This window comes from Flavobacterium sp. CLA17 (assembly GCF_013112255.2).
Taxonomy (GTDB): Bacteria; Bacteroidota; Bacteroidia; order Flavobacteriales; family Flavobacteriaceae; genus Flavobacterium; species Flavobacterium circumlabens.
In genome coordinates, this window is sequence record NZ_CP068294.1 from 2,191,513 (window position 1) to 2,275,026 (window position 83,514).

General features: G+C 40.0%; 55 protein-coding genes and 1 pseudogene (1 of these 56 only partly in view). 24 read left to right on the forward strand and 32 right to left on the reverse strand.

Annotation, left to right across the window (positions count from 1 at the left end):
* On the reverse strand, positions 1-136 hold the 5' portion of the coding sequence (locus tag HAV12_RS09430; protein WP_171569420.1) for a YhcH/YjgK/YiaL family protein. Its footprint begins 314 nt before the window's first position; 136 of the gene's 450 nt are visible here — the first part of the coding sequence; the start codon lies at positions 134-136; its stop codon lies beyond the left edge, outside the window.
* Between the two features lie 138 nt (positions 137-274).
* On the opposite strand from HAV12_RS09430, the gene HAV12_RS09435 reads away from it, so the two are divergent.
* The gene (locus HAV12_RS09435) at positions 275-1,366 is read left to right on the forward strand and encodes a LacI family DNA-binding transcriptional regulator (protein ID WP_240345256.1); all 1,092 of its coding nucleotides are present in this window, start codon (positions 275-277) and stop codon (positions 1,364-1,366) included.
* Between the two features lie 58 nt (positions 1,367-1,424).
* Here the strand turns inward: HAV12_RS09435 and HAV12_RS09440 are convergent, their stop codons facing one another.
* Positions 1,425-2,591, reverse strand: coding sequence for a DUF4861 family protein (locus tag HAV12_RS09440; protein WP_171569421.1), 1,167 nt, complete (start codon positions 2,589-2,591; stop codon positions 1,425-1,427).
* A gap of 205 nt (positions 2,592-2,796) precedes the next feature.
* On the opposite strand from HAV12_RS09440, the gene HAV12_RS09445 reads away from it, so the two are divergent.
* From HAV12_RS09445 to HAV12_RS09480, 8 genes are all read left to right on the forward strand, one after another.
* Complete coding sequence (locus tag HAV12_RS09445) at positions 2,797-3,270, forward strand: NUDIX domain-containing protein (protein ID WP_132037046.1); 474 nt, start codon at positions 2,797-2,799, stop codon at positions 3,268-3,270.
* A gap of 91 nt (positions 3,271-3,361) precedes the next feature.
* Complete coding sequence (locus HAV12_RS09450) at positions 3,362-4,000, forward strand: HAD family phosphatase (protein WP_171569422.1); 639 nt, start codon at positions 3,362-3,364, stop codon at positions 3,998-4,000.
* A 695-nt stretch (positions 4,001-4,695) separates the two neighbouring features.
* Positions 4,696-7,605, forward strand: coding sequence for a triple tyrosine motif-containing protein (locus HAV12_RS09455; RefSeq protein ID WP_171569423.1), 2,910 nt, complete (start codon positions 4,696-4,698; stop codon positions 7,603-7,605).
* Between the two features lie 217 nt (positions 7,606-7,822).
* A complete protein-coding gene (locus HAV12_RS09460; protein ID WP_171569424.1) occupies positions 7,823-11,791 on the forward strand; it encodes a family 16 glycosylhydrolase in 3,969 nt (1,322 codons plus the stop codon).
* A gap of 344 nt (positions 11,792-12,135) precedes the next feature.
* The gene (locus HAV12_RS09465) at positions 12,136-14,799 is read left to right on the forward strand and encodes a beta-1,3-glucanase family protein (RefSeq protein WP_171569425.1); all 2,664 of its coding nucleotides are present in this window, start codon (positions 12,136-12,138) and stop codon (positions 14,797-14,799) included.
* A gap of 191 nt (positions 14,800-14,990) precedes the next feature.
* A complete protein-coding gene (locus HAV12_RS09470) occupies positions 14,991-16,631 on the forward strand; it encodes a glycosyl hydrolase family 18 protein (protein ID WP_171569426.1) in 1,641 nt (546 codons plus the stop codon).
* A 6-nt stretch (positions 16,632-16,637) separates the two neighbouring features.
* The gene (locus HAV12_RS09475) at positions 16,638-18,506 is read left to right on the forward strand and encodes a carbohydrate-binding protein (protein WP_240345257.1); all 1,869 of its coding nucleotides are present in this window, start codon (positions 16,638-16,640) and stop codon (positions 18,504-18,506) included.
* A 371-nt stretch (positions 18,507-18,877) separates the two neighbouring features.
* Positions 18,878-21,748 (forward strand): RICIN domain-containing protein, encoded by a 2,871-nt coding sequence (locus HAV12_RS09480; protein ID WP_240345258.1) that lies wholly within the window; start codon positions 18,878-18,880, stop codon positions 21,746-21,748.
* Positions 21,749-21,815: 67 nt separating this feature from the next.
* Here the strand turns inward: HAV12_RS09480 and HAV12_RS09485 are convergent, their stop codons facing one another.
* The 12 genes from HAV12_RS09485 to HAV12_RS09540 form a co-directional block, all read right to left on the reverse strand.
* Positions 21,816-22,466: a VOC family protein gene (locus tag HAV12_RS09485; RefSeq protein ID WP_171569427.1), complete on the reverse strand. Its 651-nt coding sequence runs from the start codon at positions 22,464-22,466 to the stop codon at positions 21,816-21,818.
* Between the two features lie 188 nt (positions 22,467-22,654).
* Positions 22,655-23,806, reverse strand: coding sequence for a cytochrome-c peroxidase (locus tag HAV12_RS09490; protein ID WP_171569428.1), 1,152 nt, complete (start codon positions 23,804-23,806; stop codon positions 22,655-22,657).
* A 4-nt stretch (positions 23,807-23,810) separates the two neighbouring features.
* Positions 23,811-25,277: a hypothetical protein gene (locus HAV12_RS09495; RefSeq protein ID WP_171569429.1), complete on the reverse strand. Its 1,467-nt coding sequence runs from the start codon at positions 25,275-25,277 to the stop codon at positions 23,811-23,813.
* Complete coding sequence (locus HAV12_RS09500) at positions 25,264-26,724, reverse strand: RagB/SusD family nutrient uptake outer membrane protein (protein ID WP_240345259.1); 1,461 nt, start codon at positions 26,722-26,724, stop codon at positions 25,264-25,266. The genes HAV12_RS09495 and HAV12_RS09500 overlap by 14 nt, the downstream gene beginning before the upstream one ends.
* A 4-nt stretch (positions 26,725-26,728) precedes the next feature.
* Entirely contained in the window at positions 26,729-30,076 is a 3,348-nt protein-coding gene (locus HAV12_RS09505) for a SusC/RagA family TonB-linked outer membrane protein (RefSeq protein ID WP_171569431.1), read from the reverse strand.
* A gap of 3 nt (positions 30,077-30,079) precedes the next feature.
* Positions 30,080-31,180, reverse strand: a complete 1,101-nt coding sequence (locus HAV12_RS09510; RefSeq protein ID WP_171569432.1) for a FecR family protein — start codon at positions 31,178-31,180, stop codon at positions 30,080-30,082.
* 66 nt (positions 31,181-31,246) lie between these two features.
* The gene (locus tag HAV12_RS09515) at positions 31,247-31,846 is read right to left on the reverse strand and encodes an RNA polymerase sigma-70 factor (RefSeq protein WP_171569433.1); all 600 of its coding nucleotides are present in this window, start codon (positions 31,844-31,846) and stop codon (positions 31,247-31,249) included.
* Between the two features lie 191 nt (positions 31,847-32,037).
* On the reverse strand, positions 32,038-33,393 hold the full coding sequence (locus HAV12_RS09520) for a DUF3526 domain-containing protein (RefSeq protein WP_171569434.1): 1,356 nt from the start codon (positions 33,391-33,393) through the stop codon (positions 32,038-32,040).
* A gap of 1 nt (position 33,394) precedes the next feature.
* On the reverse strand, positions 33,395-34,846 hold the full coding sequence (locus HAV12_RS09525; RefSeq protein ID WP_171569435.1) for a DUF3526 domain-containing protein: 1,452 nt from the start codon (positions 34,844-34,846) through the stop codon (positions 33,395-33,397).
* Between the two features lie 5 nt (positions 34,847-34,851).
* Entirely contained in the window at positions 34,852-37,305 is a 2,454-nt protein-coding gene (locus HAV12_RS09530; RefSeq protein WP_171569436.1) for a TonB-dependent receptor, read from the reverse strand.
* A 31-nt stretch (positions 37,306-37,336) separates the two neighbouring features.
* The gene (locus HAV12_RS09535) at positions 37,337-38,032 is read right to left on the reverse strand and encodes an ABC transporter ATP-binding protein (protein WP_171569437.1); all 696 of its coding nucleotides are present in this window, start codon (positions 38,030-38,032) and stop codon (positions 37,337-37,339) included.
* A gap of 270 nt (positions 38,033-38,302) precedes the next feature.
* Positions 38,303-38,653 carry a hypothetical protein gene (locus HAV12_RS09540; RefSeq protein ID WP_205423360.1) on the reverse strand — a complete coding sequence of 117 codons (351 nt, stop codon included), beginning with the start codon at positions 38,651-38,653 and terminating at the stop codon, positions 38,303-38,305.
* Between the two features lie 378 nt (positions 38,654-39,031).
* Between HAV12_RS09540 and HAV12_RS09545 the strand changes: the two genes are divergently transcribed.
* A complete protein-coding gene (locus HAV12_RS09545; protein WP_171569438.1) occupies positions 39,032-41,458 on the forward strand; it encodes a TonB-dependent receptor in 2,427 nt (808 codons plus the stop codon).
* 745 nt (positions 41,459-42,203) lie between these two features.
* Here HAV12_RS09545 and HAV12_RS09550 read toward each other — a convergent pair.
* From HAV12_RS09550 to HAV12_RS09565, 4 genes are all read right to left on the reverse strand, one after another.
* Positions 42,204-45,125, reverse strand: a complete 2,922-nt coding sequence (locus HAV12_RS09550) for a PQQ-dependent sugar dehydrogenase (protein WP_171569439.1) — start codon at positions 45,123-45,125, stop codon at positions 42,204-42,206.
* 214 nt (positions 45,126-45,339) lie between these two features.
* Entirely contained in the window at positions 45,340-45,633 is a 294-nt protein-coding gene (locus HAV12_RS09555) for a DUF3861 domain-containing protein (protein WP_171569440.1), read from the reverse strand.
* A gap of 13 nt (positions 45,634-45,646) precedes the next feature.
* Positions 45,647-46,372 (reverse strand): LytTR family DNA-binding domain-containing protein, encoded by a 726-nt coding sequence (locus HAV12_RS09560; protein WP_171569441.1) that lies wholly within the window; start codon positions 46,370-46,372, stop codon positions 45,647-45,649.
* Positions 46,369-47,418, reverse strand: coding sequence for a sensor histidine kinase (locus tag HAV12_RS09565; protein ID WP_171569442.1), 1,050 nt, complete (start codon positions 47,416-47,418; stop codon positions 46,369-46,371). The genes HAV12_RS09560 and HAV12_RS09565 overlap by 4 nt, the downstream gene beginning before the upstream one ends.
* Positions 47,419-47,682: 264 nt before the next feature.
* Between HAV12_RS09565 and HAV12_RS09570 the strand changes: the two genes are divergently transcribed.
* From HAV12_RS09570 to HAV12_RS09585, 4 genes are all read left to right on the forward strand, one after another.
* A complete protein-coding gene (locus tag HAV12_RS09570) occupies positions 47,683-48,846 on the forward strand; it encodes an efflux RND transporter periplasmic adaptor subunit (RefSeq protein WP_171569443.1) in 1,164 nt (387 codons plus the stop codon).
* Between the two features lie 9 nt (positions 48,847-48,855).
* The gene (locus tag HAV12_RS09575; RefSeq protein ID WP_171569444.1) at positions 48,856-52,020 is read left to right on the forward strand and encodes an efflux RND transporter permease subunit; all 3,165 of its coding nucleotides are present in this window, start codon (positions 48,856-48,858) and stop codon (positions 52,018-52,020) included.
* A gap of 20 nt (positions 52,021-52,040) precedes the next feature.
* Positions 52,041-53,447: an efflux transporter outer membrane subunit gene (locus tag HAV12_RS09580; protein WP_171569445.1), complete on the forward strand. Its 1,407-nt coding sequence runs from the start codon at positions 52,041-52,043 to the stop codon at positions 53,445-53,447.
* A gap of 191 nt (positions 53,448-53,638) precedes the next feature.
* The gene (locus HAV12_RS09585; RefSeq protein WP_171569446.1) at positions 53,639-55,240 is read left to right on the forward strand and encodes a Na+/H+ antiporter; all 1,602 of its coding nucleotides are present in this window, start codon (positions 53,639-53,641) and stop codon (positions 55,238-55,240) included.
* A gap of 23 nt (positions 55,241-55,263) precedes the next feature.
* Here the strand turns inward: HAV12_RS09585 and HAV12_RS09590 are convergent, their stop codons facing one another.
* Complete coding sequence (locus tag HAV12_RS09590) at positions 55,264-56,280, reverse strand: LLM class flavin-dependent oxidoreductase (RefSeq protein ID WP_171571658.1); 1,017 nt, start codon at positions 56,278-56,280, stop codon at positions 55,264-55,266.
* Positions 56,281-56,636: 356 nt separating this feature from the next.
* Here HAV12_RS09590 and HAV12_RS09595 point away from each other — a divergent pair.
* From HAV12_RS09595 to HAV12_RS09625, 7 genes and pseudogenes are all read left to right on the forward strand, one after another.
* Positions 56,637-57,008: pseudogene (locus tag HAV12_RS09595) on the forward strand (epoxide hydrolase N-terminal domain-containing protein); the annotation flags it as partial.
* A 69-nt stretch (positions 57,009-57,077) separates the two neighbouring features.
* Positions 57,078-57,929: an alpha/beta hydrolase gene (locus HAV12_RS09600; protein WP_240345274.1), complete on the forward strand. Its 852-nt coding sequence runs from the start codon at positions 57,078-57,080 to the stop codon at positions 57,927-57,929.
* A 132-nt stretch (positions 57,930-58,061) separates the two neighbouring features.
* Positions 58,062-59,066: an alpha/beta fold hydrolase gene (locus tag HAV12_RS09605; protein ID WP_171569447.1), complete on the forward strand. Its 1,005-nt coding sequence runs from the start codon at positions 58,062-58,064 to the stop codon at positions 59,064-59,066.
* A gap of 181 nt (positions 59,067-59,247) precedes the next feature.
* Positions 59,248-59,679, forward strand: a complete 432-nt coding sequence (locus HAV12_RS09610; protein ID WP_197984782.1) for an organic hydroperoxide resistance protein — start codon at positions 59,248-59,250, stop codon at positions 59,677-59,679.
* Between the two features lie 63 nt (positions 59,680-59,742).
* A complete protein-coding gene (locus HAV12_RS09615; protein WP_171569448.1) occupies positions 59,743-60,501 on the forward strand; it encodes a thioredoxin family protein in 759 nt (252 codons plus the stop codon).
* Between the two features lie 76 nt (positions 60,502-60,577).
* A complete protein-coding gene (locus tag HAV12_RS09620; protein ID WP_171569449.1) occupies positions 60,578-61,597 on the forward strand; it encodes a sensor histidine kinase in 1,020 nt (339 codons plus the stop codon).
* A complete protein-coding gene (locus tag HAV12_RS09625; RefSeq protein ID WP_154339587.1) occupies positions 61,578-62,345 on the forward strand; it encodes a LytTR family DNA-binding domain-containing protein in 768 nt (255 codons plus the stop codon). Before HAV12_RS09620 ends, HAV12_RS09625 begins: the two co-directional genes overlap by 20 nt.
* Positions 62,346-62,960: 615 nt before the next feature.
* On the opposite strand, the gene HAV12_RS09630 is transcribed toward HAV12_RS09625, so the two are convergent.
* From HAV12_RS09630 to HAV12_RS09665, 8 genes are all read right to left on the reverse strand, one after another.
* Positions 62,961-64,028, reverse strand: coding sequence for a nitronate monooxygenase family protein (locus HAV12_RS09630; RefSeq protein WP_171569450.1), 1,068 nt, complete (start codon positions 64,026-64,028; stop codon positions 62,961-62,963).
* 6 nt (positions 64,029-64,034) lie between these two features.
* Entirely contained in the window at positions 64,035-64,409 is a 375-nt protein-coding gene (locus HAV12_RS09635; protein WP_171569451.1) for a nuclear transport factor 2 family protein, read from the reverse strand.
* 89 nt (positions 64,410-64,498) lie between these two features.
* On the reverse strand, positions 64,499-65,239 hold the full coding sequence (locus tag HAV12_RS09640; RefSeq protein ID WP_171569452.1) for an SDR family NAD(P)-dependent oxidoreductase: 741 nt from the start codon (positions 65,237-65,239) through the stop codon (positions 64,499-64,501).
* 27 nt (positions 65,240-65,266) lie between these two features.
* The gene (locus HAV12_RS09645) at positions 65,267-65,485 is read right to left on the reverse strand and encodes a 4-oxalocrotonate tautomerase family protein (protein ID WP_132037078.1); all 219 of its coding nucleotides are present in this window, start codon (positions 65,483-65,485) and stop codon (positions 65,267-65,269) included.
* 12 nt (positions 65,486-65,497) lie between these two features.
* On the reverse strand, positions 65,498-66,031 hold the full coding sequence (locus HAV12_RS09650; RefSeq protein ID WP_171569453.1) for a YceI family protein: 534 nt from the start codon (positions 66,029-66,031) through the stop codon (positions 65,498-65,500).
* 94 nt (positions 66,032-66,125) lie between these two features.
* On the reverse strand, positions 66,126-66,704 hold the full coding sequence (locus tag HAV12_RS09655) for a Crp/Fnr family transcriptional regulator (protein ID WP_171569454.1): 579 nt from the start codon (positions 66,702-66,704) through the stop codon (positions 66,126-66,128).
* Positions 66,705-67,225: 521 nt separating this feature from the next.
* Positions 67,226-67,873, reverse strand: a complete 648-nt coding sequence (locus HAV12_RS09660) for an NAD-dependent epimerase/dehydratase family protein (protein ID WP_171569455.1) — start codon at positions 67,871-67,873, stop codon at positions 67,226-67,228.
* A gap of 390 nt (positions 67,874-68,263) precedes the next feature.
* Positions 68,264-69,064 carry an SDR family oxidoreductase gene (locus tag HAV12_RS09665; protein ID WP_171569456.1) on the reverse strand — a complete coding sequence of 267 codons (801 nt, stop codon included), beginning with the start codon at positions 69,062-69,064 and terminating at the stop codon, positions 68,264-68,266.
* A 126-nt stretch (positions 69,065-69,190) separates the two neighbouring features.
* On the opposite strand from HAV12_RS09665, the gene HAV12_RS09670 reads away from it, so the two are divergent.
* On the forward strand, positions 69,191-69,775 hold the full coding sequence (locus tag HAV12_RS09670) for a TetR/AcrR family transcriptional regulator (protein WP_171569457.1): 585 nt from the start codon (positions 69,191-69,193) through the stop codon (positions 69,773-69,775).
* Positions 69,776-69,825: 50 nt separating this feature from the next.
* Here HAV12_RS09670 and HAV12_RS09675 read toward each other — a convergent pair whose 3' ends face one another.
* Positions 69,826-70,623, reverse strand: coding sequence for an alpha/beta hydrolase (locus HAV12_RS09675; protein WP_197984783.1), 798 nt, complete (start codon positions 70,621-70,623; stop codon positions 69,826-69,828).
* Between the two features lie 37 nt (positions 70,624-70,660).
* A complete protein-coding gene (locus HAV12_RS09680) occupies positions 70,661-71,080 on the reverse strand; it encodes an OsmC family protein (protein ID WP_171569458.1) in 420 nt (139 codons plus the stop codon).
* Between the two features lie 136 nt (positions 71,081-71,216).
* Between HAV12_RS09680 and HAV12_RS09685 the strand changes: the two genes are divergently transcribed.
* Positions 71,217-72,185: a hydrogen peroxide-inducible genes activator gene (locus HAV12_RS09685; RefSeq protein ID WP_171569459.1), complete on the forward strand. Its 969-nt coding sequence runs from the start codon at positions 71,217-71,219 to the stop codon at positions 72,183-72,185.
* 91 nt (positions 72,186-72,276) lie between these two features.
* On the opposite strand, the gene HAV12_RS09690 is transcribed toward HAV12_RS09685, so the two are convergent.
* Together HAV12_RS09690 and HAV12_RS09695 are read right to left on the reverse strand one after the other, a co-directional pair.
* On the reverse strand, positions 72,277-73,131 hold the full coding sequence (locus HAV12_RS09690; RefSeq protein ID WP_171569460.1) for an outer membrane beta-barrel protein: 855 nt from the start codon (positions 73,129-73,131) through the stop codon (positions 72,277-72,279).
* A 54-nt stretch (positions 73,132-73,185) separates the two neighbouring features.
* On the reverse strand, positions 73,186-81,612 hold the full coding sequence (locus HAV12_RS09695) for a T9SS type A sorting domain-containing protein (RefSeq protein WP_171569461.1): 8,427 nt from the start codon (positions 81,610-81,612) through the stop codon (positions 73,186-73,188).
* 98 nt (positions 81,613-81,710) lie between these two features.
* On the opposite strand from HAV12_RS09695, the gene HAV12_RS09700 reads away from it, so the two are divergent.
* Entirely contained in the window at positions 81,711-82,724 is a 1,014-nt protein-coding gene (locus HAV12_RS09700; protein WP_171569462.1) for a hypothetical protein, read from the forward strand.
* 3 nt (positions 82,725-82,727) lie between these two features.
* Here HAV12_RS09700 and HAV12_RS09705 read toward each other — a convergent pair whose 3' ends face one another.
* Entirely contained in the window at positions 82,728-83,282 is a 555-nt protein-coding gene (locus HAV12_RS09705) for a phage tail protein (protein ID WP_197984784.1), read from the reverse strand.
* Positions 83,283-83,514: the final 232 nt, after the last annotated feature.

The following is an 83,514-nucleotide window of genomic DNA, read 5'->3' on the forward strand; positions in this document are numbered from 1 at the left end:
TCAGGCCTTCCATAATTTGAAAAGCGCCTTCTTCCAATTTAGAGAGATCGTTTTGTTCTGCGTAATCAAAAGCTTTTTTAAAATTCGGATGCAGGCTGTAATATTTTTTGGCGTTATGTAGGGAATCTATTATCATTTTGTTTGTTTATAGTTTGTTGTTTATGTAGTGATTAAAACGGATTATCTGTTTTAAAGCCGGGGTTTTGTGTTTTTCTCGTGTACGCACACGGTTTTTTACAAATGTATGTAAAAACTAAACTCAAACCACTTATCTTTGATAAAAAAAATTAAATTTCCACGCTTACCAAACCTTTTTAACTTAAATACAAAGAATATCATAACGATTAAAAAAATAGCAGAATTGGCCAATGTTTCTCCGGGAACGGTTGACAGGATTATTCATAATCGGGGGCAGGTGACGCAGGACAATGTCGATAAAGTAAATGCGATCATTGAAAAATACGGCTACAAACGCAATATCCTGGCGAGTAATCTGGCATTGAATAAAAAATTTCATTTTGCCGTCTTTTTACCCAAGTACGAAAATCTCGAATATTGGAAAAGCCAGATTGTCGGAATCGAAAAAGCGGCAATTGAATTTCGGAAATTCGGCGTTGTACTGGATTATTTTTTCTACGATTTTGACATCGCTTCTTTTAAGGAATCTGTCCAGAAAGTATTAAATTTTGAATGCGACGGATTATTGTTTGCTCCTATATTTTACGAAGAATCTATTCGTTTTTTAAAGGAATTTGAAAAAAAGAATATTCCGGTGGTCATGATAGATTCTAATATTGACAGTAATCAGCAGCATGCTTATGTTGGGCAGGACGCTTTTCAAAGTGGTTATCTTGCCGGACGACTCATTAGTTTTGCAGTGAAAAACGAAAGACAGGTGCTGATTTTTAAGATTACCCGGGAAATTGAAAGCACTTCTGTTTATCTGCAGCGTATCGACGGATTTTATTCTTTTTTTAAGGATCACGGGGAACTGAATAATTTTAAGTTCTCAGAAGTGACGATTAAAGATTCCGGAATTGATCAATTGAATATGGAGCTATTTTCGGGTGTTAACAGTGTTTTTGTACCTAACTCAAGAGCTTATATTGTAGCCCGGTTTTTAGAAAAAAACAATATAAAGGGCATTCGTATTATTGGTTACGATTTACTCAAAGAAAATATTGAATATTTAAATAAAGGAATAATTGATTTTTTAATAAATCAAAGACCTGAAGAACAAGGATATATGGGAATCAATCATTTGTACAGAAAAAGGGTCTTGCAGGAAACAGTAGAAAGCACCCATTATATTCCGCTGGAAATCATTTTAAAAGAGAATTATTTTCCTGCGAAGAAAACAGTTTAGCACGGTTTTATCTTAATTTAATTAAACCCGACAGGTTTTAAAACCTGTCGGGTTTAAATTATTCCTTCACTTTAAAAACCAACGGATTATTTATTTTTTTAGCAAACGAACTTAAGTACGTTTCCCAATCTTGTTTCGTCTTGAAAGGACTTCCTTTTTTCCATCCAAAACCCGCGTAGTAAACCACTTTATGTTTTTTTACGTTTAAATTTCCATACAGATTACTCAAATCTGTTTCCTCCGTAAGATGATTGTCGAAAGCAGTCAGAGTACCTTGTGGAGCCACAAGACCAGTTCCGATTTCAGAATCGTCGATAGGTTCCCAGTGGCTTAGCCAGCCTTCTTCTATATTTGTTCCAATCGTGCCTTTTTTATCGTGAAGTGTTATTCCGGCAGCGATGTTTTTGGTTCCCTTAATAGAAATTTCAAAACGGGAAAGATAACTTCCGTAATCCAGGCTGATTAATTTAGATTCAGTTATTTTATGCCCATTTGCATCCCACTTGGCATAAGTCAATATAAAACTGGTTCTTATCGGGCCTGTTGTAATGGTTTTCCAGCTGATGAAATTTTTAGAGAAATAATATTTTCCTTTTGCATTTACAGCAATTCCGCCAATTCCGCGGCTGTCTCCCACATGAAAGTTATCTAAACCTTCACCAGTATCTTTGTGGTAGGTTCCGGTTCCCAAAGTTGCTTTTTCGTACCATTTATTGATGATCGGATAGTCGACTCTTTTTAGCCAGGCATCAATTCCACTGGTAAGTGTTCCACCCGGAATTTTGTCTTCCACCATTTTTTGCGCCACGGGACCGTAAGTCCTGAAAGCCACTTTGTTGTTTTCCCAGGCATAATCGTCGGTGCGTTCCGGAACAAATCTCGAATAGCAATTAATGTTTTTGGAGTCCGCAGCATCCGATGGCACAATTTCATACTCTTTTTCAGAAGAAGCATCTATTTTGGGCTGAAACAATAAAACATCAGCGATTCCGTCTCCGTCATTATCGACAGATTGACTTTCCAGAGATAAACCGGACTTTTTTTCTTTCACCGCATAATTTTCAAGTTTAGCAGAAGAAGGGAGTCCAAGTGATTTTTTGGTTAATTCAACAGTTTCAAATTCACGATCTGTCGGAAGGGAATTGGTAACCGTAATAATTTTATTTTGAGAATGAAGGACAAAACTACTTGCCAGAATCGCGGTGAATAAAAGGTGTTTTTTCAAAATAGTATTGTTTTAATTTATTTAAAAGGCAATTGTTTTATGAATTATAAATTTACAAATCAATTAGTAGAAAGAAATACAAAATTGGGGTAAAAATGTACAGAAAACCCGAAATGAAAGTATTAAGATTAAAAAGTTTGTAATTGTAATTTATGAAAGATAAAGTATTTATCTTTATGTAAGTGAAAATTGAACAATAATCTCCATGAAACAAAGCGCCGGTATATTACTCTACAAATTCATAGATAAAACTATTTACTTTTTATTGGTTCATCCGGGAGGTCCATTTTGGAAAAATAAGGATTTAGAAAGCTGGTCAATTCCGAAAGGTGAATTTTCAGCCGATGAAGATCCCTTGCTTGCTGCCAAGCGTGAATTTAAGGAAGAAACAGGTTTTGAACTGGAAGGTGAATCAGACGATTTTATTGTTCTGGAATCTGTAAAACTCAAATCAGGTAAAATGGTTTTTGCATGGGCTTTAGAATTTGACATTGATGTCACTTTGGTAAAAAGCAATGAATTCGAAATGGAATGGCCTCCCAAATCCGGAACTATAAATAACTTTCCGGAAATTGATAAAGCGGAATGGTTTCAAACCGACGAAGCATTACAGAAAGTAAACCCCGCACAGGCTGATTTTATAATACAGATAGTTTCAAAAATTTCTTCTTCACTCTAATATTTACCCGCCATAGAGAATATTTTTTGTAAATTACATTCTTGTTTTCTGATGAAAGGGAGCAGATTAATTAAAAAGGTAAATAAAAAATATGGAAGTTAAATGTATAATTTTCGATTGTGACGGCGTTCTGGTGGATACTGAAAAAATAGGTAATGGAATTTTACTTGAAATGGCAGCTGAACATGGTTTTGAAATGAAATTAGAAGATGCATATCGTGATTTTAACGGACGAAATTTAAAAGAATGTTTTTTACATATAGAAAGTGCCATTGCAAAAAAATTACCTGAAAGTTTTGAAAATGAATACCGTCAAAGAAGCTTTGAAGCCTTCAGAACACAGGTAAAACCTATGGAAGGTGTGCTTTCGTTTCTGAATAGTTTAAAAATTCCATATTGTGTGGCGTCCAGCGGTCCGGTAGATAAAATCAGACTGAACCTTGAAGTTGCAGGTTTATTGGATAAATTCGAAAATAAAATATTCAGTTCTTACGAGATTAAAAGCTGGAAACCCGATCCGGGAATATTTCTGCACGCCGCAAAAGAAATGGGTTTTGAAGTAAAAGATTGTAATGTAGTCGAAGACAGCAAAGCAGGAGTAACGGCAGGAAAAAAAGGAGGTTTTAAGGTCTACGGTTTTGCGAATGGCTATAACGATGAAGATTTACAAAAGGAAGGTGCGATACTTTTTAGTAGTTATGAGGAGTTAGGGACTATGATTGGGGTTTAGGTTTTCAAGTTTCAGGTTTCAAGTTTCAGGTTTCAGGTTTCAAGTTTCAGGTTTCAAGTTTGAAGTTTGAAGTTTGAAGTTTACAGTCTCAGTCTCGGTTTTCAGTGGGCTACGGTACATTTGTCACGTTGAGCGGAGTCGAAACGCTTATCTATTGTAAAGTTTAGGTTTTTAGTCGCGGTCTCAGTCTCAGTCTTAGTTTTCAGTTTGTGCGGTAGCTTTGTCATTTCGACCGAAGGGAGAAATCACATAAGAAATTCCCCAAAGAATGTCGACAATCTTTGCGGATCAACGAGTGTGATTTCTCCCTTCGGTCGAAATGACACAATTGACCATAAAACATTGTGATTTCTTTAAAATAATTTGGCTTTGGAAAGTTTAGGTCAGCTAGTCCATTTCAAACCTTAAATATCACATCCCACATTTTACACCCACACATTCCAAAAATTATCTCATCATCACATTTTCTAATTCTCTCATTACCCAATTGATATATGAATGTAATTTGTTACAATAAAATAAATTTTTATATATTTGAATTTAGATATTCGTTTTTTTTATGACTTAAAATACTATATTATTAATATTAGTGTTAATAAATAAACGATTTGTTTTGCGTAAAAGTGACTTCTCCCAAAGGATTGTTTTTGCGATTGGTTGTATAAACCATCAAATAACCTACAGACCAAAATAAAATGACGAAATATATACGTAGACTTTTAGTGGTATCGATATTCTTTTTGCCCTATATCAGTATTGCCCAGATTAAAAAAACAGGGGTTCCTTTCATCACCAATTACAATCCGAAAAGTTATAAAGCTGCTTCCGAGAATTGGGATGTTTTGCAGGATTCCAGGGGAATGATGTTTTTTGCCAATCATTTTGGAATCATGCAGTTTGATGGCGTACGATGGAATATTGTAACCCAGCCGGACAACAAAAGTATGGTTCGTTCCCTTGCTATCGATAAAAAAGATAAAATGTATGTTGGGGCCCAGGGCGATTTTGGCTATGTGGTTCAGTTATCCAACGGGCAATACAAATATACTTCCCTGGTGAATTTGCTTCCCGCTTCGTCCAGAAATTTCGGGGATGTACTGCATACCGTTATTCGTAAAGAAGAAGTGATTTTTTTCGCTATAGAAGGCATATTTATTTATAAGAATAAGAAAATCAAAGTATTAAAATCGAAAGTTAATTTTGATGAGTTTTTCGAAGTCAATAAAGACATCTATGTTTCAGACAATGCAAAAGGCTTGCTGAAACTGGAAAATGATGCTTTAGTTCCAATTCCGAATAGTAAACAATTTGTCGGAATGAAGATTCGAAAAATCTTTGAAACCAAAAAAGGATTGCTGCTGCTTACCCAAAAAAATGGACTATTCACTTATAAAGACAATCTGCTGAAACCTTTTGTAACGGAAGCAGATTATTTACTGAAGCAAAATCAGATTTCAACCGCTGTTTTGCTTTCTGACGGGTATCTGGGAATCGGAACACGTCAGACCGGATTGGTAGTCCTGGATAGTGAAGGACAATTGATTCAGCATATCAACAAGCAAATGGGATTGCAAAACGAATATGTGACGAATCTGAAAACCGATAAAGAAGGCAATTTGTGGGTCACACTCAAGGAAGGGATTTCCCTGATCCAGATTTCTTCGCCATTGTCGAGAATATTGGACACCTCCAATGCTGAAACCAAAATATACTGCAGCCAGATTTATCAGGACAAATTGTATATCGCAACCGATAATGGTTTATTCTGGCTCGACTGGCAAGCGTATAAAAACGGCAAAAGAGAAAATTCACATTTTCAGCATATCTCCGGAATGTCTGAAAATGTATGGAATATTGGCGTCTTCGGGAGCTCGCTTCTCGCTTTTGAGAAAAACGGAATCTTCGAAATCAATGGCGCTTCAGCAAAATTGCTGGCGAAAGTAGATGGCGCCTGGCAAGGTGTAATAATTCCGAATCATCCGGATTTATTGCTCGTGGGAGGTTACACCGGATTGTATCTCTTGAAGAAAATAAATAATGCCTGGGTGTATCAGCACAAGATAAAAGGATTTGAGGAAAGCAGCAGGATTATTGTCACCGATGCCGCTGGAAATATCTGGATTGCCCACGGTTATAAAGGAATATATAAACTAAAGTTTAATAAAACCTTTGAGGCCGTTTCAAACATTGTATTTTATAATCAGGCAGATGGTTTTCCGTCGAGTTTGTTTTTAAATACGTTCAAAATCAATAATCAGATTCTTTTCGGAACAACAAAAGGCGTTTATAAACAAGAGGCAACTTCAAAGAAAATGGTTCCCGATCCTGTTTTCAGGAAATATCTGGGAATGGAAAGCCATATTCGTTTGCTTAAAGCAGACCATCAAAATAACATCTGGTATGTTTCGGGCGAAAATACCGGAAAAATAAATCAGAAGAAGCAGGGAAATCTTCATTTAGAAGAATTGCCTTTTAGAAAATTAAGATACTTATACATTCCGGGTTTCGAAAACATTCAGACCACGGCAAGCGGTGATGTGTTTTTTGGAACGCAGGACGGTTTAATTCATTACAACAGTACCAAAAGAAAGACCTACCAAACCAAATACAAATCGATTATTTCCGAAGTAAAATGTATTTTTCCCAAAGATAGTCTCTTGTTTTCCAGCCGCTATGATGTGCTTCCCACCAATATGGATTCTCCTCATGAAAGACTCTCTCCGGTTTTGTCTTATTCTAATAACTCGCTGCACTTTTCTTTTGCGGCATTGTGTTATGATGAGGCAGATGCTACCAAATACGAATACTGGCTGGAAGGTTTTGAACCAAAATGGTCCGATTGGAGCCTGCAGACCGAAAAAGAATATACGAACCTTCCTGAAAACGAATATATTTTTCACGTAAGGGCTAAAAATATTTACGATGTGGTGAGTGAGGAAGCTGTTTTCAGATTTGAAGTTTCACCACCCTGGTACCGAACGAGCTGGGCTTATATTTTGTATCTGTCACTTTTCGGCATTTTGATTTACACTATTATTAAATATCAAAAAAATCAGGCAGAGCGCAAACGTTCCCAGCTGATTATCAATCAGGAAAAAGAACTGCTGTTTACCCGTGCAGAGTTTAATGAACAGAAATTGCTGCTGGAAAAGGAGAATCTGGAAGCGACCATTAATCTTAAAAATGCCAAAGTAGCTTCAAATACGGTGAATCTTATTCATTTAAATGAAATTCTGTTGTCTATAAAAGAGCTTATTACGGAGATCAAAAAAGAGAAGGATTCAGCAGCGAATTTAAATATACTGACCAAAATAAACCGGATTATCGATCACGAACTGCAAGGTGATCAGCATTGGAATGAGTTTGAAGAAATCTTCAATCAACTTCATGATAATTTCATGCAACGCCTAAAAACAAGTTTCCCGGAATTAACGCCACGCGACATGCGATTGTGTGCGTACCTGCGAATGAATTTCAATACAAAAGAAATTGCACCGCTTTTAGGAATTTCGGTAAGAGGTGTCGAAGATACCCGATACCGTATCCGGAAAAAATTACAACTTTCCTCGGAAGCGAATATTACAGAGTTTATTCTTAATTTTTAAATTTTTATTATTCAGTATAATCCTAGGGGTATTTACGCGGTTTGACGCCTATTTACTACATTTTTTTTGCCTGTACCGTAGTCAAACCGTATCCCTAAATTGACTTTCTACGTGTTTTATTTGTTAATATTGTTCCTTATTACGAAAAATAACAGTCCGTTCTTTACAAATTGACTTTTGATTTCGTAATAAGCTTTACTAACAAAAAACAAAAAAAATGAATCAAAAAGACTCTTTTTTCGGCCGACCACCGAAAAGCAATTACAATGATCTGAAAAGGTTTTTTATTATGACAATGATTGTATTGTCTCCTTTTCTAAAACTACAGGCGCAATGTAATACACTTGTTTGGGCAGACGAGTTCAACGGTACTACAGTTGATGCAACCAAATGGCAGAGTATTTCCGGAAACGGCTGTCCTTCTCTTTGCGGCTTCGGAAATGCAGAAGCGCAACGTTACGATCCGAATCAGGCTACTATTGTCAAAGAAGGAACAAACAGTTACCTGAACATTCAGGCAAAGTACGAGCCTAATGCAGCATTCCCGCAACAGCCGTATTCCTCAGCAAAACTGACTACGGAAGGGAAATACGCCCTGAAATACGGAAGGGTAGAAGCCCGTATGAAGTTATCTTCGGGAATGGGCGCGTGGCCGGCCTTCTGGATGCTGCCTGCCGGTGTAGCAAATTGGCCTTATACGGGCGAAATTGATATCATGGAAACCAAACACAGAAATCCGAAATCCATAGACGGGACCATTCATTACGATGGAGGAGGGTATCATTACACCGGAAGAAGTTATACTTCTCCAACCGATTTGTCTACAGAATTTCACGTATATGCTGTAGAATGGGGACCCAACAGTATCAAATGGTTTATTGACGGCAATTTGTTTCATACTGCAACTCCGGCTACAACTGTAAATGGCGGATGGCCTTTTAACGACCAGCAGTTTTACATCATTCTAAACCTGGCAGTAGGTAGTTTGGGAACGCCGTACACCAGTGTAAACGGAGCAGGAGTTGAACCAATTCCGGCTGATTTTCCGGCGAAATTGCAAGTGGATTATGTACGTGTATACGACGGGAGTTTTGCAAATGGCGTAATCGGGGATGCAAAAGTGTATCACAACGAAACCGGTAAAACCTATACGCTGAAAGCAATTGCAGGTGCAAGTTACAATTGGACAGTTCCGTCCGGGGCAACCATTACTTCAGGACAGGGAACCAATACCATTACCGTTAACTGGGGAACTACAGGAGGAGATGTTTCGGCTGTGGCCACTGTTTCCGGCTGTACGGCCACGACTTATAAACTGGCTGTAACAACAGAAGTTCCATTACCGGTGGAGAAAGTCCACGAAGATTTTCAAAGTAACAGGAATGTGCTGTATCCTTTAAAAACGGGTGTTTTGACAGAAGCTGTCGCGAATCCTTCGGCTACAGGTGTGAATACCTCTGCTTTGGTAGGAAGATATGTTCGTAACGCCTCTGAATTATACGATGTTTTAAACATTAAAAACGTAACCATTTCAAACGCGAACGATTACGTATACGGAAGAAAGAAACTCTCTTTCGATATTTATACTTCGGCTCCGGTGGGAACTAAAATATCCATGCAATTAGAAAATAGCCTGGTAACAACAGCGATCAATTATCCTTCCGGAAGACATAGCGGTTTCAAAGCGACTACGACGGTACAAAACAAATGGGAAACGATAGAGTTTGAATTCGAAAAAGTAATCGATCCGAATACCAGTGCCTTGTCAATCAATAATGTCGTATTCCTTTTTGAGTCTAACTCCAATTCCGGTGCTACGTATTATTTTGATAATTTGCTGACCAAAGCAGCTCCCGAAAAGCCCGTTATTGCTACAGATGTGCTGCAGAATTATGACGAAATCAACAAAATTATAAAAGGAACCACTACAGGAACTTATTCCGTAGTAGCGAATCCGGGTACAAACTCAGTGAATGCTTCCGCGAATGTGGCGAGGTACGTTAGAAACGTAACCGAACAATATGACGTCTTGTTTTTCAACACCCAAAGTTCGATTGAAGATGCCGGTTTACTAAAAAACCAGACCAATAAAATCATGATCGATGTGTATACTTCGGCTCCGGTTGGAACTGTGGTGAGTCTGAATTTAGAAAATAGTGCCACTTCTCTTCCGGCGAATTTTCCAACAGGAAGAAACAGTAATTATGTCGCGATAACTACCAAACAAAATCAATGGGAAACGCTGACGTTCTATTACAATTCAAGTCCTGACGCAGGAACTTCAAATTTGGCTGTTAACCAGATGGTATTGTTGTTTAACTCCGGTTCTTATACCAGCGACACGTATTATTTTGACAACATCAGAATTGGTGCAACTAAGTTACCCGATACTTTTACACCGGGAGTGGTTTATGAAGACTATCAGACCATTCATAATATCACTTTCAGGGATGCGATTGGAACCTATACAGCCAATGCTGCAAACCCGAGTGTAAGTGGAATCAATACTTCTGCAAACGTGGGCAGATATGTTAGAAAAGCAACAGAATTATACGATAACTTCTCCTTTAATTCAACGATCACAAATGTGGGGGATTTCAAAAGCGGAACCAAAAAATTCGCTATGGATGTTTATACTTCAGCTCCGGTTGGATCTGTAATCTCCTGGCAGGCAGAAAGCAGCGCTTCAATTCCATCTAATTTTCCTGTGGGAAGGCACAGCGTGTATCAGGGTGTTGTAAAACAAACCAATACATGGCATACGGTAACTTTTACGTACGCCAGTTCACCGGATGCCTCAACATTAGACAGCGAAGTAAATCGTTTTGTTTTCTTGTTTGAACCGGGAACAAGCTCCGGAAACACGTACTATTTTGACAATATCAGAAGTGTAAATCTGGTTACTACAGAAAATCCGACCAACACTTTGCCTTCTCCGTGGGTAAGTACCGATTTAGGTGCCGTAACTCCGGCTGGAGTGGCCGCTTATTCCGGCGGAACGTTTACCGTAAAAGGAGCAGGAACAGATATTTGGGAATCAAGCGATCAGTTTCAATACGTAAATCAGCCGATCACGGGTGATGCTGAAATAATTGCGAAAGTAAATTCGCTAACAAACACGAATACGTATGCAAAAGCGGGAGTGATGTTCCGTGAAACGCTTACGCCAACGTCTAAACATGCCATGAGCAATATTACGGCCGCAGCAGGAGTAGAATTTTTATCGAGAGATGCCGTTTCTGTACCAACGATTGGTCAGGGAGCTGCAGGAACTACTCCAAAATGGCTTCGAATCGTAAGATCCGGAAATGTATTTACGTCCTATTCTTCGGATAATGGCACTACATGGACGCAGATTGGTACGCCAAGAACTATTGCAATGGCGAGTACCATTTATGCGGGAATGGCCGTTACTTCTCATGCCAACGGAACATTAGCGACCGGAGTTTTTAGCGATGTGGTAGTGAGAAATATTACACCTCCGACTAACAATGTCAATTTAGCTTTAGCGAAAACAGCCGTAGCCTCTACAGAAGAAAATGCCACACTTTCGGCTTCCAAAGCCACAGATGGAGACGGAACAGTTTCAAGATGGGCGAGTAGTTTTGCCAATGCCAGCGAATGGATTTATGTGGATTTACAAAGTACTTATAACATTAATCGTGTGGTTTTGAAATGGGAAGCTGCTTTTGCAACACAATACAAAGTGCAGATTTCAACCGATAATGTTTTCACCGAAAACGAAACGGTAAACACACAAACCGCCAGCGATGGAGGCACCGATGACCTGGTGGTAAGCGGAACCGGAAGATACATCCGAATTTTATGTACGGCAAAAGCTTTGGCTCCTTACGGATATTCCCTGTTTGAGATCGAAGCATACGGAACGGCATCGGCAGCCAAACAAACATTGGCTTCGAAAGAAACAGCTCCCGAAACAGCAGCAGCAGATCTAGCCATTTATCCGAATCCGGCAAGTGATTATATTGAGCTTTCGGTATCTGGGAATCTGAAGAATAAGGAAGTTACGATTCATGATTTAGCCGGTAATCTGGTAGTGAAAAACAAAATTAATACTACCGCAGATCAAAGCATTATTGATATCAGCAGACTTCCAAAAGGAATCTATATCCTGAATTTTAGTTCGGATGAAAAGAGCTGGACGAAGAAGCTGATTAAAAAATAAGTTGCACAGTCCGCAAAGTTTAAGATGTATTTTTTGCCACGGATTTCACAGATTTCACAGATTTTTAATGAATTATTAAAAAATCTGCGTGAATCTTTTATCCTGATAGCTCTCGGGAGTGGCTGATTTTTCGCTTTGCTATAGATAGTTACGGACAACCTGAAAAAAGAGTATAAATCCGTTGGGTGTGATTGAATTAAAATAAAAAATAACGGTTTCCATATACCGAAGTTTAAATTTAAGGATAGCACCACATAATTGCACCTGACGGGTTAATACAATCATTTTCAAACAAAGTGATTGCAGTGTTTAAAATTTAGTAGTAACCCCATAAAACTTTACATATGAGAATAATTAAACTTACAAGAATTTCTTTTCTGATAACACTGTTTCTGGTGTTTTCAAATGGGATGCATGGTCAGGGTCCGATCCCTTTTACCATCAGTAATACTTCAACTTACAATGACAACGAGTTATATGTAGCCATTGTTGGTATTGATTATAACACCGGAAATCACGTTTGGGTAAACGCCAAAACAAGCCAGGTGTTACCCATGAGTGCTTCTTATAATACCGTTACCGGACCAACAATTGGCGGAAACACCGGACCGGGACAAAACTCAAAATATGCAAACTGTTTTACAAAACTGAGTGAAATTCCAAACAAGACTTTCACTTTGCCACAGATTGCAGGATGCAGGGTTTTTATATCGAAAGGACAGCAATTGTATTTTTACTTTTTTGGTGCCAGTGGAGCTCCGTCAGGATATACTTCGCCAAATCCGTTAAATGCAACAGATCCGAATCAGGGAATTTTATACGAAATAATCGAACTGACCAATAACCAATACGGTTTCTTTGGAAATCCTTCGAGAGTGGATTCGTATAAATACCCAATGGGACTGGAATTATTCGGTGCAAACGGATACCAAAAACGTGTAGGCGAATTAAAGAAACATGCAGAGATCGTAGCAGCTTTCAAGGCCAATGTACCTTCGGAGTTTCAGGGTTGTGTGAATGATGCTACCGGAGAAATTACCGCGCCTTCTAAAACGCCTGCTTTTGCAGACGGAACAGGAGGAACTTCAGTGGGGCCTCATGCTAATTATTTAAAATCTTATATCGATGCCATCTGGAATAAATACAAAAATGAAGATTTGATATTTTATGCCGGAGATGCCGGAGTTTTCAAAGGAAGAGTTATCGGTGAACAACTGGAAATGGTTGGACAATCAGGAGGTTTTACAGGCCGTACAGGTCGTGTACAAAGCAGACCTTCTACACAGGAAGCCCTGGAAGGGAAAGGTGTTCTGGACAGAAGATTAGTCGACGGAGATCTGGATCTTGTGATTCAGGCACAATTAACAGCGGCTATCAACAGACATGTTGTGAATACTACAACTCCAAATCCGGGACAGCAAAACTGGTACGATGCTTCGAAATTTTATCAGGTGAATCCAACGAATCATTACTCTAAATTCTGGCATTTGCCGGGCATTAGCGTAGACAATCTGGCGTATGGATTTGCTTATGATGATGTGGCCGATCAGTCGCCATCGCTTCATACTCCACAGCCAACAAAAGTAATTGCTGTTTTTGGAGGATATGCAGGAACTGTTCCTTCAGTTCCCGCTACAACGGATGTGATTACGGCTTATAAAGATTGTAATTACACCGGATTTTCCGGAGGATTAACGATTGGAGATTATAATTTGGCCCGATTAAAAACATTAGGTATTGATGATGATGCTATTTCTTCCCTTAAAATTACACAAGGTTTTCAGGCGATTTTATATCAGGACGATAACTTTGGCGGAGCTTCAACCGTCATTAATTCTGATAATTCCTGTTTGAATACCACCTGGAATGATAAAGTAACTTCTATCAGAATTCTTGCCAACGGAACGACGACTTTAGGAAATCAAACTTTCTTTTTACAAAACAGAAACAGCGGCCTTAACATGGATGTCTGGACTGCCAGTTTAGCAAACGGAGCCAATGTTGCACAGGGAACGGCAAATTCAGCAAACAACCAGAAATTTACATTTACGCATTTAGGAGATGGTTTGTATAAAATTATTGCCAATCATAGCGGACAGTCATTAGACGTGAATAATTTCAATAAAGCGAACGGTGCCAATGTAGAGCAATATCCGTACAATGCTACGACAAACCAACAATTTATATTGGTTGCTACCGGCGACGGATTTTATAAAATTGTAGCGCGTCACAGCGGAAGAATTGTTGAGGTTACCAATGCAAGTACTGCCAATGGTGCCAATATACAGCAATGGGACAATAACAACCAGACTTGCGGACAATGGAAACTGATTCCGGCTACCACTTCTCAGACTTCCGTTCTAATTCAGGCAGAAGATTATTCAGCTATGAGCGGCATTCAGGTAGAAGCGACAACAGATACCGGAGGCGGTTCGAATGTTGGATATACCGAAACAGGGGACTGGTTAGCGTATAACAGCATTAATTTCCCAACTACAGGTTCTTACCTAATCGAATACAGAGTAGCCAGCGGAGTAACAGGAGGTAAATTGTCTTCTGATTTAAACGGAGGAACTATTGTACTTGGTACAGTTGATATTCCAAATACCGGAGGATGGCAAAACTGGCAGACGGTTTCGCAAACCGTAAACGTAAATGCGGGAACGTACAATTTTGGTATCTACATCCAAAATACAGGAATGAACATCAACTGGATTAAAATCACGAAAGTGGGTGCGGCGGCAAAAACAGCTGTAGTAAAAACAGTCGAAGAAGAGCCAATTGCGGCTGTTTTGAATGTTTATCCGAGCCCGGCAGATACGACACTTTTCTTTAGTACAGAAGTTTCAGGAAACGTAAGCATCGTAGATTCTCAGACCGGAGCAGTAGTTTCCGGACAAAAAGTAACGAATAACAGTGTAGATGTTTCGCATTTAAGAGCCGGAGTTTATCTGATTGTATTAGAAAAAGACGGACAGAAAACGGTGAAACGTTTTATTAAAAAATAGTTTTAAATGATTAAAGCCGTGAACAAATCGATTACAAATTTTGAAATTCAGATTTTGAATTACCTGGCTTCTAAAGAAAGTAACAGGTTGGAATTTGGAATTTTAGAAAATTGGAATTTATAATTGATTTGTTTGAGGTTTTTTAAATTCTCCCCCAAAATTTATAAATATTAATCTATTAAAAAATTATTATGAAAAACAATTACAAAGCGATCCAGCTGAAATGGATCCTGATTTTCGTTCTGGGTATTTTTAATGTATCAGTTGCCCAAAAAAAAGTAATCGCTTATGTTCCAAACTGGGTTGACCTGAATTCATTTTCGAGTACTATCCAGTACAGTAAATTAACGCACATTAATATTGCGTTCGAAAATCCCGATGCCAACGGCTATTTAACTTTCAATTCAGGAAGTAACAGCATTATCAATGCGGCACATGCGCAAAACGTAAAAGTTTTTGTTTCCCTGGGCGGCGGTTCTATTTCTGAAGGAGGTGCTATTCGTGACAATTATTTCAATCTGATTACCCCTGGAAACAGAACAGCTTTCATCCAGAAAATCTACGATTATGTCATTGCCCATAATTTTGATGGTGTCGATGTAGATTTAGAGGGTCCTGCTATTAATGGAGATTACGGAGGTTTCGTAATTGCCCTGGCCAACAAGCTACATGCAGGCGGAAAACAAATTACAGCCGCACTTTCTGAAGGATATGGCGGTGCCAATGTACCTGCATCTACTTTTGCCGCTTACGACTGGATCAATATCATGGCGTATGATGCAACAGGCCCATGGGCACCTGGAAATCCGGGACAGCATTCACCATACAGTATGGCCGTGAACCAGTTTAATTACTGGACAGGAAGAGGTTTACCAGCAAGCAAAGCCATAATAGGTCTTCCTTTTTACGGATATGGTTTTGGAGCTTCAGCCAATCAGGGAATTTCTTATGCTAATATCATAGCCCAATATCCGGGTTCAGAAAATCAGGATCAGGTAGGAAATACGATTTATTACAACGGAATTCCAACCATAAAAGCAAAAACAACATTCGCGATTCAGAATGCCGGTGGAGTTATGATTTGGGAATTATCTCAGGATGCTGTGGGCTCAAAATCATTATTAACAGCCGTCAATCAGGTCATTACAGGAGGTCAGCCACCAGTAGGAGGCGGTACTTTAATTCAGGCAGAAAGTTACTCTTCTATGAGTGGTGTTCAGACGGAAGCTACCACAGATACAGGCGGAGGCTTAAATGTAGGTTACGCCGATACAGGCGACTGGATGGCGTATTACAATGTTAATTTTCCAACTTCGGGTTCTTATGTAATTGAGTATCGAGTGGCAAGTGCTGTTTCGGGAGCCAGAATCTCTTCTGATTTAAGTGCAGGAACGATTCAGCTTGGTGCCGTAAATGTACCGAATACCGGAGGATGGCAAAACTGGCAAACGGTAACCCAAACCGTAAATGTAAATGCCGGAACTTATAATTTCGGAATATACATTCAAAGTTCAGGTGTGAATCTGAATTGGTTCCGAATCACAAAATCTGGTTCAACTTTAGCAGCAAAAACAGGTTCAGCAGAAATGGCAAAATCGACTGATATTGCTGGTCTGACTATTTATCCGAATCCGACAGAAGAAACGCTTTTCTTTAGTACAGAAGTTTCCGGAGCCAATGTGAGTATTATAAATTCTCAGGAAGGTGCTACGATTTCACAGCAAAAAGCCACGAACAACAGTGTTGATGTTGCGGGTTTAAAAAGCGGAATCTATCTGATTTTAGTAGAAAAAGACGGAATTAAAACGGTAAGACGTTTTATTAAGAAATAAAGTGTCATGAAGAAATATCTAATAGTTTTAATTCATTCAAAACTACTCTTGTTGGCCTTTATTTTATTTGGCTTAAGTGGCCATGCCCAGGTGATCATGTTTGATGATTTTAATTATTCAGGCAATAATGATCCGCAATTGGCATCATTTAACAAATGGCAAATTGTTAATGGAGTAAGCGGACCACCGGAAGGAGCCACCTACAACAGAAATAATGTAGCTTTTATTACAGACCCGAATGATGCAACGAATAAGTTGATGACATTGAAAACAACTGTTAATGGTCAGTCAAAAGCTGTAACACACTCGCGAATCGAAAGTTCCTATGAATATTTTGAAGGAACTTATGCATCAAGAGTCTATTTGTCAGATGAATCATTTACAACTAAAGATGCCAACATACAGACCTTTTTTACCATTGTAAGTTCGAGTCTTGCTCAGGATGGTTCAAAATATAGTGAAATGGATATCATAGAGTATATGGCTGCTGATAAATGGGGAGTTTCTCCGGACAACAGAGTGGGATATACAACTTCCTATCACAAATATATTGCAAATCCGTGGAAGCCCTGGAAAACCTATTCCACCCAGCAAAAATCATTAGCCGGGTGGCATACTTTTATTGCTACCTGCACAGATGGTGTGAATATCAGGTATTATATGGATAACACACTTATTGCAACTCATTCTGTTACGGATAATGAAACGCAGGCAGGTCTCCCGGTGTATCCGAGAAGTACGATGCAGGTGGCATTCGCCAATTGGATTTGGAATAATGTATTAGGTACAGGCACTGGTAACAGAGAGAATACTTTCATGACAGATTGGGTTTTATATTATAAGAATACAGCATTAGATCTGACCCAGATTAATACTTTGGTTACCAATTATAAAGCACAAGGATTAAAAAGAAGAAATCTGGCCGGACAAACATTTTATGATACTCCGCAAACCGGTGTTGCTACTGTGTATAAAGATTGTAATTATGGCGGATATGCGGTGAGTTTACCAGCTGGCAACTATACTTTAGCGAACCTTCAGGCCAAAGGAATTTCAGATAATGATATTTCTTCGCTTAAAGTGCAAAATGGTTATGAAGTAGTGCTTTATGCCAATGATAATTTTTCTGGTTCTTCTGCTGCAATTACTTCAGATAATACGTGTTTGGTCGCAAATAGTTTTAATGATGTTGCTACTTCTGTACGAGTTAGGGCGATCATAAATTCTTCTTCCGTATTGATTGAAGCGGAGAGTTATGCCAGCATGAGCGGAATTCAGACCGAAGCAACCACAGATACCGGTGGCGGATTAAATGTGGGTTATGCCGATACCGGTGATTGGATGTCGTATAGTGCGATTAATTTTCCAACATCCGGTTCTTATCTGATTGAGTACAGAGTTGCAAGTGGTGTCAGCGGAGCAGTCATTTCTTCTGATTTAAGTGCAGGAACAATTCAGTTAGGCGCTGTTACTATTCCGAATACCGGGGGCTGGCAAAACTGGCAAACGGTAAGTCAGACCGTAAATGTCAATGCCGGAACCTATAATTTCGGAATATACATTCAAAGTTCAGGTGTGAATCTGAATTGGATCCGAATTACAAAATCAGGCGCAACTTTAGCGGCAAAATCGGCTTCTGCAGATAAGATTGAAAGTCTGACCGTTTATCCAAGTCCGACAGACAACGAACTTTTCTTTACTACTGATGTTTCCGAAGCAAACCTGAGTATTATCAATTCTCAGGATGGTGCTACGGTAGTATCACAAAAAGGCAATGGAAACAGCATTGATGTGACACGTTTAAAAAGCGGAATCTATCTGATTTTAATAGAAAAAGACGGAGTCAAAACGGTAAGACGTTTTATTAAAAAATAAGTTTTTATAAAAGTGCTATTTCTTCATTAATCAAGAAGGAATAGTACTTTTTATTAGCCACTCCCGGTAGCCATCGGGATAAAGGATGTAAAAGATTTTTTATTTCTCGCAGATTGGGCAGATTGAGCAGATTTTTCATTGTTGTGATTGAGTTTAATTTGTCATTTCGACAAAGTTTGCCTATTTCTTTGAGGAGTTTATAGTAGCATTCTTCCTCCATCAGGATGACAAAAATAAGAATGAAAAATCTGCTCAATCTGCCAAATCCGCGTGAGAAAAACATTTAACACATTTTTTCAAAATCCTATGTTTCTATACGTTTAAAAAAAACGTGCAACATATTAATAGTAACCCCAAACCTCAAATATTATATGAAAAACAAGTACAGATTTCAGTTAAGTTTACTCTTATTTCTTGCTTTTAGCACTTTTGCAATTGCACAGACTTCTTTAGGTTCGAGTAAAACATTTCTAAACAATTTAAAAAAAGAACTGGTAAATTCCGCTACCTCAAAAAGTACCGAAAAAACAGTTTTACTTCAGGTTTCCAATTCCAAAAACTTCAATGGAAAAATCAATTTTAAAGAGTCGAAATCTTCCAGCGAGTTTTTGATCGGAGAAATTAAAAATGTGGCAGAATCTTCTTTTTATCTGAAGGTAATGGACAAATCGCTGGAAGGGCATATCATTTTTAAGAAGTCCAAAGAAGCGTATAAATACTATTCGGATGCTCAGGGAAATGCGTATGTTGAAAAAGTTGACATCAATAAGCTGATTTGTATTGACTATAAAAACGTTCCTGAAAATACAGGAAAGAAAACCAGCAAAGCGGCTGCTGCGGCAATTGCACCGGCTTTACTGAATTTACAAAGTTTACCGGGAGCAGCAGGCTGTGTCATGCTGGATTTTGATGGTTATAACATGCCGGCCGGAAATCTTTGGAATAATGGAAATCCGATCAATGCAGCGCCATCAGGAATGAGCGATGCAGATGTGCAGCAACATTGGGAAGTTGTTTCAGAAGATTACAGACCGTTCAGCGTAAATGTAACAACAAGTGAAGCAGTTTTTAATTCCTATCCAAGAAACAGAAGAATGCGCGTGGTGGTAACTCCAACCAATACTGCGGCCCCGGGGGCGGGAGGCGTTGCTTATATTGGCTCCTTTAACTGGGACAATGATGTACCATGCTGGGTATTTATTACCTCGGGTAAATCGGGTGGAGATGCCTCAGCGCATGAAGTTGGCCATACTTTTGACTTAGGTCATGACGGACGTACCAATCCGTCGGAAGGCTATTTTCTTGGAATCGACGGAACTTCGTGGGCACCAATTATGGGCGCAGGCTATTACAGACCTGTGGTACAATGGAGCAAAGGAGAATACAATTATGCCAACAATACTCAGGATGATGTGGCCACTATTGCAAGTGCCAAGTTTGGTGTAGGATACCGCGGCGATGATTACGGAAATACTACGGGTTCTGCAGCAAATTTAGATTATAACGGAAGCGGTGCCATTAATCAAAAAAATGGTGTTATTTCGAGTGAAGCCGATTATGATTTCTTTACGTTTACAACCGGAGGAGGAAATGTTTCGATTAATGCCAATACAGTTGGAAGAGACGGAAATCTGCATCTTTTAATGAGACTATACAATGCAGCCGGAGCGGAGATGGGAACGTATTGGAATTCCGATCCTTTTGCTTTGAATGCGTCTATGAATGTAAACTTACCAGCCGGTAAATATTTTATTGGTGTTGATGGTAACGGAGCCGGAAATGCCGGTTATGGCGGCTATTCGGCTTATGGTTCTATCGGTAGTTATTCGATTACAGGTACGATTCCTCCCGGAGGAAATATCGCTTCTTCAACAGATGTGATTACAGTTTATAAAGATTGTAATTATACCGGATTTTCGGGCGGACTGACCATCGGAGATTACAATATGGCGCGTTTGAATACTTTAGGCGTTTTAAATGACGATATTTCTTCCCTTAGAATTACGCAGGGATTTCAGGCTATCTTGTATCAGGATGATAATTTTACAGGTGCTTCAACCGTAATCAATTCAGATAATTCCTGTCTGAATGCCACGTGGAATGATAAAGTAACTTCGATTCGAATTCTGGCAAACGGAACGACAAGTTTAGGAAACCAAACCTTCTTTCTGCAAAACAGAAACAGTAATTTAAACATGGATGTCTGGGGTGCCAGTTTGTCGAATGGAGCCAATATAGCGCAGGGAACTGCCAATACCGGTAACAATCAGAAATTTACGTTTACGCACCTCGGTGACGGATTGTATAAAATCATTGCCAATCACAGTGGGCAGTCGTTGGATGTCAATAATTTCAGTAAAGCCAATGGCGCCAATGTAGAGCAATACCCGTACAACGGAACAACAAACCAACAGTTTATTCTGGTGGCTACAGGAGATGGATTTTATAAAATTATCGCGCGTCACAGCGGAAAAATGGTTGAGGTTACCAATGCGAGCACGGCAAATGGTGCCAACGTACAGCAATGGGACAATAACAATCAGACGTGCGGGCAATGGAAACTGATTGCAACAACAACGGCACAAACGTCAACGCTGATTCAGGCAGAAGATTATTCGGCTATGAGCGGCATTCAGGTGGAAGCCACCACAGATGCCGGAGGAGGTTCCAATGTGGGGTATACCGAAACAGGGGACTGGATTGCCTATAACAACATTAATTTTCCAACCACGGGTTCTTATCTAATAGAATACAGAGTAGCAAGCGGTGTAGCAGGAGGTAGATTATCTGCTGACCTGAATGGCGGGACAATTTTGTTAGGAAATGTAGATGTACCAAATACCGGAGGCTGGCAAAACTGGCAAACGGTAACCCAAACGGTAAATGTAAATGCAGGAACTTATAATTTCGGTATTTACATTCAGAACACGGGAATGAATATCAACTGGATCAGAATTACAAAAATCGGAGCGGGAGCCCCTGCTTCATCTGCAATTGCTGCCGAAGCACCAGAAACGGTTGCCCTGAATGTATATCCAAATCCGGCTACAGATGTATTGTTTTTTACAACCACTGTAACGGGAGGGAATATTAGTGTTATCGATTCCCAAACGGGAAGTTTGGTAGCTGTACAAAAAAGCAGTGACAACAGCCTGAACGTTTCGGGCCTGAAAACCGGAATTTATCTGATTGTTCTTGATCAGGACGGCAAAAGAACGGTGAAACGTTTTATAAAGAAATAAGTTTTTTCAGAAACAGAAAGGCTGCCATTTACGGCAGCCTTTCTTTGTTTTATACTCTGATGAAATGCTAAAATTGCAGTTCAACGAAAGTTCCGTTATTTTTGATAGTAATTGCAGTTGCATTGCTTTCAGAAGGAGTTTGGGTCGGATACCAGTTTCGATTGGGTGGTACCATAATCAACAAGCCTTCATCGTCTCCAACTGCAGCAAAAAGTTCACTGTTATCATTTTTGTTAAAGAACTCCAATCTATGTTCTTGTCTGAGTTGATTCCCCAATTCCAATGGATTTTTAGTGACGATTCCAATTTCACTGATATTCAGAATTGATTTGGAACTGAATTTTCCGGTTTGGGAATTATGAAGATCGTGTCTGGCAATAAACTCTAATAAATTTCCATTGTTGTCGTAGAAATAAACGGCATTGGCGTTCCAGTTTTCAAAATGGGCTATTACATTTTGATCTTCAATACGAATTAAAGCCACTTTGTTTGTACACCATGCAATGGCTTCATCCAGTTTGTTTTCCGGAATATTAAAAGCGAAATGATAAATGGAGTCAAATTTTGGGTTTTCAGTGAATTGTAAAATAGAATTTCCGGCCTGAAAACTAACGGATTCCTTATTATGCTCTAGTATTGAAAGCCCTAAAGTATGGCTGTAAAATGCTGTAGTGCTCTCAATATTGCTGGTTTGAATCTGAATGTGTTCTAATTTCATAATCGTAATTTTTAAATTTAGAAGAATGCTTCTTTTCGTTACACACAAATTTAAAAAACGATAAAAGTATTTAAAACAGTTCGCTATTTTATACTTCGATGGCAGCATAGCCAATTCGTATGAAAAAAAGGCTACGGTCTTACTAAAAGAAAAAACCTGTTTCAAAAGGAACAGGCTTTCATTATAATTTACTGAGGCATTGCCGGATAAATAATTCTTCTGGTCGGCGTACTCAAGGTTTCTATAAACGCGAGGAGATCTGTAATTTCTTCTTTGCTTAAATCTAATTTTTTAAGCATAGGATCTGCTTTTGGAAGTAAGGAATCACGTTCTGTTCCCAGGTATTTCTTCTGGACAGGCGAGGGATTTCCCAGATTGTACAACTCCACCACATCCAGTAAGGATGGAAAATGTCCGTGATGCATCCAGGGTTTTGTATTTACTGCTTCGCGAAGTGTGGGCGTTCTGAATTTCCCGATATCCGCTTTATCTTTCGTCACATTGTAACGTCCGAAATCTTCATTTTTGGTTCCGAATAAAGTCTGACCGTCATTGTGAAACTGATTGTCGCTGAAATAGGGGGTATTGTGGCAATTGATGCATTGCGCTTTCGTTCTAAACAAATGCAGCCCTTTTACCTGGGAATCAGTATACACCTCTGATTTGCCAATGATAAACTGATCAAATTTACTTTTCGGACTGTTGATTGATCTTTCGAAAGTCGCAATCGCATATTGAATTCTTTGCAGCGACACTTTTTTGTCTCCAAAGGCAGCTTCAAAAAGAGAATTGTACCCTTTGATTTGGGCTATTTTATCGACAGCAAGAGTCGTTTTTTCATTCATTTCCAAAGGATCTCCAATCGGAAATTGCGCCTGATCTTCGAGGCTCGAAGCACGTCCGTCCCAAAATAAGGTTTTGGCATAAGCCGAATTCAGAATCGTCATGGAGTTTCGTTTTCCGGTTTGTCGGTCATGACCAAAAGAACGGGTTAAATTATCGGTCCAGCCCAATTCGGGATTATGGCAGGATGCACAGGCAATTTGTCCGCTCACCGATAAGCGCGGATCAAAAAAAAGGGTTTTACCCAGGCTTTCCTTTTCTTTCGAATACGGATTGTAGTCCGGATAAGGAACAGCAGGAAGCATTCCGATATCCCGGAATGTTTTTTTATCAATACTTTTATGTAAGTCCGCTGCCGGCCATAACGAAGGATCTCCACTTGAATAAAGTTTCCTCAATTCCTGAATATCGATATATCGGGGCTGATCGATACTCTGGTAGGCAGTCAGACTTAATAAAACGAACAGCAGGGGCAATAATATTTTCTTTAATTTCATAGTATTATAAAGCTACTTCCTTAGGGCAATTATCGCCTATCGGACTTATTTTCGGATACGTTTTATTATTGTATATTCGGTATTGCGTGGCTACAGTTCCGCCAAACAACTGGTCATTGGTCAATTTCAATTCAAAAGAAATTTCGAATAAACCGCTGCTGATTTCCTTATAAGTTCCCGCTCCGGAAATTTCGATGCTGTAACTGTTTTTGTTGGTTCCGGCAATGGTGATATATTGCGGGATAACCAGCACTTTTCCCTGCGTGGTACTGTTTCCGTTCTCCGGAAAAAATTCCAAAGCGGAGGTAATATTAAATCCGGGAGAATTTGCGGCACCGGTACTTTCGTTCGAGAAAAATCTTTTTAGACCAAACGAATTTGTGGTATTAGATCCTGTAACGACATTAAAGCCTATTTTGAAAGCATCGTGGTAGACATCATCATTTGGGTTTGTCGTTCCTTTATCACTGTACAAAATGGCATTTTCGTCGTCTTTTGTCACCACAACCGGAAACGTAAAAGCATTAAAGGTCTGCCAGGCACAAGTACCGCTTTTATCAAACCAGTGCTCGCCATACGTCAAATAAAACTGATTGGATAAATCATAAAATCTGGAAGCGGGATTTGCCTGAACATCCCTCGGAGATTTGATTGGTTTTACCAGTTGCAGCACCGTATTTCCGGTGGCCGTATAGTTCGGAATATTCGTTAAGGTCAATTTGGTTTCGTATCGGACATCAGCATTCTGAATGTCTTCCAGAAGTGTCAGGTGATAGGTCACCGTACTTCGGTTAGTGCCAAAAGCATCATGCGTCAACGTATAATCAAAACCGTTCAGGAATTTGAAAATAGACGCACTTTCAATTTCTGAAGGAATAAATCCGTTTGGGAAATTAACGTCAAAATCAACAGTTTCTCCGGCTTCGCCTTTAAGAGTAATATAATTGACCGGAAAGGTGTAATTAGTTGCAATAGCACCAAGATCAACTTTAAACGTATCATTTCTGGCCTCTGTATTTAAATTTCCAATATGGATTTCCGGATCTGAAGCATTTTCTAATTTTAAGGTAATACTTTGGTTCGTGGTCCATCTTTTATCAAAGGAAACATAAATCGTATCGGTTAATTTATTTCCCTGAAACAACAGTTCACTTGCGGGATTTAGACTATAGCTTTCACTATCTCCGGTAGTCGAAGAACTGAAATTTACTTTTACCGCATTTTTTAAGGGGGAAGCACTTAGTGTAACCGGAACTTTTACGGTTTTAACCGATTTATTTTCATAACTCGATACAGGCAGCAAATTGTTGTTTACTGTAGGATATTCGAGTGGTGTATTGTCGCTTTTCAGAAGGAAATTAAACCGTACAAACGGATCAATATTTTCAGCACCCAACTTATAATCGTCTTTGGAACAAGAAATAAACAGCGTTGCGGTAAGCAATAGGGAGAATATCTTAATACGAGTCATTTTGTTTCAGGTTAGGGTTAAGGTTAATATTGAATTTTGGAATCGGTAATACGTATTTAAGCGAAGGATAAGCCAAACTGCAATTGGTCGAAATACAGCCGTCGTTTCTGGAGATTCCTTTTTGATTTCGGGCTAAGTCAAAAAACAACTGACCTTCAAAACAAAGTTCTTTTCTTCTTTCCAAAAGAATATTTTCCTTAAGATTGTTTGTTGTGGTTAATAAAGCGGCATTGGCACGCGCTCGTATGGTATTGATGTCGGCCATTGCCAATTCCGGTTTTTCGGTTTCTAAGGCTGCTTCGGCACGAGTCAAATACAATTCACTCAATCGGAAAGCGACATAACCGGCATTGTCCTGAAATTTTTTGGTAAAATTATAATTCACATTGACCAGAACTCCGTTGACCAAAGTAAAAAGCGGCTTTTCAAGAAACAATTGCTTTCTGATGTCTCCGGATTCGTAGAGATCAGTCAAATCCTGAGAGGCTACAAAATCGCCATAAACCGTGGCGGAGGTATACCCAAAATAATTGGACATGGAGGTACTAACCGCTCCTTCAGCATCTTTAGGTAGTGTAAAATCCAATAAAGTTTCAGAAACCGGAAGGTCTTTTTGTTCCCATTGTGCGATATAATCGGCAGAACTCATTAGGGCGACCCCTGAATTGGTAATGACATCATTGGCGGTATCATAAGCATTCTGCCAGTCCTTTTGGTATAAATATACCCGGGCAAGCAATGCTTTTGCGCTATTTTTATTAAAATAAGAATAGGTGGGACCTGATGAAAGCGAACGGTCACCGTAATTATTTAAAGCCGTTTTAAGATCATTTACGATTAACGAATAGGTATTGGCTGCTGTTTCCCTTGCCGGATATTGTATTCCGGATTTAATGGATTGTGTACTGTAAATAATTCCCGGATGAGCCGCATCCGGCGTATACCCGTAATTTTGAGCGTAGATTTGTGATAAAAGGAAATGCACATAAGCTTTTATGGTCAGTGCTTCGGCTTTGATCTGATTTTTTTCGGCATCCGTTGCATCTGCTAAGTTGGGCGTGTATTCCAAAATTAAATTCGCCTGATTGATAATGTCGTAACTTCCATCATAAAAGCTTTTGAAATCGCTTTCATCCGAATCGTCTTCAAAAGAATACACTTTTTTGATAAAAGAAGGCGCACTGATTTCTCCTCTGCTGCTTCCGGAAACAGTTGGCGTAAATTTGATGTTTCCGCCTTGTAAATCGGCATAAACGGCAAATCGTTCGTTTCTTACATTGGCTTCCAGCTCACTGTAAACACCGCGCAAGGCCATTAAAACACCTTGTTTGTTTTGCAATTGTTCGTCTATAGAGGTTTTTGTACCCGGTTCCTGCTCCAGAAAATCGCTGCAGCTTTGTAAAGTACAAAGCAAAACGGCAATGGTTAGGTATTTGAAGTATTTCATTGTTTTAAAATTTAGCATTTACGCCACAGGAAATGGTTCTGGCCTGTGGATAAGTATAATTAAACTCTCGTATTCCGTTCGTGCCTTTAGGGCTTTTCTCTTTGTACCAGTAAAATACATTCGAAGCATCTGCAAAAACAGAAAGTCCTTTTAAGATGTTATTTTTAAGCGGAACATTGTAACTCAGGTTGATGTTGCTTATTTTTAAAAAAGTAGCATCGTAAATATATTTACTTAAATTAGGCGTAATGGGGTTTGTGGTGACTGCCGGCTGCGAAACGATATCGCCGGGATTTCTCCAGTGATCACTAGCATTTACCGAAAGATTTCGGTTAAGCGTATTCGAATATTTATCGACAAGATCATCCTGCACTAAGAAATCACCACCAATCTGAAAAGCGCCCCGTATGGATAAGGTAAGCTTGTTATTGATCGTAAAACTGTTATTAAAACCACCGTAAGCATCCGGCTGGCTGTCTCCTATAGGAACCAGGTCTGCTACCGTATACAAACTATTGTACGTCCGGGTATCATATATTTTCCCGTTTTTTTCTACCAGATCTCTTCCGGTGGCGGGATCAATACCCACCCAGTTGATTCCCCAATAGGTAGTGGTGCTGTAACCCACTTTCTGCGCCAGGGCTATATTACTTGATGAGTAATCGCTTCCCAGACCTTTTAATTCGGTTACTTTATTTTCTACAGTAGAAATATTAAAAGAAGTCGTCCATTTAAAACGGTTGCTTTTGATCCATTTTATTCGGGTAGCGAATTCAAAACCTTTGTTGTACATACTTGCCGCATTCAACTGAATCGAACTATGGCCATTTTCGGTCGGGATATCCCTCGTGGTAATCAGATCACTTAGCGCATTGTAGTAATATTCAAGCGATAATTCTACGCGATTGAATATATTGAAATCAATTCCTGTATTGAATTTGGTATTCTTTTCCCAGCTCAGATTACCATTTGGGGCATCGCTGGTTATGGCGTCAGTACCGCCGTTGTAGCCTGAAGTATCAATATTGTATAATCCTTTAGAGCGGTAAGAACCAATTCTTGAATTTCCGGTAGTGCCGTAACTTGCCTTAAATTTTAATAAATCGATCCAGGAATTAGACGACAGGAAATTTTCATTGCTCGTAATCCAGCTGATACCTGCGCCGCCATTGTTGGCAACATTCGTATCATCTCCGAAAACAGAACTTTCATCACGTCTTAAGTTGGCCAAAAGGTAGTAGCGTTTTTTATAATTGTAATTGACCTGTGCGAACAACGAAACCTTCGCATTATAACTGATATCGCTTCGGTAGATTTGTTTGCTGTAAGTCTCGTCTAAAGGAGTCAGAGGGTTATCGTCCATGATAGCGTCTCCGATGTTATTAATGTGATTTGGATTTAGAAATCCGGAAGCCGAAGCATAATCAAAATTCGTCTTATCTTCTGAAAGTTCAAAACCTGCGACACCATCAATAGCATGGTTTTCATTGAATTGTTTATCAAATAAAACCTGTCCCTGCCAGTTCCATTTGGTTCCGTTTCTTTGGTTCAGAAGACGGCGTCCCCAGTTGGGATAGGTAGTGCCGCCTAAAGTAAAACTTCCGTTCGACTGGCCGCTTTCATTTTCTCCGGAGAAATACCGGTCCTGGGTTTTATCGGTATAATCAATTCCGAAAAGAGTAGAAAATTTTATGGCTTTACTAAGCTGATATCCTAAATTGATACTCCCTAAAATGCCATAGGTTTCCGTTTCATTTTTGTTCTGGGCAATGGCAGCCAATGGATTTCCTCCGGCAAATCCCGTTACACCTGTTTTAGAAAAAGTGCCATCGGCATTATAAGGCGATAAAGTAGGCAGATAAGCAAAATTGTAATAAATATTTGGGGCATCTTTCTTCGTATAACTTGGATTCAGCATGACATTCACACTCCATTTATCCTGATTATACCCTAAATTAATCCCGGCATTGTATTGCCTCGAGGTATTGCCAAATTGAGGTTCATCGATTTTGGTATGGCTGATATTTGCCCGATAATTGAATTTTGTAGTAGCGCCCGAGACATCAAAGTTATATTTGTTATACACCCCGGTTCTGTTCAGCAATTTAAACCAGTCTGTATTTACGCCGTTGTAAGCCACCGGTACATAACCTGTAGTGGTATTTTTTAAAAATTCATTTCTAATTTCAGTATACTGTTCCCCGTTTAAATATTGGATCTGATTCATGGCTGACGAAATACCGGACTGATTCGAAAAACCAAATTGCGCCTTTCCTTTTTTTCCTTTTTTCGTCGTAATCAGAATCACACCGTTGGCACCATCAGCACCGTAAAGGCCAACCGCTGCGGCATCTTTCAGCACGGTAAAACTCTCAATGTTTTCCGGCGCTATTTTCATCAGCGGATTATTAAAGTCTTCAGCGGAATCTCCGTTTCCGTCAAAGAAACTGCTGTCAATACCAAATTCTTCACTCATAACCACGCCGTCCACGATAAATATGGGCTGTGTGGAAGTTCCGGTTTTCGCATTCGACAAAGACTTTAAAGTTCCCTGTCCGCGGATATTAATCTTAACCGGACCGCCCACTCCGGAAGTGTTTTCGACCAGAACTCCGGGAATCTGACCCGCCACCATTTTGTCAATACTTTCAGAAGCCTGCGTTACCGCAATGTCTTTCGCGTTTAAGGTCGAAATACTTCCCACAATTTCTTCTTTTAATTGTTTCGTCCCATAAGAAGAAGTAATGACTACCGGATTCAATTCATCTGCGGATTCCTGCATATAAAACGTAAAATCAGATTTACTGCCTACTTTTTGTACCAGGGTTTCCATTCCTAAAAACTTAATTTCCAGCACCAGATCTTGTATGTTATTCACTTTTAGCAAGTACAGGAAATTTCCGTTAAAATCGGTTACGGCACCTTTTCCGGTTCCTTTCACTAAAACAGAAGCACCGGGAAGCGGCAGTTTGTCTTTCGCACTGATAACCGTTCCTTTGATATAACGCTCTGATTCCGGAGTATTCGCAGCAGGAGCCGCAATACTCGTCAATAAAACCTGTTTTTTCTGAATGTAAAAAGAGATGTTTTTCCCGTTGAATAATTGCGTTAAAATGCTTTCCAAAGAAGCATTATCGGCATGAATGGTAGCTTTCTGATCCACATCAATTTTTCGGGCGTTGTAAATGATCCTGAAATCGGTTTGTTCTTCAATCGCTTTAATAATCAGGCTTACAGGCTGGTTTTCCAGATGCAATGTGATTGATTTATTTTGAGAAAAACCTTTAAAACCGGATATAAGAAAGGCTAAGAAAAACAGCATTTTTCTTAAATGGGGGAGTTTAAATGTCATGTTTTAGGGGATATTGGTAATGGTAATAGTATTTTTTTCAATCGAATAATTAAAGGGCGTATCCCGTTTGATAAGCTCTAAAATATTCTCCACGCTCGACTCGCTCACTTTAATAGTACCCGTAAAATGCTCTTTGGCTAAATCAGCATTTTCATTGATAATTGCAACGTCGTACGTGCGTTGAATTATTTTAGCAATGGTAGAAAACGGGGTATCTTTAAAAGCAAGTTCTCCTTTGGTCCAGGCTGCATAAAACGCCGGATCGACTTCTTTTGTTGTAATTTTTTTCGAATTGTTTTGCCAGGTCGCCATCTGATTTGGCTTTAGTAAAACCAGATTCGATTTGTTTTCAGCTTCATACAGCTGAATGCTTCCTTCGATCAAAGTACTGTTGACCGTTGGGTTTTCCGGATACGCACTCACATTGAATTTGGTTCCCAGAACTTCAATAACAGCCTGATTGGCGTTTACAATAAAAGGATGTTGTTGGTCTTTGGCTACTTCAAAAAAAGCTTCTCCGACTAAATAGACATTTCTATTTCCGTTACGGCCAAATTGCTCCGGATACCGAAAAGTAGTTCCGGAATTTAAGCTCACAATGCTTCCGTCAGACAAAGTGATTTTAAATCTTTTGCCATACGGAACCTTCAGGGTATTGTAAACCACTTTTTGATCCTGAACTTTTCCGTAATAAATGATTTCGTTGGGAAATTTTTTGGCAATCAGATCGCCCTGATCATTTACCAAAGTTGTCTGATTGTTTTTCGAAATGTATTCTGAACTTCCGTCGGCTAATTCAAGAATAATTTCTTTGGAAGATTGCTTTTTATCCGCAAGCATAAAAGCCATTTTTCCCAAACCCAAAAGAACAGTAACAACCGCGGCATATTTGAAATAGGTGAGAGCTCTATTTTTCGGTTTCATCTGAATTACCGAAGAATCAGTTGGAAGATTTTCTGAGATTCCGCTCAGCACCCACGTCTTTTTTAAACGGATAAAATGTTCCTTATTTTCTTCCGAAGCAGCAATCCATTCAAAAAGAGCCTGAACTTCTTTTTCGGAGGCTTCATTGGATAGGTATTTATAAATTATTTCAGCTGTCATATTGAGTTTTTAAACTGCGCGTTTCAGTAAGTACACCTCAGGAATAAAAAACCCTACCTTTTATTTTTAATTATTACAAATAAGAATAAAAAGCAGAAATAAATAATCGGATAGTTTAGTCTTTAAGATCTTCAAAGCCTTTGTCATATGGGCTTCCACTGCTTTTAAAGTTACCTGCATTTCTTCGGCGATTTCTGCATTTTTTTTATTTTCAAATCGCTTTTTGATGAAAACTTCACGGGTTTTTGGCGGAAGATCGTTGATCGATTCGTTGATGATGCGCTCTAATTCGGTCAGTTGCAAAGTGTCAAATTCAATTGAATTTAAGACCTCGATGTTGAGTTCTTTTTCTTTCTGATTCAGCAGATCGTTTTTGAATTTGTCTTTGACTTTATTGTGCCGAATAAGGTTCAGACATTTTGATTTGGAGTAGGTATACAAAAAAGACTGTATTCCGTTGATCGAGTCTACGCTTTCCCTGTTTTGCCACAAATGCAGAAAAGCTTCCTGAGCCAGGTTTTCGGCTTCGTCCGGATCATAAATAAACTGTACACTAAAAGACTGAATCCTTTTGAAGTATTTGTCATAGAAATACGTAAACGCAATCTGATCTCCTTTTTTAAAAGACTCAAAAATATCAGATTCTAAACGGTGGTTATGATTCATTTAAACGGATTACTTTGGGAACAATATAAATAATTTATCGTATTACTTATTTGGATTTGCCTGGAATGCGGCAAATATAAAATATTATTTATATTAATTCTAAATAAAACTCAAATAAAGATTTAATTCAAAAAAAATAGTCAGGATAAGCGCAAAAAAATAGCCCAACCGTTTAAGATTGGGCCTTTTGATCAAAAAGTCTGTAATTTATGGTTCCTAAAATTCCTCCAACCTAAAACTATAAAGAATAAGTTGAACAGGAATAAGGGTAAAAATGCTTTCGAAAGCGGTATAGCTGATGTATCTTCAAAAGTTTCCACCTTAAACTGACCCCATTTTTGCTGACTTACCGCTTCATTATCAAATATTTTAGGGTAAAAATACAAGCGTAGTTTTTCATGAAATTGTCGGGTCGCCTTTAGAAACAAAAGCTGATTTTCTAAATCAGATTTAGCGATTTCATTCAGTTGCAGCTGCGTGTGCAAAGTCGGAACAAAGAGTGCGATAAAAGCGCTGGCTTCATTTCGTTGCTTCAGTTTACTCTGCAATTCTTTTGATTGTACGGACGAATCATCGTCACCGGCCTGTTGCATCGCGTAATACCAAAGCCAGCTGAATTCGGCTTCCGGTAAAGGATAATTTTTAAATTGCGGATAATGACTGTAGAATTTATCCATCGTTATTTTTTTATCCATGTCCCATTTTTCATGGTAGGCATTTCTTTGTTTCAGCGTCAATTCCAAAGCTTCCGGAACCGGATATTGGTTGACGATGTATGTATTTACCGTGGCCGGTAAAACGATAATCAGAAACAGCCAGATGGTTAATAAAAGAACCGCATTAAAATTAGAATTCTTTTGCAGTGAAACGACATAAAAACAAACAGCGAACCAAAAAAGGAGGTACAAAATTCCCACGCCACAAAAAACTAAAAAAGATTTGTCGATCGGAATATTCAAAAATAAAACTGCTGCAAAAAGTACAATTGTGAGAAGGGCGATTAAACTTAAAATACGGATATAAAATAATTTCAGGATGTATAAAAAAGTATTCTGACTTTGGGTAGCCACAATTTTCCAGGTGCCGCTTTCTTTTTCTTCTGAGATGATATTGTACGTAAAAGCGATAATTAAAAGCGGAAAAAGATACACCAGCACAAAACTGAAATCGATATTTCCGGATAATAAATTATTCGGATTATTGAGTTCGGCATCGTATTGCTGTGCTTCCAGACCGCGAATCGTCACGCTCTGAACCGACGGATTGACATCACGCTGACCAATCGCCAGACTGTTAACCGGAACCGTTTTATTGACCAGGGAAAACTTGATGTAATAGAGCAACAGACCCATTTCATCTTTATGGAAAGCTGCATTCCGGGCAATATGTTCCTGTTGGTAAAGCGTGGTTTCGGTGATCGACTGCTGCTGTTTCTCCTGAAATTGTTTTCCGATCAGAAGACTCAGGAATCCAATTAGTAACAGGAAAAGCAGACCAATTTTGGTTCCCTTAGAGCGTATGAAATTTTTAAAGAGTAATACTAACATATTAAATAGCTTTTAGTTTTTTAGCGGCTATGCGGATTAAAATAAAGAGCAGGCTGATCCAGAGCATAATGGAAATAACAGAGCTGATTTCGCTTTTTAAAACAGCCCGGATGCCTTTTGGTTCATAATGAAATTCGGCTACCTCTGCCCAGTGTTCTTTATCGATGGTAAGCGGTTTGTCTGTTGCTCCGGGCTTCTTATTACTGATGAATTTGATTTGCAGACCATTCATTTTCTGAGCCATGTTGTAGCGATATGCTTCGGCTTGTTTCTGAAAATCGATATAAGAATCATAGTCCGTATTCGATAACCCCATCGATATGTTTTTCATCGCGATATACGGATTGATAAAAGAAACTGCTTTCGAAAAACGGTTTTGTTTGTCGTAAATTTTCAAAAGTGCTTTGAGTTGTTTGTTGTAAATGCGCGAACTTATTTTTTCGCCTTCCGTCATTATAAAACCGGAATAGTTGAACGGAAGCTGCTGAACAGAATCGACTTTGTAAGCCCTTAGCAAGGAATCCTTAATCGCCTTATAATGCAAATCATTCGGATTATGGCTGTCTCCCTGTTTGAGAATGTCCTTTTCAATGTCGCTGTTGAATTGTATTTTCGAGGGTGCCTGATACAAATAAGCACCTACTGCCTGTGTCGTTCTCGGCAAAATGATGGTACAGACCAGCCAGATTCCGATCAGGGAAATCAATGCTTTTTTGGAAGTTGTACTGGCAGCAGAAACTAAAACGGCAATGGCGCAGAAGAATAGCAAATAAACAAAATGAAAGAGGATGAACAAGAGCAATTTCAGCGTTTCATCGGGCGAAATACTAAAGTGCTGCAGTAGGATCCAAATCAAAACCAGAATAATGATTGTCGGAACAAAAAGCAGCATAATCACAGAAGCGACTCCCAGTATTTTGCCTGTCAGCAGTTGTTTCCAGCTGATTCCCTGACTTAAAAGCAGTTTTAAGGTTCCGTTTTCCCTTTCGGTTGCGACCGCATTAAAACCTAAGAAGAAAATCAATAAGGGCAATAAGACCTGTACAATCATCGCAATACTTATTTCCCCAAAACGAAGCATACTGTTAGAAAATCCGGCTTCAGAGAAATTGGCTGTGTTTTGTTTATGAGCTTCGAGGAATATGGCGTTTCCGAAAAAGGGTTCCATTCCAAATTCGAAAACACTCAACGAAGTACTTTTTCTAAAGGCAAAGTTTCCGTAATGTGCCATTCTGTGCGGATTTTTATCCGGATTATTCAGCCAGTCTTTTCTGGATTCGTGTTGGTATTTTTCGCTGGTTTCATTTTGACGGGTATAATTTTCCCAGCCTGAAAAAGCGGCGTAAAGCAATAAAATACCAATAAAAAGGGTGATGATAAAAACAGCCTTATTCTGAAAAACTGATTTTTTAAAATGTTTGGCGATTAAAATTTCGACGTGAAAGGACTTCATACAGTTTAAAATTTATAAGTTACGGTAAGGCTGAAATTTCGGGGCGCACCGGGAAATAACCTCAAATAATTCTGAGCGCCTAACCAATAGGTTTTATTCAGTAAATTGCCTGCATTCAAAGCAATCTGCATGTTACTGATGTTGGGTTTATAGTACAAAGCAGCATCAAAAACGGTAAAATCCGGTAGTATGAAATCGCGGGTAAACCAGGGAATTTTACTGCTTTGGTACTGCATTCCAAAACCAATTCCTAAATCTTTCAAAGCAGAATCAGCAGCAAAATTGTAACGCGTCCATAAATTGGCACTGTTTTTTGGCGTATTCTGTTTTCTGGCACCAATCAGGGAAAGATCACGGTCGTTGGTAATTTTCGCATCAATATAACTGTAAGACGCATTGATCTGCCAGTCAGGCGTCAGGTAACCCGCCAGATCACATTCGAAACCGCGGCTGCGTTCCGCTCCTCTGGTCACTAATAAATCAGGATTTACGGGATCGTTGGCATTCATCAAAATATTACGCTGATTGATTTCATAAACAGCAGCATTAAAACTCATCGTGTTGTTCAGAAAAGTAGCTTTCAGTCCGAGTTCTTTCAGATTGCTTTCCAAAGGATCAAACTGACTTCCGGCAGGTAAACTTCCGGTCTGAGGCATTAAAGTAACGGTATTGGATTGAGGCTGATACCCTTCCAGATAAGTTGAATACACATTAATGGCAGTATTAACCGCATAGGTCACACCAACACGGGGCAGTAAAGCCGTTTTTTTAACGGTTAGTTCGTTGGTGGTTTCGTAATTGGTAATGTCTTCAAACCATTCGTTTCGTAAACCTAATAAAAAGGTGAATTTTTCCCACTGCATCTGATCCTGAATATACACCGCATTTGTAGTAGTCAGCGCCGAAGGCAGGGCAGTCCTGACATTGAGAATGTAATCTTCCGGGCTTCTCATCGCATACGATGGATTGTTCAGATCAAAAAAACTGACATTGGGTTTTGGTAAAACAACACCGTTGATCGTTATAGTCTGATATTGATCGGCATTCGCCAAAACAAACGAAGGGGCAACGGTTCCGTTCTTTAATAAATAACCCCTTGCCGCATTTTGTGCACCGCCTTTGTTTTTATTCCAGCTGCTTAAATCGTATCCGGTTAACAATTTATGATGGAGTTTCCCGGTTTTGAAATCAAAGTTGAAATAAGCACTAAGATTGTCAACATCCCAATATTGCTGACGCTGTACAAACTGCATCATGGCCAGACTGGTCACGGGTTTGTTGTTAATGTCCACCGCAAAACCATTTGTCGTTCTGTGTTCCTGAAGGTCTTCTGTCCACGTCTGCTTCATGTAGGCGGCATTAAAACCAATTTTAGACGTAAATTTATGTGCAAAATTGGTGGTCAGGATCATTTCTTTTGATTTGAAAAAATCACCTGAAGCACCTAAATTTAAACTAATCGGCGTCTGATTTAGGTTTGTCACACTGGCAACCGCGCCAAAAATCGGCTGGCCGCGATCCAAGACTCCCGTCATATTACTCAGTATTAATTCGGTATTGATAGCTGTTTTTTCATTCGGAATATAACTGAAGGAAGGCGAGATCAAAAATGATTTATTGCCCACCAGATCCCGAAACGATTTTGCTTCCTGATAAGCTCCGTTAACGCGGTATAAAAGTGTTTTGGATTCGTTTAAAGGCCCCGTAAAATCTAGGGTTCCTCGTAAAGTGCTGAAACTTCCAACGCTTAAACTCACCTCTTTTCGGTCAACTGTGAGAGGTTTTTTGGTCACCAGATTGATACTTCCGCCGGGATCAACAGAAGAGAAAGTAGCACTCGAAGGGCCTTTGATTACTTCAACGCGTTCAATATTGCTCGTTATAGGCTGCAGGAAATAATATTGACGGGTTCTCATTCCGTTGATAATTTGTCCTTCCTCATTCTGGCTGATGCCGCGAATGGTGTATTGATTGTAATAACTGGCCGGAATTACGCCACTGGCCATTTTTACCGCATCAGCAAGATAAAAAGCACCTTTGTCGGCAATTAATTCTTTGGTTACGGTCGAAATAGATTGTGGAATATCCTTGTTGAGCGATGCTGTTTTTGTTGCTGCAAAAGAATAATCACTGTTGTATTTTTTGACGGAACGGCCTACAATTTCTACCGTCTGCAATTCGTTCAGCGTAGTTTCTAATTCGATCGTAAGAAATGCATTCGTCGCTGTCATTTGCTGCGTTTTGTAACCCGCAAAACTGATCTGAAGAATTCCTTCACCTTCCAGACTAAAATTTCCGTCCTGGTTTGTGGTAGTTTCTTTATCCGAATTCAGCAATTGTATGTGGGCTCCAGCGACAGCTTCTTTTGTATTGCGATCAATGATTTTACCATTAATAGTTTGGGAATGTGCCTGATGCAGGGCAAGTACTGAAAATAAAAAGGCTAATAAATGTTTCATATTTATAGTGAATGGAAATTTTTATTTCCTTTTATACGGTTTGTAAATACAGGTTTTCTAATTTGTTAGCTGAAATTTTAGCGGCTTCAATAATCGTAACCAGATTTCCCTGTTTCATGATTCCGATATGGGTGGCCACTTCCCGGGCTCTGAAAATATCGTGGGTGGCCATTAAAATGGCTGTTCCGTCTGCGGAAAGTTCTTTTAGGATTTGAGAGAATTCGTTGGAAGCTTTGGGGTCCAGGCCACTGGTAGGTTCATCCAGCAATAGTACTTTTGCCTGTTTTGCAATAGCAATGGCAATTCCGACTTTCTGACGCATTCCTTTGGAGTAGCCGCCAAGATGCTGATCGTGTGCTTTGGTTTGTAAACCTGCTTTGGTTAGAAAATAAGTCAGTTCGCCATTTGAATATTGGAACCCTGCCAGCGAAGAAAAGAATTTCAGGTTTTCCAGTCCTGTCAGATTCGGATATAACATAACGGTTTCCGGGATATAAGCCACGTGTTTCTTGGTTTCCTGCGGATTTTCTGTGACTGAAATTCCGTTTATTTCCAGTGTTCCGCCACTGGGTGGTGTAAAGCCTAAAAACAGATTGATTGTAGTTGTTTTTCCTGCACCGTTTTGTCCCAGAAGGGCAAAAATTTCTCCTTTTTTAATGGTTAGGTTCAGGGCATTTAAAGCGATATGGTCGCCATATTTTTTGGTCAGGTTTTCTGCTGTAAGCATAATGGTATGGATTTGAATTTGTTGGATTGTAAAGAATAGAAATAGTAAACTCCTGCTGTTCTTTCGAACAACAGCTTCGTTTTTTATTTCGAAAAAATAAGGAATAGCTTACTATGGTTTCGGAAATGCAATATGTATTTCAGTTTGAAACAGAAATGAGTCTTAAGTTTTTATTTCTGCAAAAGCTCAAATAAAGTAATAAACAGGACACGCTTTCAGCCAGAAAAATTGGCGAAAGATATTTCATATTCAAAAAATAAGGATAGTAAACTAGACTAGGGCCGGGGGAGCTCTCAGCGCAAAAAGGCTGCCTTTGAAAAAGATAGATGCAGCTTTTGTAAAAGTAAAGGCAATTGGATTTTCAACAATTATAGTATGAAATGATAAGGGCTGAAAAGTATTTGGGATAAATGTACTAAAGGCAAAATGACAGACAGAACAATTGTTCTCTACAGTATGGCTGTGCGTGATTTGTTTTTGATGGGCAGCATATTTGTGATCACAGTGTTTTTCTGTGAGTTGCTTATAAATATGCTCATAAGAATGCAGCGTCTGAAACAGCATTGCGAACAATACGGTAAAAGACATCAAAAGATTGATTAAAACTACTTTTTTCTTCATTCCTGACTACTAACGAGTTGGTTTTTTCGAGCCGGTTTTAGGGCTTAATTTAACGCAACTTGGTTGCAAATATAGAAATCTAAATAACAAATTAGGTTAGTTTGATTTTATTTTTTTATTCACGACTTGTCATAAAATGTTCAATTACTCTTTTTTTGTTAAAATTTAAGAAAAAGAATAGAAGCAGTTCCTCTTTTTGGATAGGTTTATTTTAGGTATAAAGTGTTTTAAATCAATATAATAAATTTTAAAACTCATTTTTAGTAAAACTTGTTTTTATAAATTTGCGGATAATTTTTATTTAGAATGATTAAGAATAATTTGGATTGAAGTGTTTTAGCAGTTACTTTTGCTCCTGAATTTAAACTCCATACCAACATGAATATATCAACCATTACAAAAGTGCTGTTTAGTTTGTTGTTTCTGATCTCCTTAAATATGACGGGGCAGGAAACGGGAAAAATAGTCGGAAAAGTGACTTTAAGCGGCAATACTCCTGCAGAAAATATTGCTGTTACGCTTAAGGGAACAAAACATAATGCCGTAACGAATGAAAAAGGGCAATATGAGATCAAAAACGTTAAACCTGGCAGTTATACGATTAGTATTCGCGCTGTAGGAATTCAGCCTGTTGAGGATAATATTGTAGTTACTGCAAAACAAACCACAACTAAAAATTTCGCACTTGCAGAAAATCAGGAAGATCTGGATGAAGTTGTGATTACAAAAAACAAATACAAGCAGGACAAACCTTCTTTGTCGTTGCGTCTTCAGACTCCGGTTCTTGAAATCCCTCAGAACATTCAGATTGTAAGTGGTCAGACTTTAAAAGACCAACAGATTATCAGTATGAGTGACGGAGTGATTCGCAATGTGAGTGGTGCTGTTCGTGTAGAGCACTGGGGTGATATGTATACGAACATTACCATGCGTGGTTCTCAGATTCAGGCTTTCCGTAATGGTTTTAACGTAGTTTCGTCTTTCTGGGGGCCTCTTACGGAAGACATGAGTTTTGTAGACCATATTGAATTTGTAAAAGGTCCTGCCGGGTTTATGCTTTCCAATGGAGATCCAAGCGGACTTTATAATGTGGTGACTAAAAAACCAACCGGAATCACAAAAGGAGAGGCTACCGTAATGGCAGGAAGTTATGATTTTTACCGAGCAAGCATTGACCTTGATGGAAAACTGGACAAAAAAGGTAAATTTTTATACAGATTCAACGGGGCTTTACAAAAGAAAGGCTCTCACCGACCATTCGAACATAATGACCGTTATGTAATTGCTCCGGTTCTTTCTTACCAGATCGATGATAAAACTAAAATTACGCTGGAGTACAACTACCAGCACGCGAATATGTCTGAAGTAGGTTCTTATTATGTATTTGGTGCTGATGGCGGCGGATATGCAACCATGCCAAGAAATTTTACCATGACACAGCCTGGTATACCGGATACCAAAATGAATGATCACAGCGGATATTTCACGTTTGAACATAAGTTTGATGATAACTGGAAACTTACGGCACAAACTTCTTATTTTAAATACCTGCAGGAAGGATACAGTTCCTGGCCTACAGCTGTTGGTCCGGGGCCTGTTTATCTGGACGAAGATGATATCGCTGATGAGCAACTTGGATATGGTCAGGTGGTGCGTAGTGTAGGGATCTGGGATGCTGAAAGTAATATGTATCTGGGACAAATTTTTGTGAATGGAAAATTTAATACCGGAGCAGTAACCCACAAAGTGTTAGGTGGTGTTGATTTAGGGAATAAAGAATATTTGGCCGACTTTTATCAGTCCCATAATTTAGATACTTACGATAATCCGTTTAATGTTTTTGAACCCAATTACGGAACCCCGTCTAACGGATTGCCGAATTTTGATCGCAGTAAGCCCCTTAAACAAAGATCTTTTGGAGGGATAACTTCAAAATATGCGGCAGGTTACATTCAGGATGAACTTGGTTTTTTTGAGAATAAACTGAGAGTGACTCTTGCTGCAAGATACACCTGGGTGAACCAGTCAGGCTGGGGAGATGTTGAGGAAGACAGTCACATTACACCACGTGTAGGGGTTAGTTATTCTGTAACACCAACCACATCTGTTTACGGATTATACGATCAGGCTTTTACACCGCAATCGGGTATTATAAAAAGCGGAGAAGCGATAAAACCGCTTACGGGTAATAATATTGAGTTTGGTATCAAAAAAGACTGGTTTGACGGATCGTGGAGTACTACCGTTTCGGCTTACAGAATCATTAAGGAAAACGAACTAACAGCCGATCCTGAAAATGGACCAACTGATATTTGGAAAGTGGTATTGGGTCAAAAAAGAGCACAGGGAGTTGAGTTTGACGTAAGAGGTAAAATCCTTGACGGACTTAACCTGATTGCGAATTACGCCTTTACGGAAGCAATTGTAACAGATTCTAATGTACCGTCTATTACAGAAGGAAGTGCCTTAACAGGATTTTCAAAACATATTGCCAATGCCTGGTTAAATTACACGGTTGTGTCCGGTAAATTAAAAGGATTGGGAGCTTCTATAGGAGGAACGTATCTTGCAGGAAGACAAACAGATTCATGGGCAGTAGGATTGGAGAAACTTCCGGAATATTTCAAACTGGACGGAGGTTTATCCTACGAAACAGGAAAAATGAAATTTACAGCCAATGTGTTTAATATTCTTGATAAATATTTGTACAGTGGTTCTTACTACGCTTCAAGAAATGTGAATACGTATTACTGGCAGACAGAACAGCCAAGAAACTTCAGAGTTGGAGTAACTTATAAATTCTAAAAAAGATATTCTTTATACGCCAATTGATTTATTGGGTCTTCCTAAAACAGGCTGACCATTTTACACTAAAAATTCTATGAACCAGCCAGCTTTTCCTGACTGGTTTTTTTTTATTGCTGTGGGAAAGTTGATTTTATTTCTCACTTTCTCACAGAAGTTGTGTGAAAGTGAATTTTTATTTTCGTTTTCACACAATTGGAATGAAATGCAATGTGTAAAATGCAAGAAATAAAACGCAGTGACCCCAGGTTTGTCATTCCGAGGAACGAGGAATCACATATGCTAATCACACACTGTTGCCGAATACTGGATGCGATTCCTTCGTTCCTCGGAATGACAAGCGGTGTTTAAAACGCAAGAAATAAAACGCACTGACCCCAGGTTTGTCATTCCGAGGAACGAGGAATCATATATGCTAATCACACACTGTTGGCGAAAACTGGATGCGATTCCTTCGTTTCTCGGAATGACAAGCGGTGTTTAAAACGCAAGAAATAAAACGCAATAACCCCAGGTATTTGTCATTCCGAGGAACGAGGAATCGCACTTGCTAATTACACCTGTTAATCACGCACGCTAATTTCACACTGTTGGCGAATACTGGATGCGATTCCTTCGTTCCTCGGAATGACAGAGGGTGTCTGAAACACAAGAGTAAAAAACTGCGTGCAACAGAATCTATTCCATAAAAAAGAGGCAGACGTTTTACCGTATGCCTCCTTTTTGTGCTTTAAACTGAGCTTATTTATTGTTTCATAATAGATATTGCTTTACTGCTTTCATTGTTTTTAATAAAATAGATTCCGGTGGCCTGATCAGAGATATTAATCACAGTTCCGGAACCTTGTTTTATTTTAGCTCCTGAGGCAGCATAAACGCTCCATTCTAATTCTTTTGACAAATAGAAAATTCCTTTTGACGGATTCGGATAAACGACAATCTTTTTTGATTCTTCAGTTGGAATTTCAACACCAAGATTGCAATTATGAACCATATAGGTGATGTCTTTTTTATTGTTTCCTGCCGTATTGGTAACCGTTAATGACACCATTTTGTCACCTTCTGTACCATACACCACGCTGTGAGGGCCAATTCCTGTTGCGGTTGCAGGCTGGGCACCTTCTCCAAAACTCCAGTTGTACGTATCTATTGTTCCGATAGAAACAGAGGTAAAAGTAACGGGTGTATTCAAACAGCCCATGGAGCTGCTTACTTCAAAATCGGCTACTGGAGCAGTCGCATTTGCCGATAAGGTGAATTCAAGTTTGTTGATGTTAATATCCGCTTCGTCAAAAAACAAAGTGATCGTATGTACGCCCTGTGTTAAAGGAATATTGGGTACTGTTACCGTCTGCCAGTTCTGAAAACCGGTTGTATTGGGAATATCAACCACTCCGGTTGCATTTACACCATCGACTTCAAGATGTACTTTTCTGTTGGCATAGGGAGTTGAGATTCTTAATTTAATATCATAATTTCCGGTCGTGTTTACTTTTGCGGTGTATTTAAGCCATTCGTTTTTGGCCACGTAGGCAATATTAAAACCTCCTTCGCTACAGGCTTCGGTTCCTACGCCATCTCCGGGTCTGTAGGGTGTATCTCCGCCGCCATTGGTATCCAGAAAGGCAGTTGGGCCTACATCATAATTTTCGGTTTCAATGATACCCGGAATCTGGGCAATGGTTCCCAGATAAGGAGCATTTCCTAAAGTAGTTGCCGTATAAAAAGCCGTATAGGTAATCGTTCCTGTTGCCGGTGCCTGAAAATTCTGATTGACAGTTCCGCCCTGGCTCCAGTGATCAAAATCGTATCGAATGTTTCCAACATATTGCGGAGTAGGAGCATTGAGTGTTTGCAAATTGGCATTGGCAACCACTTTTTTAGTAGCCGGTGCCACAATAGGTTTTTGATTAAATTCTAAATTCAATAAAACCGGAGAACTGGTTGTAGTAACATCGACAAGATTCGGGTAAACATCTACATAAGTGGAAGCCGTCAATCCATTACTGTCCGTGACTTTAACCGTGAACCTGTACCATACATTCGGTGTTTTTTCACCTTGGTTAGACGCCAGAAATGTTCCTGATGAGACCCCTTGCGGACTCGCTCCGGGATGTGAATGTCCTGCTCCGGGAATATCTTCATGAAATAAATCCATACTCCACGAGAAAGCACTTGCCGGCAATACACCGTCTTCTATATCTGTTGCTGTGGCTGCATAATTGATAATATCATCTGCATTCCATTTTAAGGTTGGTAAAGGAGAAACCAGTGTTACTGTAGGCGCATTGCTGAACGGTGTAACAGTAAGCGTAGCCGGATTACTCGTTACATTACCTGCCGTATTGGTTACAACCACGCGATAAGCTCCTGCATTGGCATTGGTAACATTGGGAATCGTATAACTTGAAGCTGTTGCACCCGGAATGTCGGCATTATTAAATTGCCATTGATAGCTTAATCCAACACCACTTGCCGTTACATTAAAAGTAACAGGATACGTCTCCATTATCGTTTTGGATACCGGATGGTTGACTATTGTCGGAGCTGCGGTTTCGATATAATTCAGTCGGATTAAAGAGCCGTTGTTTCCATAAGCACAATAATAAATATAGCCGTCGTTTCCTAACATCATACCCAATGCCATCTGTTGCGGAGCACTGTAAAATTCTGTAGAAACCGGATCTGCAATATTCGGATCGAAAGAACGGATCGCATTTCGTACGAAATCTTTAATGATAAATTTCCCTTCCAGATTCGGATAACGCGGAGTGGTGGGATTGTACAAAAGACCATTGGTCAAAGCATTTCCGATACTTCCCGTTGCATAAGTAAAAATAGGATTGGTAAATAAATTGGTTTCCGTTTGCTTTCCGTCACCTCCCTGAGGATGTCCCCAGGCATAATTGCGGATGGTTGGGTTGCTGATTTCGTTTATTTCTTCCCAGGAAGTTCCAACGTCCAGCACATATAATTTATTGGCTTTTACGTTGGGAACAAGCCTCCACGGATTCCTGAATCCATAGACCCAGATACTTTGTTTTTGTACAGAACCGCTTCCGTAAAAAGGATTCCCCGGAGCCGGAAGTCCGTTTTCGGTAAGACGTAATATTTTTCCTTTATACGTATCCAAATCCTGAGAATTGGTATTTTGCTGGCTGTCTCCAACGGTTACATACAGAAATCCGTTAAAGAATTTTAGATCCCCACCATTGTGAAATCCGCCGCCAATAGGTTCCAGTAAAAGAATTTCCTGTCTGGCTACCACCTGATTGGTATTATCAATCTGAACACGTTCGATTCGGTGTCTGATCACCGCTCCGTCATTGATAGCATAAAAGACATAGATATAACCGTTTGTGGCAAAATCGGGATGTAAGGTAAGGCCCAGTAATCCTTGTTCGTTATCGGTAATGGTGGTTACGGTAAAGACAGTTGAGACGGCATTATTCTGGAATACTTTGACGATACCGGCTCTTTCGGCAATAAAAATCCGCCCGTCTGAAGATTGTTCTAACGAAAGCCCTTCTTTAATAACTGCCGTAGGGGCAAGGGTTTCGGTGAGGTACTGACAGTTACCCTGCCAGGAGATCAATAAAAAGAAAATAGAGAGGAAAGTCGTCTTTAATCGTACATTTTCTAAGCTAAAACATAATTTTTTTTTCATATTGTTTAGTAGGTTTAGTGATGTGGGTAGCCAAATTTAACATTTTTTTACGTACTAAACTCAATTTTGTTATGAGATTTTTTTAGGAGTTGTGAGTTATGAGTTGTTGGTTGTGGGTTATGAGTTTGGTGTAAGAGTTAGAACTGCATACTGTGGCTGAACACTGCGACTGACAACTGTGACTGAAAACTGTAAACTAAAAAAAAAGCCTCACTTAAAGGCTTTTTAATTTTTTCATGAATATCGGAAAGACTTCATTCAGTTCCGTAAACAGAGGATTTTTGCGGTGTTTTAGTTTTATTTCGCTGAACAATTTTAATCCAAGGGCAAATTGTGTTGCTTCAGCCGGATCATCGAACAGATTTTTATTTTTTATTCGTTCAATAATTTCGAAGATTTCATCGTGGTTGTCAAAGTCCAGTTCCAGTTCTTTTAGGGGTTCTGTTTCCCCATTGGCGTATTGCGTTGACTTTAGTGTCAAATGATATTTGTTGGCTCTTTTTTCCATTTGTAATTGTTTTTTATTTAATCCATTTGTCGACGATTGCCTTAAATGTTTCTTTGTATTGTTCGCCAACGGTTATTTCAGCCTTGTCAATAAAGATGGAGTTTTTGCTGATGGCACTTATTTTATCCAGGGAGGCAATATAGGAACGATGTATTCTCATGAATTTTGAAGAGGGTAATTTCTCTTCTAATGCTTTTAAGGAAATCAATGAAAGTAACGCTTTTTGTGGCGCTTCCAAATGTACTTTTACATAGTCTTTTAAACTTTCAATATACAAAACATCCTTCAGGCTGACCCTAATCCATTGGTATTCTACTTTTAAGAAAATAAATTCATCGTCAATAACATTCGGCAGATGGGAAGTTTCCTGGCATAATTCCAAAACCTTGTTGGCTGCCCTTAAAAATTCTTCATAACTAAAAGGTTTTAAAAGGTAATCAACAGCATTTACTCTATATCCTTCAATTGCATAATGATTGTAAGCGGTTGTAAAAACAATTTTTGGCGGCGTGCCCGGTTGTTCCTGCAAAAGCCGGGCAAGTTCCATTCCTGTTAGGTTGGGCATGTTGATGTCCAGAAAAACCACATCAGGCTGTTTTTCCCGAATGACACTCATGGCTTCTACGGCATTGTCGCAGCTGCTTGTTAATTGCAGAAAAGGGGTTTGTTCAATGAAAGTTTCGACCAGTCTTAAGGCCAATGGCTCATCATCTACTGCTATACATTTCAATACGATCATTTTTCTAAAGTTATTTTCAGGTTTACTTCATATTTACCGTCCTGGTTCACACCGCAATCCATCGAGTATTGGTTCGGATAAATAAGCTGTAATCTGCGTTTTGTATTCGTTAAACCAATTCCTCCCGGATCAGAGTTTGCTGTTTTTTCGAAAAAAGTATTCACTACTTCAAATTCAAGATCGGTTTCTTTTTGCTTCAAGGTAATGATAATTTCGCTTTTATCTGTTGCATGTACCCCATGTTTAAACGCATTTTCAACCAACGGCAGCAAAAGCATGGGAACGATCGGATAATCTGCAAGCTGTTCCGGAATAGCAGTTGTAATAGTCAGCTTGCTATTGGCTCGAAGCCGCATTAAGGCAATAAAATCTTTCAGGAAATCAACTTCTTTTAGTAATGTAGTTCGTTCTCCTTCTGTGCTGTACAGCAGGTAACGCATCATTCGGCTCAGCGTGTGAAGGGCATTGCGGGAATCCTCAATATTACTGTACGTTAAGGAATAAATACTATTCAGGGAATTGAAGAAAAAATGCGGATTAATCTGTGCTTTCAGCATTGCCAGTTCAGCCATCGTTTTGTCCTGCTCCAGCTTTTGTTTGTGCTGCGCTGCTTTCTGCCAATACTGTAACATTGCCCAACTGGTACTGATTCCTAAAACTAACAGGGTGAAGGTGAATACCCAATTGTCAAAATAATCACTTCGATATTTTTTGAATCCCAAAAGGGCAGCAATTTTATTGTGAAGATCGGTTTGTGACGTATAAAAATAAGCGATAAGCTGCATGGCAAAAATGACTAAAAAAGCCCAGATGAGATAAGTTGCCATATTGCCTTTAATAATGGTTTTGGGAACAACTATTTTAGCATTCGAATAAAAAATAACAATCATAAAGAAAAGTACGATCGCCTGCCACAGCCAAAAGAAGGTCGGCATTGTAATATTCCAGCTTAAAGGCGTGTAAAACAGCATGATAAACCCAAGTAAAAACCAGCTGAGAATATGTATTCCGGGAAATAAATAGGGTCTAAAGAAGTTTGTTTTCATTATAATTGATTATTTTTAAGACAATATTACATTTTATCTGAATACCATTTTTAACCAATCGCTCAATACAGAACCAGAATCCTTAAAAACCATCTTAGAGCCGACGAGACAGAATTTAAACGCTTGTTTAGTTTTTTATAATTTCCATCGGGTGTTATGTTGTGTCTATCGATAGTTTACTGCTCTCCGTCTATTGGTAATTTTTTGCTTGTAATATTTTAGTTCCTTTGTTTTGTATAATCGATAATTTACCTATTATTTCCAATGAATAAGCAATCCTTTTTAAGCATTCTCGCAGTATCCGTTTTTATCGCATCATGTGGTAATAAAGATGATAAGTCAGCTCAGGCTGGAGGAGCACAGCCCGTTAAAGAATATAAAACACTCGTTTTAGAGTCAAAATCAGCCACTTTAAATACAGATTATCCTGCAAGTATTCAGGGGCAGGAAAATATAGAAATCCGTCCAAGAGTGGAAGGTTATATTGAAAAAATATATGTTGATGAAGGTGCCGTTGTAAAAACCGGGCAAGCCTTGTTTAAAATCAGTGCTCCGGAGTACGAACAACAAGTCCGTACAGCCGCGGCAAGTATAAAAAGTGCTCAGGCAGCGGTAAGTACAGCAAAATTAGCGGTACAAAAAGTAAAACCATTAGTAGAAAAAGGAATTATCAGCAAATACGAATTAGAATCTGCTCAGTTCAACTACGAATCCGCTATGGCAACACTTGCGCAGGCCAATGCAAGTTTAGTAAATGCCAAAACCAATCTGGTATATACCACAGTAACAAGTCCGGTAAACGGAGTGGTAGGTTCAATTCCGTTTCGTTTGGGAAGCCTGGTAAGTTCCAATACAGCAGAACCTTTAACAACGGTTTCCAGTATCGGAAATGTGTACGCTTATTTTGCGATGAATGAAAAAGTGCTTTTAAATTTTACCGATACCGACTCGGGAGTATCGCTGGCTCAGAAAATCAAAAAATTACCGGCCGTTTCCTTAGTGCTTTCAGACGGTTCTGCATACGACCAAAAAGGACGTATCGAAACCATAAACGGATTAATCAATACAGAAACAGGTACGGTAAACATCAGGGCCCGTTTTCCAAATCCACAGGGAATTATCAGAAGCGGAAGCAGTGTAACGGTACGAATTCCGAAAGCCATAAAAGAGGGATTATTAATTCCGCAGAGTGCCACTTTTGAACTTCAGGACAAACTTTTTGCAGTCGTGGTCGGAAAAGACGGAAAAACGAAAAATACCAATATTACAGTGTTAGATAACAGTGCTGCCGGAAATTATTATGTGGTAACCAGCGGATTAAAAGCCGGCGATCAGATTGTTTTAGAAGGAGTTGCCGCTCTTAAAGACGGATCTCAGATTAAAACACATAATGTAAGTGCAGAAACAGTTTACGCTGACTTAAAATAAGAAAATAAAATGTTTAAAATATTCATACAAAGACCTGTACTTTCGACAGTAATATCGGTTATTATTGTTATTCTGGGGGTTTTAGGGCTTATTGAGCTCCCTATTTCCCAATATCCGGATATCGCGCCGCCCACAGTAAACGTTTCGGCGAGTTACACCGGTGCCAATGCAGATGTAGTACTTAAAAGTATTGTGATTCCGCTGGAAGAACAAATCAACGGTGTAGAAAACATGACGTACATGACTTCTTCAGCGACCAACGACGGAAATGCTTCTATAAAAATCTTTTTTAAAGTAGGAACAAATCCCGATCTGGCAGCGGTAAACGTGCAGAACAGGGTTTCCAGAGCCACCAGTTTACTACCTGTAGAGGTAACTCAGGCGGGTGTTACGGTAACAAAGAGCCAGAGTAGTAACTTGTTGATTTTCTCTTTATACAGTGACAATAAAGCCTACGATCAGACTTTCCTTCAAAATTACGCGAAGATCAATCTGGTACCGCAAATCCAGCGTGTCGTTGGGGTAGGAGACGTGACGGTTTTCGGGGCAAAAGATTACTCCATGAGAATCTGGCTGAAACCGGATGTCATGCAGCAATATAAACTGATTCCGAGTGATATTTCGGCTGCTCTGGCAGAACAGAATATCGAAGCTGCACCGGGTAAATTCGGGGAGAACGGGAATCAGGCTTTTCAATACGTAATTAAATACAAAGGACGTCTGACCAGTGCCACGGAATTTGGGGACATCATCATCAAATCGGTTGGAAACGGACAAATGCTGCGCCTGAAAGATGTGGCTAAAGTAGAATTGGGGTCGCTAAGTTATACGTCGACGATTAAAACAAACGGTGTAGAATCGGCAGCGATGGCGATTAGCCAGACTCCGGGATCTAATGCGCGTGACGTAATCATCAACTCTAAAAAACTGATCGAAGAAGCGGCAAAAAACTTTCCAAAAGGAGTGAAATATACGATTCTGGTAGATGTTAACGAAAATCTGGATGCCTCTATCGAAAAGGTAATCCACACCTTGATCGAAGCCTTTATCCTGGTTTTTATTGTGGTTTTTATTTTCCTTCAGGATTTCAGATCCACGCTGATTCCTGCGATTGCCGTTCCGGTGGCAATTGTAGGTACGTTCTTCTTCCTGAATTTATTCGGATTTACGATAAACTTATTAACGCTTTTTGCGATGGTACTAGCGATTGGTATTGTCGTCGATGATGCCATTGTCGTCGTCGAGGCGGTGCATGCCAAACTCGATCACGGTTATAAATCGTCTAAAAAAGCAACGATTGACGCGATGAGCGAAATTTCCGGAGCGATTATTTCGATCACACTGGTAATGGCGGCGGTATTTATTCCGGTGACCTTTATCAATGGATCTACCGGGGTTTTCTACAAACAATTTGGTATCACATTAGCGGTAGCAATTATCCTTTCGGCGATCAATGCCCTGACTTTAAGTCCGGCTTTGTGTGCTTTGCTTTTAAAACCACACGCTGACGATCACAAACATAAAAGTTTTATTCAAAGATTTTATACTTCTTTTAACGTTGCCTTTGACAATGTAACGGAACGCTACAAACGTTCGGTAAGTTTCCTTTCCGTAAAAAAATGGATTGTTTTAGCTTCGATTCTTATTGCCGGTGCAGCCTTATTTTACATGATGAAAACGACACCATCGGCTTTCGTTCCGGCGGAAGATCAGGGAACTGTTTTTGCCAACATCAGCTTACCGCCATCGGCTTCTATGGAACGTTCCGATGTTATCGCGAAGAAAGTAGACAGTATTGCGAAAACCATTCCGGGAGTTAAAAATACCCTTCGTATTGTCGGGCAGAACTTTACCGCAGGAGCAGGTAGTGCCTACAGTATGGTTATCGTAAAACTGGAAACCTGGGACAAACGTGAGTTAAGTGTGAATGACGTAATTGGTCAGCTTTTTGCCAAAACAAGCGGTATTCGTGAAGCTAATATCTTCTTCATTTCTCCGCCAACGATTCAGGGTTTTGGACAAAGTGGCGGATTCGAATTTCAATTGCAGGATAAAGGAGGGCATTCGACAGCAGAATTCTTTAAAGTGAATACGGACTTTTTGGAAAAGTTGTCCAAACGTCCTGAAATACAATATGCAACAACACCCTTTAATCCCGGCTTTCCGCAATATATGATGGAAATTAATTTAGCCAAAGCGAAAGATGCAGGAGTGACCGTCAATTCGATTCTGTCTACGATGCAGGGTTATTACGGTGGATTGTATGCTTCGAATTTTAATAAGTTTGGAAAACAATACCGTGTGATGATCCAGGCTTCTCCGGAATTCCGTACCAATACGGAAGGGCTGAATAAGATTTTCGTGAGAAACAGTTCCGGAACCATGGCACCGATTACGGAATTTGTAAAAATGACAAGGGTTTTCGGACCGGAATCCATTTCAAGGTTCAACTTATTTACGTCGATTGCCATTACGGGAGCCCCAAATCCGGGATTCAGTTCGGGAGACGCGATTAAAGCGATTCAGGAAGTAGCAGCCGAAAATCTTCCGGCAGGTTACGGCTATGAATTCTCCGGACTGACGCGTGAAGAATTAGCTTCAGGAAGTGAAACGATTTTCATTTTTATCCTGTGTCTGGTGTTTGTGTACTTCCTGTTAAGTGCGCAATACGAAAGTTATATTTTACCGTTTGCGGTATTATTTTCCATTCCTTTTGGATTGGCGGGTGCTTATTTATTCTCGATTATATTCAAATTAAACAGTAATATTTACCTGCAGATTTCCTTAATCATGCTGATTGGATTGCTGGCCAAGAACGGTATTTTGATTGTCGAGTTTGCCTTAGAACGAAGAAGAAAAGGATTGCCAATCGTTCAGGCAGCCATTGAAGGAGCCGTAGCACGTTTACGACCAATTCTAATGACCTCTTTTGCCTTTATTTTAGGACTTGTTCCTTTGATGTTTTCTACGGGAGCCGGTGCGGTGGGTAATAAATCCATCGGAACAGGAGCTGTTGGGGGAATGTTAATCGGAACTATTCTTGGAGTATTCGTTATTCCGGTCTTGTTTATTGTTTTTCAGACGTTACAGGAAAAAGTAAGTGGTCCGGCCAAAGACGGTTATGACGAAGACGATGACGAGGAAGTGCCAGTATTAGACGCTCACAAGGAGTAATAATTAAATTAAGAAAAAAGATGACTCATAGTTCCAATAAATATATACTTCTGGTACTGGCAGCCGCGCTTTTAAGTGCGTGCTCCATTACCAAAAAATACGAACGCCCCGCAAGTGTTTCGACCGAAAAGTTGTTTCGTGATGAGACTTCCGCCGACACCACGACAATGGCAGCGATGCCCTGGCAGAGTGTTTTTAAAGATGCAAAACTAAATGCCCTGATTCAGAAAGGACTCGATCAGAACCTGAACCTGAAAAACGCAATTGAAAATATCATTCAGGCACAGGCGACTTTGCGTCAGAGTAAACTGGCCTATTATCCGACCTTAAACCTGGATGCCAATGTAACGCGTACCAAACAATCGGAGGCAGGTCTTAACTTTCCGGCAGGGATCAACATCAATACGCTGACAACGACGTACAAGTTAGCACTGAGTACGTCCTGGGAAGCCGATATCTGGGGAAAACTGAGCAGTTCCAAAAGAGCTGCACTGTCCAGCTACCTGGCTACAGATGCGGCCAAACAAGCGGTTCAGACACAATTGATTTCGGATATTGCCAATAATTATTTTCTGTTATTGTCTTTGGACAAACAATTGGAGATTACACAAAAAACACTGGAAAGCCGTATTAAAAACGTAGAAACGATTAAATCCCTAAAAGAAGGGGCCATCGTTACCGGTGCCGCTGTGGTACAGAGTGAAGCCAATCGTTATGCCGCGGAAGTGCTGATTCCGGATTTAAAACAAAGTATTCGCGAAACCGAAAATGCCCTGAATATTTTAATGGGACAAGGGCCCGGAACCATCGAAAGAGGTATATTGGAAGATCAGGTAATTCCTGAAAACATTAAGGTGGGTGTATCTTCCCAGTTACTGCAAAATCGTCCTGATGTCCGTCAGGCGGAATTTAATTTCAGGACTGCTTTTGAAAGTACCAATTTAGCGCGTACTTATTTCTATCCGAGCCTGACGCTTACGGCAAGTGGCGGTTTTTCGAATTTAGAAATAAAAGATTTTTTCAGTAATTCTATTTTCTATTCGCTTATCGGAGGATTGACACAGCCGCTTTTCAATCAGGGTTTAAACAAAGCCAGACTGACAACGGCACAATCGAAACAGTTACAGGCACTGAATAATTTTCAACAGAGTCTTTTAGTGGCAGGTCAGGAAGTTTCGAATTCCTTATACGCCTATCAGATGGCAGTTGAAAAACAGGATTCGAGAGCCAGACAAATTGAATCATTAGAAAAAGCGGTGGATTATACACAACAACTTTTAGAATACAGTTCTGCAACCAATTATACAGATGTATTAACGTCAGAACAAAATCTGTTGTCGGCGCAATTAAGCGGTGTAAATGATAATCTGCAGAAGTTACAAGCGCTGGTTAACCTGTACCGTGCTTTAGGTGGCGGATGGAAGTAATTTTTTTTAATTAAAAAACGCACCATCATCATCGTTAATTAATTTTGGTTAAAAAACGTCTCAAATTTTTGAGGCGTTTTTTTGTTTTAAAAGCAAACGGTTTATACCGCAGGGATTATCATAAAATATTATATTAGTACCCTTAAAAAACCTGCTGCCAATTTTAAAAATAAAGCCAAAAATAAACGGAGATGGAAAATATTACAGTAATCATTATGTTGTTGTTCGGGGTTGCTTTCCTGAGCCTTCTAAGTAAAAGATATAATTTTCCAATTCCAATCGTGCTCGTTTTGTGCGGGGTTGTCATCAGTATTGTTCCGGGTCTTCCTGTCATTGCCTTAAGTCCGGAAGTGGTTTTTATTATCTTTTTGCCACCGCTTTTATACCATGCTGCCTGGTACACCAGTTGGGCCGATTTTAAGCAAACCGTGCGCCCGATTACACTTGCGGCTGTTGGTCTGGTGCTGTTTACCACAGTAGCGGTAGCCTGGGCAGCCCATTTACTCATAGATGATATTTCGTGGCCTTTGGCCTTTTTACTGGGCGCTATTGTTTCGCCTCCCGATGCTGTTTCAGCGACTTCTATTACAAAAGGTTTAGGACTGCATCCACGGCTTATTGCGATCCTTGAAGGAGAAAGCCTGCTCAATGACGCGAGCGGTCTTGTGGCGTATAAATATGCGTTAACAGCGATTACTGCCGGTAATTTTGTACTCTGGCAGGCGGGATTGAATTTCTTTATCATGTCTACCCTCGGCATAGCCATTGGTCTGGCCGTTGGTTTTGTCATGAGTTTTATACATAAAAAGTTTGTCTGTGACGATATTATCGAAGCGACCTTTACGCTTCTGACGCCTTTTGCATCGTACCTGATTGCCGAGCATTTTGAATGCTCCGGTGTTTTGGCGGTGGTCACAACAGGTTTGTATCTTTCGGCACGATCAGGGACGATTTTTACACACGAAAGCCGTATGATGACGGGAACAATATGGAGTGTTCTTACGAATATTTTAAACGGTTTAATCTTTATTCTGATTGGGCTGCAGCTGCGTCAGATTATCGAAGGCATAGGCGATTATTCGGGAATGTCTTTGTTTGTGTGGGGGGCAACGGTAAGTATTGTGGTTATTGTAGTCCGGTTTTTGTGGGTGGTTCCGGCCACTTTGGTTCCGAGGTTTTTAAGTAAAAAAATCCGGGAGAAAGAAGAATTTGATTACCGGAACATGATTGTTTTCGGATGGTCCGGCATGCGTGGCGTGGTCTCCATGGCGGCCGCTTTGGCTTTGCCTCTGACCATCAATGATAATGAAGCGTTTCCGTTGCGGAACCTGATCATTTATCTGGTGTTCTGTGTGATCTTGTCTACGCTGGTCATTCAGGGGCTAACCTTGCCGTGGGTGATCCGTAAATTAAAATTACAGCCTTACTCTATTCTGGCAGAGGAGTACGGTATCCGAAATATAATTGTTTCGGAAACGATTGCCCATATCGAAGATCATTTTTCCTTATTGAATGATGATCTGCTGCATAATATAAAAAGCAAATACGAGGTGAAATTCAACCGTTTGCAGAAAACCGAATTACCGGCCAATTTCTTCGGAAAAGGAAACGTGATGGGTGGCGAAATCTTCAATGATTTTACCAAATTGCAAATTGACTTACTCAACGTAGAGCGTTCCAAACTCGAAGTCATGCACAAAAAAGGTTCCGTAAACGAGGAAATTTTCCGTAAAATCGAAAAAGAACTCGATCTGGAAGAAAGCCGTCTGTGGATGGAAATTTACGAAAACTAATGATAAACAAAACCTCTGATGTCTTACTGAATCAGAGGTTTTACTTTTGTGCCTATAAGTTCTATGGCGTTCATCAATTGTGTGTGCGTAAGTCCGGCATTATCCATTTGGAAAGTAAATCTCGAGATTCCGCCCAGTGCATCGCTGTGACGCAGGATTTTCTCGGCTACCTGCTCCGGATTTCCAAGAACGAGCACTCCTTTTTCGTCTGCCAGATAATCAAATTTTTCTTTGGTTACGGGCGGCCAGCCACGTTCCAGTCCTAATTTGGTCCAGAGTTCGGCATAACCGGGATAGTATTCTGCTACAGCACTTTCATTGGTAGCTGAAACATAACCGGGCGAATGTAAACCGACTTTTAATTCTTCGGGTTTGAAACCGTTGGCTTGCCCGGCTTCGCGGTACAAATCGATTAAAGGGCGAAAACGGTGCGTTTGTCCGCCAATCACGGCCACCATAAGGGGTAAACCTAAAATTCCGGCTCTGACAAACGATTCCGGGCTTCCGCCAACACCCAGCCAAACAGGTAATTTTTCCTGTATCGCTCTCGGGTAAACGGGTAAATTATTTAAAGGCGCACGGAATTTTCCGGACCAGGTGACAAATTCATTATCGCGGACTTGCAGCAACAGTTCGAGTTTTTCCTTGAAAAGTTTATCGTAATCGTTCAGTTCAAAACCAAAAAGGGGATAGGCTTCAATCGAAGACCCACGGCCTACGACAATTTCAGCCCTTCCTTTGGAAATCAGATCCAGCGTTGCAAAACTTTGGTAGACCCGCACCGGATCTGCGGCGCTCAGGACGCTCACGGCACTCGTAAGCCTGATTTGTTTGGTTCGTGCTGCAGCAGCACTCAGAATTACAGCCGTAGCCGAATCTAAAAATTCTTTTTTGTGGTGTTCGCCAATTCCGAAAACATCAAGTCCGACCTGATCGGCAAACTCAATTCGCTGAAGCAGCTGCTCCATGGCCTCTACACTGCTAAGTGTGTTGTTATCGCCGTACATCGCCGACGCAAAACTGTCTATTCCTATTTCGATCATGACGTAAAGATACTAAATTCAGTTTTTTTACGGTTATGAAATTTTTTTCAAAACTCAGGTTTTAGCAATTTAACTGCAAAGGTAGCAAAGTTTTCTTGCCACAGATTACCTTGATTTACATAGATTTTAGAATCCGTGTTAATCTGTGTAATCTGTGGCTATAATTTTTTAATCACTTCTATTCCTTGAAATCCTAACGTCCCGATGGCTATCGGTATTGCGGTTAAAATACCAGCTGTCCATTTCAACCTGATCTTTGTCCGTTTGGGCTTTTTTCTGATTTTAAAACGTGGATTATCGAAATACTTTTGACAAAGAAATAAACTGATAATCATAATTTAATATCAAAAAAGATGAAAACAAATACAACCACCAGACGCAGCTTATCGAATGTAATAGCGACAGGCGCGCTTATTTTGATTGCTGCTACAGGATTTGCACAACAAAAAAATACAAAGGGTTCAGAAGCCATTCGCCCGTATCACATCAGTGTTTCGGAAGAAGCCATTACAGATCTTCGCAACCGTGTCAATGCGACCAGATGGCCGGCACAGGAAACCGTGACGGATCAGTCACAGGGAGTAAAATTAGCCCAGATTCAGGGTTTGGTAAAATACTGGGGAACCGATTACGACTAGCACCAAACAGAAACCAAACTGAATGCATTGCCACAATTTATAACTACCATAGACGGCCTGGACATTCAGTTCATTCACATTCGTTCGAAACATAAAAATGCCTTACCGTTAATCATTACGCATGGCTGGCCGGGATCTTTCTTTGAACTTTTAAAAGTGATCGGACCTTTAACAGATCCTACCGCTTACGGAGGAAGAGCCGAAGATGCTTTTGATCTTGTCATTCCGTCCATGCCCGGTTATGGTTTCTCTGAAAAACCAACAGGAACCGGTTGGGGACCTGAAAAAATTGGTGCAGCCTGGGATGTTTTAATGAAACGTCTGGGGTACAAACATTATGTTTCGCAAGGAGGTGACTGGGGTTCTGTAATTGCAGATGCCATGGCACGTCAGGCTCCGGAAGGACTGTTGGGAATTCATGTGAATATGCCTGCCACAGTTCCGGCAGATGTTGCCCAAGCCTTAAAAAACGGAGATCCGGCACCGGCAGGATTATCGGTTAAGGAAAAAGCCGCTTTTGCTTCGTTGAATAAATTGTACACCAGAGGCGGAGGGTATGCCGGAATGATGGTCACACGCCCTCAGACTCTAGGATACGGACTTACAGATTCTCCGGTTGGACTGGCTTCGTTTTTCCTGGATAAATTCAACGAATGGACGTACAGTGGCGGAAATGCTGAAAAATCACTGACCAAAAACGAAATGCTGGATAATATTTCCCTGTACTGGTTTACCAATACGGCCAATTCATCCGCACAATTGTATTGGGAAAACAACACCAACAACTTTAATGTGGTGGAACAAAAAACACAGGATATCAAAATTCCGGTTGCCATAACCGTATTTCCGGGAGAAATCTATCAGGCACCCAAAAGCTGGGCGGAAAGAGCCTATAAAAACCTGAGTTATTTTAATGAAGTAAACAAAGGCGGTCATTTTGCCTCATGGGAAGAGCCACAAATTTTCACCATAGAACTTCGTACGGCTTTTAAATCACTTAGAAAATAATTCAAATTTTAGTATTGTCCAATTCACTCCCTAGTTTGTCCGCTTCAGCTTTTTTCTGATTGTAAAACGATGAGGGTCAGGATATCTTTGACAAAGAAATTAACGAATCAATACTTTAAAAATCAAAAGAATATGAAAACTATACGAAACAAAATCGCTTTTATTGCAGTCCTTTTGCTAAGTGTAAATTTTAGCAATGCACAAACAGAAAAACAAACCAATACAATCGAAGTAAGCCGTTCACTGGGCACCTTAAAACAAATCAATGCAGGACTATTGAACGTGGGATATACCGAAGCAGGTCCTGCAACGGGAAGTCCGGTCATTTTGCTTCACGGATGGCCGTATGACATTCACAGTTACCAGGAAGTGGTGCCGATTTTAGTGGCGAAAGGCTACCGGGTGATTACGCCTTATTTAAGAGGTTTTGGTACGACTCGTTTTTTAAGTGATGCTACTTTCAGAAACGGACAGCAGGCTGCTTTGGCCACTGATGTGATTGCTTTGATGGATGCGCTTAAAATTAAAAAAGCTACTATTGGCGGCTTTGACTGGGGAGCGAGAACAGCTGTTGCGGTAGCTGCGCTCTGGCCGGAACGTGTAAACGGACTGGTTTCGGTAAGCGGATATCTTGTGGTAAATCTGGAAGCGAACTTAAAACCGTTGCCTCCAACAGCAGAATACGGCTGGTGGTATCAGTATTATTTTGCTACGGAAAGAGGAAAAACCGGATACACGCAAAATACCTATGAATTCAATAAACTGATCTGGAAACTGGCTTCCCCAATCTGGAATTTCGATAAAGCAACTTACGATCAGACGGCACAATCTTTTGATAATCCGGATCATGTGGCCATTGTAATTCACAATTACAGATGGCGTCAGTCTCTTGAAGCGGGAGAATCTAAATACGATAACCTGGAAAAACGATTAGCAGCTAGACCTGAAATTACAGTTCCGGCAATTACAATCGGAAGTGATTTTGATGGCGCTTTCGCGGATGGAAAAGCGTATGCGAACAAATTTAAAGGGAAATACGAACACCGAATCTTAAAAGGAATAGGACATAATGTACCTCAGGAAGATCCGAAAGCTTTTGCACAGGCTATTATTGATGCAGACGGATTTGGGAAATGAAGAGTTAGGAGTTGGGAGTAAAGAGTAAAGAGTAAAGAGTAAAGAGTAAAGAGTAAAGAGTAAAGAGTAAAGAGTAAAGAGTAAAGAATCAAGAGTAAAGAATCAAGAGTAAAGAATCAAGAATCAACGATAAACAATAAACCATAAACAATAAACAATAAACAATTTAAAAATTACAATCATGGAAAATTCAAACATCCCACAACCGGAAAAAATTCTTTATACCGGGAAAACACATACAACAGGAGGGCGCGAAGGGGCTTCCAGAAGTTCAGATGATAAACTGAATGTGAAACTGACTTCTCCGGGTTCTTCGAGACCGGGAACCAATCCGGAACAGCTATTTGCTGCCGGATGGTCGGCCTGCTTTATTGGCGCCATGGGAATTGCAGCCGGAAAAATGAATATCAAGCTGCCGGCAGAAACGGCTGTAGATACCGAAGTAGATTTGGGGGTAACGGCCGGAGAATATTCTTTACAGGCCCGTTTAAATATCAGTCTTCCGGGATTAGAGCCTGAAGTGGCAAAAGCAATTTCTGCCGAAGCGCACAAAACCTGTCCGTATTCTAAAGCGACAAGAGGAAATATTAATGTAGAAATTACTATTCTTTAAATCCGTAAAAGAAACCTCTTCAACCGAAGGGGTTTCTTTTTACTCACATTTAATACATAAATCATGAAAAAAATAAAAACCGCACCCATTTTTGTAACCTTATTGTTATTAATCGGAATGACAAGCTGTGCCCAAAATAATCCGGATATAAAGACTGCAAAAGGAATTGCCGTTTTAGAGTTATTTACTTCCGAAGGCTGCTCCAGTTGTCCGCCGGCAGATGACTTGATGGGGAGCATTCAAAATGAATATAAAGACGCCCAGGTGTATGTGCTGTCGTATCACGTTGATTATTGGGACAGACAGGGCTGGAAAGATATTTTCAGTAATCCGGACTATACAAAAAGACAATACGATTACGCCAAATGGCTGGGAAAAGAACCCATTTATACGCCTCAGGTTATTGTAAACGGTAAAAAAGATTATATCGGTTCTGATGAAACTGCAGTACGAAATGCAATTAAAAATGCGCTTTCTAAACCTGCAACTGCCGAATTAGCTTTGGAAACAACGCTGGTCAATAACAAACTGAATGTAAACTATAACGTAAATGGTATTTCAAAAAACAGCCTTTTGCTCCTTGCCGTGGTACAGAAATCAGCTAAAAGCAGTGTGAAAAGAGGAGAGAATGCCAATCGGATTTTGTCACACTATCAGATTGTAAAAAAGCTGCACAGTATTGCTTTAAAAAATAACGGAAGCGGAACTGCGACTATTGCTGCACCCAAAGAATTTACGGCCAAAGATTTTGAAATAATTGGTTTCGTTCAGGATCTGAATTCCGGAGCGATTTTAGGTGCTGCAAGAGCGGAAAACAACTAAGTGAGAAATCAGTTTAGCACTAATAAATTTTCAAAATAAGCTTACCTTTGGGTAGGCTTTAATGATTTATACGACAATGGAAAAACAGAAAAAACGCTTTGAGGTATCCGGAAAGGTCATATGGGGAAGTTCCATATCGCTGGCCGTTCTGGCTTCGGTACCTAAATTATTTGATTCTTTTTCAACACCGGGTGATATTGTCATCAATTCCTCTATTACGCTGTTGTTTTCGGTTTTTATATGGTATTACAACATTTACAGCCTGCCGAAATTTTCATCACAGCGCACCTCCAAAAACCTGTTCAACGGAAAGCTTTTGCTGAGCGTACTTTTAGGTATCGTCATGATGGTGATATTGGTGATTGCCCATCAGGAACTTTTTGAGGTTTCGAAAATGGATGCGCCGATCATGTTCGAATTGAGAGGGCTTCTGATCAACCTGATTGTGTATATGTTCCTGCATTTGCTTTTCCAGAACTATCAGACGCAACAGCTGGGCGTGGAGCTGGAGCTTACCAAAGCAGTAAACCTGGGCGCGCAATACGAATTGCTGAAACAACAGGTCAATCCGCATTTTTTGTTTAACAGCCTGAATACTTTAAAATCAATGGTCGATATCAACGATCCGATGAGCTCTGATTTTATCTTAAAACTTTCTGATTTTTACCGCTTTACACTCGAAAGCAGAAAGATGGACCTGATTCCGCTCCGGGAAGAACTGCAGATTTTGGATTCCTATGTTTACCTGCTGAAAGCCCGATTTGAGGATGGATTTGTTTTGGTGAATGAAGTAGACCCGAAACAATATGATTCAGCTGTTCCGCCTTTTACCCTGCAGTTGCTGATCGAAAATTGTATCAAACACAATATTGTATCGCTGGATAAACCACTGGTCATTAAATTATACAGCGAAGGCGATTTCCTGGTGGTCGAAAACCAGATTCAGCTGAAAAGAGGGGCTTTATCGACCGGAGTCGGATTGGATAACATAAATCAGCGCTTCCAGCATTTAATCCATAAAGAGATTGAAATTGATAAAAATGAAACTATTTTTAAAGTAAAAATACCCATGATCTATGACTATCATAATAATTGAAGACGAGGTAAAAACGGCCAAAGCGCTTGGCCAGCTTATTCTGAGTATCAGGCCTGATGCGCAGATTTTGTCGTACATACAAAGTATTGACGGTGCGGTAAGTTACCTGCAGGAAAACGACCAGCCCGATCTTATTTTTATGGATATTCAGCTGGCGGATGGTCAGTGTTTTGAAATTTTCAAAAATGTTGAAGTGCTGTCACCGGTCATCTTTTGCACCGCTTTTGATGACTATGCGATTGAGGCATTCAAATCGAACGGAATTGATTATGTACTAAAGCCTTTTTCGAGAGAAAGTATTGCCCAGGCCATTAAAAAAGCAGGAGAACTGAAAAACTTTTTTCAGCGTAACAAAAAGGCGATGCCCGATTTCGATTATTTACTGACGCGGACAGGCGAGAATACAGGGAAAAGCAGTTTTCTGGTTTTTAAAAATAATAAATACCAGACAGTACAAACTGAAAATATTGCGTTTTTTTATATCAAATATGAAACGCCAACGATCATGACGCTGGATAAAAATGAATATCAGATTACACAATCGTTAGACGAGGTTCATAAATTATTATCGCCCACCCAATTCTTCAGAATCAACAGGCAATATCTGGTCAATTTTTCTGCAATCAGGGAGGCGGAGCATTATTTTTCGCGCAAACTGATCATCAAATTAACGATTCCGACAGAAGAAAAATTATTGATCGGAAAAGAAAAAGCAACCGCTTTTTTAAGCTGGCTGGAAAACCGATAACCCGTTAATTTCTTCCAAGAAAGGATCAATTAACAGGTTATAGTTTGAATTTAAAATTATAATTCCGGAAACATAAAACAGCTCAAAAAGAAAAGAGCCGACAGTATAAAGCTTACGATTAAGATGATTTTTTTCATTTAGATTGTTTTTAAAGTTATTTAACGCAACAAAATTGTCACTAAAGCATTAAAAAAAACAGTAAAATCATGTCGAACCGGACGAATTGAACTTCGAGACAGACAATAGTTATTGTGGAGCTTTACCGAAAAGTTTTCTTGCCGCAGATTACTTTGATTTAGAGAGATTTTTTAATCATTTTAATCCTTATAATCTGTGGCTGAAAAAAAAAATTACGCAATCTTCGGAGCTATCGGGACGCAAAGTTTTCTTGCCACAGATTACTTTGATTTAGAGAGATTTTTTAATCATTTTAATCCTTTAATCTGTGGCTGAAAAAAAAAGATTACGCAATCTTTGGAGCTATCGGGGACGTAAAGTTTTCTTTCCACAGATTACTTTGATTTAGAGAGATTTTTAATCGTTTTAATCCTTTAATCAGTGGCTGAAAAAAAAATACGCAATCTTTGGGGCTATCGGGATTGTGTTAAAAAACATTCACAGCAATGCCCCGGTTTCGGTAATTAGTGCCTGCATAAGTTCGCTGGCATTACGGTGTTTTAAGGCACTTGTATTTTGCCCGGACCAGAAACTGATCATTTCTGTTTTTCCCTGTGCCAGCGCGGCGGCTTTCAAAGGTGCAATTAGTTTGGTCTGTAATGGAAAAGGCAAAACTTCTGTCTCAAAAGGAACAGCATCCGATATCCGGTTGCTTAACAGGCGTCCCATTCTTCCCGTAAGCGATTTCGAAACGGTAGTTGGATTGGCTGTACCGGATAACAGTACTTGTTTGTGAAGTGGTGTTGCTCCTGATTCCTCTGTTACCATAAAGGCGGTACCTAATTGTACGGCATCGGCTCCCAAAGTCATCGCGGCTGCAATACCTTTCGCATCGATAATACCACCGGCTGCGATAATTGGCGTTTTTGTTTTCGCTTTTAGCTGTTGCAAAAGGGTAAACAGTCCCGTAAAAGAATCCTGGGCAGGTCTTAAAAACGAAGGTCTGTGTCCGCCGGCTTCAAATCCTGAGGCCACAATAGCGTCTACCTGAGCTTCTTCCAGAGCAAGAGCTTCTTCTAAAGTGGTAGCCGCCCCAACCGTTTTGATGCCCAATCTTCGGCTTTCGTTCAGGATTTCTTTCGAAGGAATTCCAAAAATAAAACTGAAAACAGCAGGTTTAATTTCGAATAAAGTCTCTACTTGTTTTTCAAACTTCGACGGAATATCAGCATAAAGATCAGGTAAAGGAATCCCTAATTCATCAAAATAGGGTTTAAAAAGCAGTTTGATTTTTTCTACTTTTTCAGGTGGATAATTGACAAGCGTTTTATCCACATCATTGACCCATAAATTGATATTATAAGGTTTATTGGTCCGTTCTTTTATGGCTTTTCCGGCTTCCAGAATTTCTTCGGGAGTCAGCGTATAGGCACCATAGCTTCCTAATCCCCCGGCATTGCTGACAGCAGCCAATAAAGCGGCAGTTGAAAAACCAGCGCCCATCGGACCCTGTAAAATAGGATATTCTATGCCTAGCAATTGTGTTATTTTAGTTGAATTCCACATCAATGTTTAATTTACATGAGTTAGTAGTTTGTTTACAATCACCCATTTGCCATCGACAACAGCAAAACTCAGCTGATCATAATAGTTATATTCAAAAATGGGAACTTTCACTTTAGCTACAGCCGTGTTATTGATGACTTCTAAAGATACGATTTCCATGTTGAATTTTTCTCCGAGTTCGCGAGGACTCTTACGGCCTTTTACGCCTTCCAGATACTGATCCAGCGTTTTAAAATAAGGCATTCCTTTAATGTCTCCAACGATTAACGCTTTTGGGTGAAAAGTCTTTTCTAATAAAGCAGCATCACCCTTGTAAATACCATTGAAGTAATTCATAATTAGTGCCGTAATTAAAGCTGCACTTGTACTAAAATTGTCCATAATTTTTGGATTAAAATAAACCGGTTGGGTGTAATGGATTACGACTTCTGTTTTTGAATTACGCCCAACAGGTTTAAAGGATTAAAAAATTAAAGTATACTGTGGCCGGCAACGTGTCCGCCATCTAAATTAATAATTTCTCCGGTAACAAAATTACTTTCGGCCAGATATAGTGCCAATTCAGCCACATCGCTGGTTTCACCGATACGATTTAGTAAGTGTAAACCTGCTAACGTATCTGCATTGTCTACTCCGGTTTTGGCCTGTAGCGGGCTTCTGATAATACCGGGAGCGATGGCATTGACACGGATATTGTTTTTTCCGAATTCAGCGGCAAGTTGTCTGGTAAGGGCGTGAATACCGCCTTTGCTCGAAATTGGAGCCGTAGCCGGGAAACCATCAATGGCGTGATCTACCAATACTGTTCCGATATTGATAATAGAACCCTGACCTTGCTGCAGCATTTGCTTTACAGCCGACTGACTGGTAAAAAATGTTCCTTTAAGATTGATACCTAAAAAACGGTCCAGATCTTTTTCTTCTACTTCCAGAAAAGATTTTGGTTCAAAGATTCCCGCATTATTAATCAGTACATCTACACCGCCAAAACGGGCTATGGCAGTTTCAACCAGTTTTCTTCCAGTTGCAGTAAGACTAATATCTCCAGCTACCATCGCTACTTTCTCCGGATTTCCCAGTTCCTGATAAGTAGCTTCAAGGTTAGCTGAATTCGCTGAGTTGATCACGAGATTATGTCCTTTTTCCAGAAATAACTGAGCGATTGATTTTCCGATTCCGGTAGAAGCACCGGTTATTATTATTGTTTTCATTATACTTTTTATTTTTTTTGTAACTAATTATTTTTTCTGTGCGGTAATTCCTTTTTCACGAAGGACAGAAACCTGTTCTCCTGCAAAACCCCAGTCGTCTAATTCTATTTCCTGAATGACAATATGTGTAAGGCTTGGATCTTTATCTAAAACATCAGTTATAAGATTTGTAATTCCGGCTATAAGCTGTTGTTTTTGTTCTCTTGTAACGCCTTCGCGTGTGACTTCTATTTTTACGTACGGCATGATTTCCAGAATTTAAGCAAGTTTAGCTGTAACGTCTACGTCCAGTTCAAACTCATTGTAGATCAGTGTGTCTCCAAGATTAGTGAAGAAATTTCCGGAGCGGAATTTCATATCATATTTGGTACGGTCAACGATAATTTTACCGGAAGCTTTCAGTTCGTCTCCGTTTGTTTTTACCTCTAAATTGAATCCAATCGGATGTGTAATGGCTTTGATGGTCAGTTTACCTTCTACAAAATAGTTTGTAGCAGATTGTTGGGCTGCAGAAGTGATAACTAAAGAAGCGGTGTGGAATTTTTCTGTTGAGAAAAAATCATCAGAAGCCAGGTGTCCTGCAAATTGTTGGTTCGTTGCCGGATCAGTTACGTCAAGAATTACAATAGAAGTAGTGTCTATCACTACAGTTCCTCCGGTAAGATCTCCGTTCGTGAAAGTGAAGTTACCTTCCTGAATGTCTATTGTTCCATTGTGTGCTCCGGTTACTTTTTTACCGGTCCAGTTTACATTGCTTTGAGTACCTGCAATTTTAAAATTTTGAGTTTCCATAATATTGTATTTTTAAATTGTTATTAATTTATAGTACAAAGGAATGGCGATTCTCAAAATTCATTACGTGATGTAGATCACATTCGTAAAAAGGCTATTTGGAAGAATTATACAATCGGCTTAACGTTTCCCGGGAAACGCCCAGATAAGCGGCAATTAAATGTTTGGGTACGGTATTGTAGAGCGCAGGGTAGAGTGCCAAAAGTTCTTCATATCTGGTTTTAGTATCATTGTTCATAAAAGAAAGTAATCTTTTTTGCGCAGCGACATAGCCTTTATTAGTTCTCCATCTGAAAAAATGCTCTGCCTGATGCAGTTCGCTGCAGATTTTTTCGCGGTCACTGTTAGAAAGGGAAAGTATTGCTGCATCCGAAACACAATCGACGTTTATGGTCGCTTTTGTTTTATTGTAAAGTGCTGCATAATCAGAGGCCCACCAGGTAGGCATGGCAAATTGCAGGATGTACATTTTGACCTCGTCATTGACAAAAAAAGCTTTCAGGCAGCCCTCAATAACAAAATATTCTTTGTCGACTATATCTCCTTCACTAATAATGCTTTGCCCTTTTTTAAAAGTTTCCGGTTTAAAATGCGAAAAGAAATAATCAAATTCGTCGTCTGTAAGTGACGCAATTTTTAAGACGTGTTCTTTTAGGAGGGCTTTGGCTTGCATTTGTTTTGAATTTGATAAAACGAAATTACAAATTAAATAATTGACGAAATTCAATCGGCGAAATATTTGTTTGATCTGACAGGTTGTGGGAGTCTAACCGCGGGAGCAAGTGTCTACGCAATGTTCGCAAAGTTTTTCTGCCACAGATTACACAGATTTACACTGATTTTTCAATCCTTTTAATCTTTTAATCTGTGGCTAAAAAAAAAAAGATTTATGCTATGTTCGCAAAGTTTTTCTGCCACAGATTACACAGATTTACACAGATTTACACAGATTTTTCAATCCTTTTAATCCTTTAATCTGTGGCTAAAAAAAGATTTACGCTATTTTCGCAAAGTTTTCTTGCCACAGATTACACTGATTTTCACAGATTTTTAATCGTGCATCCCGATAGCTATCGTGCCGCAAAGTTATTATAGATATAGCTTTGCGATCGTTGCGTTTTACAAGGTTCCTATGATAAAAAAAACTTTGCGTGCATTGCGTTTAAATAAAGCTATCGGGAAGCCAAAAAATAGCTAAAGTTCCGCCAAAGCCTTAATATCCTCAATCTCCAGAATCTGTTTCGGATAACCTTCTTTTACCGTGTTAATCATCGCCTGACCGACATCTTTTAAAGTCAGGGATTTTTTAGGAAATAAAACCGGGAAAAGCGGAATCATAATTTTGAAAAAAGTTTTTACATTTTTCTGTTCCTTAAAAGGTCTCATAAATCCCGGACGGAAATTATACTGTCCCCTGAAAGGTAATTTCATCAGATCATTTTCGGTTTTTCCTTTTACGCGGGCCCACATTATTTTTCCGTTTTCAGAAGTATCGGTGTGGCTTCCGGTCACAAAATTAAAAACCATATTGGGATTAATTTCTGATAATGCTCTGGCAAAAGCCAAAGTGGTATCGTAAGTGACATAGGTGTATTTTATTTCATTCATTCCCACGGAACTTACACCGGCACAGTAAAAACAGGCATCGTAATCTTGAAGAACATCCGCATATCGGCTTAATTGCATGAAATCCAGGACAATTAATTCTTGCAATTTCGGATGTTTTATAGCGGATGGTTTACGGTTGATCATCAATACTTTTTTAACCGCATAGTTGTCCAGACATTCTAATAAAACACCTTCGCCAACCATTCCTGTCGCGCCTGTAATAATTACTTTCATGTTTTTGTTTTACAAATTAGTGTGATTATAGTTTTCTGTCTGCAAATATCACTTTTACAGCAACAAATTACTTTGTTTACAATTTCTTTTTACTTTGTTTGACGGTTCAGAAATTCTCATTTATGTCTTTCGAAGATATTAAAACTTTCTTTTGTTTTATAATCATTGCGTTTTTTACTATTGAACCAACATTCCGTAATAGTTCATTTCGACGAAGGAGAAATCACATGCGCTAAATCATAAAGGATGTTACGCTGTGGATGTGATTTCTCCTTCGTCGAAATGACAAAGAAGAGAATCATAAACTGCATTTTATCTGTAAAAATATAATAAAAACAAAAAACCGGAAGCGACCCACTTCCGGTTTTAATTTATATGAAAAAGAAAGAATTAGTTTTGTAAATAACGCTCAGCAGGTTTTCCGTTTTGTGAACCTGTAAATAATTTGATGCGGGCATCTTCGTAAGTGTCAATTAATTCCTGATTGTGCACCGATGGGAAAGTGGCTAATTCACCTGCTTCTAATCCGGCAAGAGCGGCGTCCACACAATCTTCTGTTGTCATGATAGCGGCCTGATCCAAGGCTGATAATGGTACTCCGCCCACTTCCCAGATTTCAGTCGCTGTAATAGAAGGATTCACCAGTTGAACTTTGATATTGGTTCCTTTTACTTCTTCCTGTAATCCTCTTGTATATTGCACCACAAAACCTTTTGTACCGCTGTAAACGCTGCTGATTGGCAAAGTAAAAGCACCTAAAACCGAACCAATATTAATAATGGTTCCTGCATTACGTTCTATAAGTGACGGAAGAATTGCATGGGTTAGTACCATTAGCGAAGTAATGTTTACATCTACCATTTCTTTTTGTTTTTCGATAGAAGTCTGCGCTATCGGGGCAAGGGTAGAAGTTCCGGCATTATTAATCAGTAATGTAATATTTGCATCCTTTTGAATGTCGTTGGCTACTTTTTCCAAATCTGATGTTGCACTTAAATCTGCGACTAAATTCGTAACGGTTACACCATATTTCGAACGCAGTTTTTCGGCAAGTTCAATTAATTTTTCTTCGCGTCTCGCTACCAATTTCAAATTGTAACCGCGTGCTGCAAGTTTCTCAGCAAATACTTTTCCTAATCCTGATGATGCTCCGGTTACCACCGCAGTGCCTAATTCATTGTTTGTTTTCATGATTTTTTATTTTAAATAATTTTTTATTCTGACTCGTTTCAATTCAAAAATGATGTAAACTAATCTGTTTACACTTGTAAATGTATACAGAACTGTTTACATTTGCAAAAGAAAAGGAATAAAAAAATGAAAAATAATTCAGAAACCTCCGCGAAGTCCTTGAAACGGGAAGAAATGGTAAAGTTTGCTTTTGATACTTTTTACAAAAACGGCTTCCATGCGACTGGTGTGGACACCGTTATGGAAGGAACCGGAATTTCTAAACGTACTTTATACAAACATTTTGGTTCGAAAGAAGGTCTGATTCTCGCCACAATCGATTATTATCGCACGTTTATGAGAGAAGTTATTTTGGGTTACATCAACAGTAATCCGAAAGCTCAGCCTGTGGATAAGGTATTGCGTATTTTTGATTTTTTGATCGAAAGGGCAGAAGAAGGGCAATACAATGGCTGTTTTGTAATGAATGCCAAAACAGAATATGCCAACAAGGTCACTGAAATTGAGGCCAGCTGTGATCATTATACGGCAGGAATCCAGCAGCTTATTGAAGCCACTCTGGAAGAAGCTAATGTACCAGACTACCAGGAACTGGCGGTTCAGATTATGATGCTTTTTGAAGGAGCCATTATTCGCAGTAAAGTGACACGAAGTGCCGACACGATGCGACTGGCTAAAAAGGCCGCAGGAATGCTTTGTGAATACAAATAAAAAAACTCCGACAGATTGCCGGAGTTTAATTCACCTTTATAATAAGAGATTTATTTTTTTGCCACTTCTTTTGAGGCTTTAATAATGACTTCCGCAACTGCTTTTGGCTGGGAAATAAACACTACGTGACTTCCTTTTATTTCTGTTATTTTTGTTTTAGAACGTTTATACATGGTACGTTGTATATCCGGAGTGATACTTTTATCTTCTGTAGCCACAATTCCGTAAGCTGGTTTGTCTCTCCAGGCTGCTTTGGTAATTGGCGTTCCAAAACCTTTAGCATAAAATGCTCCTTGTGATGCAAACATAAAATCAGACAGGTCTTTCGGAAGATCTCCTGCAAATCCTGCGTGGAATTTTGCCTGATCATAATACGCAATTCCTTTGTCGTCCGGAGCTAAAACACCATTTTCCGGAGCCGGAGGTGCAGTTTGCAGCCATTGTACAGAGTTTTCACCATTATCAGGCTGTAAAGCTGCCACATACACTAAAGCCACAACTTTTGGATGATTTCCGGCTTCTGTGATTACGGTTCCACCCCAGGAATGTCCTACTAAAATAGTTGGTCCGTCTTGTTTGTCAAGTGCTAGATTTGTTGCTCTTACATCGTCTTCAAGGGAAGAAAGCGGGTTTTGAACGATGGTTACATGATATCCTTTTTTCGATAAAATATCATATAATCCTCTCCAGCCTGAACCATCCGCGAAAGCGCCATGTACTAAAACTACATTTTTTACAGTCGGCGCATTTTGTGCACTGGCAATAGTTGTTGAAAATAAAAAAGAGAAAAATAATACGGCGAACATGAAATACGAATTCAATTGTTCTTTTATAGTGATTGTTTTCATTGTATATGAATTTAAAATTGTTTTTTTAGATTGAAAATTAAGCAGTTAATACGATTGATAATGTAATTTCTGTATTCAGTAATTTAGAAATCGGACAAATGGCTTTTGCTTTTTGAGCCAATTCCTGAAATTGTTCTTCCGCGATTCCCGGAACTTTTCCTTCCAGTTCCAATTGAATTAAAGTGATGGTACCGTCTTCTAAAGTTACTTTTGCTTTTGTATTTAAATCTTCCGGCACAAAACCTGCTTCAGATAATAAAAAGCTTAACTGCATGGTAAAACATCCTGAGTGTGCCGCTGCGATTAATTCCTCCGGATTGGTTCCCACGCCTTCTGCAAAACGGGTTTTAAAAGATAATTGTGCGTTGTTTAGTGTGGTGCTTTGTGTACTGATAGTTCCGTTTCCTTCCATTCCTGTACCTTTCCAATTTGTGTTTGCTGTTCTTGTAAATTTCATGATCTTAATTTTTATGTTGTTTTAAATTTTTTGAGTTTTACAAATCGTTGTTCTGATTTGATGAGACAAATTTATGGCGGGCATACTTATAAATCAAATTAATAATTTTGTACCTTTATAAATTAAATTTATAATCATGACCATTCAACAATTAAAATATATCGTCGCTCTTGACGAAGAACGCCATTTTGCTAAGGCTGCCGAGGTTTGTATGGTTTCCCAGCCCGGGTTGACGATTCAGTTAAAAAATCTGGAAGAAGAAATCGGAATTAAAATTTTTGACCGGACGAAGGTTCCGCTGACACCAACTGTACTCGGAAAAGAGATTATCAGCAGGGCCAAAAAGATTTTGCGCGAGGCCAACGAAATTCGTGATTTTGTGGTGAATGAGAAAAACGCACTGGAAGGAGAATTAAAAATTGGTGTGATTTCGACTTTGTCTCCGTACTTAATTCCGCTTTTTATTAAAGTAATGAAAGAGATTACGCCCAAGGTTCATTTTATCATTAAAGAAGCCAATACGGGACAATTGATGCACGATGTAGAAACCGGGGCACTTGATGTGGCGATTATGGCTACGCCAACGGGAAATAAAAACCTCATCGAGCATCCGGTTTTTCAGGAACCTTTTGTGGCGTATCTGAATAAAGAACATCCGATGGCAAAGGAAAATTTTTATGAAATTCAGCCCGGTGATAAACCCATGTTACTGCTGCTTCAGAATGAATATTGCTATAATGCGCAATTACTGGATATCTGTGGATTGAAAGCACCGGGGCCGATCAAAGACCAGTTTAGTTACGATATCAGTTCTATTGAAACTTTAAAAAACCTCGTTCGTGCCGAATTGGGATTCGCGATTATTCCGCAGCTTTCTACTCTGAATGAAAAAGAAAAAGAACTTTTTAAGCCTTTCAAAGATCCAAAACCTGTTCGCGAAATCAGTTTTGTGGTTTCGGATACTTTTTCAAAAAAACTATTGCTGGAAAAAATGAATGAAGCGATTTGGAGCTGTCTCCCGGATGCTATTAAAACCAATGTCAGTTATAGAAAAATCAGATGGAACGATTCTCCGTATTTTGTGGATGCGGTCAGTAAGGTGTAAAAAAAAATGCTTAGGTGCTATTTTAAAATATAGCCTAAAAAAAAGGCATACGGTTAAGTATGCCTTTTTTGATATCAACTGTGAGCAGTATTTAATGAATAGCAAATCGTAACCGGATTCCGTAAGAAACTAATCTCACGTCATTTGCGTATTGGGAATTCAATACTGTATTGTGTCCTAACTGAACCGGTAAGGCAGCATTGTACTGCACCACGTTTTTAGTACTTTCTTTGTCGTAAATATTGTTCAGTCCATAATCCAGGTACGCACCAATGTAGAAGGAACTTTTGTCACCCAATGCTTGTTTTACACCTGTTTCAAAAGTAGCGGAATAGGAAACTTCGGTATCAAGATCTTCTTTGCCGACTTTGATATTATTTGTACTTGCAAATCCTGCAAAAGCCGGAGAAAATAATTCTACGTTGTACTGCGGATAATAACCGCTGGTAGTCAGATTGTCTATCGTTGATTCATAAGAACCATTGATGGCAAAACCCACTTTGGCACCTGCGGCAAGATACAATTGAGTGGTTCCCGGAGTTTCAAACTGAATATTAATAGGGATATTGATGTAGCCTAATTTCTGGTTTTCCCTTAAATTGGTAGCCCTGTATCTAAATTGAAAGGATTCATTTTCAGCATCAACAGTGTTGTATTGCCCTGCGATAGATTGAAATTTGGCATCCGATTGATAAGACTGGTACTCGGCACCAATTCCAATACTAAACCCTTCGTTTAAGTAATACGAATAACGAAGACCTGCACTAAATCCGTTTCCTTCAACTAAGTCAACGCCTGGTGAATCAAATTTAATAAAGGATGACGGGCCGGCAACAGCAATGGAAATTTCATACTTTTTATCCTGACCGTAACTACTTAAGCAAGTGCCTAAAAGCGCAGTGACCATTGATAAAGAGGCTATATGGTTTGTGATATATTTTTTCATATTGAAATTATATTATGCCAGTGCTGTTTTTTAAACCGCACTGGCAGATTTTATTTATTTTACAAGTACTTTTAGTGTTTTCCTGAAGCTTGCAGTTTCAATCACCACAACAAACATATTACCATCTGTATTTCCAGGTAGTTGCACTTCAGTTTTTACTGTTGATGATTTCAATGTTTTGATCAATTGTCCTGAAACAGAGTATAAGCTGATTTGCATATCTTTTATTTCGTCTTCAGGGAAATCTGCTTCTACAGTAACCACTTTTCCTTTTTCAGCCGGATTAGGATAAAGTTTTGCCTGAAATGAATTTTGTAATACAATTTTGTCTGAACAGGTTTGCAGTACTTTTCCATCTTTAGTCGTCACTTTTACTTTATAATCCGCAGTTGGGTCTAAGGTGTTGTTTTGACTGTTACCGGCTGAATAATATTGACCGGTTCCTATCAGGACACCATTTTTGTACCATTCGTAGGCAACAAATTCGTAACCACCATTGGTTAAAGGATTATTATTTACTAAAAGCGTATTGTTGAATTTCATTTTGACAATGTCATAGAAACCAAAAGGTTTTTCGATTACCAGCATGTAATTTTTAACCACACTTCCGTCTTCTGAAGTTACTGTAATTGGCTGATTGTAAATTCCGGCTTTAGGCAGCGGAATGGTAAAATTAGCACTTGGTGTAATCGTTGCATTGGCATCGTTTACAATAGCTACAGTAAGATTTTGTTCACCACACTCTAATAAATAATTTATTACTAGTGGTGGATTGTTGTACACCACGCCGCCGATAGTGATTTGTGTGATATCAGCATTGCTGTTCAGAATGGTCAACGTTTGTACAACACCCACTGCCGGCAGATAATTAGCATCACCAGCCTGGTTTGCCGTAATAATTCCCTGACCTGTTCTCAGCATGGTTACTAAACCTGCAGGAGACACAGTTGCCGGTGGCAACGCAGAAGTATAGGTGAAAGAATACGTCACCGGTAAACCTGAACTTGCAGTAGCGTCCAGATTGAAAGTGTTATTCGCTCCAAGTGTTTTCACAGGTATAGGAGCAAAAGTAATGGTTTGAGCCGCTTTGTTGATTGTCAGTTCTGCTGTTAAGGTAACAGGAGAGCAATTCGGCATTCCGGGTGCCGGAGATACCACTGCAGTAATAGTGTAAACACCTGCATCAATTGCGCCGTTTGCATTTCCTGTTGCCGGTGCTGTTGAATACGCAACAGTAGCTCCAGTCGGAAGATCTGTAACAGAAAGAGTCTGAAGACTTCCGTTATAAGTAACCGCTGTATCTGTAAAAGTAACCTGATCTAAAGGAGAAGCAGTTACCGTAACGGTTTGATTTTGTGTTGCAATATTTCCGTGACCATCATCATAACTCCAGATAATTACATAAGTACCGGCTGAAGTATAATTTAAAGGTGAAGTTGTCGTTGCGTTGATTGTTCCTGCACAATTATCAGTTGCCGTCGGAACAGCAATTTCAGCTGCTAAAACAGCACAATAATTAGTAATCACCGGAAGATTTGCTACGTCAGGTACCGGAGCAGTGGTGTCCGGAGTCGTTACGATAGTTATTGGTTGTGTTACGGTACATCCGTTTCCATCCGTAACGGTTACGGTATAAGTTCCCGCAGTCAATCCTGAAGCCGTAGCAGCAGTTCCGCCTGATGGTGACCATGCATACGTATATGGAGTAGCCCCACCTGCAGGAATAACAGTTGCCGAAGCGTCTGCTCCTCCAGCACAACTTACGTTAGTTTGTGTAAAGTTAGCTGTAAGTGCCTGAGGTTCTGTAATGGTAAAACTTTGCGTTGCAATACATCCATTGGCATCCGTTACTGTTATAGTATAGGTTCCGGCGATCAGACTCGTTGCTGTTGCAGCAGTTCCTCCGTAAGGGGCCCATGAATAGGTGTATGCACCAGTTCCTCTGGAAGCAACTATTGAGGCAGATCCATTTGAACCTCCGTTGCAGCTCACATTAGTTTGTATTAAAGGAGTAGCAAGAAGAGCCTGTGGTTCTGTAATGGTAAAACTTTGAGTTGCAGTACATCCATTGGCATCTGTTACGGTTACGGTATAAGTTCCATCGCTTAGTCCTGTTGCAGTAGCAGCAGTACCGCCAGATGGTGACCATGCGTAAGTATAAGTACCAGTTCCGCCGGCTGCGATCACTGTTGCAGAACCATTAGATCCTGAATTACAAGTTACATTGATTTGTCCACCGTCAGCTGCCGTTAAGACATTTGGTTCTGTAATGGTAAAGCTTTGTGTAGCTGTACATCCGTTTGCATCTGTAACAGTTACGGTATACGTTCCTGCACTTAGTCCTGTTGCTGTGTCTGCAGTTCCGCCAGAAGGTGACCAGGAATACGTATATCCACTAGTTCCACCAGCTGCGATTACAGTGGCAGATCCGTTAGCTCCTGAATTACAAGATACATTAGTCTGAGCTCCTGCTGAAGCTGTAAGAGCGGTAGCAGGTTCTGTAATAGTAAAATTTTGTGTTGCAGTACATCCGTTTGCATCTGTAACAGTTACGGTATACGTTCCGGCAGTTAATCCCGAAGCTGTATCAGCAGTTCCACCTGAAGGTGACCATACATACGTATACGTACCAGTTCCTCCGGTTGCACTTACTGTAGCCGAACCATTAGATCCTGAATTACAAGAAACATTGGTTTGAGCTGCAGCTGAAGCTATTAGAACAGTTGGTTCTGTAATGGTAAAACTTTGTGTTGCAGTACATCCGTTGGCATCCGTAACCGTTGCCGTGTAGGTTCCTGCAGTAAGTCCTGTTGCCGTATCGGCAGTTCCGCCTGAAGGTGACCAGGAATAGGTATATCCGGCAATTCCTCCAGTTGCACTTACAGTAGCGGAACCATTAGATCCTGAATTACAGGATACATTGGTTTGTGCTCCGGCTGAAGCTATAAGAACAGTTGGCTCTGTGATCGTAAAAGTTTGTGTTGCAGTACATCCGTTGGCGTCTGTAACAGTTGCCGTGTATGTTCCTGCAGCTAGTCCTGATGCTGTAGCAGCAGTTCCTCCTGATGGTGCCCAGGAATACGTATAAGAAGGAGTTCCACCAGTTGCACTTACCGTAGCAGAACCGTTCGATCCTGAATTACAAGATACATTTGTCTGAGCTGCGGCTGAAGCTGTAAGAGCGGTAGCAGGTTCTGTGATCGTAAAACTTTGCGTTGCAGTACATCCGTTGGCATCCGTAACAGTCGCTGTATAAGTTCCTGCAATTAAACCTGATGCCGTGTCGGCAGTTCCGCCTGAAGGAGACCATAAGTAAGTATAAGTACCAGTTCCGCCTGTTGCACTTACCGTAGCAGATCCATTCGATCCTGAATTACAAGAAACATTAGTCTGAGTTCCTGCAGAAGCTGTTAGCACAGTTGGTTCTGTAATAGTAAAACTTTGCGTTGCAGTACATCCGTTGGCATCTGTAACAGTTACGGTATACGTTCCTGCACTTAGTCCTGTTGCTGTGTCTGCAGTTCCGCCAGAAGGGGACCATGCATACGTATATCCGGCAGTTCCACCGGCTGCGATTACAGTTGCAGACCCGTTCGATCCTGAGTTACAAGATACATTGGTTTGTGCTCCGGCTGAAGCTGTAAGAACACCTGGTTCTGTAATAGTAAAACTTTGCGTTGCCGTACATCCGTTAGCATCCGTAACCGTTGCGGTGTACGTTCCTGCTGTTAATCCTGTTGCCGTATCGGCAGTTCCACCTGTTGGTGACCAGGAATAGGTATATCCCGGAGTTCCGCCAGTTGCACTTACTGTAGCGGATCCGTTAGATCCCGAATTACAGGAAACGTTGGTTTGAGCTGCGGCTGAAGCTGTAAGAGCAGTAGCCGGTTCTGTGATGGTAAAGCTTTGTGTTGCAGTACATCCATTGGCATCCGTAATAGTTACGATATAGGTTCCGGCAGTCAGTCCTGTTGCCGTGTCGGCAGTTCCACCTGAAGGTGACCATGAATAGGTATATCCCGGAGTTCCTCCTGTAGCACTTACTGTCGCAGATCCTGTCGATCCTGAATTACAAGCTATATTCGTTTGAGCTACCGGTAAAGATGTAAGAGCAGTAGCCGGTTCTGTAATGGTAAAAGTTTGCGTTGCAGTACATCCGTTTGCATCTGTAACCGTTGCAGTATATGTTCCGGCAGTTAATCCCGAAGCTGTATCGGCAGTTCCACCTGAAGGTGACCATACATACGTATAGGTACCAGTTCCTCCGGTTGCACTTACTGTCGCAGACCCATTGGATCCTGAATTACAGGATACATTGGTTTGAGCCGAGGCAGAAGCGACAAGAACGGTTGGTTCAGTAATCGTAAAACTTTGAGTGGCAGTACATCCGTTAGCATCTGTAACAGTTGCTGTATAAGTTCCTGCAGTTAAACCTGTTGCTGTGTCTGCAGTTCCACCTGATGGAGACCAGGAATAGGTATAGCCGCTAGTTCCGCCCGCTGCGATTACCGTAGCAGATCCGTTAGATCCTGAATTACAGGATACATTGGCTTGAGCTCCGGCAGAAGCGGTAAGAACACCAGGTTCTGTAATAGTAAAACTTTGTGTAGCAGTACATCCGTTGGCATCTGTAACTGTTGCAGTATATGTTCCTGCTGTTAAACCTGTTGCCGTGTCTGCAGTTCCTCCTGAAGGAGACCAGGAATAGGTATATCCCGGAGTTCCGCCTGTTGCACTTACTGTCGCAGATCCGTTAGATCCTGAATTACAGGAAACATTGGTTTGAGCTGCGGCTGAAGCCGTAAGAGCAGTAGCTGGTTCTGTAATTGTAAAAGTTTGTGTTGCCGTACATCCGTTAGCATCTGTAATGGTTGCCGTGTACGTTCCAGCAGTCAGTCCTGAAGCTGTCGCGGCAGTTCCACCCGAAGGTGACCATGAATAGGTATATCCCGGAGTTCCTCCGGTTGCACTTACCGTAGCAGATCCATTCGATCCTGAATTACAGGAAACATTGGTTTGAGCTGCGGGTGAAGCTACTAAAATAGTTGGTTCTGTAAGGGTAAAGCTTTGTGTTGCAGTACATCCGTTGGCATCTGTAACCGTTGCGGTATAGGTTCCTGCAGTCAGTCCTGAAGCTGTTGCAGCAGTTCCACCGGAAGGTGACCATGAATAAGTGTACCCTGCAGTTCCACCTGTTGCACTTACCGTAGCAGAACCATTTGATCCTGAATTACAAGATACATTGGTCTGTGCTCCGGCAGAAGCTGTAAGAACAGTTGGTTCTGTAATGGTAAAGGTTTGCGTTGCAGTACATCCGTTGGCATCTGTAACCGTTGCGGTGTAGGTTCCTGCAGCTAGTCCTGATGCTGTAGCCGCAGTTCCACCTGAAGGTGACCAGGAATAGGTATATGCACCAGTTCCACCTGTTGCACTTACCGTAGCAGAACCATTTGATCCTGAATTACAAGATACATTGGTCTGTGCTCCGGCAGAAGCTGTAAGAACAGCTGGTTCTGTAATGGTAAAGGTTTGCGTTGCAGTACATCCGTTGGCATCTGTAACCGTTGCGGTGTAGGTTCCTGCAGCTAGTCCTGATGCTGTAGCCGCAGTTCCACCTGAAGGTGACCAGGAATAGGTATATGCACCAGTTCCACCTGTTGCACTTACCGTAGCCGAACCATTCGATCCTAAATTACAAGATACATTGGTTTGTGCTGCCGGTGAAGCTGTAAGAACAGCTGGTTCTGTAATGGTAAAAGTTTGTGTTGCAGTACATCCGTTCGCATCTGTAACGGTTGCTGTATATGTTCCGGCTGTTAGTCCTGAAGCCGTAGCAGCAGTTCCGCCAGATGGCGACCAGGAATAGGTATATCCGGCTGTTCCACCAGTTGCACTTACCGTGGCTGAACCGTTAGTACCTCCATTGCAGGATACATTGGTTTGTGCTGCCGGTGAAGCTGTAAGAGCAGTAGCAGGTTCTGTAATGGTAAAAGTTTGTGTTGCAGTACATCCGTTCGCATCTGTAACGGTTGCTGTATATGTTCCGGCTGTTAGTCCTGATGCCGTAGCAGCAGTCCCGCCAGATGGTGACCATGAATAGGTATATCCGGCAGTTCCACCAGTTGCACTTACCGTAGCCGAGCCATTAGATCCCGAATTACAAGAAACATTGGTTTGAGCTGCGGCTGAAGCTATTAGGACAGTTGGTTCTGTAATGGTAAAAGTTTGTGTTGCCGTACATCCGTTAGCATCTGTAACGGTTGCGGTGTACGTTCCTGCACCTAGTCCCGAAGCTGTAGCAGCAGTCCCGCCAGATGGTGACCAGGAATAGGTATATCCGGCAGTTCCACCAGTTGCACTTACCGTAGCCGAGCCATTAGATCCCGAATTACAGGATACATTGGTTTGAGCTGCGGCAGAGGCTGTAAGAACAGGTGGTTGTGTAATTGTAAAAGTTTGTGTTGCAGTACATCCATTGGCATCTGTAACGGTTGCGGTGTACGTTCCTGCACCTAGTCCCGAAGCTGTAGCAGCAGTCCCGCCAGATGGCGACCAGGAATAAGTATATCCGGCAGTTCCACCAGTTGCACTTACTGTGGCCGATCCGTTAGTACCTCCATTGCAGGATACATTGGTTTGTGCTGCTGGTGAAGCTATAAGAACACTTGGTTGCGTAATGGTAAAAGTTTGTGTTGCAGTACATCCGTTAGCATCTGTAACAGTTGCTGTATACGTCCCGGCAGTTAGTCCTGATGCTGTAGCCGCAGTTCCGCCACTTGGTGCCCATGAATAGGTGTATGCACCAGTTCCTCCTGTTGCACTTACCGTAGCCGAACCATTCGATCCTGAGTTACAGGATACATTGGTCTGGGCTCCGGCAGAAGCTACAAGTGCAGCAACAGGTTGACTAATGATAAAAGTTTTAGTCGCCTGACAGCTATTTGCATCTGTAACAGTTACTGTATAGGTCCCTGCCGCTAATCCTGAAGCTGTTGCAGCCGTTCCTCCTGATGGTGACCAGGAATAGGTATAGGTAGGAGTTCCGCCTGTTGGACTAACAGTAGCTGTACCATTACTGCCACTAAAACAGGAAACGTTTGTTTGAGTCCCTGCAGTAGCATTAAGAGCTACAAGAGGTTGTGTAATTGTAAATGTTCTGGTTGCCTGACAGCTATTTGCGTCTGTAACAGTTACGGTATAAGAACCCGCAGCCAATCCTGAAGCAGTTGCTCCTGTACCGCCAGATGGGCTCCATGAGTATGTATACGTACCAGTACCTGTTCCTCCTGAAGGGATAACCGTGGCCGTACCATTTGATCCTCCGTTGCACGATACATTTGTACTTGCTCCTGTAGCCAGACTAATAGCTGGTGGTTGTGTTATATTAAAAGGTCTTGTTATTTGAGTTGTTTCACTGTCTGTAATTGTTACAGTATAGTTGCCGGCAGAAAGCCCGGTTGCAATAGATCCTGTTCCACCGGATGGTGCCCAGGAGTAAGTGTACGGTGTCTTGCCTCCAGTAACAAAAACTGCAGCTGTTCCATTAGAACCTGTGTTACAGGAAACATTAGTTTGTGGTGTAGAAGAGGTACTTAAAGCAGCTCCTGTTGTAAAGGTTAATTCTGATCCATAGCTCGTTCCTCCCGAATTTTTAGCATACGCTTTATAATAAATAAGAGTAGCTGCAGGAAATGTTCCAACCGTATTGCTAAAGATTCCGGTACCAGTACCGATTTGGATTTTATTGCTTAATATAGTAGGATTTGTTGTGGTTGCCCAAACAATTCCTCTTTCTATAGTAGGATCCCCTCCATCGGCAGTTACATTACCGCCAAGTGTTGCTCGTACCGCGCCTACATTTGAGGCCGCGGCCGTTGTAACCGTTGGTGCTACTGCACCATTTGCAAATCTAAAGTCATCAACCGCAAAATAATCATAGTTAGTGCTTAATTGAATTTCAAGCTGATCGATGATTACAGCTGTATTGTCTGAACCTCCTTCAGTAGCAAAGTTGACTTGTATAAAACCATTACCGGGAAGCGCAGTTCCAATATTAGCACCGGTTGTACTTTTGACAACCGTAAATTGTGTAGTGCCGGCAAGTTTACCTCTAAAGGTAATGGATCCAGCCAAACCATTACTGGTGACACCCGGATTAAAACCGGCATTACCGGTAACATAAATCCATAAGCTACTGACCTTAAAGCTCCCTGTAGCATCAGAAATTGTACCAGTCTGGCCGAAACCTTCCGGTCCTACTACGTCTTCAACCTGAATAAATTTGCCTGAGCCATTGTAGCCCCCATTTGCAAGAGGGAAGACTTTAAAACTCAGATAACTACTGGTTAAGTTAAACGTTTTAGTACCATTTGTAAAACTGCTGGCATTATTAGTCGCAGTTTCAAATGTCTCGGTAGTTTGCGCCCCGATGTGCGGGATCGCAAAAAACAGAAAAATTAATAATAAGTAAAGTTTTTTCATAATTCATTGAGATTAAATTGATCGGATAATATTGTTACATTATATTTTTAACTTATATTTCTAATGTTAAAAAAAGAAGATTCTTAAAGTTGTAAAGTATGTATAAACAGGAACTTACATTTATTGTTAAATCTATCATCGCATCAGGGACTGTTGATGAGCATGTAAAGTGTGCTGAAAAGCTTTCTGTTTTTTATAAAAAAACGACAACAGTTAAGAATCCGGAAAGTAATGAAACCCTTATAAAAGGTGGTTTTGCTTTGTCAAGTTCAGGCGCTGCCGACTGTGTTGATGACTATTTACGTACCGTCTTCTTTATAAAAGGCATTTACAAAGCTTTAACGAAATTGAGTTCAGATTTTCCGGAGAGAAGCATTAATATCCTTTATGCAGGATGTGGCCCCTACGCAACATTAATTCTGCCTTTGCTTCCATTATTGAATAAAGAGAGAATTAAGGCTGTTTTAATAGACATCAATGCCGAATCCATACAATCGGTACATAATCTCTTATCCGTTATCGGTCTCGAGGAGTATGATTTGCAGCTTATAGAAGCAAATGCTATTACTTACACCAAACCAACAGATTTTGTGATCGATCTTGCTATTACTGAAACCATGCATTATGCACTTACACGTGAGCCTCAGGTCGCCATCACAAAAAACATAGTCAGACAATTGACTTCTGATGCCATCCTGATTCCCGAAGAAATAAGAATTGATCTCGTCTATACCTTTTTTGCTTATGAGCCGTATCTTAAAAATACTCTAGAAGTAAAGGGCCGCAACGAAATGCAGCCCTATGCTAATAATGTATTTGTTGATAGATTATTTACAATAAACAAAGAACATTTTGACAGAAAAGAAAGCAGCTCAAAATTTGAAAGCCGCTTTTATAAACTGCCGGACAGTTTTAGTAACCACCCTGACGTATGCATTTTTACAGAGATTAAGATATTTGATGATATGGAGTTAAAAACTGCCGAATCCTATATCACAAATCCCTTTTGTGTTGTATCAATGTATGGTCTTAGTGCTTACTCTGAAATTCAGTTAGTCTATGATTATAGTGAAATTCCACAATGGTCATATAACTTAAAAGAAAGAGCGTGAGGTTTAGTTTCTGGTTGGAAAAATACCTTCAAGACAAATAATATAAGTTAAAGCCAAATAAGGCTGCATTACAGAGATAGGAATATTATTACCAGTGGCACCAGTAACAATATTAGTTGCCAGGTTAACATTCGGAGTTGCCGTAGCAAAACCTAATGTAGGGGCAAATGCTCTTGCTACTATCGATCCCGGAATGGCTATAGAAGCTCCTGCTATAGGTGTTGAATCTGTTGAATTCGCACTGCTTACAGCTATAGTACCGGCACCACCATGAACGTGAGCTGGTAAATTACTAGTTAAAATACTCACATTTGGAGTACCTGCAACCTCACCCAAAACATAATTTGACCCACCACCATTTCCTGAACCAATAGCTACTGATCCCTGTAAATTCGGTAATGCAAATGTAGTTTGTCCATTTCCTCCGTACGTAGTACCTAAAATTGAAAATAAAGCACTATTCTGAGCAATAGACATTATTTGTCCGTTACAAAGCGCCCAGCCTCTTGGTGCAAAATTTCCTGCAAAAAGTTTTACAACTCCTATGAATTCTTCCATAATAAAAATTGATTAAATTAATTAATAATAGTTTTGTTTAGTTTATGTAACAAATCTACCTTATTGACCACTTTTAGGAGCACGTAGAAATACCTGTTTTTGTAGTCAAATTGGACTTTAGAATAATTTAGTTTAAAGTTAATTGATTCTAAATGAGTTCAGTCCGTTTTTATTATTTTTTTTTATTAATTTTTTTCCTATATTTTTACGCGACCCTTACAATAAGCAGGAA

What these genes read in the sequence shown, in the direction of transcription:
- HAV12_RS09445 (WP_132037046.1), top strand. Translation starts at nt 2,797, where the DNA reads ATGAAACAAAGCGCCGGTATATTACTCTACAAATTCATAGATAAAACT.
- HAV12_RS09450 (WP_171569422.1), top strand. Translation starts at nt 3,362, where the DNA reads ATGGAAGTTAAATGTATAATTTTCGATTGTGACGGCGTTCTGGTGGAT.
- HAV12_RS09455 (WP_171569423.1), top strand. Translation starts at nt 4,696, where the DNA reads ATGACGAAATATATACGTAGACTTTTAGTGGTATCGATATTCTTTTTG.
- HAV12_RS09460 (WP_171569424.1), top strand. Translation starts at nt 7,823, where the DNA reads ATGAATCAAAAAGACTCTTTTTTCGGCCGACCACCGAAAAGCAATTAC.
- HAV12_RS09465 (WP_171569425.1), top strand. Translation starts at nt 12,136, where the DNA reads ATGAGAATAATTAAACTTACAAGAATTTCTTTTCTGATAACACTGTTT.
- HAV12_RS09470 (WP_171569426.1), top strand. Translation starts at nt 14,991, where the DNA reads ATGAAAAACAATTACAAAGCGATCCAGCTGAAATGGATCCTGATTTTC.
- HAV12_RS09475 (WP_240345257.1), top strand. Translation starts at nt 16,638, where the DNA reads ATGAAGAAATATCTAATAGTTTTAATTCATTCAAAACTACTCTTGTTG.
- HAV12_RS09480 (WP_240345258.1), top strand. Translation starts at nt 18,878, where the DNA reads ATGAAAAACAAGTACAGATTTCAGTTAAGTTTACTCTTATTTCTTGCT.
- HAV12_RS09485 (WP_171569427.1), bottom strand. Translation starts at nt 22,466, where the DNA reads ATGAAATTAGAACACATTCAGATTCAAACCAGCAATATTGAGAGCACT.
- HAV12_RS09490 (WP_171569428.1), bottom strand. Translation starts at nt 23,806, where the DNA reads ATGAAATTAAAGAAAATATTATTGCCCCTGCTGTTCGTTTTATTAAGT.
- HAV12_RS09495 (WP_171569429.1), bottom strand. Translation starts at nt 25,277, where the DNA reads ATGACTCGTATTAAGATATTCTCCCTATTGCTTACCGCAACGCTGTTT.
- HAV12_RS09500 (WP_240345259.1), bottom strand. Translation starts at nt 26,724, where the DNA reads ATGAAATACTTCAAATACCTAACCATTGCCGTTTTGCTTTGTACTTTA.
- HAV12_RS09505 (WP_171569431.1), bottom strand. Translation starts at nt 30,076, where the DNA reads ATGACATTTAAACTCCCCCATTTAAGAAAAATGCTGTTTTTCTTAGCC.
- HAV12_RS09510 (WP_171569432.1), bottom strand. Translation starts at nt 31,180, where the DNA reads ATGACAGCTGAAATAATTTATAAATACCTATCCAATGAAGCCTCCGAA.
- HAV12_RS09515 (WP_171569433.1), bottom strand. Translation starts at nt 31,846, where the DNA reads ATGAATCATAACCACCGTTTAGAATCTGATATTTTTGAGTCTTTTAAA.
- HAV12_RS09520 (WP_171569434.1), bottom strand. Translation starts at nt 33,393, where the DNA reads ATGTTAGTATTACTCTTTAAAAATTTCATACGCTCTAAGGGAACCAAA.
- HAV12_RS09525 (WP_171569435.1), bottom strand. Translation starts at nt 34,846, where the DNA reads ATGAAGTCCTTTCACGTCGAAATTTTAATCGCCAAACATTTTAAAAAA.
- HAV12_RS09530 (WP_171569436.1), bottom strand. Translation starts at nt 37,305, where the DNA reads ATGAAACATTTATTAGCCTTTTTATTTTCAGTACTTGCCCTGCATCAG.
- HAV12_RS09535 (WP_171569437.1), bottom strand. Translation starts at nt 38,032, where the DNA reads ATGCTTACAGCAGAAAACCTGACCAAAAAATATGGCGACCATATCGCT.
- HAV12_RS09540 (WP_205423360.1), bottom strand. Translation starts at nt 38,653, where the DNA reads ATGAAGAAAAAAGTAGTTTTAATCAATCTTTTGATGTCTTTTACCGTA.
- HAV12_RS09545 (WP_171569438.1), top strand. Translation starts at nt 39,032, where the DNA reads ATGAATATATCAACCATTACAAAAGTGCTGTTTAGTTTGTTGTTTCTG.
- HAV12_RS09550 (WP_171569439.1), bottom strand. Translation starts at nt 45,125, where the DNA reads ATGAAAAAAAAATTATGTTTTAGCTTAGAAAATGTACGATTAAAGACG.
- HAV12_RS09555 (WP_171569440.1), bottom strand. Translation starts at nt 45,633, where the DNA reads ATGGAAAAAAGAGCCAACAAATATCATTTGACACTAAAGTCAACGCAA.
- HAV12_RS09560 (WP_171569441.1), bottom strand. Translation starts at nt 46,372, where the DNA reads ATGATCGTATTGAAATGTATAGCAGTAGATGATGAGCCATTGGCCTTA.
- HAV12_RS09565 (WP_171569442.1), bottom strand. Translation starts at nt 47,418, where the DNA reads ATGAAAACAAACTTCTTTAGACCCTATTTATTTCCCGGAATACATATT.
- HAV12_RS09570 (WP_171569443.1), top strand. Translation starts at nt 47,683, where the DNA reads ATGAATAAGCAATCCTTTTTAAGCATTCTCGCAGTATCCGTTTTTATC.
- HAV12_RS09575 (WP_171569444.1), top strand. Translation starts at nt 48,856, where the DNA reads ATGTTTAAAATATTCATACAAAGACCTGTACTTTCGACAGTAATATCG.
- HAV12_RS09580 (WP_171569445.1), top strand. Translation starts at nt 52,041, where the DNA reads ATGACTCATAGTTCCAATAAATATATACTTCTGGTACTGGCAGCCGCG.
- HAV12_RS09585 (WP_171569446.1), top strand. Translation starts at nt 53,639, where the DNA reads ATGGAAAATATTACAGTAATCATTATGTTGTTGTTCGGGGTTGCTTTC.
- HAV12_RS09605 (WP_171569447.1), top strand. Translation starts at nt 58,062, where the DNA reads ATGAAAACTATACGAAACAAAATCGCTTTTATTGCAGTCCTTTTGCTA.
- HAV12_RS09610 (WP_197984782.1), top strand. Translation starts at nt 59,248, where the DNA reads ATGGAAAATTCAAACATCCCACAACCGGAAAAAATTCTTTATACCGGG.
- HAV12_RS09615 (WP_171569448.1), top strand. Translation starts at nt 59,743, where the DNA reads ATGAAAAAAATAAAAACCGCACCCATTTTTGTAACCTTATTGTTATTA.
- HAV12_RS09620 (WP_171569449.1), top strand. Translation starts at nt 60,578, where the DNA reads ATGGAAAAACAGAAAAAACGCTTTGAGGTATCCGGAAAGGTCATATGG.
- HAV12_RS09625 (WP_154339587.1), top strand. Translation starts at nt 61,578, where the DNA reads ATGACTATCATAATAATTGAAGACGAGGTAAAAACGGCCAAAGCGCTT.
- HAV12_RS09630 (WP_171569450.1), bottom strand. Translation starts at nt 64,028, where the DNA reads ATGTGGAATTCAACTAAAATAACACAATTGCTAGGCATAGAATATCCT.
- HAV12_RS09635 (WP_171569451.1), bottom strand. Translation starts at nt 64,409, where the DNA reads ATGGACAATTTTAGTACAAGTGCAGCTTTAATTACGGCACTAATTATG.
- HAV12_RS09640 (WP_171569452.1), bottom strand. Translation starts at nt 65,239, where the DNA reads ATGAAAACAATAATAATAACCGGTGCTTCTACCGGAATCGGAAAATCA.
- HAV12_RS09645 (WP_132037078.1), bottom strand. Translation starts at nt 65,485, where the DNA reads ATGCCGTACGTAAAAATAGAAGTCACACGCGAAGGCGTTACAAGAGAA.
- HAV12_RS09650 (WP_171569453.1), bottom strand. Translation starts at nt 66,031, where the DNA reads ATGGAAACTCAAAATTTTAAAATTGCAGGTACTCAAAGCAATGTAAAC.
- HAV12_RS09655 (WP_171569454.1), bottom strand. Translation starts at nt 66,704, where the DNA reads ATGCAAGCCAAAGCCCTCCTAAAAGAACACGTCTTAAAAATTGCGTCA.
- HAV12_RS09660 (WP_171569455.1), bottom strand. Translation starts at nt 67,873, where the DNA reads ATGAAAGTAATTATTACAGGCGCGACAGGAATGGTTGGCGAAGGTGTT.
- HAV12_RS09665 (WP_171569456.1), bottom strand. Translation starts at nt 69,064, where the DNA reads ATGAAAACAAACAATGAATTAGGCACTGCGGTGGTAACCGGAGCATCA.
- HAV12_RS09670 (WP_171569457.1), top strand. Translation starts at nt 69,191, where the DNA reads ATGAAAAATAATTCAGAAACCTCCGCGAAGTCCTTGAAACGGGAAGAA.
- HAV12_RS09675 (WP_197984783.1), bottom strand. Translation starts at nt 70,623, where the DNA reads ATGAAAACAATCACTATAAAAGAACAATTGAATTCGTATTTCATGTTC.
- HAV12_RS09680 (WP_171569458.1), bottom strand. Translation starts at nt 71,080, where the DNA reads ATGAAATTTACAAGAACAGCAAACACAAATTGGAAAGGTACAGGAATG.
- HAV12_RS09685 (WP_171569459.1), top strand. Translation starts at nt 71,217, where the DNA reads ATGACCATTCAACAATTAAAATATATCGTCGCTCTTGACGAAGAACGC.
- HAV12_RS09690 (WP_171569460.1), bottom strand. Translation starts at nt 73,131, where the DNA reads ATGAAAAAATATATCACAAACCATATAGCCTCTTTATCAATGGTCACT.
- HAV12_RS09695 (WP_171569461.1), bottom strand. Translation starts at nt 81,612, where the DNA reads ATGAAAAAACTTTACTTATTATTAATTTTTCTGTTTTTTGCGATCCCG.
- HAV12_RS09700 (WP_171569462.1), top strand. Translation starts at nt 81,711, where the DNA reads ATGTATAAACAGGAACTTACATTTATTGTTAAATCTATCATCGCATCA.
- HAV12_RS09705 (WP_197984784.1), bottom strand. Translation starts at nt 83,282, where the DNA reads ATGGAAGAATTCATAGGAGTTGTAAAACTTTTTGCAGGAAATTTTGCA.